General features: G+C 45.6%; 98 protein-coding genes, 5 tRNA genes and 1 other RNA gene. 60 read left to right on the forward strand and 44 right to left on the reverse strand.

Annotated features, from left to right (window positions below; translation table 11 throughout):
- Window positions 1-994: 994 nt before the first annotated feature.
- Window positions 995-1,183 (reverse strand): hypothetical protein, encoded by a 189-nt coding sequence (locus tag C9I99_RS27050; protein WP_133638221.1) that lies wholly within the window; start codon window positions 1,181-1,183, stop codon window positions 995-997.
- Window positions 1,184-1,753: 570 nt separating this feature from the next.
- Here C9I99_RS27050 and C9I99_RS23125 point away from each other — a divergent pair.
- The 3 genes from C9I99_RS23125 (at window position 1,754) to C9I99_RS23135 (ending at window position 6,191) form a co-directional block, all read left to right on the forward strand.
- The gene (locus C9I99_RS23125; protein ID WP_243734392.1) at window positions 1,754-2,992 is read left to right on the forward strand and encodes an HlyD family secretion protein; all 1,239 of its coding nucleotides are present in this window, start codon (window positions 1,754-1,756) and stop codon (window positions 2,990-2,992) included.
- Between the two features lie 130 nt (window positions 2,993-3,122).
- Entirely contained in the window at window positions 3,123-5,108 is a 1,986-nt protein-coding gene (locus tag C9I99_RS23130; protein ID WP_243734440.1) for a peptidase domain-containing ABC transporter, read from the forward strand.
- Between the two features lie 801 nt (window positions 5,109-5,909).
- Complete coding sequence (locus tag C9I99_RS23135) at window positions 5,910-6,191, forward strand: hypothetical protein (protein WP_107351199.1); 282 nt, start codon at window positions 5,910-5,912, stop codon at window positions 6,189-6,191.
- A gap of 454 nt (window positions 6,192-6,645) precedes the next feature.
- Here the strand turns inward: C9I99_RS23135 and C9I99_RS23140 are convergent, their stop codons facing one another.
- The 5 genes from C9I99_RS23140 to C9I99_RS23160 form a co-directional block, all read right to left on the reverse strand.
- Complete coding sequence (locus C9I99_RS23140; protein ID WP_107351200.1) at window positions 6,646-8,139, reverse strand: tripartite tricarboxylate transporter permease; 1,494 nt, start codon at window positions 8,137-8,139, stop codon at window positions 6,646-6,648.
- Between the two features lie 10 nt (window positions 8,140-8,149).
- Window positions 8,150-8,611: a tripartite tricarboxylate transporter TctB family protein gene (locus tag C9I99_RS23145; RefSeq protein ID WP_107351201.1), complete on the reverse strand. Its 462-nt coding sequence runs from the start codon at window positions 8,609-8,611 to the stop codon at window positions 8,150-8,152.
- 67 nt (window positions 8,612-8,678) lie between these two features.
- Window positions 8,679-9,605, reverse strand: a complete 927-nt coding sequence (locus C9I99_RS23150) for a tripartite tricarboxylate transporter substrate binding protein (protein WP_107351202.1) — start codon at window positions 9,603-9,605, stop codon at window positions 8,679-8,681.
- A gap of 17 nt (window positions 9,606-9,622) precedes the next feature.
- Complete coding sequence (locus C9I99_RS23155; RefSeq protein WP_107351203.1) at window positions 9,623-10,102, reverse strand: hypothetical protein; 480 nt, start codon at window positions 10,100-10,102, stop codon at window positions 9,623-9,625.
- Window positions 10,103-10,490: 388 nt separating this feature from the next.
- Window positions 10,491-10,682 carry a hypothetical protein gene (locus C9I99_RS23160; protein WP_107351204.1) on the reverse strand — a complete coding sequence of 64 codons (192 nt, stop codon included), beginning with the start codon at window positions 10,680-10,682 and terminating at the stop codon, window positions 10,491-10,493.
- 389 nt (window positions 10,683-11,071) lie between these two features.
- On the opposite strand from C9I99_RS23160, the gene C9I99_RS23165 reads away from it, so the two are divergent.
- Window positions 11,072-11,908, forward strand: coding sequence for an enoyl-CoA hydratase/isomerase family protein (locus C9I99_RS23165; RefSeq protein ID WP_243734444.1), 837 nt, complete (start codon window positions 11,072-11,074; stop codon window positions 11,906-11,908).
- 49 nt (window positions 11,909-11,957) lie between these two features.
- Here C9I99_RS23165 and C9I99_RS27255 read toward each other — a convergent pair whose 3' ends face one another.
- Complete coding sequence (locus C9I99_RS27255) at window positions 11,958-12,134, reverse strand: hypothetical protein (RefSeq protein ID WP_166645399.1); 177 nt, start codon at window positions 12,132-12,134, stop codon at window positions 11,958-11,960.
- A 959-nt stretch (window positions 12,135-13,093) separates the two neighbouring features.
- Between C9I99_RS27255 and C9I99_RS23170 the strand changes: the two genes are divergently transcribed.
- Both C9I99_RS23170 and C9I99_RS23175 read left to right on the forward strand, forming a co-directional pair.
- Window positions 13,094-13,184: transfer RNA gene (locus C9I99_RS23170), tRNA-Ser, on the forward strand.
- Between the two features lie 41 nt (window positions 13,185-13,225).
- A tRNA-Asp gene (locus C9I99_RS23175) sits at window positions 13,226-13,302 on the forward strand.
- A gap of 186 nt (window positions 13,303-13,488) precedes the next feature.
- On the opposite strand, the gene C9I99_RS23180 is transcribed toward C9I99_RS23175, so the two are convergent.
- Both C9I99_RS23180 and C9I99_RS23185 read right to left on the reverse strand, forming a co-directional pair.
- The gene (locus tag C9I99_RS23180; RefSeq protein ID WP_208113372.1) at window positions 13,489-14,661 is read right to left on the reverse strand and encodes an iron-containing alcohol dehydrogenase; all 1,173 of its coding nucleotides are present in this window, start codon (window positions 14,659-14,661) and stop codon (window positions 13,489-13,491) included.
- Window positions 14,662-14,761: 100 nt separating this feature from the next.
- Entirely contained in the window at window positions 14,762-15,124 is a 363-nt protein-coding gene (locus C9I99_RS23185) for a hypothetical protein (protein WP_107351206.1), read from the reverse strand.
- 110 nt (window positions 15,125-15,234) lie between these two features.
- On the opposite strand from C9I99_RS23185, the gene C9I99_RS23190 reads away from it, so the two are divergent.
- The 5 genes from C9I99_RS23190 to tsgA all read left to right on the forward strand — a co-directional run bounded on the left by C9I99_RS23190 (window position 15,235) and on the right by tsgA (window position 18,340).
- Window positions 15,235-15,810, forward strand: a complete 576-nt coding sequence (locus C9I99_RS23190; RefSeq protein WP_107351207.1) for a dioxygenase family protein — start codon at window positions 15,235-15,237, stop codon at window positions 15,808-15,810.
- 102 nt (window positions 15,811-15,912) lie between these two features.
- A tRNA-Ser gene (locus C9I99_RS23195) sits at window positions 15,913-16,003 on the forward strand.
- 46 nt (window positions 16,004-16,049) lie between these two features.
- A non-coding RNA gene (locus tag C9I99_RS23200) (RtT sRNA) lies at window positions 16,050-16,179 on the forward strand.
- Window positions 16,180-16,383: 204 nt separating this feature from the next.
- Window positions 16,384-17,091, forward strand: a complete 708-nt coding sequence (gene deoD, locus C9I99_RS23205) for a purine-nucleoside phosphorylase (protein WP_107351208.1) — start codon at window positions 16,384-16,386, stop codon at window positions 17,089-17,091.
- Between the two features lie 76 nt (window positions 17,092-17,167).
- A complete protein-coding gene (gene tsgA, locus C9I99_RS23210; protein WP_107351209.1) occupies window positions 17,168-18,340 on the forward strand; it encodes an MFS transporter TsgA in 1,173 nt (390 codons plus the stop codon).
- A gap of 80 nt (window positions 18,341-18,420) precedes the next feature.
- On the opposite strand, the gene C9I99_RS23215 is transcribed toward tsgA, so the two are convergent.
- The 5 genes from C9I99_RS23215 to ebgR form a co-directional block, all read right to left on the reverse strand.
- Window positions 18,421-19,095, reverse strand: a complete 675-nt coding sequence (locus C9I99_RS23215) for a Crp/Fnr family transcriptional regulator (RefSeq protein WP_107351210.1) — start codon at window positions 19,093-19,095, stop codon at window positions 18,421-18,423.
- Between the two features lie 233 nt (window positions 19,096-19,328).
- Window positions 19,329-20,759, reverse strand: coding sequence for an amino acid permease (locus C9I99_RS23220; protein WP_107351211.1), 1,431 nt, complete (start codon window positions 20,757-20,759; stop codon window positions 19,329-19,331).
- 100 nt (window positions 20,760-20,859) lie between these two features.
- Window positions 20,860-21,312 carry a beta-galactosidase subunit beta gene (locus C9I99_RS23225; protein ID WP_107351212.1) on the reverse strand — a complete coding sequence of 151 codons (453 nt, stop codon included), beginning with the start codon at window positions 21,310-21,312 and terminating at the stop codon, window positions 20,860-20,862.
- Between the two features lie 3 nt (window positions 21,313-21,315).
- A complete protein-coding gene (gene ebgA, locus C9I99_RS23230; RefSeq protein ID WP_107351213.1) occupies window positions 21,316-24,426 on the reverse strand; it encodes a beta-galactosidase subunit alpha in 3,111 nt (1,036 codons plus the stop codon).
- Between the two features lie 296 nt (window positions 24,427-24,722).
- Complete coding sequence (ebgR, locus tag C9I99_RS23235) at window positions 24,723-25,706, reverse strand: transcriptional regulator EbgR (RefSeq protein WP_107351214.1); 984 nt, start codon at window positions 25,704-25,706, stop codon at window positions 24,723-24,725.
- Between the two features lie 335 nt (window positions 25,707-26,041).
- On the opposite strand from ebgR, the gene C9I99_RS23240 reads away from it, so the two are divergent.
- Window positions 26,042-26,374 carry a tRNA-binding protein gene (locus C9I99_RS23240; RefSeq protein ID WP_107351215.1) on the forward strand — a complete coding sequence of 111 codons (333 nt, stop codon included), beginning with the start codon at window positions 26,042-26,044 and terminating at the stop codon, window positions 26,372-26,374.
- Between the two features lie 38 nt (window positions 26,375-26,412).
- Entirely contained in the window at window positions 26,413-26,970 is a 558-nt protein-coding gene (locus C9I99_RS23245; protein WP_107351216.1) for a nucleotidyltransferase family protein, read from the forward strand.
- 54 nt (window positions 26,971-27,024) lie between these two features.
- On the opposite strand, the gene C9I99_RS23250 is transcribed toward C9I99_RS23245, so the two are convergent.
- Window positions 27,025-28,002 carry a zinc-dependent alcohol dehydrogenase family protein gene (locus C9I99_RS23250; protein WP_107351217.1) on the reverse strand — a complete coding sequence of 326 codons (978 nt, stop codon included), beginning with the start codon at window positions 28,000-28,002 and terminating at the stop codon, window positions 27,025-27,027.
- Window positions 28,003-28,140: 138 nt separating this feature from the next.
- Here C9I99_RS23250 and C9I99_RS23255 point away from each other — a divergent pair, with 138 nt between their 5' ends.
- Window positions 28,141-29,034, forward strand: a complete 894-nt coding sequence (locus C9I99_RS23255; RefSeq protein ID WP_208113373.1) for a LysR family transcriptional regulator — start codon at window positions 28,141-28,143, stop codon at window positions 29,032-29,034.
- A gap of 39 nt (window positions 29,035-29,073) precedes the next feature.
- Window positions 29,074-29,325 (forward strand): hypothetical protein, encoded by a 252-nt coding sequence (locus C9I99_RS23260; RefSeq protein ID WP_309243483.1) that lies wholly within the window; start codon window positions 29,074-29,076, stop codon window positions 29,323-29,325.
- A 91-nt stretch (window positions 29,326-29,416) separates the two neighbouring features.
- Here C9I99_RS23260 and C9I99_RS27480 read toward each other — a convergent pair whose 3' ends face one another.
- A complete protein-coding gene (locus C9I99_RS27480; protein WP_243734396.1) occupies window positions 29,417-30,574 on the reverse strand; it encodes a hypothetical protein in 1,158 nt (385 codons plus the stop codon).
- 173 nt (window positions 30,575-30,747) lie between these two features.
- On the opposite strand from C9I99_RS27480, the gene C9I99_RS23270 reads away from it, so the two are divergent.
- From C9I99_RS23270 to C9I99_RS23285, 4 genes are all read left to right on the forward strand, one after another.
- Window positions 30,748-30,987 (forward strand): hypothetical protein, encoded by a 240-nt coding sequence (locus C9I99_RS23270; protein ID WP_107351218.1) that lies wholly within the window; start codon window positions 30,748-30,750, stop codon window positions 30,985-30,987.
- A 147-nt stretch (window positions 30,988-31,134) separates the two neighbouring features.
- Window positions 31,135-31,425 (forward strand): DUF3303 domain-containing protein, encoded by a 291-nt coding sequence (locus C9I99_RS23275; protein ID WP_107351219.1) that lies wholly within the window; start codon window positions 31,135-31,137, stop codon window positions 31,423-31,425.
- Window positions 31,426-31,733: 308 nt separating this feature from the next.
- Window positions 31,734-31,949: a TIGR02450 family Trp-rich protein gene (locus C9I99_RS23280; RefSeq protein WP_107351220.1), complete on the forward strand. Its 216-nt coding sequence runs from the start codon at window positions 31,734-31,736 to the stop codon at window positions 31,947-31,949.
- 112 nt (window positions 31,950-32,061) lie between these two features.
- On the forward strand, window positions 32,062-32,664 hold the full coding sequence (locus tag C9I99_RS23285; protein ID WP_107351221.1) for a 2OG-Fe(II) oxygenase: 603 nt from the start codon (window positions 32,062-32,064) through the stop codon (window positions 32,662-32,664).
- A gap of 213 nt (window positions 32,665-32,877) precedes the next feature.
- On the opposite strand, the gene C9I99_RS23290 is transcribed toward C9I99_RS23285, so the two are convergent.
- Complete coding sequence (locus tag C9I99_RS23290) at window positions 32,878-33,621, reverse strand: hypothetical protein (protein WP_107351222.1); 744 nt, start codon at window positions 33,619-33,621, stop codon at window positions 32,878-32,880.
- Between the two features lie 292 nt (window positions 33,622-33,913).
- On the opposite strand from C9I99_RS23290, the gene C9I99_RS23295 reads away from it, so the two are divergent.
- The 4 genes from C9I99_RS23295 to C9I99_RS23310 all read left to right on the forward strand — a co-directional run bounded on the left by C9I99_RS23295 (window position 33,914) and on the right by C9I99_RS23310 (window position 38,458).
- Window positions 33,914-35,329 (forward strand): DUF3943 domain-containing protein, encoded by a 1,416-nt coding sequence (locus C9I99_RS23295; RefSeq protein ID WP_243734398.1) that lies wholly within the window; start codon window positions 33,914-33,916, stop codon window positions 35,327-35,329.
- Window positions 35,330-35,523: 194 nt separating this feature from the next.
- A complete protein-coding gene (locus C9I99_RS23300; RefSeq protein WP_107351223.1) occupies window positions 35,524-36,633 on the forward strand; it encodes a M28 family metallopeptidase in 1,110 nt (369 codons plus the stop codon).
- A 320-nt stretch (window positions 36,634-36,953) separates the two neighbouring features.
- Window positions 36,954-37,892 carry a transcriptional regulator MelR gene (melR, locus tag C9I99_RS23305; protein ID WP_107351224.1) on the forward strand — a complete coding sequence of 313 codons (939 nt, stop codon included), beginning with the start codon at window positions 36,954-36,956 and terminating at the stop codon, window positions 37,890-37,892.
- A 74-nt stretch (window positions 37,893-37,966) separates the two neighbouring features.
- A complete protein-coding gene (locus C9I99_RS23310) occupies window positions 37,967-38,458 on the forward strand; it encodes a GreA/GreB family elongation factor (protein ID WP_243734399.1) in 492 nt (163 codons plus the stop codon).
- Between the two features lie 69 nt (window positions 38,459-38,527).
- On the opposite strand, the gene C9I99_RS23315 is transcribed toward C9I99_RS23310, so the two are convergent.
- The 3 genes from C9I99_RS23315 to C9I99_RS23325 form a co-directional block, all read right to left on the reverse strand.
- Window positions 38,528-39,841 (reverse strand): peptidoglycan DD-metalloendopeptidase family protein, encoded by a 1,314-nt coding sequence (locus C9I99_RS23315; RefSeq protein ID WP_107351225.1) that lies wholly within the window; start codon window positions 39,839-39,841, stop codon window positions 38,528-38,530.
- Window positions 39,842-40,328: 487 nt separating this feature from the next.
- Entirely contained in the window at window positions 40,329-40,529 is a 201-nt protein-coding gene (locus C9I99_RS23320) for a hypothetical protein (RefSeq protein ID WP_107351226.1), read from the reverse strand.
- A 438-nt stretch (window positions 40,530-40,967) separates the two neighbouring features.
- A complete protein-coding gene (locus C9I99_RS23325; RefSeq protein WP_107351227.1) occupies window positions 40,968-41,504 on the reverse strand; it encodes a GNAT family N-acetyltransferase in 537 nt (178 codons plus the stop codon).
- A gap of 286 nt (window positions 41,505-41,790) precedes the next feature.
- Here C9I99_RS23325 and C9I99_RS27615 point away from each other — a divergent pair, with 286 nt between their 5' ends.
- Both C9I99_RS27615 and C9I99_RS23330 read left to right on the forward strand, forming a co-directional pair.
- Window positions 41,791-41,925, forward strand: coding sequence for a hypothetical protein (locus C9I99_RS27615; protein WP_275937915.1), 135 nt, complete (start codon window positions 41,791-41,793; stop codon window positions 41,923-41,925).
- Between the two features lie 717 nt (window positions 41,926-42,642).
- Complete coding sequence (locus tag C9I99_RS23330; protein WP_107351228.1) at window positions 42,643-44,097, forward strand: glutathione synthase; 1,455 nt, start codon at window positions 42,643-42,645, stop codon at window positions 44,095-44,097.
- A 97-nt stretch (window positions 44,098-44,194) separates the two neighbouring features.
- Here the strand turns inward: C9I99_RS23330 and C9I99_RS23335 are convergent, their stop codons facing one another.
- Both C9I99_RS23335 and C9I99_RS23340 read right to left on the reverse strand, forming a co-directional pair.
- On the reverse strand, window positions 44,195-44,767 hold the full coding sequence (locus tag C9I99_RS23335; protein ID WP_107351229.1) for a DUF2913 family protein: 573 nt from the start codon (window positions 44,765-44,767) through the stop codon (window positions 44,195-44,197).
- A 263-nt stretch (window positions 44,768-45,030) separates the two neighbouring features.
- Window positions 45,031-45,417, reverse strand: coding sequence for a hypothetical protein (locus C9I99_RS23340; RefSeq protein WP_107351230.1), 387 nt, complete (start codon window positions 45,415-45,417; stop codon window positions 45,031-45,033).
- Between the two features lie 223 nt (window positions 45,418-45,640).
- On the opposite strand from C9I99_RS23340, the gene C9I99_RS23345 reads away from it, so the two are divergent.
- The gene (locus tag C9I99_RS23345) at window positions 45,641-46,597 is read left to right on the forward strand and encodes a DUF2860 domain-containing protein (RefSeq protein WP_107351231.1); all 957 of its coding nucleotides are present in this window, start codon (window positions 45,641-45,643) and stop codon (window positions 46,595-46,597) included.
- Window positions 46,598-46,670: 73 nt separating this feature from the next.
- Here the strand turns inward: C9I99_RS23345 and C9I99_RS23350 are convergent, their stop codons facing one another.
- Window positions 46,671-47,606: a LysR family transcriptional regulator gene (locus C9I99_RS23350; RefSeq protein WP_107351232.1), complete on the reverse strand. Its 936-nt coding sequence runs from the start codon at window positions 47,604-47,606 to the stop codon at window positions 46,671-46,673.
- A gap of 166 nt (window positions 47,607-47,772) precedes the next feature.
- Here C9I99_RS23350 and gltS point away from each other — a divergent pair, with 166 nt between their 5' ends.
- Both gltS and C9I99_RS23360 read left to right on the forward strand, forming a co-directional pair.
- Window positions 47,773-48,969, forward strand: coding sequence for a sodium/glutamate symporter (gene gltS / locus C9I99_RS23355; protein WP_107351233.1), 1,197 nt, complete (start codon window positions 47,773-47,775; stop codon window positions 48,967-48,969).
- A gap of 539 nt (window positions 48,970-49,508) precedes the next feature.
- Window positions 49,509-50,771, forward strand: coding sequence for a RidA family protein (locus C9I99_RS23360; protein WP_107351234.1), 1,263 nt, complete (start codon window positions 49,509-49,511; stop codon window positions 50,769-50,771).
- A gap of 153 nt (window positions 50,772-50,924) precedes the next feature.
- On the opposite strand, the gene C9I99_RS23365 is transcribed toward C9I99_RS23360, so the two are convergent.
- From C9I99_RS23365 to C9I99_RS23375, 3 genes are all read right to left on the reverse strand, one after another.
- Entirely contained in the window at window positions 50,925-52,220 is a 1,296-nt protein-coding gene (locus C9I99_RS23365) for a MipA/OmpV family protein (RefSeq protein WP_107351235.1), read from the reverse strand.
- Window positions 52,221-52,455: 235 nt separating this feature from the next.
- Entirely contained in the window at window positions 52,456-55,524 is a 3,069-nt protein-coding gene (locus tag C9I99_RS23370; protein WP_107351236.1) for an efflux RND transporter permease subunit, read from the reverse strand.
- Complete coding sequence (locus C9I99_RS23375) at window positions 55,524-56,615, reverse strand: efflux RND transporter periplasmic adaptor subunit (RefSeq protein WP_107351237.1); 1,092 nt, start codon at window positions 56,613-56,615, stop codon at window positions 55,524-55,526. The genes C9I99_RS23370 and C9I99_RS23375 overlap by 1 nt, the downstream gene beginning before the upstream one ends.
- A 712-nt stretch (window positions 56,616-57,327) precedes the next feature.
- On the opposite strand from C9I99_RS23375, the gene nifW reads away from it, so the two are divergent.
- Complete coding sequence (nifW, locus tag C9I99_RS23380; RefSeq protein ID WP_107351238.1) at window positions 57,328-57,603, forward strand: nitrogenase-stabilizing/protective NifW family protein; 276 nt, start codon at window positions 57,328-57,330, stop codon at window positions 57,601-57,603.
- 93 nt (window positions 57,604-57,696) lie between these two features.
- Here nifW and C9I99_RS23385 read toward each other — a convergent pair whose 3' ends face one another.
- A complete protein-coding gene (locus C9I99_RS23385; protein WP_107351239.1) occupies window positions 57,697-58,116 on the reverse strand; it encodes a universal stress protein in 420 nt (139 codons plus the stop codon).
- A gap of 502 nt (window positions 58,117-58,618) precedes the next feature.
- On the opposite strand from C9I99_RS23385, the gene C9I99_RS23390 reads away from it, so the two are divergent.
- Window positions 58,619-60,022, forward strand: coding sequence for a tryptophanase (locus C9I99_RS23390; RefSeq protein WP_107351240.1), 1,404 nt, complete (start codon window positions 58,619-58,621; stop codon window positions 60,020-60,022).
- A gap of 186 nt (window positions 60,023-60,208) precedes the next feature.
- Window positions 60,209-60,751, forward strand: a complete 543-nt coding sequence (locus tag C9I99_RS23395) for a copper resistance protein NlpE (RefSeq protein ID WP_107351241.1) — start codon at window positions 60,209-60,211, stop codon at window positions 60,749-60,751.
- Between the two features lie 53 nt (window positions 60,752-60,804).
- Here C9I99_RS23395 and C9I99_RS23400 read toward each other — a convergent pair whose 3' ends face one another.
- The gene (locus tag C9I99_RS23400; protein WP_107351242.1) at window positions 60,805-62,643 is read right to left on the reverse strand and encodes a hybrid-cluster NAD(P)-dependent oxidoreductase; all 1,839 of its coding nucleotides are present in this window, start codon (window positions 62,641-62,643) and stop codon (window positions 60,805-60,807) included.
- 263 nt (window positions 62,644-62,906) lie between these two features.
- Here C9I99_RS23400 and C9I99_RS23405 point away from each other — a divergent pair, with 263 nt between their 5' ends.
- Entirely contained in the window at window positions 62,907-64,523 is a 1,617-nt protein-coding gene (locus C9I99_RS23405; RefSeq protein WP_107351243.1) for a methyl-accepting chemotaxis protein, read from the forward strand.
- A gap of 247 nt (window positions 64,524-64,770) precedes the next feature.
- Window positions 64,771-65,811: a linear amide C-N hydrolase gene (locus C9I99_RS23410; protein WP_107351244.1), complete on the forward strand. Its 1,041-nt coding sequence runs from the start codon at window positions 64,771-64,773 to the stop codon at window positions 65,809-65,811.
- Window positions 65,812-65,908: 97 nt separating this feature from the next.
- Here the strand turns inward: C9I99_RS23410 and trxC are convergent, their stop codons facing one another.
- Together trxC and C9I99_RS23420 are read right to left on the reverse strand one after the other, a co-directional pair.
- Window positions 65,909-66,343, reverse strand: a complete 435-nt coding sequence (trxC, locus tag C9I99_RS23415) for a thioredoxin TrxC (RefSeq protein ID WP_107351245.1) — start codon at window positions 66,341-66,343, stop codon at window positions 65,909-65,911.
- Window positions 66,344-66,507: 164 nt separating this feature from the next.
- Window positions 66,508-66,705 (reverse strand): hypothetical protein, encoded by a 198-nt coding sequence (locus tag C9I99_RS23420; protein WP_107301102.1) that lies wholly within the window; start codon window positions 66,703-66,705, stop codon window positions 66,508-66,510.
- 390 nt (window positions 66,706-67,095) lie between these two features.
- Between C9I99_RS23420 and C9I99_RS23425 the strand changes: the two genes are divergently transcribed.
- Window positions 67,096-67,186: transfer RNA gene (locus tag C9I99_RS23425), tRNA-Ser, on the forward strand.
- 128 nt (window positions 67,187-67,314) lie between these two features.
- A tRNA-Asp gene (locus tag C9I99_RS23430) sits at window positions 67,315-67,391 on the forward strand.
- 265 nt (window positions 67,392-67,656) lie between these two features.
- On the opposite strand, the gene C9I99_RS23435 is transcribed toward C9I99_RS23430, so the two are convergent.
- The gene (locus tag C9I99_RS23435; protein ID WP_107351246.1) at window positions 67,657-68,889 is read right to left on the reverse strand and encodes a hypothetical protein; all 1,233 of its coding nucleotides are present in this window, start codon (window positions 68,887-68,889) and stop codon (window positions 67,657-67,659) included.
- 408 nt (window positions 68,890-69,297) lie between these two features.
- On the opposite strand from C9I99_RS23435, the gene C9I99_RS23440 reads away from it, so the two are divergent.
- Both C9I99_RS23440 and C9I99_RS23445 read left to right on the forward strand, forming a co-directional pair.
- Window positions 69,298-70,017, forward strand: coding sequence for a response regulator (locus C9I99_RS23440; protein ID WP_107351247.1), 720 nt, complete (start codon window positions 69,298-69,300; stop codon window positions 70,015-70,017).
- 9 nt (window positions 70,018-70,026) lie between these two features.
- Window positions 70,027-71,313, forward strand: a complete 1,287-nt coding sequence (locus C9I99_RS23445) for an ATP-binding protein (protein WP_107351248.1) — start codon at window positions 70,027-70,029, stop codon at window positions 71,311-71,313.
- A gap of 60 nt (window positions 71,314-71,373) precedes the next feature.
- On the opposite strand, the gene C9I99_RS23450 is transcribed toward C9I99_RS23445, so the two are convergent.
- Entirely contained in the window at window positions 71,374-71,823 is a 450-nt protein-coding gene (locus C9I99_RS23450; protein WP_107351249.1) for a DUF3429 domain-containing protein, read from the reverse strand.
- Between the two features lie 70 nt (window positions 71,824-71,893).
- Window positions 71,894-72,451: a hypothetical protein gene (locus tag C9I99_RS23455; protein WP_107351250.1), complete on the reverse strand. Its 558-nt coding sequence runs from the start codon at window positions 72,449-72,451 to the stop codon at window positions 71,894-71,896.
- A gap of 230 nt (window positions 72,452-72,681) precedes the next feature.
- On the opposite strand from C9I99_RS23455, the gene C9I99_RS23460 reads away from it, so the two are divergent.
- Window positions 72,682-73,275 (forward strand): hypothetical protein, encoded by a 594-nt coding sequence (locus C9I99_RS23460; protein ID WP_107351251.1) that lies wholly within the window; start codon window positions 72,682-72,684, stop codon window positions 73,273-73,275.
- A gap of 315 nt (window positions 73,276-73,590) precedes the next feature.
- Here C9I99_RS23460 and C9I99_RS23465 read toward each other — a convergent pair whose 3' ends face one another.
- Window positions 73,591-73,965, reverse strand: coding sequence for a hypothetical protein (locus C9I99_RS23465; protein ID WP_107351252.1), 375 nt, complete (start codon window positions 73,963-73,965; stop codon window positions 73,591-73,593).
- 348 nt (window positions 73,966-74,313) lie between these two features.
- A complete protein-coding gene (locus C9I99_RS23470; protein ID WP_107351253.1) occupies window positions 74,314-75,513 on the reverse strand; it encodes a multidrug effflux MFS transporter in 1,200 nt (399 codons plus the stop codon).
- A 90-nt stretch (window positions 75,514-75,603) separates the two neighbouring features.
- Between C9I99_RS23470 and C9I99_RS23475 the strand changes: the two genes are divergently transcribed.
- The 7 genes from C9I99_RS23475 to C9I99_RS23505 all read left to right on the forward strand — a co-directional run bounded on the left by C9I99_RS23475 (window position 75,604) and on the right by C9I99_RS23505 (window position 82,383).
- Entirely contained in the window at window positions 75,604-76,095 is a 492-nt protein-coding gene (locus C9I99_RS23475; protein ID WP_107351254.1) for a MarR family winged helix-turn-helix transcriptional regulator, read from the forward strand.
- 108 nt (window positions 76,096-76,203) lie between these two features.
- Window positions 76,204-76,701, forward strand: coding sequence for a peptidylprolyl isomerase (locus C9I99_RS23480; protein WP_107351255.1), 498 nt, complete (start codon window positions 76,204-76,206; stop codon window positions 76,699-76,701).
- A gap of 398 nt (window positions 76,702-77,099) precedes the next feature.
- Window positions 77,100-77,585, forward strand: coding sequence for an ureidoglycolate lyase (locus C9I99_RS23485; protein ID WP_107351256.1), 486 nt, complete (start codon window positions 77,100-77,102; stop codon window positions 77,583-77,585).
- 71 nt (window positions 77,586-77,656) lie between these two features.
- A complete protein-coding gene (gene gcl / locus C9I99_RS23490; protein WP_107351257.1) occupies window positions 77,657-79,396 on the forward strand; it encodes a glyoxylate carboligase in 1,740 nt (579 codons plus the stop codon).
- Between the two features lie 90 nt (window positions 79,397-79,486).
- Entirely contained in the window at window positions 79,487-80,269 is a 783-nt protein-coding gene (gene hyi / locus C9I99_RS23495) for a hydroxypyruvate isomerase (RefSeq protein WP_107351258.1), read from the forward strand.
- Window positions 80,270-80,286: 17 nt separating this feature from the next.
- Window positions 80,287-81,174: a 2-hydroxy-3-oxopropionate reductase gene (locus C9I99_RS23500; RefSeq protein WP_107351259.1), complete on the forward strand. Its 888-nt coding sequence runs from the start codon at window positions 80,287-80,289 to the stop codon at window positions 81,172-81,174.
- A 69-nt stretch (window positions 81,175-81,243) separates the two neighbouring features.
- On the forward strand, window positions 81,244-82,383 hold the full coding sequence (locus C9I99_RS23505; protein WP_107351260.1) for a glycerate kinase family protein: 1,140 nt from the start codon (window positions 81,244-81,246) through the stop codon (window positions 82,381-82,383).
- Window positions 82,384-82,473: 90 nt separating this feature from the next.
- Here C9I99_RS23505 and C9I99_RS23510 read toward each other — a convergent pair whose 3' ends face one another.
- On the reverse strand, window positions 82,474-83,703 hold the full coding sequence (locus C9I99_RS23510) for a pyridoxal-phosphate-dependent aminotransferase family protein (RefSeq protein WP_107351261.1): 1,230 nt from the start codon (window positions 83,701-83,703) through the stop codon (window positions 82,474-82,476).
- Between the two features lie 251 nt (window positions 83,704-83,954).
- Window positions 83,955-84,743 carry a (S)-ureidoglycine aminohydrolase gene (gene allE, locus C9I99_RS23515; RefSeq protein WP_107351262.1) on the reverse strand — a complete coding sequence of 263 codons (789 nt, stop codon included), beginning with the start codon at window positions 84,741-84,743 and terminating at the stop codon, window positions 83,955-83,957.
- Between the two features lie 311 nt (window positions 84,744-85,054).
- On the opposite strand from allE, the gene C9I99_RS23520 reads away from it, so the two are divergent.
- Window positions 85,055-85,996: a carbamate kinase gene (locus tag C9I99_RS23520; protein WP_107351263.1), complete on the forward strand. Its 942-nt coding sequence runs from the start codon at window positions 85,055-85,057 to the stop codon at window positions 85,994-85,996.
- Here C9I99_RS23520 and allS read toward each other — a convergent pair.
- Window positions 85,985-86,911 carry an HTH-type transcriptional activator AllS gene (gene allS, locus C9I99_RS23525; protein ID WP_107351264.1) on the reverse strand — a complete coding sequence of 309 codons (927 nt, stop codon included), beginning with the start codon at window positions 86,909-86,911 and terminating at the stop codon, window positions 85,985-85,987. The genes C9I99_RS23520 and allS overlap by 12 nt on opposite strands.
- Before the next feature lie 358 nt (window positions 86,912-87,269).
- Here allS and fdrA point away from each other — a divergent pair, with 358 nt between their 5' ends.
- The 8 genes from fdrA (at window position 87,270) to allB (ending at window position 98,072) form a co-directional block, all read left to right on the forward strand.
- Window positions 87,270-88,931 carry an acyl-CoA synthetase FdrA gene (fdrA, locus tag C9I99_RS23530; RefSeq protein ID WP_107351265.1) on the forward strand — a complete coding sequence of 554 codons (1,662 nt, stop codon included), beginning with the start codon at window positions 87,270-87,272 and terminating at the stop codon, window positions 88,929-88,931.
- A 12-nt stretch (window positions 88,932-88,943) separates the two neighbouring features.
- Complete coding sequence (locus C9I99_RS23535; RefSeq protein ID WP_107351266.1) at window positions 88,944-90,209, forward strand: YlbE family protein; 1,266 nt, start codon at window positions 88,944-88,946, stop codon at window positions 90,207-90,209.
- A gap of 48 nt (window positions 90,210-90,257) precedes the next feature.
- Entirely contained in the window at window positions 90,258-91,073 is an 816-nt protein-coding gene (locus tag C9I99_RS23540) for an oxamate carbamoyltransferase subunit AllH family protein (protein ID WP_166645400.1), read from the forward strand.
- 162 nt (window positions 91,074-91,235) lie between these two features.
- On the forward strand, window positions 91,236-92,285 hold the full coding sequence (allD, locus tag C9I99_RS23545) for an ureidoglycolate dehydrogenase (protein WP_107351268.1): 1,050 nt from the start codon (window positions 91,236-91,238) through the stop codon (window positions 92,283-92,285).
- A gap of 101 nt (window positions 92,286-92,386) precedes the next feature.
- Window positions 92,387-93,613 carry an allantoate deiminase gene (gene allC / locus C9I99_RS23550; RefSeq protein ID WP_107351269.1) on the forward strand — a complete coding sequence of 409 codons (1,227 nt, stop codon included), beginning with the start codon at window positions 92,387-92,389 and terminating at the stop codon, window positions 93,611-93,613.
- A gap of 15 nt (window positions 93,614-93,628) precedes the next feature.
- Window positions 93,629-94,879: an MFS transporter gene (locus tag C9I99_RS23555; protein WP_107351270.1), complete on the forward strand. Its 1,251-nt coding sequence runs from the start codon at window positions 93,629-93,631 to the stop codon at window positions 94,877-94,879.
- A 312-nt stretch (window positions 94,880-95,191) separates the two neighbouring features.
- Window positions 95,192-96,655 carry an allantoin transporter gene (locus C9I99_RS23560; protein WP_107351271.1) on the forward strand — a complete coding sequence of 488 codons (1,464 nt, stop codon included), beginning with the start codon at window positions 95,192-95,194 and terminating at the stop codon, window positions 96,653-96,655.
- 55 nt (window positions 96,656-96,710) lie between these two features.
- Entirely contained in the window at window positions 96,711-98,072 is a 1,362-nt protein-coding gene (allB, locus tag C9I99_RS23565) for an allantoinase AllB (protein ID WP_107351272.1), read from the forward strand.
- 522 nt (window positions 98,073-98,594) lie between these two features.
- On the opposite strand, the gene C9I99_RS23570 is transcribed toward allB, so the two are convergent.
- The 4 genes from C9I99_RS23570 to C9I99_RS27260 form a co-directional block, all read right to left on the reverse strand.
- Window positions 98,595-99,866: a dicarboxylate/amino acid:cation symporter gene (locus tag C9I99_RS23570; RefSeq protein ID WP_208113375.1), complete on the reverse strand. Its 1,272-nt coding sequence runs from the start codon at window positions 99,864-99,866 to the stop codon at window positions 98,595-98,597.
- A 343-nt stretch (window positions 99,867-100,209) separates the two neighbouring features.
- Window positions 100,210-101,181 carry a LysR substrate-binding domain-containing protein gene (locus tag C9I99_RS23575; RefSeq protein WP_107351273.1) on the reverse strand — a complete coding sequence of 324 codons (972 nt, stop codon included), beginning with the start codon at window positions 101,179-101,181 and terminating at the stop codon, window positions 100,210-100,212.
- 988 nt (window positions 101,182-102,169) lie between these two features.
- Window positions 102,170-105,058 (reverse strand): AMP-binding protein, encoded by a 2,889-nt coding sequence (locus tag C9I99_RS23585; RefSeq protein WP_107351275.1) that lies wholly within the window; start codon window positions 105,056-105,058, stop codon window positions 102,170-102,172.
- 166 nt (window positions 105,059-105,224) lie between these two features.
- On the reverse strand, window positions 105,225-105,365 hold the full coding sequence (locus tag C9I99_RS27260; protein ID WP_166645401.1) for a hypothetical protein: 141 nt from the start codon (window positions 105,363-105,365) through the stop codon (window positions 105,225-105,227).
- 337 nt (window positions 105,366-105,702) lie between these two features.
- Between C9I99_RS27260 and C9I99_RS23590 the strand changes: the two genes are divergently transcribed.
- The 5 genes from C9I99_RS23590 to C9I99_RS23610 all read left to right on the forward strand — a co-directional run bounded on the left by C9I99_RS23590 (window position 105,703) and on the right by C9I99_RS23610 (window position 111,173).
- On the forward strand, window positions 105,703-107,127 hold the full coding sequence (locus C9I99_RS23590) for an esterase/lipase family protein (RefSeq protein ID WP_208113376.1): 1,425 nt from the start codon (window positions 105,703-105,705) through the stop codon (window positions 107,125-107,127).
- A gap of 57 nt (window positions 107,128-107,184) precedes the next feature.
- Window positions 107,185-107,748, forward strand: coding sequence for a hypothetical protein (locus C9I99_RS23595; protein ID WP_107351276.1), 564 nt, complete (start codon window positions 107,185-107,187; stop codon window positions 107,746-107,748).
- A gap of 173 nt (window positions 107,749-107,921) precedes the next feature.
- Window positions 107,922-109,502, forward strand: coding sequence for a tetrathionate reductase family octaheme c-type cytochrome (locus C9I99_RS23600; RefSeq protein ID WP_107351277.1), 1,581 nt, complete (start codon window positions 107,922-107,924; stop codon window positions 109,500-109,502).
- A gap of 3 nt (window positions 109,503-109,505) precedes the next feature.
- Window positions 109,506-110,129 (forward strand): cytochrome b/b6 domain-containing protein, encoded by a 624-nt coding sequence (locus C9I99_RS23605; RefSeq protein ID WP_107351278.1) that lies wholly within the window; start codon window positions 109,506-109,508, stop codon window positions 110,127-110,129.
- 426 nt (window positions 110,130-110,555) lie between these two features.
- Window positions 110,556-111,173 (forward strand): LysE family translocator, encoded by a 618-nt coding sequence (locus C9I99_RS23610; RefSeq protein ID WP_243734403.1) that lies wholly within the window; start codon window positions 110,556-110,558, stop codon window positions 111,171-111,173.
- A gap of 175 nt (window positions 111,174-111,348) precedes the next feature.
- Here C9I99_RS23610 and C9I99_RS23615 read toward each other — a convergent pair whose 3' ends face one another.
- On the reverse strand, window positions 111,349-111,867 hold the full coding sequence (locus tag C9I99_RS23615; protein WP_107351279.1) for a cysteine hydrolase family protein: 519 nt from the start codon (window positions 111,865-111,867) through the stop codon (window positions 111,349-111,351).
- Window positions 111,868-111,991: 124 nt separating this feature from the next.
- On the opposite strand from C9I99_RS23615, the gene C9I99_RS23620 reads away from it, so the two are divergent.
- The gene (locus tag C9I99_RS23620) at window positions 111,992-112,972 is read left to right on the forward strand and encodes a GlxA family transcriptional regulator (RefSeq protein WP_107351280.1); all 981 of its coding nucleotides are present in this window, start codon (window positions 111,992-111,994) and stop codon (window positions 112,970-112,972) included.
- A gap of 30 nt (window positions 112,973-113,002) precedes the next feature.
- Here C9I99_RS23620 and katG read toward each other — a convergent pair whose 3' ends face one another.
- The gene (gene katG, locus C9I99_RS23625) at window positions 113,003-115,204 is read right to left on the reverse strand and encodes a catalase/peroxidase HPI (RefSeq protein WP_107351281.1); all 2,202 of its coding nucleotides are present in this window, start codon (window positions 115,202-115,204) and stop codon (window positions 113,003-113,005) included.
- Between the last annotated feature and the right edge of the window lie 139 nt (window positions 115,205-115,343).

The following is a 115,343-nucleotide window of genomic DNA, read 5'->3' on the forward strand; positions in this document are numbered from 1 at the left end:
ATAACCAATCTTCGTTACATTGTCAGAGCCGCTACTTTATTCAGGCTCCTAGGTTCATCTGGTGATACAGATGGTTCACTCGTTGAGCGGTGAACAGCGCTTCATACGACCTCACGTCGCACGCCCCGAAACGTTTTAGAACATTAACTCAGTAACATTTTTATAATCATCTAAAGCCATACTTGTACTAATCAATAGAAGACTCTGTATACTGTTCAGCTACGATGGGAATGTGATATAGATTATTTATTCATCAGTAAACTTGTAGAAGTTACTGATGGAAGCAAAGATTAATTTTTGATGTATAACTTTGGTGTAATATATGAGTTACGATTTTCTTATAAAACATGAGAAAAATATTCTTAGGTATTCCAGTTATAAGTATTACCACTTGTTTGTTTTATGTTTTATTTACGTATAGATGTTGATGTTTTGTCTCCCTTCCTAACACTCATCGTTGGCGTTATCTTCTCTTTTATTTTCATTCATGCTTTCGTAGTAAAAGAAAGGTTATCCCGTGAGAGAATAGCCAAAACTCAAAAGAAGGCGAAAAAGGCTTAAAAACAATGATGAATTTGAATGGTTTGGAACTCTAAATATGCGTGTAACTAATTAAGGGAGGTTTACACCGCGCTAGCCTTGAAGGTAAGGAATATTGAAATTCCTTACCTTCAAGAGTGACGGCTCTGTTGCAAACTTTTCATTAAGCACAAAATGTAGTAGTTCACAGCCTTGCAATTGCTACAAAATATTGCGTCGAATATAAACTTTACAACGGTGCTGTAAGGAATCATCAGGCGTTTTTTACGCAACTCAAGTACTACCAGAACGCTGGCCGTTTTCCTCTCACAAACAACGACATTCCCGAGACGCCTTTGCATAACTCCTTGTATGGATGAATTGATTTATATAAGAACAGCAAAAGTTTCATTATTAATTGCTGCCTAAACCCCCAAAATTTGCCAACGGAGCCAAAATCGACCATGAAATAAATTCAGGACTTTAATTTTTCTTCAATACGTTTGATTCTTTTTTCTAGTCGATACTCTGAAAAAGAAACATACGCAACCATAAATGGAAAGACATATATTATTTCTGAGTCATAATACTTATATATGTAAATAGCAGATAACGCTAATAACATAAATGCAGGAAGTGCATCTTCTTTTTTTAAATAAGTCACATATATGGCCTCCGTAAATAAAAATTATCTTCTATCTGCTCGGCAAGCGACTGCTGAACCAATCGCGCCGACTGCACTTACACCACGGTGCCCAGTCACAGCCCCAATCGCTGAGACAACTAAAGAGGCATCACAAAGATCTGTTTTTAACTTTCTACTATTACCTGGATTATTTTCACGCATAGCTTGGGCTCTGGTTCTATCTCGCCCATGTCCATTGTATGCCCCTCGAGCATGTCGCCCACCAATTACTTTATCTAGACACTCACAACTTAACTCCTTTTATTGATGAATTGGTTTATATAAGGATAACAAAAGCTTCATTATTAATTGCTGCTAAAATCGCCTATAGAGGTAATTTACAATCTTTAAAAAACCCAATCAACATCTCCTGAAGTGTGATACGAAAAAGTAATAATCTGATCGCAATTTTTACAGTTTGACAATGTTTTTAAAGCGATATTTTGATACTGGTTACACAATCAATGCTAAGCGATTGGTGTCTTGAGTGAGAGTTTATGATAGTGACCAATTGGATAATATTCTCTATTTCATTTTCAAAGGTCTATTTTGTTTAGAAAAGAAGCTATCCAAGCTCAACGTAACAGGTTGCTAGGTCAGGTTGTTGTATATCAGCCAGTCTCAATTTATATTGCCTGTGCTACTATTTTTGTGATATTCCTTTTACTTATTATTTATATAAGTCAATCACACTATTCAAGAAAAGAGACCGTTAAAGGTTACCTCATTCCCAAAAAAGGGGTTGTTAAAGTCTATTCGAACCGTACAGGCGTTATAGAAAACCTTTTTGTTGGGGAAGGAGACCAAGTTAATCAAGGGGAAGCCATTGCTAAGATTCAGAACAGTCAAAGCCTTTCTACGGGTGTTGAGCTTTCTATTGCTTTAAGCAAAGAGCTGTTAATACAAATACAAGTGCTTGAGCAAGAGCTTACTGTTATTGAACAAATGTACAATAAAGACTTATCGCGTATAGAACGTCAGCTAGAACAGCAAAGAAAGAGCCTTTCTGCAATTCAAAAAGCCAAAGCAACCAGTACAAAAAAGCTCTCACTTAAAGAAAAACAATTTAAAAACAACCAAAAGCTTTACGAAAAAGGATTTTTATCTTTTAATCAACTATCTATTATTCAAGAAAAGTATTTTGATGTTTTGGAGTCACATGATAGGTTGGAAAAAGAGCTAGCTTCAATCCACGTTGACATTTCTATCTCAGAATCGGAGTGGTTATCCTTACCAGAGAAAAAGAAGTTAAAGCAAATTGCGATCAAACGCCAAATTTCAGAACTCAATGCTCAACGAATTGAACTTAATAACCAGTATGAATTTATTAAGAAGGCACCTGAATCAGGTATCGTCACAGCAATACAGCCCACGATAGGAACACGTATAAGTATCGATACACCACTCCTTAGTATCATTCCCACAAATTCGCCATTAGAAATTGAGTTGTTGCTACCAACTAAATCAGCGGGTTTTGTGCAGTTAGGAGATAAAGTTAATATTCGTTTTGATGCTTTTCCTTACCAAAAGTTTGGTTTTATTACAGGTAAGGTTTCCAGTATTGATAAAGCCCTCATTCTCCCTACAGATAAAGTGCTACCAATTAAGGTTGATGAAGCTATGTATCGTGTGAGAGTTAAGCTCGAAAAGCAATATATTTCTGCCTATGGTAAAAAATTCCCACTAAAAGTTGGAATGATTGCTGATGCAGATATCATCTTAGAAAAACGTAGTTTGTTGGAGTGGTTGCTTGACCCAATTTATGCAGTAAAAGGAAAATTAGGATGAATCAAGGCTCTTCCTCATATAATAATGGAAATCAAATTAATATATCAGAGCTAATTTCATATTCAGAAAAGTATAGAGTTCCGTTAGTCATGCAATCTGAAGTTGCTGAGTGTGGTTTAGTTCATTGGCCATGATTTCTTCCTTTTATGGTTATCGAATTAACCTATCATCATTACGAAAAAAGATAGTACTTGATGCTCAAGGAATGAACTTGAAGCAAATGATGGAATTAGCTAGTGAATTAAACCTATCTTCAAGGGCATTACAATGTAACATTGATGAAATTAGTCAATTGAAAATACCTTGTATTTTGCACTGGAATTTAGACCACTTTGTTGTACTAACAGGCATTACGAAAAAAAATTTTTACATTAATGACCCTGTTTTTGGTAAGCGAAGACTAACCATCGAGCAATTTAGTGAAGCTTATACAGGTATTGCACTAGAGTTAACACCAACTGCTAACTTTAAAAAGCAAGATGTACGTACCGTTATGAAAATAAACCAGCTCTGGATAAAAATCACAGGGCTGAAGCGCTCCCTTATGGCATTATTTTCACTGTCGATTGTCATGCAAACAACTGCTTTACTCTCCCCTTATTATATGCAATGGGTGATAGATAATGTACTACTGAGTAATGATAAACCGCTATTGATGGTTTTAGCGTTAGGCTTTGGCCTACTAATGTTGATACAAACGACAGTGAGTGCATTTCGTAGTTGGTTAATTATTCGATTTAGTAGCACGTTTAATCTTCAAACGGGGGAAAATGTATTCCATCATTTGATACGGTTACCGATGGATTATTTCGAAAAAAGACATGTTGGAGATATTGTCTCAAGATTTGGATCCTTGAATGCCATTAGAGAAATGTTAACCACAGGTTTGGTCGAGGCAGTTATCGATGGTTTAATGGCTATCGTTGTACTTGCCATGATGTACATATATAGCCCACTTTTAGCTACTTTAGTGTTATGTGTAGTCATTTTGTCTTTTATCATTCAGGTACTGTTTTACTATCCAAACAAGCGCATCACAGAAGAGTCTATTGTGGCTGATGCGAAAGAAGACTCAACCTTCCTTGAGTCCATACGTGCTATCCAAACGATAAAACTATTCAGTCATGAAGCAAGTAGACAAAGTATCTGGTTGAACCGTTATGCAGACGTTATTAATACTGATATCCGTTTAGGGAAACTGACGATAGCTGAAGAATCCATTAATAGCCTACTATTTGGTCTAGAATCTATCCTGGTTGTTTATTTTGGTGCGCTTATTGTTATAGAGGGAAATCTAACCGTTGGTATGTTGCTAGCTTTTATTGCATATAAAGGCCAATTTATCTCTAGTATTACGGCATTGATTGATAACGTATTGTCCATCAAACTTCTTAGCCTACACCTAGAGAGACTATCAGATATTACATTGCAAGAAAGGGAACAGTATAAGATCAAGCAAGCCAAATTACCTAATATCATCGAAGGGCATTTCAGGGTGGAAAATCTTAGCTTTCGCTACTCTGATAACTCAGAATGGGTTATCAAAGATCTTTCTTTTGAAATCAAAGCTGGTGAAAGCATAGCCATTACAGGGAGATCGGGCAGTGGGAAAACGACTCTAATGAAAGTTCTCCTAGGCTTACTAAAGCCTAGTTCAGGCCATATCTATCTTGATGATGTTGATATTAGTGATCTACCATTAACTGAATACCGTCATCATTTGGGAACTGTTATGCAAAATGACATGCTATTGTCAGGAACGTTGGCAGAAAATATTACTTTTTTTGATTCCAATTATGATGAAGATAAACTCATTAGATGTTGCAATAATGCTTGTATTTTGGATGAGATCCAAGCATTACCAATGCGCTTTCACTCACTTGTCGGCGATATGGGTAGTAGTTTTTCCGGTGGGCAGTTACAACGAATTTTTCTTGCTCGGGCGTTATATAGGAATCCTAAAATTCTTTTCCTTGATGAATCTACTAGCCATTTAGATCAACAAAATGAATATTTGATTAACTATAACCTCAACAAATTAAAAATGACTAAAATATTCATTGCTCATAGGAAAGAAACTATTAAATCAGTAGATAGAGTTATTTCTCTGGGGTAGATATCAAAAACAACTTACTATTATTGTTTTTATCAGGAGGGTTAAAACTCAAAGGATTGATAAGGAAATATTGATTAAGCCGATCGCTATATACCTACCAGCTAAATTATCAGTCAAGTTTGGACAGAAAGAGTTTTATACTCAAGACGAAATTTATTGGGTATTGATTGCAGTAGGTAAAAGAATGATGTGATGTATAAAAACTATGCTTACGGTTTACTTTCAAGCTATAGTGATTATATTTATTTTGAGCTAGATACAGAGTTCGGGAACTACCAAAAATTTAAAACTTCAGCAGCAAATACGTAGCTCCCTCTAGTCTTCAAATTAAGACTCAGCCCAATCAATGGCAGCGTACATTACGTATGGATAAACTAATTTTGTTCTATATGTCATATGAAATCCACAACCACTCTCCTTAATCACCGACAATTGTGGTATCAAACTCGCACCTGACGGGAAAGGCCAGTTACTAGTGCAGGAACATATCAGTTATTCGATACAGTAACTAACTTTCGAGTTAATGTTAAAGGCTGTAATGGTCCAAGGCTTTCAGCCCTAACAGATAATCGTGTAATCTTAGATGACTGTACACGAGAAGAACTGTTTGATTTAGAAGCAAACTATAGAGATGTTCATTCCGAGAGACTTACCTTAAATGAAGAGGCTTTCTACCTTGGTAGTGACTTAGGTTATTTATGGCTTAGTCAGAAAGATAGTAGATATAGTGTTTATCATATTGATGAAGATGGATTAGTTGTTGAGCTATTTGGTGATTTATCTGTAGACGGTGGTGGCTGTATGAATTATGGTCATTATCAAAATTGTAACTTGTTTGCCTCCGACGAATGGATCGTCGTTAAGGAACTCGAACTTGTGACTTACTTCCACCGCTCAACAGGAACTATAAATTACCTTTTTGAAGGAATGAATGTTCTCTCTATTTCCTTGCAAGGAGATAGAGTCTATTTTGTCGGAGAGGGCTACTTCGGAGGTTCAATATTTGGTGCCGTAAACCTAAATTCAACAAATGAAGATTCGGCTACCTCAATAAATGATCTTAAATATATAGAAGCATTTTAAGTTAAACTCACTTGTAGCCTTTTAAGTTGTTAAATCTTAAAAGGCTCTTATATATCAACTGATCTCACCCCCCCCTCACCTTAAATCGAACTCAGACAAAAATTAGTAATATGATGGCTTTTCCATACCGAAACTAATTCATATTTTGCTAATTTAGCAAAGTCATTGACACGTTTTTGTCCAAAAATGAGGTAGCTTACATTGACTTGGTATGTAATTTTAACTAGAGTCAATTGCATATCACAATTGTTTAAATCTGCTTGCGCCATGTTTTGTTACGCATTGATTTAAAACGGTTTATTTTGATTTTATATCGCGAGGGCAGGGTTCAAATCCCTATCTCTCCGCCAAATTCAAAAAGCCAGCTTAACTGCTGGCTTTTTTACATCTGTTGCTTGGCAAAGAAAGGCCTCGTCGAAAGACGAGGCCTTTTTCGTTTCATCCACAAGGTGGATTAAGGTGTCACAGCTTTTTGCGCCTGCTTTTTCTTGAGCTTCATGGTGGAGTACACCGAGAATACCGCCAACACAATGAATGCTAATGCGATTGGCCGTTCATACAAGAATGACCAACTGCCATCAAACATCAATAACGATTTCCGTAGGTTTGTCTCTGCCATCGGCCCGAGAATGATGGCTAACAAGATTGGGGATGAAGGGATCTCCAACTTATTGAGGATAAAGCCGAACAAACCAAAGCCAATCGCGATACCGACATCAAACATCGAGTTGTTAATGGCGTAGGCACCAATAACTGACAAGAAGATAATGATCGGGATCATGATGATCTTTGGTACTTCGATGATCCGGCAGAAGAAACGGATGCCCAGCAGGCCGATGAGCAACATGACAATGTTGGCAACCAGCATTGAACTGAATACGCCATAAACCACTTCTGGATTCTGGCTGAACAGTAATGGCCCAGGCGTTAATCCCTGTACAATTAGCGCGCCGAGCAGTACTGCCGCAACAGCATCACCAGGTACCCCCAGTGTAAGCAGCGGAACCAATGAACCACCAGTCACACCATTATTACCGGCTTCTGCAGCGGCTAAACCATGTACCGAGCCTTTGCCAAATTTATCCGGGTTCTTCGCTGAACGCTTGGCTTCGTTGTAGCAAACAAACGCCGAAATATCGGCCCCAGCCCCCGGTACTGAGCCAATAGACGTTCCCATCAATCCACTTTTGATCGCTGTTGGCAGCATGGTTTTAAGGTCGTTTTTGCTCAGTAGCTTATGGTCAAATTTAGGTGGTGCGCTTTTCTTCTGGGTATGTAATTTCTCAAGCTGGTTGAGGCCTTCTGAAATAGCAAACAAGCCAATCAGAACCGGAATAACATTGATGCCGCTGTACAAGTCCATCACATCAAAGGTAAAGCGTGGCACGCTGCTGATTGGGTCAAGGCCGACAGTAGATATCAATAAGCCAATACTACCGGCCAATAAGCCTTTGAGAATGTTCTTCGAAGACACACTGGCAATAATGGTTAAGCCAAACAGTGCAAGGGCGAAATATTCTGGTGCATTGAATTTAAGGGCAAAATCAGCCAGCAGCGGAGCAATGGCAATCAATACAATGGTACTGATCAACCCACCAATAAAAGACGCGACGGCAGAAATACTCAGGGCTCGAGCGGCCTGACCTTTAGCTGCCAGCGTGTGTCCATCAAGCACTGTCGCGGCTGAGGCCGGAGTCCCCGGTGTTTTGAGCAAAATCGCTGCAATTGAACCGCCGTAAATACCACCGATATACACACCGATCAGCATAACAAGGGCTGCAGTTGGCTCCATGCCGAAGGTAAAAGGCAGTAGGATAGCAACCCCCATAGTAGCGGTTAAGCCGGGTAGGGCGCCAAGGATAATACCGCCTAATACCCCGAAGACAAGAACGGGAAAGACGCTTGGACTAAAGGCCGTTAGAAGGCCCGAAAATAGATGTTCTAACATAAGCGGCCTCTTACAAAATGATGCCATCAGGTAGTGCGATTACAAACACTTCGCCGAATAAGTAATAAACAGAGAAAACAAAAACGGCTGCAATCACGTAATAGAGAGGTTTCTTCACCTTGAAGTAAATAAGATACAGGGTGAACGCAATAAGACTTGCAAGCAGATAGCCGAGAATATGAATTAAGAAAGCATAACCAATAAGGTAAGTGACACCAAAAATAGAGAGTTTTGAGAAAAGCGGTTCTTCATGCTCTATGTGTGCATTATTCTCTCGCTTCGTTTGTTGCCAGTGCTGGAAGATTAATACTGTCGAGATCACCATCATGGCGATGACCACCACTGTTGGGAAAAAGGCCGCATCGACACTGGCATCTTGAAACATGGGCTTGTCGAACTGGCTAATAATAAAGAGGGACACGGCACCTAATAAAATGATCAGGGACGGGAAAAGAAAGTTTCTATTCAACATAGAATCCATCCTTGTGTTGAGCGTGTTCAAAAAAATAGAGCCAGCACGGAGCTGGCTCCTGATTAAATTAGTTAATTAGCGTGCCTAGGGCTTGGCTATCTTCGTATACAAACGTAGTAAACTCTTCGGCGTTAAGATTGTGAATGGTCATCGCGCCAGTCGCCATGAATGACTTGAACTCCTTGCTCGCCATCGCTTCGTCAAAGGCTGCACCCAGCTTTTCAATAATGTGGTCGGGAGTGTCCTTCGGTGCGCCGATACCACGCCACGTCCCTGTTACTACATCTACACCTTGCTCTTTCAGGGTTGGAACGTCTTTAATAAACGAGATACGTTTATCGGACATCACCCCAAGGGCCTTTAGCTGGCCTGAGCGAAGTTGGGCAATTGCCTCGCCGGGTGTCACCATGGTGACATCTGTGTGGTTGCCCAGAACGGCTGGGATAGCTTCAGATGCACCATTGTAAGGAATCGCGTTTAGCTTGATATTTTGGTCTTTCTCTAGTGCCATTAGGTAGAAGTTTGGTGCCGCAGTTGAAGCAAACTTCACTTTACCCGGTTCTTTTTTTGCCTCTGCAATCAAATCGTTGATGCTGTTGTACGGGCTATCGGCAGCCACAAGAACAACGGCAGGATCTAGGTTAACCATGCGGATCAGCTTGAAATCATCAGCCGTATGGCGCATCAAGCCCATTTGTGGCAGTGAGGCAATTTCACGTGTAACAACAGTCAGGGTATAGCCATCGGCACGCTGCTGGGCACCAAAACTCATACCCACGGCACCAGCACCACCGGTACGGTTCATAACGGCAATGTTTTTGCCAAGAACATCTTTGGCGCTATTGGCCAATGTGCGACCTACCGCATCGGTACCACCACCGGCACCAAAAGGAACAACCAACCGGATATTCTTTGTTGGGTAATCTGCGGCCATTGCCGTGGCTGAAGCTAACACACCTGCGGTGACCATGACTGCTTTTAGTAATTTATTCATATTATTAATGCCTATTGTTATTTTTCGCGTCGGTAAGTTTGAGTTGGATTTTCAATTTTTTGGGTTTGGTAGTCGTTGATAGTCAGTTGCTCAATGGCGAGGGCAATCCAGCCACTGATCAGCATGTCATACCACTGCTGTACACCGCTGCAGGCTACGACAACATTGCCATAGACAAAGGAGCCGTAATACAGCACATCATCATCACGCAATGATGATGGGTGGTTTGTTTGGTGATTGATGTTGGCCTGAGAATCTCGCCAGGCTTGCTGGGCTTTTTTACGAGCAAGTTGGTCAAATGGAATCGTCCATGCATCCGGTTGGCCAATAGAGGTTTCAACTAAAATAGCTTCTTCAAAGCTGACCTCCCACGGTTTAACGCGGGGATCCATAACAACGATATGCAGTTCTTGTCGGTTGGTTCTTGAGAATAGGCGCTCAATGGCTGGCCTAACGAGTTCAATTGCATCTAGCGCTATTTGTTTATGTGTGTTCATCCCTACACCTTAATGTCCTTGGTACACACTTAACATATTGTATTATTTTATGCTGATCAAAGGTGCTTTTGATAAAATGATAAACTCATCACTATTGTGGATATATCCTCATGATTTTGATCACTTTATTTTGAGTTTGTTACGAGTTTATAGTGATATTTGTCACGTTGGCTATTGAATGCCTTTAAAGGTTAATTTGTATTATTAAATTAATGTGGAGAGATAGCATATTATGAACGTAATTAAGTTAAGGGAGGGTTATATTGGGCGTGGATAATTAACTATAGTTAAATAGGCTTAAATATAGTTAAGTAAAACATGGTTTTTGGAGGGAGGGGAAAGATAACGAACCCTTTCCCCATACGGAAATGCACCATAAGGATGATGTTTATAGTAGCCCTGCTTCGCGGGCCTGATGGAGTACTGCGGGTTCTACCAAAGCATAAGCTGCATCCCATAATGAGGCGATGTACAGTTTTTCTTTACCTTTGGCTTGCCGCTCAAGCTCATCCAGCTTGTGTAGTTCTTCTAGGGTTAATGGTCTGGTAAATAATGCCTTCGCTAATTTAAGTTTTTCCATCTGCCTAACTCCGCAATGCTAAATTGCAAAGTTAACTGTGTTCAAATTTTTGGTTGCCGAAGCAAAGCCAGCAAACTTTTCAATTCAGGCTTTATCAAGGTTAAGAGTGAAACAAACCTTAACTCAAGCCACTTGTAGGCAGTGATGAATCTTAGTTTCTTTGTTCTAACTTTTATCTATACCCTAGCGGGTGCTGCTTTGTAATAGCGTGATCGACACCGCAGTTGCTGGTTAATTAATCAGCTTTAAGTGGGTATTAGACCTAGGTTAAATCTCGGTAGCGCTTGTTGTAGAGAGTTACAAAGAAAAGTTGACTGCAATAGCAGATTATTCATTTTGGTATCTAACCAAAATGCGTGTCACTGAAGGGAGGCGTCATTTTGAACGACATGAATTTAACACCAGTGTCAGCAGGCCAGTTATTGACCCGGCGGGAGCAGGGCGTTTTGACTATTACTATGAATCGTCCAGATAAATTAAATGGCTGGACAATGGCGATGATGAACGCCCTTAGAGAGGCTTTTGAGAAGGCCAATGCAGAAGATGGCGTTAAAGCAATCATCCTCACTGGCTCGGGGCGGTATTATTCTGCCGGTGTGAACCTCAGTGGTACGTTAAAGATAATGCCGCCGCGCAAATTACGCGAGTTAATAGCCAAGAACAATCAAGACTTGTTTGAGGTTTTTCTTGGTTGCACCAAGCCATTGTTGATTGCAGTGAATGGCCCTGCAATTGGTGCAAGTGTAACATCAGCAACACTTGCCAGCGGCATTATTGCTGCCGACAATGCAACGTTCTCGACACCTTTTGCTGCTCTTGGAGTGACCCCTGAAGGCTGTTCCAGTGTGCAGTTTCCTCGCCTTATTGGGGAGGAGAGTGCCCAGCGTATGTTAGGCGTTGAAGGATGGAAGCCTGACGCTCAGCAAGCACTGGCTATCGGGTTGATTCAAGATGTTGCATCGCATACGGAACTTATGGAAAGGGCTGAGTATATTGTTCGACAATGGCTTGAAGAAGGAAAAAAACGCGAACTCTTGGCAGGAAGCGATCTCGATGAACTCAGAGCTGTGAATGCCCAAGAATCTCAGCACCTGGCTGATGCTTTTTTGAAAGCCGCCTTTCTTAAACATCAAGCACAGTTCTTATGGCAGAAGAAAAAGTATATGCCCTCAGTGGTGTTCTGGTTGCTTTTGGCGACGAGGCCTTTGTGGCGGTTTTGGCTGTGAACAGAGAATATTAACGGGTGGCAGACAAGATTTTTTCTGCCACCCCAACCTATCCAGATAACTGTGCTAAAAGTTCTTTCGTTTTGGCGATTACGTCGTCAAGATAGTTTATTTCCGCTATATCATCATCAGAAATTGCATTGAAATATTGCCAATGTAAGTTAACGAGGTGTTCAATATAATATTGCTTTTTTAGTTTTAGTTCGATGCCATCAGAATCGTTCATACAACATAGCCTTACAATTCAGGTTCTTTCTCACCATTTTTGATTAAGTGAACGTCTACCATCGATGTGTGTGAGAGAACAATGGATGAGCAGTTACTACATTGGAATTTTGCATATTTCTTTTTGATTAAACGCTCGAATCGACCTCGATGTATACGATGAAAATGAACAAGTTTTTTGCATGACGGACAGTTAAAGTAGTTCATGAGCTTCCCTCTTCTTGTTATTACAGCTGCATTTGCGTAGAGATGTTATATGCCCGCAAAAACAAATGAGGACGTTTGATTCTGAATCAATTAAATAGTGATCATCTTGCCCGCACTTGGGACACTTTATCAGTTGGCAGTCGCAAATTTCTTCTGACATTCCTGTTGTCAACCTTGGTGTATTTTTGGAACTGAAGTCACAATAATGCATAAACCAAGCGTCCCTTTCCGTGATCTTGATTCCACTTTTTACTATAAAACTTGTTGCATTTTTGTTGTGCCTGGTTTTTCAGTCTGCCTGTTTGGAGGTCATTTAGCATAAGCTAATGTTTTATAAGGGCATTTTTTCGCTTGTGTATTTTGTTGTGTATAATTTTATATACAGTAAATTTTAAGGTGATATTTATCTGAAGTGCAAAATAATGCACGTGCTAGTTTGTTTTTTACACATTTAATAAAAGTGTGAGCCAAGAATTTTATAATGTATTTAGTGGTGTTTTAATTTGTGAACTATTTGGTTGTAGAATAAGCGGCTGTAAATATAAATTTCGCCGTGGAATTTTATAGATATTTTGGATTTTATCCGGTTGCACGAAAACAACGATATAGATAACCGTTTCGTTGGTACTGACTAGTTAAAGAAAGTAACGGAGAGATAATGGTTATTTAATACTGGGTGTTGAATAATTGACCGGTTGGGTGGTTTAGGGGTTTACAAGGCCAATCGCAGCGATTAATATTCACTGCACTTACGGAGAGATGGCTGAGTGGTTGAAAGCACCGGTCTTGAAAACCGGCATACGTTTGTAGCGTATCTAGGGTTCAAATCCCTATCTCTCCGCCACATTCTAAAAGTTTGACCAAGGTTGAGCTTTACAAAGAATTGGAGCGGTAGTTCAGTTGGTTAGAATACCGGCCTGTCACGCCGGGGGTCGCGGGTTCGAGTCCCGTCCGCTCCGCCACTACACTGAAGCCCTTGTCGAAAGACAAGGGCTTTTTTGTTTGCGTTGAACATAGGCGTCAGTCCTTCGGACTGATGAGTCCCGCTTGGACGCAAGCCCGGCCGCTCCGCCACTACAACGAAGCCTCAGACTGGGCGTCCCCGAAGAAATGCTGGGGCTTCGTTGTATGCGTTGGTTTTGGAGGGGCTAGGATTGCTCAAGAAACTGAGTGAGCAGCGCCTCACCTTGCTGCTGGATGAGGTATCCAGGGACAGGGTAGGTACCATGTGCTTCGGCAAGCGCACGTTGGGTGATCAATGGGATCTCATCTTCTTTTAGCTCTGGGAAAGAGGTGGGAATTTCCAGCTGGGTATTAAGATTGCTGACCGCTTCGATAAACTCTTCTGCAGTGCTCAGTCCGATCACTTCGGCAAGTAATGCTAATCGTTCCTCGCAGTGAGGCTTCAATAAGCTCAGCACCTTGGGCAGTAACACTGCATTAGCAAGGCCGTGAGGAATGTTGTACATTCCGCCCAGTTGATGGGCAAAGGCATGAACATAGCCGACGTAGGCTCGGGTAAAGGCACATCCTGCTTCATAAGAAGCGATGGCCATTTGCTCCCTGGCTTCGAGGTGATTCCCATCTTCAAAAGCGGTCGTTAAATACGAGAAGATTCTCTCGGTTGCCTGGGTCGCATACTTGTCGGTAAGCGGGGTGTGGTATGTGCCAATAAAGGATTCGACAGCGTGGGTTAGTGCATCCATACCGGTTGCTGCCGTAATCGGCTTTGGTAGGCCGACCATGAGTTTGGGATCGATCAGCGCAAAGTCAGGCAGTATGGCCGGATCGACAATGGCAAATTTTTCCCGTGCGCTCGGGTCGGATACCACTGCAGCGACAGTCGCTTCTGAGCCTGTGCCCGCCGTCGTAGGTATCGCCATAAATGGCGGTAATTTCTTCCTGATCTTCAACTTACCGGCCAGCCGACGAACCGGTTTATCCCGAACAATTTTCGCACCAATGGCCTTGGCGCAATCAATTGGCGAGCCCCCACCGATAGCAATAATGGCATTGCATCCTTGCTCTTTGAACAAATCGGCCCCTATCGCCACGTTGGCGATAGTTGGATTGGGTTTGACCTCGTCATAGATGACAAACTCAATCCCCTGTGCTTTCAGCGATTCGCAAAGCGAAGCTGTTAAGCCGAGGGAGTGAACCATCGCATCGGTAACGATGAGCACTTTTTTTGCGTTTTTCGATGCCATGAGGGCACCCGCATTGGCTACGCTATCGGCACCCATTTCCAGTTGGGGGAACGGAATTGTGATTAATTTATTGAGCTGTTTATTGATTCCGACAACCGTTTTGTAGAGCAACATAGTTAACATCCTTTTAAACACGTGTTTGAATTATAATCAGAGTTGACTATGCGTGTATGGGATATGCTTCATAGTTAAGCGAAAATATGATGCCATGTGCTTATTGGCTGATAGCTAATAGCTCTGCCAGAGGGGAAGCTTGCGAAGTTAGCCTGTTGTTACGATAGAGGTAGCTTTTGATATTTTGGCTGCCATCGCTGAATGACTTGGTGATTTGATAGGGGGTGCCTTTGGCAAGATGCCAGAGAAAATGCTTGGTTGCACTGTCGAAGGTTTTATCGGTATCTGAACCGCTATGTTCGATGAGGGGTGAGTGAAAGGTAAACTGGGTCAAGGCGATAGCATCACTGTGTTCTAAGCGTTTTTTCTCAACATGTTCAAAGCCAAACTCATGCGCTATTGGCGATATGCCCCCGGGTAGCATGTGTGCGGGTATAACGAGTGCTGCATGGGAGAGCGTCATTTCTGTTCCTGTTGGTTTTTTATTAGCGTGGCACAGGCTGAAGATAATGGACAGGAAAATTGTCCATTGGCTGCCACACTGTAAGTAAGTCAGCGAAGGGAGAAAAGGTGATGAAGAGGCGGCACTTTTTGGCATTGTGGTCGATGTTGTTCGTGAAACCGATTTGGGCAAAACAACCTTATATTGTCACCCCGGCACAGGCTGAGGGACCATTCTACCCAGTTGTGCCAATCCCAATGAGAGCCAATTTGGTTTTGCAGGAACAAGGTTTAGCCGGAGAGCCGATAGCGCTGCAGGGGCGTGTATTGGATGTTCAAGGGCTGCCGTTATCTGGTATCAAGATAGAAATTTGGCAGTGTGACGGCGAAGGGGTATACGCTCACCCGCAGCAGCCAAATAACCAATCATTTGACCGCCATTTTGCGGGCTTTGGTGCCGTAGTAACGGATAAGGAAGGCCAATATCAGTTTCGCACTATACACCCCGTGCCTTATACCGGTCGTCCGCCGCATATTCATGTGAAGCTTTGGCGAGGGGACAATGAACTGCTGACTACCCAGCTTTATCTCAACGGCCAGACGGGAAATGAGTGGTGGGGAGGGCGTGAGCGTCAGTATCTTCAGTTTGAGCCCAAAGAATTATCGGGTGGCGTTGTCGGAGAATTTGATTTTATTGTTGTTACTTGAGCGGTTATTTCTCAATATTCAGAAAGTTGGCGGTATTGTGAGCAGTCGGACTTTTAGGGTATTTACAATGCCCTAAGGGCTCTATATTATACGCCGCACAAAGGAGAGATGGCTGAGTGGTTGAAAGCACCGGTCTTGAAAACCGGCATACGTTTGTAGCGTATCTAGGGTTCAAATCCCTATCTCTCCGCCAAATTTAGAAAAGCCAGCTTAACTGCTGGCTTTTTTACATCTGTTGCTTGGCAAAGAAAGGGGTAGGGTGAAGAACCTTAGACAGGGTTCAGCCGAGCGAAGCGAGACAACGTTGCTAGCCGAAGGCGCTGTAAAGCAACGGCCCGCCGGGCGAAGTAAATCCCTATCTCTCCGCCACATTAAGAAAAAGGCCTCGTCGAAAGACGGGGCCTTTTTCGTTTTAGCGCCACGCTAACCTGCTGCGTATACACGTACCCACCAGCCCACCAGGCGTAACCCGTCAAATTTGAGAGACTAGCCGCCTAAAGCGGACTTTTGTCCTGAAACTTTCTTCATCCTCTTCATTATGATGGCTGCATTAGAACGAACGAGGAAACAATTATGACTGCTCATATCGCAGGTTCTGCAGACGATTTTGCTTCAACCGTTATCATGCCGGGCGATCCGCTGCGTGCTAAATACATTGCTGAAACTTACCTTGAAGATGTAAAGCTAGTGACGGACATCCGCAACATGCTCGGTTACACCGGCTACTACAAAGGTCAGCGTATTTCGGTAATGGGTCACGGCATGGGGATACCTTCCATGGTGCTGTATGGTCATGAGCTGATTAATGACTTTGGTGTCAAACGCATTATTCGTATCGGCAGCGTGGGCGCAACACAGAAAGATGTGCACATGCGTGATGTGATTCTGGCTCAAGCTGCAGGCACCGATTCTCCAACCAACGCCAAGCGCAGCAGCGGTTACCATATGGCGACGTCGGCAACGTTTGAGTTGCTGCACCATGCCTACATGTCGGCGAAAGAGAAGGGCATTGATGTCAAGGTCGGCAACGTGTTTACCGGTGATCTTTATTACGATCCAGACGATGATTTGATCCCAGCACTGGAGCGCTTTGGGGTGCTGGGTGTCGATATGGAAGTGGCGGGCTTGTACGGCCTTGCGCACCAGTATGGTATCGAGTCTCTGGCAATTCTCACGGTTTCAGACCATTGCATCACGGGCGAAGAAACTACGGCGGAAGAACGCCAGCTTTCATTCAATAATATGATTGAAATTGCCCTAGAAACCGCAATAAAGGCTTAACCCTACACTGAGGGCTGGCAGGTTCGGCCCTCCATTATATAAAGAACATCTCTTCAATGAGCCCTTGGAGTGAACAATGAAAAATAAAATGACACTCACTGCGATCAGCTTCCTTGCCAACTTTATTATGGCAGGCTTTGCCACTCAGTTTGGCATGCTGATCCAACCTATCGCCAATGCATTCAATGCCAATGTAAACGAAGTCGCCTCGATTTTCTCGTTATTAAATGGGGGAGCGCTGGCCGGTACTGTGGCCGCCTTCTTCCTGATCGAAAAAATTGGGATTAAGCGCATAACGGTGCTGTGCTATGGTGTAATTGCGCTGGCAGCCTTGATTTTATACGCTGCGCCTTCACTATTTATCGTGATGCTGTGCATGACGGTAATTGGTTTCTGCGGCGGTGTTGGTCTTTGTATTGCGGGTACTATCGTGGTGTCTGTATGGAAAGACAAAATCCAAAGTACCATGCTGGTGGTGCAAGACGCGACATTCAACATTGCCGGTGTCGTGTTCCCGATGATCACCACCTATGCATTGACTAACGCAATGAACTGGAGCATCAGCTACCTAAGTGTGGGGGTGGTGGCGTTAGCGACCATGTTTGTTGCCCTGCTGACCAACTTCAACTCATGCAGCGGTGACAGCAGCACAGAGCAAGAAGAAAAATCTGAGTGGAACTTCGGCATCATCAGCGGTGGTGTAGGTTTATTTCTTGGAATGCTGGCGCTGTACACTTTCCTGACATGGGCACCGATGTTCGTGCAGACGAAATTCGACATCCCGTTTGAACAAGCAGGTAACATTATCACCCAATACTGGTCGGCCGCACTGGTTGGTGCATTGGTTTCGACTGTGATTGTGTCTCGCATGAAGATCCAAACCTTCCTGTTGACCATCATCACTGTGGCGATGGTGATCACAAGCGTTATTGTCACAACCGAGAAACTAGAGTGGCTCTCTTACCTAACCTACGGTTACGGATTTGCGTGTGCGGCGCTGTACAATGCCTTTATCGCTTACGGTGTATCTTTCGTACGTAATGCAACCAGCAAAAACGTTTCTTATATCCTGATCAGTGGCAGTGCAGGTGCGATGTTCAGCCCAGCAATTAGCTCGGTATTGGAAAGTGTGGTTGGGCTGCAAACGGTAATGTACTCTATTCCGGTTATTTACGCGGTGATTGTTGCCATGCTAGTCGCTTCGATGAAATACAAAGCGGTAGACGCGAGCCCAGCTCAAACGGCTTAACGGTATTGATTGGATACAGCAAAAAGGTCTGCATGGTGCAGACCTTTTTTTATGTCAACCTTTGGCAAAACATCACGCCGCTACTCCTCAACGAACGCACGCAACCCCTCTAAATCGAGAATGCGTAATCCTTTCTTTTCTTTGGCGATAAAGCCTTTGCTTTCCAACTCTTTGACCGCACGCCGGTATACACGATCAGAGGTGGCAAATCGCTCTGCTTCAAGGTAGTTCTTTTGAAAGCCGTCCACGGGTAGATCATTGAGATGGTGATGATAAATATCATACGCCACGTTGTAAGTTATGGGATAGAGCAATCGCCGAGAAAGGATCTCTACCGTATCTTGGTAATCGATCGCGATAGCACTGGCAAAATAGAGCGAGAGGCGCGGTTGCTCGAGCAGGCAGCGCTGCAACTTTTGGGCATCGATGATGGCAACGTCGACAGGTTCGACAGGCACAATATCCATTTGGCAACGGTATCCCGTGAAGAACTCCATCTCACCGAACAGCTGCTGCTCGCACTCAAGTGTGCCGAGTAAAAATGTCTTGCCGTTGCTGGCTGTCACGCCCATCGAAATCCGGCCTGAATCGACAAGGTATAAGTTTTCGACATGTTCGCCTTGGGTAAGGAGCTTCTCGTTTTCATCAAAAATACGGCGCGCACAGATACAATCTCGAATCGTTTGCTCGATGAGTTGCTTATCCTGATTCCATTCCGACTCAAAACGTCCTTTGCCTAGGGTTTGTAGTTGCATTTCGTTACCTTGAATACTGGCTTCAGCATTTTGACAGCATGCTATCACAAAATAAGGGGACCTCTTATAGCAGTATGGCCTTGACTGACGGCGTGTGCTTGAGCCGAATGTGACCTCATTCTTAAAGCCAAGCGTTCGATGATTTCTGAGCAGATAAAATATAAAAGCCCGCAGCTTTCACTGCGGGCTTTGTCGTCTTTATCGTTGGGATATTTCTTTAACGAGTTGTGTCTTTACTGAGTCACGGCCTTTTGCTCAGTGGCAATGTTTTTACTTGCCTGCTTTTTTTCAAAGCGAGATATCCACCACCATGCAATACCCGAGAATACCGCGGTCATAAAGACGTTGATGAAGAACGCACGGACGAGGTTAACGCCGGTCGGGAAGGCTGATGCCGTCATGCTTACAACAAAGATTGCAATCAATACCGAAACAATAGTCATACCTGTTTTGCGAGAGCCCATGCGGAAGTCACGTGGGGTATCGTCATACTTTAGGCGGAACACGAAGTAGGCCACCATGATGAAGATTGGCGGTAGCATTGCCGTACCTGCTGTCAGGTTGATAGCTTGGTTCATCATGTCTTGTACAGACTCTGAACCAAAGCCGTTTACAACTAGCATGACAACAACGAAAGCGAATTGCCACCAAGCGGCGCGAACCGGTACACCGTGCTCATTAAGCTCTGTGGTTTTTTCACCGTAAACGCCTTTTGGAATCTCAGAGAAGTGGATTTTCACCGGTGCGGCTGTCCACATCATCATAGAACCGAACATCGCGATAAACAGGATGATACCGACAAAGCGGCCAACCAGTGCTTGTGAGATCTCGAAGTAGTTCGCCATGCCGGTAAAGATTTCGACCATACCGCCAGCATAAGTCAGATCTTCTCGGGCGACGAAGACGTTAACCAGTAGTGAGCCGACAGCGTACATCGCACCAATCAGAACACCAGCTGCAATAATGACTTTAATAAAGGCTTTCTGGCCGCCTTTTACATCTTTCAGGTAAGCCGCTGCCGTTTCAGCACCACCGGCTGCTTGGAAGATCCAACACATGATACCCAGTGTTGCCCAGTTGATGGTTGGGGTCATTGCTTCCATGGTGATGGGCTCTGCAGGGGTGTAGTCACCGCCACTTAGTGCCATCAATGCGCCAAGCACATAGATACCGAATAGGGCAAACACACCATAAGCAACGATTTCAGAGATTTTACCTAGCCAAGATGCCCCTTTCGTAGAAATGTGGGTCGCGGCAGCAAACAGCACGATAGAGATCAATGAGGTGATCATTGGTGAGAAGGTGTACTCATAACCCAGCATGGCGTAGGACGCATAGGCGATAACATTCGGTAGCAGCGAGACAAACCAGAACAGGTTCACAAACCAGTAGAGGAACGAGCCAAGATAAGCCGCTTTGCTGCCCAGTGGCTTTTTCAGCCAGTCATACATCCCCGATTCCGAGTGCTTATTCGCTGATACAAACTCAGAAATAATGAAGACAAACGGAATGAAATAGACAATGGTTGCGAGTAAAAAGATAGGTGCAGAACTCAGGCCCAGTTCAATGTTGTTGTTAACGATGTTGCGCACGTTAAAGACGGCAGCAAACGTCATCGATAGCAACGCAAACTTGCCAATCGTGCCGCGTAAGGATTCAGACATTGTGTCCTCCTGTGAATCACGTCAATTATACAGTTAAATGCTATTAAGCGTGTTGTTATATAAGGGCTTGGGAGCACCAAGCCCTCTTATCGTTATCTGTTTATTTGTTCAGGAAATAACCATCTTCTATCGTGACTTTGAGTACGACTTTGCGGACCCGGTTATCACCGACAAAGCGGTAAGCTTTACCGTTGTCAAAAATGGCAATCTGCCCTTCATGCAGTTCGCAACATTCACCGTGTCCGGTAAAATATTCGCGGTCTGTTTCATCCCGATAGGCCTGGGTACAGGTAAGGTCGGGCTTGGCCGCGAACTCAACGGTTTCCCTTCCTTCTAGGTAGTAGTGGACATCGAAGTAACGGCGGTTGCCTTCAAAGGTTTCGGTATGGCGGGCAATACCGTCTTCAACCATGTAAACCAGTGAATCGCCGATGGAATACATTACGCCATCTTTGATGTTGGCGATGTTTTCAATCGCTTCGACGCAGCGGTTCCATTTACGGCCATCGCGGTATACCACTTTGAATTGCTCTAGGCTCTCTAGCACGATCATGATTTACGCCTCGTTTACTGGTTGGGTTAGTTCGGCTGGGACGGTAAAGAAGCCGTTGCCAAAGTCATGGTTTGCCATCATCTGCGCGCTGCAATCTCCGGCCTGCAACGGCAACAAGGTTAAGCCGTAGCGGAACTCATCCATGTAGACACGGTAGGAGTCGAGCACTTCGCTACCCCAAGAGTTGGAGCCCAAGCCCATCAGCTTGTGGTCAAGGTTCAGGGTGATATAGCCGCTTTTGACCAACTCAATGGTGTGCTGGGCTTGGTGCAGATTCTGGTTGGTGTAGAACCATGCGCTGAAGTTGATTTCCTGCTGTGGTTTCACCAGTAGGCCAGCCCCGTGGCGGTTGGTAAGCGCTGCCCAGCGAATGTGCTGGCGGTTACCGTTGTTCTGCGGGAATGGGTAGTTCTCGAACATATCGGCAACGCTAGTTTGGTAGACGTCAATCAGGTTCGCCTGCTGGCTGTCTTGATAGTTTTCTTCAGGACCGCGGCCGTAGTATTTCACTTGATCAAAATCGCCATTGATCCCCAAATCCAGACCGATGACCGGAATGACATGCGGGTAATCACCGTAGCGCTCGCCGCTTAGCTCAATATTGAGTTGGCCTTCCGGGTTGATCTGATAGCGATATTCACAGCGCATGCCGAAATCAAATACCGGTGGGGCAATGATGCTGGTGGTGGTGATCTCAACGCCGTTTGCTTGCTCGACCACGTCGATAGTGCGGAAGTGCTCCTGCATAATCTGTAGGTGCGCAGGCTCCCACAAGCCTTCGTGCTCCTGCTTGTGGTTATCGATCATTGGCTTGAAGAAGTTAAGTTTTGGCTCTGACTTGATCAGCTCTTCGCCATTGACTACCCAGGATGTGAGCTTGCCGTTAATTTTGGAGAAGTTAAGCGCGAAGTTATTACCTGAGATCAGCGTATTAAGGCGGCTTTCTTCAACCACTAACGGTGTTGCGTTGTTCGTGCTGAATTTGGCTTCGCTAGCCGTGTTTTCTTTTAGCTGGTGCTGGTATACCGCGATCTCATGGTTGGCTTCGCTATACAGCGTGCGGCTGTCTTTGCGTACTGTGAAGTTGATGAACACTTCACGCTGGTCCAATTTTGGAATCACGATAGTGATTTCACGGGCAGAGTTTGCCGCAAGATCTTCGACCTTAAATTGCACCGTACGAAGGGTTTCACCTTCTGCACGCACATCGGCGGTGATGGTGTAATCATTCAGATCGGAGAACCACAGCTTGTTCTCGATGAGGAATTTGCCAGCCAGCTCATCAACAGCACGGATTTTCACTGGCGCAATGACTTGTTTGTACTCTTTCAGGCCCGGTCCCGGTGTTTGGTCTGGGTAGATCAAGCCATCCATACAGAAGTTGTAGTTATTTGGGTAGTCACCGTAGTCGCCACCATATTTGTAGAACTCGGTGCCGTTTTCATCACGAGCGAGAATACCGTGATCACACCATTCCCATACGTAATGGCCTTGGATATGGTCATGCTGGTAGAACACGTTCTGGTATTCGGTCAGGCCACCCGGTCCGTTACCCATGGCATGGGCATATTCACAGATAATGCGAGGCTTCTCGTGCGGGTGTTCGCCGAAGTAGTTCATCAGCTGGGCGCGGGAATACATGGTAGAAATCACATCCACCACTTCTGCATCGCGATCTTCTTCATAGTGCACCAAACGGGTGTCATCAATCGCTTTCGTTGCAGCGGTCATCGAACGGATGTTGCAGCCGTAACCGGACTCGTTACCCATTGACCACATGATGATGGACGGGTGATTCTTCTGGGCATGAACATGGCGCACGGCGCGATCAACAAACACGCTCTCCCACGCTGCATCGTTGGTGATACGGCTCAGATCGCCAACATTGGCAAAGCCATGGGTTTCGACATCGGTCTCAGCCATCACGAACAGGCCGTAGATATCACACAGCTCGTAAAAGCGTGGATCGTTAGGGTAATGGGCGGTACGCACCGAGTTGATATTGTGCTGTTTCATCAGGATCAGATCTTTTTCGATGCGATCCATACCCACAGCACGGCCTTTAAGGTGATCATTGTCATGGCGGTTGACACCATGCAGCATGACGTACTGATTGTTGATGTAGAACAGGCCGTCGCGCACTTTGATATCGCGGAAGCCAACACGCTGCGGGATGATCTCCAAGGTATTGCCGAGGTTGTCTTTCAGCGTCAGTACGAGTTGGTACAGGTAAGGGTTTTCTGCCGTCCAGTGAGTCGGGTTATCGAGCTCAAGAGCAAATTGTGTCTGTGCCTGTGAATTGGCATCGATAGTCAGGTGGGAGCATACTCCCTCGTCAATGATTTGGCCTTCATCGTAAAGCGCATATTCGAGAGCATACCCTGAAGCCTGCAGTGCTGAGAGGTTTTCAATCTCTGCCGTGCAAGACAGCGTGGCTTGCTGGTAGTCATCGGCAAAATCCGTACGAACGGTGAAATCTTGGACGTGCACCTGCTCTTTTCCGACAAGGTAGACATCGCGGAAGATCCCGGCAGTCCACCACATATCCTGATCTTCGATATAGGTCGAATCGGCCCATTGCATTACCCGGACTGATAGCAGGTTGTCACCTTGCTGAACATATTGGCTGACATCAAACTCGGCCGTCAGTCGGCTGCCCTTGCTAAAACCAACATAATTACCGTTAACATACACTTCGAAGTAGGTTTCGACGCCATCGAATTTGATGATGGTTTGTTTGTCCTGCCAGTTTGCGCCAAGCGTGAAAGTACGCTGGTAAGCACCGGTCGGGTTATCGCTAGGGACGAAAGGGACATCTATCGGGAACGGGAAGCCCTCGTCGGTGTATTGCAGATCACCGTGGCCTTCCATTTGCCACATGTTCGGTACCGTAATTTGGTCCCAGTCGCACATTGGACGCGAGTAAAACTCTTCTGGCACCCGTAAAGGGTGATTAAAATAGTGGAACTGCCATTGCCCGCTTAGCAGCATGAAGTGGCTGCTGAGTTCACGCTGGAAAGTCTGCGCGCTGGCTAGGGAGTTGTATGAGAAGAAGTATGCACGTGGTGCAAGACGGTTCTCATGTAGGTGAAGGAAGTTTTCCCAATTGTTCACGAAATGCCTCCGGTTCGATACCGATGTATTTTTCTGCCATGACCAGGATGTTGATCAGGTAACTTGATATCTAGTTTAGTAAAAGTTTTACTAAATAGAATCGGTAAAACATGGATGCTTTAACTTGATCACGGTTTTAAACGTTCTTGTACTCAATAGTGTGATGGCGATTAAGAAAACTCAGAAGGGCGGTTGGCGTGTGATGTGGGAAGTCGATTGAGCGTGGAGAGGTAAGTATAAATAATAAAAAAGCGCTGATATTCAGCGCTTTATATGATTACAGGTAAAAGAAGGCGTTACTTGGTGGTATCGCGCAGCTTTAGTTTGCTTGGCACATACACCTGCAGCGGCAATGTTCTACCATCGCGGATTTTTTCAACCAGCAAGTTCACCCCTTGAATACCCATCATTTCAGAGTGAATACGAACGGTAGACAGTGATGGGAAGGTAAACTTCGCTGTTGGGATATCATTGACACTGATTAAGGCAATGTCATCGGGGATCCGTAGGCCGTGCTCATGAATCGCCCGCAATACCCCGATGGCGATTGAATCAGAGGCAACAAATAAAGCTGCCGGGTAATCACCGCTCGCAAGCATTTTTTTTGCCAGCTTATAGCCGGAAGAGCTCGTAAACTCCCCACGGTAGATGTCAGTGCTGGAGACGACACCTTTGAGTTGGCCGTATTCGGCAAAGGCTTCCTCGCGGATGTCGGCCACATCCGGCAAGTCTTGCCCGCCGATAAAGCCTATACGCTGGTAACCCTGAGCGATGAAGAAGTCCGTGATTTCCTTGCTGACTCGGGCCAGATCGATATCGACAGAATCATACGAAGAGTTGGCCTCACTGAAATCGACAAAGCAGATGTTGTCCGACAGTGCCTTTATTTTTTTTAGTACTTTCGAGCTGTTGCGCCCGACTAAAATAATACCGCTCACCTTACTCTGTTCATTGGATATTTCTCCGTTATAACAGTTGGTTAACTCAATACCTAATTTGCTGCACTGGGTTTCAATACCATATCGGATTGATAGGTAGTAAGGATCGTTAACTTCAGCTTCTTGCTTGTAGTTATAGACAGCCATGAAATGCTGTTGTTGTTTCTTGTTGGTCGCTGACGCTTTAGCAGTACTGGTTTTGTATTCCAGCTTTTCGGCAATCTCGAGAATTCGGTGCTTGGTTTCTTCTTTAACGCTTAGCGTCGGGTCATCGTTGAGTACTCGTGATACTGTCGCCAGAGATACGCCCGCTTCCGCCGCGATGTCTTTTAGTGTCGCCATTTACTTGTATCCATTGGCAAGGCTCACTCACCGTGAGCGGTCTATCAATCGTGTTATTGTAAACAAACTAGACTGTGAAGTTCCATGTTTTACTAAAATCATTTCAAATAAAGCGTGGATGTATACGGTTAAACTGACGATAGATGACGCAAAGGTATTTAACGTATACCTTGAATTTTTAACTATTTCTAATGAGTATAATTTGTTACCTAACCGTCAGCTTGTTTTTACAGTGTGCGTATAGCTCAAAAAAAGAACGCGGCTGCTTGCCATCTTGGTGGCTTCTGGTAAGTTAAATTGATTTTAGTAAACTTTACTTGATAAGGGGATATGCAATGGAAACTATCGCTTACTCAGATTTCGCCAAGCTGGAGATCCGCACGGGTAAAATCATCGAGGTGGCCCGTCACCAAAACGCCGACAAGCTCTATATTGTCCAAATCGATGTGGGTGATCGCACACTGCAGACAGTGACCAGCTTGGTGCCTTACTACACCGAAGAAGAGCTGATGGGTAAGCAGGTCGTGGTACTGTGTAATCTGGCTAAAGCGAAGATGCGCGGTGAAACGTCTGAGTGTATGCTGCTATGTGCCGAAACCGACGATGAGTCGGAAAGTGTACTCCTTACCCCCGAACGCGCGATGCCGGCGGGGATCAAAATCGTTTAAAGAATCTTTTTAGGCATCTTTTAAGGAAAGGATTATTGATGCGGGCAACGGAGCTTATCTCTGAGTGGCTTAAACAAGATGAAGCCAGGTGCAAGGCGCTGGAATGCGTTCAGCTGCTTAACCTGCCGCAATGCTATTTGGCGGCAGGTTTTGTCCGTAATTTGGTGTGGGATCACCTGCATGGTTATAGTGAGCCCACACCGCTTAATGATCTCGATGTGGTCTATTTCGACCCGGATGAGGACAGCCCCTGCCCGTATCTTGAGTATGAGCGTCGATTAGCGCAATTGCTGCCGGGGCACCAGTGGCAGGTGCGCAACCAAGCGTTGATGCATCATCGTAATGGTGATGCTCCCTACCGGAGTACGCTGGATGCGATGGGTTATTGGCCCGAGAAAGAAACAGCCGTTGGCGTTCGGCTAAATAGCCTCGGGGAGTATGAATGCATAGCGGCCTTTGGTTTTGAGTCCTTGTTTGAACTCGAATTAACCCCAAACCCGAAACGGCCTCATTCCCTATTTGCCGATCGGGTTAATTGTAAAAATTGGCTTGAACAGTGGCCCAAGCTGCAGGTGTTGCCAGCCCTTGAGGTTTAATATTGGTCTAGACAAAAACGCCCCTCAACTGACAAGGCCAGTGAGGGGAGGTCATCACGCTGTTAGCACAACCTTACCTGTTGCTTGTTTGGACTCAAGGCGCTGGTGGCCTTTGCTGACTTCCCAGATACTGTACTGGCTTTCGTCAACAATGGGTTTGATCTGGCCTTCATCGACTAATTTAGCGATATGAGTAAGGATCTCACCGTGTGCTTTGCGGTTGATACCATAAACCAGAGGGATCGGCATCAATACGCTATGGAAGCTCAGTCCTTTGAGGGCCACCTGTAGTGGATCGCTGATTGGCAGGATTGTCGCCACTTTCCCGTTATAGCGGGCAGCCTTGAAGCTGTTTTGGATGTGGTCCCCGGCAATGGTGTCGAAGATAGCGTCAAAACCCAACCCGCCAGTCAGTTGTTGGGTGTAATCCTCCACCGATTGCTGCTCGGCATTGATCACCTGGTCGGCACCTAGGGTGTGGGCAAGGTCGATATTTCTAGCCAAAGACGTGGTGGCAACGGTTGCCCCCAACACTTTAGCAAGTTGTACCGCAATGTGGCCGACACCGCCGGTTGCACCGTGGATCAGAACGTTGTCACCGGGCTTAATATGCATTTTGCTTACTAGCGCTTCCCATGCGGTAATCGATACCAGCGGCAGAGCAGCGGCTTCACGCATTGAGAGTATTTGAGGCTTGTGCGCCATCAAATCAGCATCAACCAGCATGTACTCGGCAAGCGCTCCTTGTGTACCGGCAATGCCGCCAGCGCAGCCATAAACTTCATCCCCAACCCTGAACTGCTCAACGCCTTCGCCCACTTCGACGATGACCCCAGCGACATCACCGTGCAGGATTTCCGGTAGGTTGGCTGACCATGGCGTTTCGGCAGAGCGCAGCATGGTATCAAGCGGATTGACACTGGTCGCCTTTACTTCGAGCACCAAATGGCCTGCACTTGCCTTGGGCCTATCACGTTCGACCTGTCGGAATACATTGGCATCGCCTAGTGAATCAATAATCATCGCTTTCATTGTAGTCCCCTCGTGTTTGGAAGCGGGGTCAGTCTATTGGTTGCGTTAACTGCAATCCATGCACCAAAAGACAAGTATATTTTGTCTTTTATGCAAAGTATGCTTAGGTAGAATACCTCTCCTTACTTGGAGATAGAGATGATCAAACGACTGCAATATTTCAATGCTGTGGTGGAAACCGGCAGTATTTCCGAGACCAGCCGAGTGTTTGATGTCCAGCCTTCTTCAGTTTCGCGCCAATTGGCGGCACTGGAGAAAGAGCTCGGCGTAAGGTTGATTAACCGCAATACCCGAACCGTATCGCTTACCGAGGCCGGGCAGACGTTCTACAGTTTTTCTCAACATATAGTTGCTAGCCTTGATGAGGCGCGCAGAACGATCAATGAGCTGCAGGAGATCCCAAAAGGGAAGTTGGTGGTCAGCTCAACGGTGGGATATGGTGAGGCTGTTGTGCTGCCATTGATCAATGAATTTCGCCAGCGCTACCCCGACGTTGAGATCCGCCTTGAGCTGAGTGAGCGAGTCACCGATCTGATAGAAGATAATATTGATGTGGCGATCCGAAGTGGTGAGCTGGCGGATTCCTCATTGGTGGCCAGGAAACTTCAGGACAATGACTTTATCCTATGTGCCAGCCCTGAATATATTGAGGCAGCCCCAGAGCTGGTGTCTCCGGCTACCTTGGCTGAGCAGCAATGCATTCGATATGGTTACGCGGGGTGGCAGAACTGGTATCTGATGGGCGATGAGTTGGAAAAGCTCAATATCGGTGCAGGGCTTGAAGTGAATACGGTGAATGGTCAAAAGCAGTTACTGCTTAATCATTGTGGTATTGCACTCATTCCGCACTGGGCGGTGGCCAATGAATTGGCGGATGGAAGGTTGAAGCAAGTGCTGGCTGATCACCATTTTAGTCCACAGGCGACATCAACCGCGACGTATGCCATTTACCTCAAGCGGGAGTTGGTATCACCCAAGGTGCGGGTGTTCATCGACTATCTGGTTGAAAAGATACACGGTAAAAAAACATAACTGTTGGGAATAGGGTATTGGCTATACTCAGAGGGCATCATGAACACAACTGTTGAAGGTGATGATTCTATGGCTACTGATTTTGACTCTCTGTTACCCGAGCTTGCAGAGTTTTCGATACCGGATGTCCCTTTCAAAGTCGTTGACCCTACTGGTTTACCCGACGATACCCGTAAAGCGTTCGATAATTTCTTATCTGGGACGACCTTGCCGCAGGCATTTTGTGTCTACAGCCACGATTACTCGCAGTTTTGCAAATTGGTCCGCAATGGTGAGATCAATATTAGCTAATGGGATGTATTGGCTCCGGATGGTAAAAAGGCCGCAATTGCGGCCTTTTCATTGAGTCAGTGGTTAGTTATAAAGAAGGTGGTTTCCGTTACTAAAATGAAAACGTCACGCTCGTCGTACGTCCTGGCTCGACGATGATGTTGTTGCGAGAGTCGTAGATCTCAAACCCTGAACCGTTGGTTTCCTCAATATCGTATTGCGCGGTACAGGTGTAGCCAACCGCATATTCCCCTGCATAAACATCATTAAAACTAAACTGTGTCTGCAAACCTGATGGATCTTCAATCAGAGGGACGGCAACGGGAGCAGATTCTTTCGGACGGCGCTCGCCTTCATTACCTAACCTTGGGTTATGGAAGCCTAGCATCTGTGCTTTAGTGGTATCCCCACGATACAGGTAAACAGCGTCGACGGAATCATAGTTGTTCTCATGACACTGGCGTTGAATTGAATCAATATCAATAGTGCCACGGATATGGCCTAGTCGTTCTGGAATATCATCGACATGGACGATTTCGAAATCTTTATTGCTGAGGAAGCGCCAGTCATGGTTTTTGTTGTACTGCAGGGTCTCTTCCAAGTTAAACCAGAACGCGAGGTTGTTGTAACCTTTATGTACCGTAAATGGTTGACTGACCAAACGTCCGGTAGGGCGGGCATTCTGTGGCGGCTTGGCACCGGCACATGAACCTTGACTTGGCGTGCTTAGGTGAAGGTAGCTGCCGTCAATATCACGGACGTGAGAGTCATAATCGACCTCAACTTGCGTGTTTGAACCTTGCTCACCATTGATATATAGGCACATTTCATAGTCGCCAGGTGATAGCTTCAGGTCTTGGAACAGCGGGTAGGCATTGTCACCATTGGCATTCATAACATCGATCATGCGAAGCTCATTGGCTTCTTGTTCAAAGGTGATGTGGTACGCCTCACATTCACCTGTTTGATCGCAGGTTGCCTCGTCACTGCCGTTACTGCCAGCTTTCTTTAAGAAAACATAATTGAAGGCGATAACTGCTTCATCAATGTCACTCAGACATTTACCGTGATAGCAGTTTGTATCGCTGTAATGACTTGTCACATTCAGTCTTTTACTGTCACTCATTGGTGAATCAAGTTGGTTGATCACACCAAAGTTGAGCGTTGCATCGGTTGGCGTTGGTGTTGTGCCATTATCGTTGCTATCAGAACCACAGCCGACAAGCACGGTGGTCAATATCAAAGGTAGAAGTAAGTTGTTGCTTTTCATGAGATACCCTGCCAATTATTTTCGGCAGAAGATACAAAAAGACAGCGGTAGGTATGTCATCGGACTGTCAGGCGTATCGGACTTGGGTGGGGATTAACAAAATTAAAATTGCGGCATAAAATATGCTGATATCAATATGTGTATTTCTAAATTCTCTGTAAAGGAGAAAGACGATGAAACTGTCCAGTATTGATATGCCAGCCGTCCATGAGCTGCAAGCCCTCGGTTATACCAAATCAGAGTGTTTGACCATTATTGAGCGTGAGATCTACCGCCTGAACATGATAGATCGATCTAAAATTGACTCTCTTTGCTGCAGTGAACACCTCAAAGAAGTAGAAGCGCTCGACAAAATCCGTAGCATTAAACGTACTCGGTTCTTTCAATATATCCAACGCTTTGTTTTTCTTTGATGGGTGTGATTCTCCTTATTTAATATCAGATTTCCCTTCCTAAATTGATTCCCATTTTGCAAAAACAGATACCTTACTTGTCAAGGTGAGTGAGGTATCTATGACTATACTCTCAACACGTTTGATGTGTGATTGAAGAGGTAACCAATGACTTTCCTGATCTCATGGCAGCTGTATCAAGGCCGGCTGCATCCGGTACTCGCACATTTTTCCAAAGTGACCGAAGAGCAAGACAAGGCGTTGATGGGGCCGGAAATAACCTTGATTGGCCGTTGGCACGATCTGGTTAGCGGTACGGGGGTGTGTATCGTAGAGTCTGACAGTGTCGAGGCAGTCACAGCCTACGCACTGAAGTGGAATAGTGAGATGGACATTACCGTGCAGCCCGTGATGGATGATGCAATGGCCCGTGAGATGGGAGAGCGGCTCTCACTTTAACGACCTTGCTTTCATCGCAAAGCCGTAAAAAGCCTTCCTCTGTCCGCTGCAGAATAAGCTGTGACTCGGTGGTAGGAGGAAGGTTTAAGCATTGCGAAAAATATGCCTACTATTCATTGTTCGTCCGGTGTTGGTGGGTTACCTTCACGGTGGTGAATAAATATTGCTAGCCTCTCCAAATCCTCTTATAAGCTCCTCGCAATATACGATCAGTCTAGAACTTAGGAACTATGCTATCGAGTCTTGAGCCGTAAACTTTTCTCGTTTAGATTACGTATTGTTGTAAAAGAGATTTATTGGAGATTGCCATGAATCGGGTACACCCCAAGTCGCTGTTTGGCAGCAAATGGACCAAAGTGGAAGTGGAAGGGCGAGAGAAGCACTTCATGGTGATAGACGTCGAATACGACGAAAATCAAAAAGTCGTCTGCTGCCTCATCCAAGCGGTGATCAATCATCGCATGTTTGAGTTGGATTGGCGTGAGTTAAAGGACAGTAGCCGCTGGCTGATGGGTTGGAAGTAGGGGGAATGCGAACGCGGTGAGTATTTTTCATCGATAGGATAAGCAACCCGAATTGTCGCTCGGCGCTATCGGTTATATAACCCGCATCCTTTTCTAATATTGTGAAAAATTGATGCAGAAGTTAATTGATGCGCTTGCGACCCAGGGCTATTTCGTTTGGGATGATTTCCTGTCTCCAGAGCAAGTGAACAACCTGAAGTGTTGTTTGCCAGAAAAATGGACCAAGGCCAGAATCGGCCGCAATGATGAAGTTGCTCGTGAGTCATCGATTCGTAGCGATAAGATCCATTGGCTAACCGCCGGTCAAGGCGTTGCGGCTCAAGACTTTCTGGAAAGGATGGAAATGATTCGTCGTGAAGTGAACCAACAATTCTTCCTTGGCTTGTTCGAATATGAAGCCCATTTTGCCAAATATGAGAAAGGGGACTTCTATCAGAAGCACCTTGATTGTTTCCGCGGGAATGAAAACCGTCGTTTGACCACGGTATTCTACATGAACGACGGTTGGTCAGAAGAGGATGGTGGCGAACTGGTGGTTTACGACCTTGATGATCAAGAACTGATGAAGCTGGCACCGAAATCTGGCCGGTTGTTTGTGTTCCTGTCGGAGCAATTTCCCCATGAAGTGTTGCCGAGCAATATTGAGCGCTTCAGTATTGCAGGCTGGTTCCGTATCAATGGCGTGAAAAATAACACCTTAGATATTGCACAATAAAGGTTATTACTTGTTTGGTATTAGCCATACTCTGGAATAACAGAGTATGGCTTCATTTCAGAACAGATTCAGTCCAAATGCCGCTTTGATCTTGTCGAGAGTCAGCGCGGATAGTGAGCTTCTAACTCAGCGGTATATGTTTTATCTGGGTGGAACTTTAGAATGTTGTCAGCGACTTTGCTGGGGCGAATGGGAAGATGAATAACGAAAGCGTTACTCTTTTTGGTTAGACTGCTCGATGAGCCTAGTGCGCTCGTTGGTTCCTCTGTTACGGATTTCGTGCATTACAAAAATTAACGCATCGCGGGTCCACGGCTGCCCTGATTGCTTATCATAGTCATTGGGTAACTCAACGCCCTCTGGGGCATAAGCATCAATGCCGGCATCTTTGGATGTGTTAATCGTACGTAGGCTATGTTCATAAAAACCGACAACAACAGCTTTGCCGAGCTTATCGGTGCCACCGGCTAATTTGACAATTTCTTCTGCAACACCGATGGTGCTCAGGTAAATGATCGTGCCATCACTACCAACCTTAGGGTATATCGCGGTGAGATCTTTGGCATCAATACGATCGCCAATTTCCTGCGCGATCTCCCACTGCGCATATACCGGCTTGCCATTTTTTTCGTATATTTCCACTACCGTATCTGCCAATGCGGTGTTCATTGGGCCAGGTGATTGATTGCCGTTCTCAGCAATACGGTTACCGAAGGCATAGGCAATGATGCTATCAGCTTGATCGATTGGCAGGGGTTCACCTTTCCAGGTCAGTAAGTTTTTCATGATGAAATCAGCGGTATGGGCGGCAACGTTCTCATCTTTTAATTGCTCAGTTAATTTCACCGCTATCGCGGCTTGTAAGTCGGCATCTGATAATTTTTCGGCGCTGGCAAAAGGTGAAATCAAAGCAAGAACGGATATTACAAGCACCGCAGATTTAGCAATTATATTCATGTTAATTCCTTCCATTTCATAAGGGGAATAATGACTGCAAGTTTAAGGCTAGCATTGAATTGAATTTCGGCGACTTGCCAGCGTGGTAAGTAAAGCTATGTGTTGCTGTGTGCACTAAGGATTATAAATTTGTGCGACAGGTCTGAGATTTGATAAATGGCTACAAGCATTTATTTTCTTTCAGTTTTTTTTACTATACTCAGATGCATAGTTTTTAAGTATCTGAAATTAATAGCCAATATAAGTGTAATTTTGATGCTTGAACCAAGAGTTGTTTTGAAAGGAGATTAAAATGCGGTTAGTAATGGCAGTGGGAATAGCGTTGGCATCATCAATGGCTGTGGCAGATGGCGTTAATGATGATGCTGAGCAAATTCAAGTTGAACAGCAGTCCACATTCCTTTCAAATACTTCAACCGTAGCTGAACAACCAAATTATGCCTCCACCTATTCTAACTCTCCTTATACCAATACGACGTGGGAGCAGGTACCAAGAGAAGTGTCAGTGTATGATTCGCCTTACAACGTTGCTCTGTTTTCGGGGGAGAACGGCGAGGATACGGATCGTTTGTGGTCACAAACCAAATCTATTTTTTGGTATGGCGTGGGCGTGGCGGGCTTTATCGCTTTGTTGCCAGAAGATATCTCCAATTGGGATACCAGTGATGATCGCCTGTTGGAAAAATGGTGGGATAACGTAAGGGATGGCCCAGTATGGGATCGGGATGTGTGGTATATCAACTATATCGGCCACCCCTATTTCGGCGGTGTGTACTACCAAATTGCGCGTAAATCGGGTTATCGCCAATGGGATGCCTTTGTCTATTCCTTCATGATGTCGACCTTCTATTGGGAGTATGGCGTAGAGGCTTTTGCTGAGGTCCCCGCAATACAAGACATTGTTGTCACCCCTGTATTGGGTTGGGTATATGGTGAATGGGCCTTCCACAAAGAGCGCGAGATTATTCAAGGGGGTGGGACGGTTTGGGACTCCGAGTGGATGGGCAGTACGGCTTTGTTCTTACTTGATCCTGTTGACAGTCTTGGCCGAGGGGTAAACCACTTGATGGGACGGGATGTCGTGAAAGCGGGTACCGGTTATATCGGCTATCAGGATGTTACCCTGCCAAATGGACAAACGGACACCCAATTCAATTTTAATATGAATTTTCAGCTTGGTGAGGGGGAAACCAGCCCTGCTATGCGACGCAGTTATACTCGGGTCCGAAACGTCACGACCAGCGATCCGGTCGATTATGGGATTGTCGGGATCTCTGTCGGTGGGCGTTATCTGGATTTAGATGATGAGTGGGGCATTGAAAACAACTGGGCGCCAGTGATCACTTTGGGTCTTTACTACACGCCGTCACTGTCATCCCGCTTGCAATATACCCGTGTTGATACTGACAGCAAGCTAACGGGTGAAAGTATTACCTATGAAAATTACAGCTTCGATTTCCAATATTATTTCCTTCTTGATGATGATCTCCGACCTTATATTAATGCTGGCATTGGTGAAACGCTGCTGGAAAAAGATCGTGATACCACAACGTTTCAGGTCAATGGTGGGTTGGGATTACATTATCAATTAGACAGTAATTGGGCGCTGCAGGCCGATTGGGTTCATTTTTATAGCGGAAAGTTATCGACTAATGATGACCTGTTTTCGGGCCATTTGATATATCGTTTTGGTCGTGGTGAACGATAGTGATAAATATATTATTGGTCCGTATTAATACGCACTTATTCTTATATTTTATGCCGATTTGATTTAGATCTCAAAGCAGTGAAGTTCTGCTTGAAAATTGTTCGTACGCGATATTAATCACGGTTTTTACGGTTGTATTGCAGATACTAATTTCGAATAACAATAAATCATTGAAATTAGATAATGGTGCGATCATGAAAAAAGGAATTATCAGTTTACTTCCCATTTCGATATTAATTGGCCTCAGTGGCTGTAATAGTGACTCTGATAGCGTTGATTATGGCAAGAAGGCAACTAACTACCTTGTCAGTATTGCCGATGAAATAGAGGGTATCGGTGCACGTGAAGCGAGTACGCCTGAAGAAGAGGCGATGGGAAATTGGCTTTACGATCAACTGACTGGTTTTGGATACGACGTTGAGGTGCAGCCTTTTACTTATCAAAAAGATGAGCAGCTACAGTCTTCAAAAAACTACATTATTGAGAAAAAAGGGGCGAGCGAGAAAACCATTATACTGGCCGCTCATTATGATTCTACCGGCTCTGATCATGGTTCATTAGGGGCGACAGATAACGGCGCAGGGGTAGCGGCGGCGGTGGCTATTGCCGAAAGTTTGATGCACGAGTCGCTGCCTTATACGGTACGTATTTTATTTCCTGGGGCCGAAGAAAACGGTTTGAACGGCTCGCTGCATTATGTGCGTCAGGCACTGGATAATAACCAATTAGGCAATGTTATCGCCATGATTAACTACGACACTGTCGGAGGGGGTGATTATGTTTATGTCCATGCTGCTCACACTGATTACGGTGAGTACCAATCCACCTGTGAGAAATTAGGCCTCAGTGAGTCGGATTATAACGCTGACACCCATATCCGAGATGCCATGCTAAAGGCATCGATAGATGTTAAAGGCGAAGACGGTAAATATACGGTGCATCCAGAATTCCCTGGATATCCGGAAGGTGAAACGGGCTCATGGTCAGATCATGCAGGGTTTGCCTGTGCCGGTATCCCGATTGCTTATGTCGAAGCGACCAACTTCAACATTAACGGAAAGTGGGGGTATGACGGTTACTCGCAAACAACGAACTCAACAGCTTGGGATTGCTACGATGCGGAAAATAAAACCGCTTGTGATCGTGGCAGCGAATCCAAGTGGGGCAAGATTTGGCACACTGAGTTTGACCGCTTGGACAAGCTGGAAGAACTATTTCCGGGCCGGGTGGAGCAGCAGTTGAGCGATAACGTGAATATTGTGTTGCAGTTGCTAACGTCAGATTCATACATCTATGAAAAATAATAAATAAACGATAAAAATTGTTTGTTTTACCAACCTGCAATTTGTGGGTATAAATCACAGTGTTCTATCAAAGACAAATATACCCAAGTCACTGGGGATACATACCCAATCAACCGACGCTAGGCAAATTGGGCATAACGTACCTTTTTAGCATTTTTGGCCATCACACTTTCTGATGGCCTTTTTTTGTTGTTTTGTCATTTCATGTTCCCCATCCGATGCTTTGGACTGGATCTCACAGTTTGTTGAATATTACTCGGTATGGGTGTCTGTTTTATCGTATATTCCCATGTGTTTACCCACTGGCATACCGAGGACGAATGGCCAAGCAAGCTGCTCAAAATGAGAACCCGCAAGATACCTCAGACGCTGATGCCGTTGGGCCGCTGAGCCTATTCTCCTCTTATGAATCAATCCACATCGAGTTACGTAAACCGCATCATATGCCTTGCTATCATTGGCATGGCCAAATCGAAGTGAATATCCCCTTTGGTGATGATGTCGACTATGTCATTAATGATCATCCGTTTACCGTCAGTGACGGCCATATCGGCATCTTCTGGGCCACGACACCGCATCAGCTTATCGAGCCGGGAAATTCGAGTAATATGGGGATTTTAAATATCCCTATTCATTACTTCTTGTCCTGGCCGCTTGATGAGGCATTGCTCAATCAAATTACCCACGGTGCAGTGGTACAGTCAGCGCTGCCAAACTTGGTGTCCGAGCAACAGATCGCGCTCTGGATGGAAGAGAGCAAGAGCGGTGATATCGGCTTTCGTCAGTTGGCTGCTGATGAAATATCACTGATGCTAAAAAGGGTGTGTTTGACGGGGTGGGAAAAGCTGACTCATACCATGGAAAGCAAGGGTTGTATGAAGGGGTTATCCAAGCACTCCCAATTCCATGTCCAGAAGATCCTTGAGTATATTGCTTGTCATCATGACTCACCCCTGACGGTGAAAAATATCGCTGAGCATGTCGGGTTGCACACTAACTATGCCATGAACCTGTTCCAGAGCGTGATGAAAATGACCATCAAGGAATATATCACTTCCATGCGGATCAACCATGCCCGAGCCTTGCTGACGGATACTAACCGGACTATATTGGATATCGCCCTGACAGTCGGGTTCAACTCTAATAGCCGCTTTTACGAAACCTTTCAGCGTTATATGAAAATGACGCCAACGGAGTTCCGTAAACTCAGCCGCAAGAGCAATAGCCTTGCTCTTCATGGCAGTAGTTTGGCGTTGTGAGATATACCTACACCCTAATTCGAGTTACTATTTCAGACTAATTCTGATTTAACCCGTAAGATAACAACGCCAACATGAATGCCACTCTAAAACCCCAGATCATTGATCTTATTCTCGCTGATTTACAGCAAGCCTACCAAAGTGCATTGCATGCTGCCGATCAGGCGCACAGTGCTGCGACTGACGATCAGAGCGTGGCGGAAACCCAGTATGATACCTTGGCTATCGAAGCGGCATATCTTGCCCATGGCCAGTCGCAACGAGTGGCCGAGTGTCTTGCCGATATCAACGCTTATGAGCAGCTGAAATCAGCATTGCCGCAAGCGAGTCAAGAGATCGTTTTAGGTTGCCTAGTCCATATCCTGGACGAGAATGATAACGAGAAGTGGATTTTCTTTGGACCAACAGCGGGTGGTATCAAGGTTTTGGTAGAAAATCATGAGGTTGTTGTCGTTACACCGACCTCACCACTGGGAGAGGCATTACTTGGTCTGATGGCCGAAGAGGACGCGGAAGTGCACCTCGGTGATAAAGTGGTCTTCTATGAAATAGACGCTATATATTGATAGTGTGCACTTACACTTGAATAATATACGGATAAAAAAACGGGGAAGCTTGCTTCCCCGTTTTTTCGTTTATGCTTCAGGCTCTTGTTTGGTATCGGCCATGCTGAGCAATGAACGGTTTGGGTTGTCCATCATCTCATCGTATAGTGCGACCGTTTCCTTGAACTGCCCTTTCTCTTTGCTAGGCACCGATGAAGCCATTGGAATGTTGGCTGTCATTGGGTTTACCGCGCGGTTTCTGATCAGGAACTCATAATGGATATGCGGTCCGGTTACCCGGCCGGTGGCGCCCGCGAGTGCTATTCGCTGGCCGCGAGAAACCTTTTGGCCTTTGCGTACAAGAACCTTACTGTTATGCAGGTAGCGGGTACGGTAGTTGGTACCGTGCTGGATCACGACGTATCGGCCGGCATAAGGATGGTTAACGACTTGGCTAACAACACCGTCACCAGTTGCAATCACCGGTGTACCTGTTGGAGTGGCAAAGTCGACACCGTTATGTGGTGAAATACGGCCGGTGACAGGGTGGCGTCGCTTAGGGTTGAAGCTAGAGCTGATCCGGTAGGTTCGGTTGCGTTCATACGGGTAGCGCAGGAATGCACGCTGCAGGCTTTCGCCCTTTGAATCGTAGAAGTTTCCGTCGCTGTGAAGGTAAGCCGTCGTAGATCGACCTCGGCTATGGATTCGGATGGCACGAATTTCGTGCTGACCGGTAATTGTATCGTTGACCGACTGGCGTGAAATGACCACTTCGAAGTTATCCCCGGCACGGAGATCGCGGGAGAAGTTAAGCTTCTCTTTCAGCAGATTGGTGATTTCATAAATCTCGGTAGCATTGAGTCCTGCCTTTTGTGCCGAAACAGAGAAGCTACCGTGGATCTCACCACTGGCGATGGTATCTTCCCAATCGCCCGGAATATTGATCTCTTCAAGCTCAAAACCGTTATCTTCCACTCGTTGATAGGCGACTTTTTGAGCAATGCTGAATTCCAATTCTAAGCGGTTAAGGCGCCCTGCGGCCGAATCAACCCAAAAACGCATAGTATTGCCTGGCTGCAGTGTATCAATCTTCAAATGGTTGAGATCGGCTTCTTGCAGTTCTTGAATACTTCGCAAAGGAATATTGAGTCGGGAGAAAATCTGGCTAAGTGTATCGCCTTTTTGAATGGTATAGGCGTAGCGTGGCGGTTCATACACCGGTTGATCAGCTTGTTCGCTAGGAGACCATTGGGTTGAATTGATCGCAAGGTTAAGTGGAACCGTGCGTTGAGTTGTACTGGTTTGTGTCAGCAGTGCTGCTATCGTCAATAGCGAAAAGCCTGCTATCCCTAAAAATTTGGTCGACATCCACTTTCGAGAAAGCGTCGAGTTTTGCGTAGACATGGTAGAAAGAACTCGTCGTTTTTATTGCTGATTTTTATTACGGATAAAGGTTCTTTATCTCGGGCTATGGAATGTTGTTGTCATTTTCCATAACCATGAATTTTGGGATGCTTATAACTCTGCATCCATTGATAAGCGCTAGTCTGCCATAAAGAGACATCGGGTGTGTTAAAAAGGTTCCTCGATCTCAAAAAAATCAGTTTTCTTGCGTAAAAGTTATGCATTTTGTGAAGTACATTTGATTTTTTGCAGCTTAGGATAGCTGGTGGATTTCAAAGCAGAAAAAAGCGACTCTTAACATTGCCCTGACATAGCATATGTGTGCTGATTACTATGGCTGGTTAATAATGCATCAAAATGCACGGGGTTAACAAGAATATCAGATGGAAGAGTGGTTTACACTTGGTTGAAATTTGAGCTGTGAGAGACGTTGTAAGTCGCGAAGACAGCGCTCTGGTTAGAGCGCTGTATTTGTGGATTCGAAAAATTAAATAAATCGAATTTTAACGGCCTGTAGGTTGCTGCTCGAGTCATCCATAATGAACTCGACCAAACTGCCTGATGCCGGTTGGCCTTGACTAGCGATGTTCATGCCGCAGAAACGAATGTCACCACCCAGATCACAAGTGATAAGGCCAGTGTGGTTAGTTGGGTTGTAGCTGCGGATAATACCGGTATGTGAAATCATATTTTTTCCTTCGTGCCCAAACTCTGCATTCTGTCCCGACTAGCGTATTCATTGTTTGCTAGTGATTGGAAACTTGCGTTGAGCTTGTGGCTATCAAATTGAGTACAAATGCTGAAAACAGCGCTTGTCTTGCCGGAATGTCAGCCTTGGCTGATCCGGTTTACTCATTGACCTTTACTATTGGACGTCAGGAGATCACCAAACTCACTGACTCATCACTGCGGGACGCTCGCAACTTAGCGCAGCAGCGGAATGGTAATAGAGATAATCTTCTTGGGGTGCATCTAACTTTGGCGAGAAGTGAGGTGTATACTTCGAAAATCATTGTCGGTCTGAGTAGCAGACCCAGACAAACTAACGTTAAATGACGCTGTTGTAAATACAATAAATTGCAACAAAGTGCGATTTTGCTCACTATTTTTTGTGTTCTGCCTCACTTTACCACAGCTCAGGCTTGTTGAACGCAGCCACACAGGCTGAGTTGCCCGTTATCGGTGCTAGCGGGTGTGTGGTGAGCGACTGTGCCAACCAACCGTGTGGATGAGACAGTGGCAACGGCGCCTTGAACTGCTGCTCGGTAATACTCTCAAAGCCGATTTTGCTGTAAAAGTTCGGATCGCCATACGTAAAGGCTAGCTCGACACCTCGTTGCTTCAGTGTCTCGAGGCCAAACTTGATCAGCGCTTGGCCGATCCCTTTACCTTGGCTTTGGGTGGCTACCGCAACAGGTGCCATCAAAAAGGCCGTTTTGTCTGATTCAAATGTCAGGCGGGTAAACAGAATACTGCCAACAACTTTACCTGCTTCCTTGGCAATAAAGACGTAAAGGTCATCGGTTTTTGTTGATGCTAATAATTCGTTGACTAAACAGCCGATCACTTTTCCTGCGTCTATACCTTCCGAATCAGAAAAGGTTTGGCTAAAGAGTTGAATGATTTCTTCAGTTTGATGGTGTTGATAGATGCTGTAGTGCATTGTTGGCTCCTTACCTACGTTTGTAAAGAAGCATAAACTATGAAGCTATAGACAGGTCAATGCTGATTCGCGCCATTTGAAATGTAAAGTGTTTCGCGTCTCTCTGTTGCAACTTGAAGCGGGATATAAAACAGGGCTTAGCTCACAAAAATGATGATAGGTGATGTATTGTTTGGAGAAAAAGTTGGCAAAGCAATCATTCTTCTTGTTTTCAACGCTGTTTCTTAGTGATAGTCTGAATTGACCGTAGGTGTTTCAACCTTCATTTGGATTCAAGGATGGATTTATGGGTTTGAAAGAAGACAAAAACTGGCGCAACACCGAGCGCGATGCGCAATGCGCCGAATATGAGATTTACGTCGAGCAGATGAAAAGCCGAGATTTATCTTGGGTTGATTTTAATGACTGGCTAGATATCTAGCCCTAACCACATACCTTATTCTTAATTTGTCGAGCCGCGGTTATCTCATCGCGGCTTGTTATCTTTATGTCGCGGCATGCCTGCCCGGAGCAGGTTCAGTTGATTACGGATCTTGTAATGAAAAAAGCGCGGGAAAGCCCGCGCTTTTTCTCGGGTAGAGATTGAGAACACGTCTGCTTAGGGACAGTCAATGCGATGTTTGAAGATGTATAGATGAATACATCACTTACATTCTTGCCTTCTTCCTCATCGCCGTTCAGGTAAGCTTGAAGATCACTAATAACCTCTTCGTAACGATTTGGCCGCGACATAGTCGCCTGAGATCACCTCGGCTGGAATATTTAATTCCGCAGCCAATACGATCACTGTCTAAAGAAAAGCCAGTATAGCGCGGGTCAATACCGAGTAATTTCAATCTTTTTTGAGGCGTTATTTTTTAAAGTAACGTGATTGAGCTTACTTATACTTTCACTTACAATAAAACGATATTTCCAGTAAGTTGGAAATATCAAGCTCAACGTGCCAACGTATTGGTCAGCAGCGAGGGCTGGGAGCGCTGTCATACACTTGCTGTGATGAATCTCGTGACAATAAAGCGCCTGTACGATGACGGTATTAATGATGAGTAGATAGGCCAAGAGGGCGAGCACCTGAGTTGTTCGCTGGATTTAGTCGGCGTTATGGCCGTGTAATTGCATAATTTTAGAGAAGTAAACGATGACAAACGACAAGCAACGTTTTCTGTCGCAGCAGATCATTGAAAACGCCTGTGAGTGGGCCATCATGCACGGTGTGGCATTCAGACAAGCTGACAATACCGCAAGGCACTGTCCGTTCAGTATTGCGCCGATGGCTATGGAGCGTGAGGTGTATGAACATCTACTCAAGGTGACGCCGCTAATCACCAAGCTGATCAGCCATGTCTCTGAAGATCACGACTTCCTACAATCTTCGTTGAGTGATATGGCCAAGGCCGATCCATTCTTTGGTCGCTTGATGGCGCTTCATCAGCAAGCTCATGCTGATACCAGTAACAGCCCTACGCGCCAGCCGTTGCTACTGATGCGTACCGACTTTATGGATGACCGGCAACACGGTGCGAAGGTTATTGAGTTCAATGGTATTGCGGCGGGCATGGGGCCTTTCGGCCAGCGTGCAACGGAATTCCATGCCTTTATGCAGAGCCAGTGGCCGAATGCGTACCAAGATTGGCTTGAAGATAGCGCTGCGGTACCAGCAGAAAACCAGGGGCTTGAACAGCTTGCCTATGCGATCACCGCATCAGCCAGAAAGGTTCAGGCCGATTTCAGTGCGGAAGGAAAGCCGACGTTCTTGATGGTGGTGCAGAAGAATGAGGACAATGTGTATGATCAGCATTTACTGGAAACTGCTTTGCAGAAGCGGGGAGTGCGAACGGTTCGCCGTACCTTCGAGCAACTCAGTACCGAGCTATCAACGGGGGACAATCAGCGTTTAATGCTAGATGGTGTCGGTGCCATTGATGTGGTCTATTTGCGCGCGGGTTATCAGTATTCAGATTACTGGGCGCCTGATCTCAATGAATCGACTTGTTGCCATGCCTTGAGCCAGACACGTTTGTTTATCGAGCAGCATAACGTGGCGGTTAATGCCACGATTAGCCAGCAACTGGCTACCAGTAAATCAATGCAGATGCTGCTGACCATGCTGCCTGCAGAGGATTATGCCCGTTGGGGGCTGAGCCTTGATGAAGCGCAGTTGATAAAGAGTGTATTGGCGGAGATGAAGCCGATAAATGCAGAAACGATTGAATGGTTTAATCGCCAAGCAGTAAAGCATGAATGGGTGTTGAAAAACCAAGGTGAAGGAGGTGGGCATTGTGTGTTTGGCGAGGATATCAGCGATACATTGAGTCAGATCTCACCGGAAGAATATGATGCCTGGGCCTTGATGCAGCGCTTGTACCCACATGAGCGAGAAACCCCTACTATCGCCGTGCGCGATGTTGAGCAAGCCGTGGTGGATGACTTGGTTAGCGAAATTGGCCTGTTTACGGCTTACTTTAATGGTGAGCCAATGACTCAGCTTGGTGGCTATGCCGGGTATTTGATCCGCAGCAAACCCGCGAGTGAAAACGAAGGGGGGATCCACAGTGGCAAGGGGATCCTTGATTCCTTAACCCTGGTGGGGTAATTGAACATCGGGAGCCGATAAAGATAAGGAGGCTGGAATGCCTCCTTGTTTTGTTCGTGACTGGGAGAGAGCCATGAATCATGGGCCTGATTAACGACTACATTCTAAATAGCTCAACCCGAAGGTGGTTGTCATCTTCGTAGGCAATCACCGATTGGAAATTGCCATCTTGCTCTATAGCCTCAGAGAAGACGTCTTTGTCTTGCGTGTCACCGATGAACAGAACCTGGGTGGATTTAATCATCAGCCCGTCCTCATCGAAGCTAGAGGTTAAATCTTCATCAACCACGCAGACCAGTACCTTGCCATAACGGGCATTGAGGTCGATATCGTGGGCTTTCGAATACTGAACTTTGGTTTTGAGCTTAGATTCGATGCCATCGATAAGCCCAACAAAACGATATAGGTCGGTAGAGCAAGTCTGTATGAGTTGTCCTACTTCATTATTCAGCACGGATTCCAAGTCGCCATCGGGGTGACGACCGTGTGCGATCCACTGTTTTGCTGACTTTCTTATTGTTCTATATCTATTGGATTTAGCGATACGTTTGAAGTACTTAACTAAAATATTGTTTCTTTCAGCTAAGGTGAGGTGCTTGTCCAGTTTTTGGAATTCAAGGTGCAATAACGCATTGGTACTAACATCGAGCAACTGCTGGGTTTGGTTCATTAACGTACTATCCAAATCTCTACAAGATTATCTGGGCTATTATATCGAAATTTGAATGATTTTTTTACATTTTCTCCCATTTACTGCCAAATGAGCGAAATAGCAGTGGCGATGTCTTGAGTAAGGCGGGATGCGGTGTACCGGGGGCAACAGATAACCTCGAGATAGCCTGACTATTTCGAGGTTGTTTTGTATGAAGGTTGTTCGCTGATGACGTTCTGGCTGATGCAACTTGTGGCTTATTAAGCATGCCCTCAAGTGACTTAGTAATATCCAAGTGCCAGTTCGTTTTGCAGTCTTGTGCGAAATGTTGACTTTAATATCTCACCAAGTTGAATATTGTTACTTAGGTCAATAATTGAAAGCGACTCTATCCAATAAATGTCTGCGAGTAAATGTATATCCTTAGCCAACTCGAATAAACTGTCGATTGATAAATTATTGATACTGTCATTCCATGCCAGCGTTATATCAATGATAATGGCTCTTTTAGATTGATTTTGTTTATATGTTTCGCTGAAACTAATGTGAGAATTATCAATCAGAATGATTTCACATTCCCCCTTACCTTTATCATTTATATTATAAAGTCGGTCATTAATATAAATATTAATGCTGTTATCTTTTTCGAGTGAGCCGTAGAATGACATTGTAATATATCTCTATAATGTATGTGTTGTTTAAAACCAACCTATCACTTGCTCATTCTAGAGACTATGAATATGAGAAATTCATATTTGCCAATAACTACTTCATGAATAGTATCCATAAATGAATATCTGTTATGCATAGTAAATTTATATCAACCTATTTAATAATGGCGCTAACTTAAGCCCCTGCCTTTCTGAACACGAATATCAAAAAGAGATGATAATGAAAAATTGCTACCTATACACAGCAGTCGCACTTGCGAGTTTCTCTACAATGAGTTTTGCCAACGAGTCTTCTCGGCTGAGTGGCGAGATTCTAGTGACCTCGGGCTATATGTCGACAAACTCGAATCTGAGCACCAATGGCAATGCTCGCCTCAATGATTTAAACAGCAAAGGCTCTCATACCAATGATTTTATTGCTGCTCCGCTTGGCAGCCTAACGTATCGGTTGGGAGCTGATAATAACCAGCGGGTTTACCTCGGTACATCAAGGGATGACCTTGCGGTAGGGGATCTGGCCTTCGAGGTGGGATACCAATACGATTTTGGGAATGGCACCGAACTTGATGTTGCCTTTCTGCCGACGGTGGTGTCTGGTGAAGTGTGGGCTAACCCTTATCAAACCGGCTCGAATCGACAGAAAACTGATATTGAAGGCCATGCATTTCGTATGAAACTGAACAATATCAATAACTCTGGTGTGTCGGTAGATATGGCTTATGCCACTGCGGAAGTTGATAATGAGCAAGTCACAGAGCAGGCATTGCGTCGTGACCATGATACTTACTTTATTAAGGGCTCTCATCAATCGATGCTTAGCGATCGTTCTGGTTTAATTTCTTCAGTGTCGTATACCCATCGGGATGCAAAAGGTAAGGCTGAAACGTTTGACCAATATAAAGCTGAGCTGACGTATTTTACCTCTGTGGATGCACATAGTTTAGCTTTAACGGGGGGATATGCGTACCGAGATTATGATGGCACCAATCCTATCTTTAATAAAGAGCGATCGGATAATCGCTATAAACTCTTTTTAGCTTACGAATATGCCGATTTTGCTGGTTGGGACAACTGGAGTTTAGTGTCATTGGCAGGCGCGAACTTCAATACATCGAATATCGATTTTTATGAAAGTGAAGAATACCTGATGACTGTCGGTATGAGTTACCAATTCTAAGGACGTTAATTTTGCTCTACGGTAACCCGTGGGGGCAAAAAATTGGTTACCGTTTGAAGAGTGAAGATTAGGCTTAGGTCATAGAAGGTTGAACCACGGTATCAAAGAATGTTTGCATTGTTTGATGTAGATGCTGATTGAGCGGGTAGCCTCGCTTGGATTGAAGATAGCCTCCAGAAACGCTGAACGTCTTTAAATGCGCTGGCATTTTTGGTAAAGGATAACAAGCCAAATTATCACTATGGGTAGTAAGAAAACTGCTGCTGATTTTTATAGCATCAGAGTTTTCAATTTTATCGACGATGATTGGGATACTGTGGGTCGTGAGAACAATATTGGGGGTATACCCCTTTTCTAGGTATAACTCGTCGAAGGGGTCATGCTTATAATTTACAGCGTCAGCAATTATTTTTATCAGCGGGAGGTGGTGTATGGACTCCCAGTCGCTGGATTGGCTAAGGATGGGATGATTTTTTCTAGCCACAAAGCACACATCTATATTACTTAGATGATGAGCATATAACTCTTGAGGGAGTGGGTAGAGGGAGAAGTGGACCATGTAATCTATTTTACGGTCTAAAATATTTTGCAGTGAGCCCTCTTGCCAATAAATTAACTCGAGGGAAGCATTAGGTAGTGCTTTGCTGAGTGCTCGATATATGCCCTGACCAAACGTTTCGAGCAGGCTCAATTCTACAGCAACCACTACTTTGCCGTTAAATTCATTTGGGTTAAAGCTCTGGTAGGACTCAAGAACATTAACAACTGGATTGAGCATACTTTCTGCCGCTTCAGCCAGTTTTTCAGCTAGTTCTGAGGGGGCGACACCGTGGGCCTTGCGGATAAACAACTGGTCGCCGAACGTTTCACGTAGTTTTGCCAGCCCTCGGCTAACACTTGTTTGCGAGATACCGAGTTTTTCTGCTGCAGTAGACGTGTTTCGGGTTTCAACAACAACCCGGAGCAGCTTCAATAGGTTTAGGTCAAGATCCTCAAGATTGGTTTTCATCTGCTGTGTCTACTCCATGGTCAACGTCCAATATAATCTGTTACTAACATAGCACATGCAGATTTATTTAAAAGATTAGTCTTCATTGTGTTATTACTTTTATGTCTGAAGAGTTGTATTAACTCTCAGCTTTTATTTTTTTTGATTTTATATAGGTTGATAAGTTATGCAGACTGTTGTGGTAGACGGTTTTGTTTCTTTTACGCTAGCAATTTGTTTATTATTTATTGGTAAGTTTGCCACAATACGTTTTGAGGTACTAAGAAAATACAGTATTCCAGAGCCAGTTATTGGTGGTTTTATTTGTGCAATAACGGTAGCGATAATTTATTATGTCTTTAATACTGCGATCGAGTTTGAGCTCGAGGCAAGAGGCACCTTATTACTCTATTTCTTTGCCGGCATTGGATTAAGTGCAAATATCCAGACACTATTGTCTGGTGGAAAGCCACTCTTTATCCTTACTCTACTGGCTGTGATCTATATCGGGTTGCAGAACATAGTCGGCGTCAGCATTGCCTCCTTATTTGGCTTCGAGCCGATAATAGGTTTAATGGCAGGATCTATTTCATTAATTGGTGGCGTCGGAACAACCATGGCGTGGTCGCCAACATTTACTGAAATGGGCCTTGAGGGTGCGGCTGAAATCGGTATCGCCAGTAATACATTGGGTCTTATCTCTGCGTGCCTTGTCGGTGGTCCGATCGCAAACTACTTAATTAAGAAGTATCGCTTGGAGGCGAATACGGATCACCAACTGGATATTGGTGTTTGCCACAACGAAACCTTCAAGCTGGATCATTTTGGCTATTTGTACGCATGGCTGATGCTCAACTTGAGCTTGATGCTAGGGTATTTTGTTGATATGGCGCTAGCATCTATGGGGCTTCAGTTGCCCATGTTTGTTGCTTGCCTACTGGCTGGCATCATTATCGGCAACTTTAAATCGGTGGTGCTAAAGCAAAAGAGCAGTAGGAATGCCCAGCTTGGACAGACGTTGATCTCAGATATCTGCCTAGGTATGTTCCTGACAATGGCTTTGATGGGGCTTCAATTATGGCAATTGCAGAGCTCGGTATTGTTTTTAAGTGCTGTGATGATCTGCCAGGTTATTCTTTCAGTAGGGTTCACTCTATTGGTGGTATTCCGGACCATGGGTAAGAATTATGAAGCGGCGGTGATCAGTTCCGGCTTTGGTGGCATCACTCTTGGCTCAACGGCTACGGCCATCGTCAATATGACGGCAGTTACCCAGCAACATGGCGCGGCACACAAGGCTTTTATCATCGTTCCATTGGTATGTGGCTTCTTTATTGATATTGCCAATGCTTTGATAATAAATACTTTCATTCAAGTGTTTTAGTGACGAGATAGAACAAAATACCTTGAAACACACAATGTTGGCTGTTGAATGATGGTTTTTAGAGCCTCAATCCACGGCCATATTGGTATGGTTAGCATTTAAGCTGTTAACTAACAATCAGGGGAAAATAGTCATCAAAAACGTAGGGATGCAAGAAATGAGAAAGGTATTTTAGGGTTTTTATGCAATTTATAATGATAAAAGAGATGTGATCTGACCGATTATTATTGAATTTCTGTGAGCAATTTATCAAAAAACGATCAAATCACACGGGTTTTGTTATTTTCTCACTGAGATTACATTCAAAAATAGCGAATCATTCGCATGAAAAAGGTTGATGCTGCCACGGTATTAGCATAATTGTGGATATTTAGTCGTAAAGTGACTATTTATTCCGTTAACAGTTGTGTTCTAGTGAAATGATATTTTGAGTTGCGTCACATTTACCTTGAAATAATTAACTTACTATTTTGCCACTTCGATAAGTATTTCAAATTAATCGATTAAAACCTCTGACTACATATAAGGAAAATGTCGACATGGCTGGCATCATTAAAGTTTCACGCAATACAGAAAATGCCCCTCAAAGCACTCTATCTTCTCAAACAGTTGCTTTCTCTCATTACAATAACTTTTCTGCACAGTTACCTGTAGACCCTAAAACAGGCGAAATTGTTGTCGGTGATGTAAAAGATCAAGCAAAGCAGTGTTTAACAAATATCAAAGCCATTGTTGAAAGCATTAACCATGTAATGGATGACGTTGTAAAAATTAACGTATTCCTTAAAGATGTTGCTGATATGGAAGCGGTAGATGAAGTTTACGCAACCTTCTTCGACAACCTTCTTCCTACCCGTACTGTCGTTCAGGTTGCTGCGTTACCGATGAGCGATGCATTGGTTCAAATGGATGCGCTTATCTCAAACGGTGAAGGTACTGCGCCACAAGACCCATGCGCACTTATCAAGCTTTCTCGTAACACTGAAAATGCCCCTCAATGTGCGCTATCTACACAAACAGTTGCTTTCTCTCACTACAACAACATCTCAGCTCAGCTACCCGTTGACCCTAAAACAGGTGCGCTTGTAGAGGGCGGTGTGAAAGAGCAAACCGCTCAGTGTCTAAAGAACATGAAAGCCGTTCTAGAAAGCATTGATGTTCCTTTCGATGATATCGTTAAAATCAATATGTACCTGAACGATCTCGCTGATGTTGATGCAGTAAACGAAGTGTACTCAACCTTCTTCCCTGATTCAGCAATTGCTCGTACAGTGGCATATGTACCAGCACGCTCAGTTATTGCTGCTGATGCGCTACCTATGGGGGCATTGGTACAGATTGATGCTTCTGTATCTCACGGCGACGGCACACCTCCGCAAGAAGTTGAAGATCGTCACAACATCGTGATTCGTGCAAACAATACTGATGCGGCACCACGTAGCGCACTACACACACAAACTGTTGCTTTCTCTCACTACAACCACGTTGCAGCTCAACTGCCTGTTGATGTGAAAACCAATGCAATCGTAGCGGGTGGTGCTAAAGAGCAAGCTGAGCAGTGCATGAAAAACATCAAAGCTATCGTTGAGAGTGTTGACCACGTTATGGACGACATCGTTAAAATCAACATCCAACTTAAAGATGTTGCTGATATCGATGCGGTAAACGAAGTGTATACAACGTTCTTCCAAGGCGATCTTCCAGCACGTACTGTTGTGGGTGTATCTCAAATTGAAATGGGTGCACTAGTACAAATCGACGCTGTTGTTTCTAACGGTGAAGGTACGCTGCCACAAGCATAAGATAGGCTGAATACGGATTAGCCAATATGCAATGGCTGTAAGCGTCATTCAATAACAACAATTGGGCAGGCTCTTATTAGTTGAACACTTCAATGAGGTTCAATTAATAAGGGCCTGTCTTTTTAGTTAATGCGCAAGATAGGTAATACGCACTTAGAAATCCCACTGTAGGTAGAGGTTATTGTAGTCACTGCCGCCTTTTATCCTGCCGAAGGCGGAGGCCTGGGTGAAGATCCCCGATCGGTGATGTAGGCTATAGCCTAGCCACATGTTCGAGAGCGATTGGTTGTTGAACACATCTCCGATGTTGACATCAAATGAGAAATCTAAGTAGTTCATTAGCTTACTTGGGGTATAGTCTTTTTCGCTCAGTCGCGCGCTTTCAATATGGCTAATTTGGGTGCTGTAAGAGATGCCTTCCGCGAAGCCGAAGCGCCATGTCGTCGGCCAATTGAAGGTATAGTAGGCTTTGATCGCCACCACATACTCACCAAAACTGCCTTGGACATCGGACTTATGGTGCTGAATAAAGCCTGGGGTAACATAAAAATCTAACGGCCAACCAAATACTGTGTCTGCTACGGGATGGCCATAGAACACTGAAGTCATGGTGTTTCTGTATGGATCGGTTTTGTTGTTAAGCATCAACAGATCAGACACACCGGAAGTGGTCGCAACGCCGCTGGCAATTCGTAGGTACGAGTTGGTTGGGAGCTGTGAGTGTGTTCTTTGTCCCGGGGTATTGAATAGCGCCAGGCCTAGGTAGGTTTCCCATTGTGCCCTAGAGTCGACGATATCACTTTGATAAGTCTTATTATCGAGCAGGGTGGCATTGGTTTGGCCGACCGCATAGAGGTTTTCATAGAGCTGATAGCGACCTTTGACACCGGCGCTATAGCTAAACCCGTAACCAATGTCCTCGGTGTTCAGTGCATAGTAGGTATTATTGAATCTCGAGGATTTCCCCGTTACGGTGACATAAGGGCTGATACGCCAAGATGGTTGATCAATGGTATATTCACTGGTGAGGTTGGAGTAGACCCGACCATCTTTATCGCTAAGTAACTCTGCGCTGATATCAAGCTGTGGAGAATAGTGCCAGGTGATATTACCGCCAAGATCAAACTGGGTACCTTGTACGTCATTTTGGTAGCGCTTTGGGATATCAAAAAAACGGATCCTGCCAAGTGCACCTACAGAGACGCTATCACCATGGTAAAACCGGTATCCGCCGGAAGCACCGTCGAGGTAAAAACTCTCGCCTTGGTAAAATAGCAGCGGCATGACATCGTGTACCACATTGTCGCTGGTATCAAAGATGATGTTTGCGCTGCGCATGCCAATCCCCACACCCCAGCTTTCCTTCTCTGAAGAAGAGTGCGAATGAGGATGAGAAGCGGCAGTGGCAATAGAGGTCACTAACAGTGGAAGTAAGTAGAGGTATTTCATGGTTAACACTCATGAATTAATGTTGTGGGGTTATATCCATTGCTTTATAACCCACTGAATTAAAGTGGTTTATATTATGGGCTTTCTGTTTTATATATTTTATAGGAAGGGATGTTTAAGTGAATGACTATCAGATATTCACTTTCTATTTGTTATCTTTCTTAAATTGGATGTCGGTTGAGTCTTTTGATAGATAAAAAAGCCTGAGCAATGCCCAGGCTTTTTATTATTATTCTTAATAGGCAGAATGGTTATCTGCATGAATTGGCTTAATCTTGAAGAACAGCGCATAGTTCAATGGAATAACGACTAAGGTCAGTACCGTGGCAAATAACAAGCCAAACATAATGGTCACCGCCATGCTCTTGAAGAAAGGGTCAACCAGCAATGGTGCGACACCTAGAATGGTGGTGGTCGCCCCCAAGATCACAGGTCGTGCCCTGCTCATCGCCGCATCAATGATGGCATGGTAAGGGGGTTTACCCGCTCGTACCTCATTGTCCGCCTGATCAACCAGTACAATTGCATTTTTCACCATCATCCCGACCAAGCTCAGGAAGCCCAGTGTAGCCATGAACTCAAATGGTGTCTGGAAGATGATCAAACCGAACGCAACACCAACAACCGCGAGCGGAACCGTCAGCCAGATAACCAGTGCCTGTCGGATACCATTGAACATGAACACCACCGCTAAGACCATCGCAGCGAAACCGTAAGGTGCCGAAATCATCAGGCCTTCATCCGCCTCTTTGGCTTCTTTGTATTCACCATGCCACTCAAGCTGGTAGCCCACTGGTAGTGGCATATTGTCGATTTCAGTCTTTATTGAGTCGAATGCTGTTGAGGTGAGTACTCCTGGCGCTGGATCGGCCTGCGCCATAATGGTTGGAATACGGTTCACACGTCTTAGCATCGCATCTTGCCACTCGACATTATTAGACTCGATCAGCTGGCTCAACTGGATGAAACTACCAGCTGTTGAACTAAACACTTGGGTCTGCTCAATCGCATATTCATGATTACGCTCATCTTTTGGCGATCGAACAACGATAGGAACCATATCGTTGCCTTCACGGTATACACCGACCTGCCGACCAGACAAGGTTTGCTCAATGGCACTGTTCAATTCCTGGGTCGTTAAACCGAACTGCTGCGTCTTTTCTGCCGAAAACACCGGGCTTAGCACGGGCACTTGCTGGCGCCAATCATCTTGTACCGCAATCAGGTTCGGGTTGTTGTGCATCAAGACTTTTGCCTGCTCTGCCAACTGGCGCAGCACTTCACTATTCGGGCCTTTGAAAGCGGCTTCAATTTTCTTGCCACCCCCCGGGCCAAGCATGAATTTCCACACATTGATAGACGCATCTTGATAACGCTCGCCCAACTCGACCTGCAGCTCGGCAACCAATGCCTCAATGATGTTGTAGTCGTCGACATCGATCAAGAGTTGACCATAGCTCGGGTTCTCTGGCTCTGCAGAGTACGTCAGCATAAAGCGCAGGCCACCTGAACCGATAAAGCTAATGGTATTGGTGACGCCGTCTTTGGCTCTCACGTCTTTTTCAATGTCTAGCATGATGCTTTCCGTGCGCGAGATATCTGAGCCTTGCGGCAGGAAGACATCAATCGCAAACTGTGCGCGTTGTGATTCCGGCATAAAGCCCGGCGGTACATAGCCGAACGCTTTGACACCCATAACAAACACCGCAATCACTACCATGATGCTGGTTTTCTGGTTGTTGAGGACGTTGACCAAGACTTTGTTGTAGAGCTTACCGGCTCGTCCAGGTTGTGCGTTGCTCTTCTGAGCATTGACTTTGATGAAGTCATGACACAGTAGCGGGGTGACGGTAATGGCCAGTACCCAGCTCAAGAACATGGAGTAGAGGATCACCCAGAACAGTGAGCCTGCATATTCTCCCATGTTTGATGGCGACAGACCGATAGCACTGAAGGCACAGATCCCGACAATCGTACCACCAAGTAGTGGCCACTTGGTTTCTTCAACGATGTCGGCGGCAATGGCTTCGCGATTGGCAGCCGGGTTCTTCTGTAGGCGGGTAAGAATACCGTCTGTGACCACGATGGCGTTATCAACTAACATCCCCAAGGCAATGATCAGAGCACCCAGTGAAATACGCTGCATGGCGATGTCGTCAATCAGCATGACGATCAGTGTGCCGGCTACTGTCAATACCAGAACGAAGCCGATGATAATTCCAGTTCGTACCCCCATAAATAGCAGCAAGACCACAAAGACAATGACAACGGCTGCAATCAAGTTGTTGATGAAATCGGCGACAGACGCTTTTACCGATTCAGACTGAATCGAAATGTCGTGCAATTCAATGCCGACTGGCCGTTGGCTTTCCAGCTCGGCAATACGGACGGTGACCGCATCGCCCATCTCGACCACATTGCCGCCGGCGACATTTGAGATCCCTAATCCTATAGCACGCATGCCGTTATAACGCATCAGCACGGATGTTGGTTCCTGGTATCCACGGGTCACTGTCGCGATATCACCAAGGCGCATAATGGTGTTGTTTTCACCAATACCGATCTGTAAGTTCTTCAGATCATCAAACGTGCGCACGTTTGAGGTTGGCACTACGGCAACACGCATGGACTCGGTTTCCATCGTACCTGCCACGGTGACCATATTTTGCTTTTGTAGGACTTGGTAAACCTGTTCTGCAGATAGGCCAAATTGCTCCAGGCGAGCACTGGCGATCTCGACAAATATCGCTTCCTGCTTTTCTGCCATGGTGGTGGTTTTAGAGACCCCGGGTACCAGTACAAGCTCTCGTCTTAAGTCATCCACATAATCTTGCAGCTGTTTGTCAGTGTAGCCTTCACCAGTTACCGCGTAGAATTGGGCGAAGACATCGGCAAAGTCGTCGTTGACGATGGATGGCCCAGCTCCCGGAGGCAACATGCGCTGGGCATCATTGATCTTCCTGCGCAGCTTATCCCAAACCTGCTGCAGCTCGGCATCGGTGTTGGAGAAGCTGCGTTTGATTTCAACGGTAACCTCAGACAGACCTTGCTTGGAGACTGATGTGACCTCTTCCAATTCCTGTAATGACTGTACCGCTCCCTCGATAACATCGGTGACCTCATCTGCAACTTCTTGTGCTGTAGCACCTGAATACGGCGTAACAATGACCGCTTGCCTAATTACAAACTCAGGGTCTTCGAAGCGGCCGAGTTTCAGGTAGCTGAGGTAGCCCCCGATCAAGGTCAGGGCAATCAAGACCCAAACACTGGTGCGTTTCGCTAATGTGTAGCGAGCGATATTCATTATTTCGCCTCCATCTGAGTGGGTCTGACCATCATGTTTTCAGATAAGCTTGTAGTGCCTGCTACCACGATTTGTTCGCCAACCTGCAAGTTGGAGGTGACTTCGACGCGGCTGCCTTTGAGCGCACCAGTTGTGATGAAGCGCTTTTCCAGCACGTTTTCGTTGTTTACCAACCACAGGTATTGCTGACCCTGGTTATCGGGCAAAATGGCAGATAGAGGCACTGAAATAGATGACGATTCTTTTTGTTTGTCTTCACCCGGAACAACACGTACTGTCATTCCTGGTAGAACGGTAGTGTTACCGAGGTCAACAAAGCCCAGGGTAACCGAGTAGGTCTGGGTAACGGGATCTGGCTTGGTTGAATAGGTTTTCAATTCAAGCTCAAATTGTTTGCCCGGCACCGCTGGGATTAACGCCATCACTTTTGGGGGCTGTTGGTCTTCTTTAAGCATCAGTCTTTCTGGTACATCTATCACCACTTCCATATCAGTTAAGTCATGAATAGACAGTACAGGGTCGTTGGCTTGCACCAGAACATGGTTATTGCGGTGCTTGCGGCTGATCATACCGTCGAATGGTGCAAGCAGACGCGTTTCTTCCAACCGGCGCTTGGCTTCCTCCAGGCGATGGCTTGCTAAACGGAAACGGACTTCTATCTCCTCCAGTTGGCTTTTTGAAATCGCTTGGCTGGATTCAAAAATGGACTTGGCACGCTGGTATTCGGTTTGTGTATTGCGCATTTCAATTTGTGCTGAATTTAAGTTTGTCTTAGCGTCTTTAGGATCAAGCCTAGCCAGTCGCTCTCCTTTCTTTACCTCATCACCCTCTTTAACCAATACTTCAACCAAGCGTCCGGAAGCGCGAAAAGAAAGATCGGCTCGCTGCGCGGCTTGAGTGATGCCGCTTAGGCTCATTTCTGACGTATTGGAAAACGTGACAATCTCAGTCATGGCCGGACGGACAACAGGAGCCTTTGTTTCTGATTCAGGCTCTGAATTACACCCCGTTAAAATTACTACGGATAGCGTTAAGCTAATCGCAACTTTTAATAGTTTGTAATTGGGCAAGTTTAGAAGTGATAACTTCATTGCTGCTGTCTCCGAATAAAGTGAATTTATATAGGTTGGTATTTGAATTATTAAGTTAAGCCGTTGAGTGCGGTATACGACTGTTTTGATGGAGCTAATAGTAAAGAGTGCCCTTTGATAACACTATGTTTAAGAGATATTCATTTTTGGAGGAACCCATTCTAGGTCGTCAACGCTGACGATCAAAACAGGTGTGTAGATACCAAGTTGTGTACCTAGTTCTTTGTTTTTATTGTTTATTATTTGACTTCTGGTATTTGGCTATAGGGGCTGGTGGTTCTTGGTTTTGAGACTCAGGAAGATAATGATGTGTGAAAAAAGACGTTAGTAAGTGATAAGGAAGCCTAATAGGTAAGGGCTTAAGTCGATACGTAAAATAGCGACAATAATGATAACCCAGAGAATGGATTCAAATACAATGTTGAACTTTATCATAGCTGAAGCGCCTTAATTCAAAGATATAATGACGAGATTTTTTTATTTCATTATAAGCACTTACGTAGTGCTAATTAACAATTCACGTTGATTCAAGTGGAGTTTAGGGAAAAATGAGTGAATTAGCGACGGTTAAGAGAAATTCAAATTTGGGCTTTCATGGCGACGTTTCTATATGAGAGACGTGTTACATCAAAGATTAAGCACAGGCTTTTCGCTAGAGTGGAGCCTGTTTGAATTTTGAATAGTTAAATTGGTTTTGAAAGTTGAAGATTGAATGAGCCAGAACGATATCCTGCAGAAAATAGCCAGCTTTACCTCCATTGAGCAGGCGCTCGATTACTTTGAAATCGGCTTCGATAGCAAGTTTATCAATGAGTACCGCACCCCGCTGGTCAAGCGCTTTAATGGCTATTTATTGATCTCAAAGCCTGATGACTGGTTTTCTGCTCGCCGGGCACTGAAAAACGCCTATTGCAAGGTACAAAGGGGGCGGTTGGATCCCCATTCTCGTTCTGCTTGCCGAGGGTGTACTTCGTGTCAACGTCGCTAGCAAGTCGATCACCCAATGGATCGTTGTGTTAAAAAGCCGAACCAGCAGGGGAGCACTGATCCGGCAATAAGTCCTGCTTTCTAGCTGTCGGAACTAGATTGGGACGACAAGGATATCAACAGGTGACTTGTTGATGAGGTGCTTGGAGTAAGAAATGATATTGCTCCAGAAGTCATGGTGGTGGCCGCAAATGATCAATTCCACGCCGTTATCTTGGATGATATTTTGTAGTTTATTGCTCAGATCACCGGTACCCACCAAAAAATGTTTGATTGGATAGTCTGTACTGGTTTCAAAGGCTCTGAGCTGTGCCATTTTGGGTTCGCCCAAAGGGTTTTCTTCGGGGGATTTTTTGATATCAATTAACTCTGGGTAGATTTCCCCGTGTGTGCCGTCAATGTGGACAAAAGAGACGTCTGCATTGAGTAGCTTTGCTAGAAAAACAGCCCTATCAATTAGCACGTTGGTTTCTTCTGTGAGTTCAAGTGCAACTAGAATATGTTTGTATTTCATCACTATGCCCTCCTGCTTGATATATTCCCAGCATAGTTCTAGACAGGAAAAAATAGTATCGAAGATGTCTCAGAATGGCTAAAAGGCATATAATTTATTGATATGTATTACAATAACGCTGAAGATTAAGTCGTTTAATCGACGATAATTCTCCTCAATTTCTATGACTGTTACAGCAAGGTAAGGGGAAGATTAAGTATGCTGAGTGTTGTCTATACTCATTACTATGTTCGATTTTACTTTCGCCCCGTTTATTTGTGAAGGAAAGCAAATATGACCTGCCAACTTGCTGTGGTGACGGCTGACATCACCTTAATGATGTCGGCATGGTTTAACCAAGACTTCCGCCTTTCAAACGACTTTCCTGTCTAGTCTCTGCTTGGGTTCGCCCCAGGTTTAATCCATGTGAACGCAATACCGCAGTATGGCTTTTGCACCTGTTGATCTAACTGTTTTTTGTCACAGGCAAATAGCTTGTGAATTGTGCTATTGGAGTAAAGAGATGAAAAGGATCCCAGAACCATTCCGCATTAAAATGGTGGAACGTATTCGAATGACGGATGAGGACGACCGTCGTAAGGCTTTGATTGAGGCGGGCTATAATCCGTTTATGCTACGCAGCGAGGATGTTTATATCGACCTGTTAACTGACTCAGGAACCGGGGCGATGAGTGACAACCAGTGGGCTGGATTGATGATGGGGGATGAGTCGTATGCCGGCAGCCGCAACTATTACAACCTTTGTCAGGCGGTAGAGCATTTCTTTGGCTACAAACTAACAGTGCCAGCCCATCAGGGACGGGGTGCAGAGCAAATCTTGTTCCCATGCTTAATCGAACGGATGCGCCGAGTAAGGGGAGGCAATGAGGCGGTATTCCTTTCTAATTTCCATTTCGACACAACGGCAGGCCACATTGAGATGAGTGGTGGTAAAGCCATTAACTTGCTGACCGAAAGTGCTTTTCACACCTCGACCTATGATGACTGGAAAGGCAACTTTGATCTTGAGAAGCTCGAAGCGGCGATTGATCAATACGGCTCGGTCAATATTGCGGCCATTATTACTACCATTACCTGTAACAGTTCAGGTGGTCAGCCGGTGGCGATGGAAAACATGCGGGCGGTTTATCGATTGGCGCAAAAGCATGACATCCCGGTGGTGATAGATTCTGCCCGTTATTGTGAAAATGCGTATTTTATCAAGCAGCGTGAGGCGGGGTATTCGGATAAATCCATTTTGGAAATCATCCGTGAAATGTATCAATACGGTGATATTCTGACAATGTCGGCGAAAAAGGATCCCATGGTGAACATTGGTGGTCTGTGCTGTATCAGAGATCACGAAGGGTTATTCCAAGCAGTGAGAACCCGTTGTGTACCGATGGAAGGTTTTGTTACCTACGGCGGAATGGCCGGGCGGGATATGGAAGCCTTGGCACGGGGGCTCTATGAAGCGGCCGACGAAGATTTCCTCCATTACCGGATCAGCCAGGTGAAGTATCTCGGTGAGCGTTTGCGCGAAGCCGGGGTACCTATTCAGTATCCCACCGGCGGCCATGCGGTGTTTGTCGATGCCAGGAAAATGCTGCCGAACATTCCTTCGCACCAGTTTCCGGCTCATGCTTTGTGCAATGAGCTTTATCTGGAATCCGGCGTGCGAGCGGTGGAAATCGGCTCGTTGCTGATGGGGCGGGATCCGCAAACCGGGAAGCAGAAAGAGACGGCCTTGGAGCTGATGAGATTGACGATTCCCCGGCGGGTATATACCAATGATCATATGGACTACGTTGCCGATGCGCTCATAGCGGTTAGCCAGCGGGCCAGTGAAATTCGCGGGCTGGAGTTTGAGTATGAACCGCCAGTATTACGCCACTTTACGGCTAGATTGAAGCCTGTTGCGGATTAACGTGCGAATAACCACTGTGAGTCATCGACTTACGGTGGTTTTAACGCATTTCTAACGCAGCGATGACGCTATCCCCACAATTCCAGCGCTACAATGACGCTATCATCCAAGTAATTCTCGTTGAACCGAGCACCTTGAAGTTACTTGGGTATATGTTAAGTGAGAATGCTAACTAAGGAAATCAAGATGAAAAAGACCTTACTTGCACTGGTTGTGGCTGGCTTCGTACTGGCTGGATGTGATCAACAAGCCGCACCAGAGTCCCCATCTCAAACAGAGACTGAAACAGCAGCAGTCGTCGAACATCAAGCTCAAGCGGATGATGCGTCAGTAACAGAAGTACCTGTTACCTTACCTGAGGTGGATCAGCCAGAAGTGACTCAACCTATAGCTGACTCTGCCCACAGCGCCCGCAATGCACTGGACTGGGACGGTACTTACACCGGTATCCTGCCTTGTGCCGATTGCGAAGGGATCAAGACTGAACTCATTGTAAAAAAGGATGGTACGTTTATTTTGACTGAGGTGTATCTCGGCAAAGAAGGTAATGCTTTTGAATACGAAGGGTCATTCAACTGGAATACCGCTGGCAATACCATAGCCCTGCCGGGGGCCGGTGATGGAGCGGTGCAGTACTTTGTCGGTGAAAACCAGCTGTTCCGCTTAGATCGCGAAGGCAACCGAGTCGAAGGTGATTTAGCAAGTCACTACGTGTTGCGTAAACAGTAAGAGAAGATAAAACAGCCACCGAAAGGTGGCTGTTTTTTTTGCAGGGTCACAACTTAGTCGACTAGCTCGACATCGGTTTTCGGTACGCAGCAGCACGCTAACACTTTGCCTGACGCTTTCTCACCCGGTAGCAGGGCTGGCACATCCGGTTGGTCAACCTCGCCCGATTCAAGCGTCATCTTACAAGCCCCACATAAACCAGCACGGCAACTGTTAGATACATTGAGCCCTGCCGCTTCAGCTTGTTCAAGCAGGGTCTTTTGGTTATCCCCGTTGAACAAGTTGCCGTTGATACTGATAGAGACAGATTGGGTTTTGTTGCTCTGACGAGTAACTGGACCAAATGCTTCTTGGTGATATTGTGCGCTATCAAGCCCTGCATTGAGCAGCAATGCTTTGGCATCATCCATGAAACGATTGGGACCGCAGACGAATACTTGTCGCTCGGTCAAAGCGTCTATTTTTTCTAAATGTGATGCTTCAAGGCGGCCTGACACTCCATCCCACTTTTTATTCGGGCGGGTGAGGGAAATGATGACCTTCAGTTGAGGGAATCGCTTTTCCAGCTTTGTTAGTTCTTCAAGGTATGGAATATCGGCTTGGGAGCGGCATTGATGATAGAAAATGACATCACGTACCTGATCATGATCAGCAAGATAGCGTAGCATCGAAATCATCGGGGTGACGCCGCTGCCGGCAGAAAGCAATAGCAGCTTGTCGGTATGATGGCCTAAATGGAAACTGCCATCTGGCTGCTGGGCAACGAGGGTATCACCAACTTGGAAATGGTCGTGAAGCCAGTTGGAAATTCGCCCATCATCCACCCGCTTGACCGAGATCCCGAAGCGCCCTGGGCGTGAAGGGCTTGATGAAAGGGTATAGCGACGGGCTACATATTCGCCGTTAATTTCTACCTGTATAGGGAGATGCTGCCCTGGCTGGTAAGTTGGCAATGACTGTTGTTTGGTTGGCTCCAACCAGAACGTACTGAAGTCTCGGGCAATGTCTTCTCGCTCGACACAAGTCAGGGTCAAGGCTTGCTTACCATTGTCGAGATAGATCTCTTTAGGCTTGGTCTCAAGGACTTCAACCTCATCGCCCGCTCTGATGATCCCTTCATTGAGCGCAACAAGGTTTTGACCAAAATAGACCTCACCACTGCCGTCAGAGCGGAAGCTTGACAAGGTATTAAGAGGCTCTTTTAGCGGACTAAACTCGCCGGTGACCGGATCGACTGTGGTCAGGATGCAGCGCGAGCAAGGTTTAACGGTTTCAAACTCTACTTCGCCAATGCGAATACGCTTCCACCCATCCTCGGCAAAAGGTTCTGTTCCCGATACAACCAGGTTGGTGCGGAACTGATCCATGGTGTGATGCTGCGGGCTACGGGTGTTGAGTGCATCAAGTGACGCCTCGCTGATGATCAACATTGGGTAGCCATCTGCAAAGCTGACATGCTGGTTGATTTTAGAACGAAGGCGCTGCGATTGTTCGCCAGTGAACAATAGTTGGACCGGTTCGCCAATCACTTGACTGAACCATTGATTGGCTTCGACTGTCGTGAGGTAGGCGTTGAAGGTGTCTTGCCAGACGGTCGCGGTCGATTCAGTCATCGCAAAGTCAGCATAATGCAGCTTGAGAGTGGGTTGCCCTGGGAAGTTGAGGACCAAACCATTGGGTAATAATGCTGCTGATACTTTGACCAACTGTGGGTGCTTCCTTGCCGTGACCATACTGCCATCTAACCGGGTGACCATAAATCGGCGGTCAAAAATCAAACCTTGTTGCTCAACCCAAGCTTGTGATTGGCGAATGCCTGCAATCGACTTAACTGGAAAAACGTTTATTTGGCTTAGTGCCGGAATATTGGCTGATTTGCTCACAATCTTCATCCTTGTGTCATTATTTTTTGTATGGATGTTCTCATTCTACCAAATAGTTTTTCGCTGAGGCGTAAAATTCATTAATCCTAAGGCTGATAAATTTGAGGCGATATGGGCATAAAGTGTTGTGATGTCAATTTTTCGCTTTGTGTATTTATACTTATTTACAATATCGACACCTAACGGTATGAGTTTTATTAATATCCATAAGAAACAAGTTCGTTTGGTCGTTCATAATACCGATAGAGTATAAATCATTTAAAGAGGGTGCTATGAACCTATTACGGCATTATGGAGTAAGAGCCAAATTATTGGCATTAATTACCATTGCAGTTATTTTGATGCTGTTTAATGCAGCATTTCAGGCCAATGAGAGTTACCTAACTGATATAGCCGATCGCAAGGTCTCGATGCAGGAACAAGTGAAAGCCGCTATATCCTTGGTCCAATACTATTCGGACAAATATCCACTTGATCAGCATACTGCCCAGCAGGAAGCTAAATCAGCACTTTCAGCCATGCGCTTTGATGGAGGTAACTATTTTTGGGTAATTGCGACAGACAATACCCTGGTTATGCACCCCTTGCGCCAGCAGCAGGAAGGGCAATCGATGCAAGCGATTACGGATGCATCGGGTAAGCAGCACTGGCATGAGATGACCACCATAGGTCGACGTTCGGGGAGCGGGTTTTTAGATTATGCCTGGATCGCCCCTGGCGGTGAGGTCTCAGAGAAAATCTCCTATGTTGAGAACTTTTCTAAATGGGGATGGGTGATCGGCACCGGTGTCCATTTAATGGATATTGAAGATCGCTTCTTTGACAGCCTTGTTTTCCTATTAGGCGTCAGCCTTGTCACTATCTTTATCTTGGTTGGGTTAGGGCTTTGGATCAGCAACGATATTAGCCAGCCGCTCCAACAATTGACCGATAGGGTTAGAAAGTTGGAGCAGGGTGATTTGACCCAAAATTTCACGATGGATCGCCACGACGAAATTGGTCAAATTGCACAAGTGCTTCATCAGGCCTCTTCTTCTCTGCGAATGACTCTCCAAGCCGCTAACCTCAATGCCCAACAGTCGGCAAGTATGGCAGGAACCATTGCTGCTGCTAGTGAACAGTGTGCGCAATCCATTACCGAGCAAAACCAGCAGCTGGCACAACTGGCCACGGCGATGGAAGAGATGAGCGCAACAATTACTGATGTGGCGAAGAATGCTGAGACGGTTTCTTCTTCGACCTCTGAAATTAATGTTCAGGTAGATGCCAGCAACCAGCGTATGGTGCTGGCGATGGCCGCTATTCACAGCGTTTCGCAGGGAATAGAGCATTCTGATCAGCGCGTGGGTGAACTAAAAGGCGGGGTCGAAGAAATTGGCCATGTGACCCAGGTGATCCAAGGGATTTCGGAGCAAACCAATTTGCTCGCACTCAATGCTGCGATTGAAGCTGCCCGTGCGGGTGAACAGGGGCGGGGATTTGCAGTTGTTGCTGACGAGGTACGTAACCTTGCGAGCCGTACCCAGCAGTCGACGATAGAGATTCAGGACACTATCGATAAGCTGACACAAAGTACATTAAATACCGTGAAGTCGATGGCGGAGAGTACCGAGCAGACCCAATACAGTGTTGAACATACCGAACAGGTCCAAAATGAACTCAATCGTATTGCCGGCTTGGTGACTGAAGCTAATGATATGATCATGCAGGTTGCAACGGCGGCAGAGCAACAAGGTACGGTAACTGAAGAGGTGAATAATACGGTTACCCTTATCTATACCGCGACCGAAGATATCAGTAAAGCGGCTCAGCACTTGGCATCGGAAAGCCATTCATTGACTGAGGCTGCAGCGACGCTAGGTGATCAGCTTAAGAAGTTTAAAGTGTAATTTTCCCAGCCCAACATAAACCCAATCTACAAAAGCTCTAGTCTTCCGGCTAGAGCTTTTTGTTTTTGAGTCATTCAACATGATGATAATAAAGTAAATATGGCGATGCATGTAAGCTTTGCGAAAAAGAAAGAGGTAGATTCCATTGATCGTAATTAATGGCATACAAAGACGTTCCTCATTGGCATCTCTTACCATAAAACTGATACCGTTTTAGGTTGTTATCCTCACGGAAGGGGGAGTGAGTATGTGTTCAGCCTTAGGTTTAATGGCGACTGAAAACACAGTATTAGGTGTAAATTACGATTTTCAGTTTGACCATGGCATGGTGGTGCTCAATCCACGCTATTTAAATAAATGTGACAAGTTGCCGCTTGGTGAGCGACTCTACTGGAAGAGTCTGTATGGTTCGGTCACCCTAGTCCAGTTTGGCTGCGAGCTTCCAAGCGGTGGGATGAATGAAAGGGGGCTGAGTATTCACTTACTCGAGCAGCGTGATGCTGTTTATCCGCCACTGGACCAATCTGAGTCTATTTTGAGTGAGTTACAATGGATTCAATATCAATTAGATATGAGCCAAAACGTCGAGGAAGTTGTCGCCAGTTTAGACCGCGTGAAGCTGCAGTCCCATTTTATTTCTCTCCATTATGTTGTTGCCGATAGCGTCGGGCACGCCGCTGTTATCGAGTTTGTTGGCGGACGGATAGAGGTGACAAGGTATGATACCGGTCAAACCTTGGTACTGACCAATCATAGCTTGGCAAAGTGCAAGCTCAATCAAAGCGAACCAAGCAAGATTGCTGAAAATCCTTCTTGGTCCCGTTTTTTCCAGCTGCAAGAGATAAGCGCGTCCTATCTTGTCGGCGGGGATCCTGAATCCTTTATTCTTAACGCCCTTAATGAAGTGGCTATTGCTGGTAAGCCATTGGAAGGTGATTCTAAATTTAACGCTTTGCGTCGTATCGGTCGCTTCAGGACTTGCTGGCAGGTGCTTTTTTCACCAGCAAAGAAAACAATAAAGTTTAATCATTTTGCAAATGGGAGAGGGTTCGAAATCAGTTTGGCAGACTGGGACTTTTCTTCAGTACAGAACCGTATGAGTTGTGAGTTCAATTCACTGCCAAGTGGTGGAGAAAGACTGAACCTGAGCTTTTATACCCAAGATGAAAACCGCCGCATAGTGGAAACATCGTATCGACCTTATCGTCGCTATTTCCCTGCGCATTTTGTCGAGGATATTGTCCGCTTTCCTGATGAATTTGTCGTATCAGAGATGAGCCAATCATAGGTCTTGCCATGATCATCGTGGGCACTGGGTGATATCGGCTGGGGCGTTTTATTACAATGTCAGGCGGCAAATACCGCCTGAAGTCATTTGGGATGGCTTATTTAGTTAATGCTTGATTTAGCCACTGGTCAAATTGCCCTTTCGGTAAAGCGCCATTGATAGTCTCAACCATTTGGCCGTTTTTAAATACCATGATGGTTGGGATACTACGGATACGGTATTGTGCCGCCAGTGCTTGCTGTGCTTCAGTATCAATTTTGACAAAACGCACGTCACCATTACGCTCTTTTGCAACATCTTCGAAGATCGGGGCGAAGCCAACACATGGATTACACCATGGGGCCCAAAAATCAACCACAACAGGCTTATCGCTTTGGATAAGAGCAAGGAAGTTATCCGCGGTTCCTTCGATTGGCATACCATCTAGCAAGCGATCCTTGCAGGCACCGCAATTAGCGATGTCGTTTACTCGCTCTGTGGGTATACGGTTCATAGCCTTGCAGTGAGGACAGCGGGTAGTCATTGTAGTCATAATCGATTTCCAGTAAGTCTTGTTTCTTACTAATTTAACGACTACCCAAGTATAAGCAAAGCAGGATTAACAGATTATCGTGATAGAAATAATCTATCGGTTAGGTTTACCTCAGTGTTTACAGTCGTTATATCGTTGTTTGTTATTTATCTTCTGGTTAAGGCTCAGTGGATCAGTCCTAGTTCTTTTGCTTCCTCAATGGTTAGACCGCTAGCACGGATGTCGCGAAGCATCTCAATACGGCGTCGAGCCTCAGCTTGCTGGCGTTTGTTTTGGGAGATATGTGAAGCGGTTTCATCTTTGAAATCCCACTTAGAAGACACATCTGAAATCTCGTTATGGTCGATAGAATTGATAGACACAATTACCTCCTGAAGTATTCCTGCGTCGAAATCAACTTATCTTTATCAGACGATTTTGATGGCGTTAAGACGTTCCGATCGACTTTGTGACACATCCCAAAAATGTGCAAATTGTATGAAATCTTGCTTTTATCCCTACACAAACAAAGGTAGTGTTGATGGTTCCACCCCAGCAAAAAAACACGTTGTCAGATCACTTTTTCTATTCTCCCTTATTCAATCTCTTAGAAGGCTAAATCAATACTACTGATAGGTTGATAAATGAACTGTTAAGTGTTTGTTTATTAATATGTTCGTCTGTATTTTGATAGGATTGGTTGCTGTGTGAACACTTGGCCTTGGGGAGGGTTTACACGGTCAGGAATATCCCTTAATATTCACCGCACTTACGGAGAGATGGCTGAGTGGTTGAAAGCACCGGTCTTGAAAACCGGCATACGTTTGTAGCGTATCTAGGGTTCAAATCCCTATCTCTCCGCCACATTTCAATAGTCAGTAGTAATACTGGTTATTTGACCTTCTGGGAAAGCAGGGTTCAAATCCTCCATTTCCAGAGCGTCTCCATCAGATTCTACAAGTTAGGTTAGTAACCGAGCTTGGCAAAGAATTGGAGCGGTAGTTCAGTTGGTTAGAATACCGGCCTGTCACGCCGGGGGTCGCGGGTTCGAGTCCCGTCCGCTCCGCCACTACAACGAAGCCTCGTCAGAAATGACGGGGCTTTTTTGTATGCGTTGAGTTAGGTGTTCGCCCTTCGGTCGAATGAGTCCCGCAGGGAGGCCTGCCCGACGTGTGCGACCCCAGCCGCTCCGCCACTACAACGAAGCCTCGTCAGAAAGACCGGGACGCGCAGTTGGGGCTTTTTTATATGCGTTGAGTTTAGGCGTTGCGTATAAAAAGGAGAAAGGCGTGAACCTTTCTCCTTTTATTAGCTGTTATTTGCGCGATAACGGCCTACTGCTCTTCACTTCGAATCAGCGGGATAGGTGCGTGGATTTCTGTTGGTGGAACGTCATGAAGTTCCGTTTCGCCGGTGACATGGTTGTGGTACACACGTAATGATTGGCCACTGTGAGTCGTGCCCATAACGAAAATACCGTTTGAATAACGCAGTACACCATTAATAACGTCAAAATCCGCAAAGGCTCCGCTCTCTAGTAGGTTATCACTATGATAAAGATCGGTTCTTAAGTCGATATATGACAGGTGGGCTTCATTCAAATCATCATTTTTTTGGTATATATACAAAGCGGCATTGGTACCAGAGTAACTCGGAATGAGCTCACCGGTTGGGTTGTTATCTTGGACTAATGGCGCGACTATTTTTCTTACTGGATCAAACGTTACTACACCTGTGACAGCGGTAAAATCACCATCCGCGTTGAACGCAGAATAAGAGCCAGTGAAATAGCCGAAACGATGACCTTCGTGAATATCGTCATTAAACTGATAGCCTTGGCGAAGGGTAGGCTGAAGTGGAATTAACTCACCGGTATCAAGGTTGAGTATTTGCACCTCTCGTAGCAGAGTACTAGGGATCCCCTCACCTGAGACGTCTTTGCTGTATTCAGTGAGCAATAAGTTTTTATACTGTAATGAAGCCGCAGTGTATGCGTCTCTTTCCAGGCCTGAGTTTACTCGGCTCCAATCCTGACCATCGGGGCTATCTTTACTTGCAACATACATATCTATCTGGCTGTTATACCCAGCTCGGCTATGTGATATTGCATGAAAATCACCCGAGTAGGCGAATGCTTCCGGATTGCTATATTGCATATCGGTACCCTCGCGCTCATAAGGGCTGCGGAACTGCTGGTTTTCCCAAATTAACAAGCGCTCTTTAGATACAGAGCTTATTTTGCGGAACTTATCACGACGCGGGATATATAGTTTTTCACCTTTTGTATCGGTTTTTAATACACCATATCTTTCTGCGTAGTAGTCCGTTAACTCCTCGTTATAGATAAAATCTAGGCACAATGGTTGTGCATCGGTTTCTCCAAATGGCAGACTTATAATATGACAGTCAATTCTTCTGCCATCATGGGTGAGATTTAGGTCAGGGAAGTATCCTTTGAGAATGAGTTGGTCACTCATCGCAATCGCTTGATCAACATCACATCGGAAATATGGCTGATTAATTTCGAATACTGTTTCTACATCGAGTTTTTCTTCTGAACCAGTCATTTTGACGAGGTCTTTACATTGGAGCTCACCATAATAACTTTCATTATTTGTTAGTGAATCTATGTTGCTGCTTTGATTTAGATTACCAAATGCAAAACCTTTAGCATTAAGTGTATTAATCGAGTATGAATGGCTCTCATTTTTACTGTCATCGCAGCCGAGTAATAATAGACTCGTAATTGCCGGTTACTGTGAAATATCGGCGGTACCAGATTGGCGTCGTTCTCACAGATGATTGGCCGGGAAAAAGTGTAAAGCTACGCTTTTTGACTGTTTATCTGTGCGACCTTCTTTACACCGACAGCTGACATCGAAGTTAGATTTTGATCCTATAAGCTATCGAAATAGGTTTCAATATTGTGTATCCTCCTTTTTTGAACGTTGTTTTATTTGGTGTAGGTTGGTTACATGTTAAAGATTGTGTTGGTTGAAGATGATGAAAAGCTGTGTGAGTTACTGGCAAATTACCTTCGGCAGCAGCAGTTTGAGGTGATCACAGTACATGATGGGCTTCAGGCCCCTGATGTGATTATCAGCCACCAACCAGATCTTGTGGTATTGGATCTCATGTTACCGGGCATGGACGGATTGAGTATCTGCCGTAAGATCCGAGGTAAGGTACAGAGTAAAATTATGATCCTGACTGCTAGCGATGATGATATCGATCATGTCGCCGGGCTGGAAGTCGGGGGCGATGACTTTGTCAATAAGCCGATTAAGCCTCGCGTACTCTTGGCAAGGATCCGGATGTTGCTGCGCCGCCAGATCACTGACTCGGCATTGGGCTGTGATCAACAGGGCCATATGTCATCAGATGAATTGGAACACCGTTATGGGACGCTGACAGTTAATCATCGTAGCCGTAACTGTGAAATGAATGGTGAAACCGTATGCCTGACTGACAGTGAATTCAACTTATTGTGGCTGCTGGCAAGCCATCCCGATGAAGTGCTGACGCGGGAGTTTTTGGTCATGGAAACTCGCGGCATCAAATATGATGGTTTGGATCGCACCATTGACAATAAGATTGTCACTCTTCGCAAAAAACTGGGCGATAACCCGTCTCTCCCTCGAAAAATTATTACTGTACGCGGCAAAGGGTATTTGTTTGTGCCTGATCGTTGGTAGGTCTAGTCCATGAAGCGTCTCTATTTAGAGTTTTTTATTGGCCTGTCAGGTCTGTTCTTTCTCTGCATCTTGGTGTTTTCTTTTGTGACTCAGGAGCTCACAACAGACTACGAAGCTGAGCTGGAAATAAGTCATGTTTCGAGTGTCATGCAGATATTGGACGATGTTGCTGCGCAACGCGGCCAAGCGAAAGCTGATAAGCTATTGGCCGGCTATGCCGAACAAAGTCATCTAACCTATCAAACCTTTAGCTGGGATCAGCTGGGCTTCACTCAGGCCGAACACAATACACTCAGCCAGCGCGGTGCCTTGTTTGAAGATGAAAACCAGTATTGGGTGGTGTACGGCGATCAAAAGTGGGTGTATTTCCTTCAGCCTGATACGGAACAAGATTTGTGGCTTATGTTGGATTTGGAGTTCAAATTGCTATGGGTATCTTTTTTCGCCACGTTTGCCCTCTACAGTGCCATAATGTTGAAGCTGTTATCCGGCCGTTTTAGGAAGTTGGAACAAGCCACGATGGCTTTTTCGGATGGAGACTTCAAAGTCAGAGCGTCGGAGAAAGCAGGGGATCGTGTCGGCCGCCTCAATGCCCGTTTTAACCAGATGGCAGATAAGATTTCCGAGTTGATCCAGAGTCATAAGCACCTGACTAATGCTATTGCCCATGAGCTCAGAACACCACTTTTCAGAATGCAATGTCAGCTTGATTTATTAGAAGAGTCGACACTGAGTGCTGAGCAAAAAAACACCCTTGCCGGCCTTTATGAGGATGTCGACGAGCTTGAATCCTTGATTGAAGAGCTGCTGTATTTTGCCAAGATGGAGCGCTCAGGTGTGACATTACAATTGCAGCAGCAGGATGTGTCTGAAGTATTGCAACGCACGCTTGTTCATTGCCAAAAGGACACCGTTAAGCAACTGATCTTGGACTGCCCCAAACATTGCCTCTTTGATGTTGATGCCCGTCACCTCGAACGTGCGGTCTCTAATATTATCCGTAATGCTTTTCGGTATGCTGAGCAGAGCATTGTTGTCAAAGCATTTTGCCAAGATAGAGTCTTGACGATTCAGGTAGACGATGATGGCTGTGGTATACCTGCGGATGAAAGAGAGAGTGTATTGAAACCGTTTTATCGGGTCGGTACATCTCGAGACAGACAATCTGGTGGTCACGGTTTGGGCTTGGCGATTGTTGCCCAGGTGGTTTCTCTGCATCAGGGGGAACTGTTAATCAGCGAAAGTGACAGTGGCGGGGCAAGGTTCATTATCCGTTTGCCACAGGCACGGTGCTAGAGCTTATGATTAACCAAGAGGAAGCGGCTGCTTCCTCTTATTTTTGGTCGATAGCCATTGTTAACTGGCGAGAGCAACAAGGTGGAAGATGGCCACGATCCCGGTGAGTTTGTTTCTCATTGGTTGGTAATCCGCAGGGCTATTCTCTTTTTCCACCTCACGTATTTTTTTCTCGGCAAACCAAATAGCGACAAAGCCAAACAGCAAAACCAGCACAGACCAGACATAGCTTTCTGGTGAATGAAGTAATACCCCCCATGCGATCAGAGCAAAGAGGTTACTGAGCAACAGGGCATTGCGACTGAGGCTGGTTTTCATATGATCAATGGCATTACCCCATAAAATACCCGACAGAAAGCTCAGGATAACCGCGCTGTAAGCGATAAACACAGTGTGTGCATCGAGTCCGAACAGGGTTTTGTCAGCCCATATGCAGATCAGACTAAGTGCAAAAGGTGCCAAGCCCAAATAGGCGAGGCGGGTCATTATTTGATTGGGGCTTGAAGTCATTGGCGCACTCTCTGTTTATTGGCTATTAAAGCATAGCTGAAGAAAGTGCGGCTCAAGTTGTCTCGCTCGTTTAGGCGCGATGGTTATGTGTTGTTTTGTTTAGATAGCGCCTGATCACCCGGCTCCATAGGGGGACATAGAAGTGGCAAATTCGGTAGAACAGGTAAGCCGCTGCAGAAAGTCCAGACAGGTAAGCACAGAGGTGAACGGAAAAGCCAACGCCAATACCAATAAACATTACGACGAGTGAAAACAAAATTGAACGCCAGACATTTTCTACGAGATAAGCAGCCCATTGACTGAAGTTGGTATCCTTCAGTTTAAAACGCAAAAGCAGTAGGGCCACGAGATACAATGCTGGGATCACGCTGATCAGTGGTGCTGGCCAACCATGGTACAGGGTAAAACCAACCAGTAGTTTTCCCGAAACCGCATAGGTAAGTGCCAGCGAATCAATAAACTCAAACGGTAACAGGCTTGCTACAGTGAATAAGCAAAGACCGACGGCGTAAACAACTGAGCCGGAAAACAGGATGAAGTAGACCGGTAAGCCGATGGCGAGGTGAGCTAAAGGTGCGAGTGTCATTGTATGCATTAGCCACTTTAGCCAAGAAGCATGATTTTCCATAGCCACCTCCATATGCCCTGAAGGGATTGGGCAGATGATTTCATCATCTAATGAATGAAGAGCCATTGCAACGGCGTGTATATTATTCTTTGATTGAAATCATGATGTTTACTCTGCTTAGTGGGTTAAACAACCGTTATGAGCAATTGTGAATATTGTGTTGTTAGTGCATGACTGAAGGCCTGAGAAGCATTACTATAATCCCGTTGTGACTACTGTTGAGATTCAAAATGAGAAAGCTTCCTCTTACTTCATGCGCTTTCGTTTTATTATCATCTTGGCCTGCATTTTCAGCGGCGTTGCCCGCTCCGGTTGCCTTTCAGACGGTACCTGAAATTATGGTTCAATTTGATGATGCTTCTGAATACCGTAAAAAAGCGGTTACCTTAGGGCGCCTACCGCATAAAGTTGAGATAGGGAAAGCGTTCCCGACTTATGTTGCTGGCGATAATGGAAAGCCTGCCTTGGAGACAGAGAATACGGTAACCGACAAGGTCGTTATTGCCCGTAACCCATCGCCGGTGGTCGGCGCGGTGTATAACGAGTGGTTAGTGCCGAAAGAGGCGTGGCTGACGACGTATGGTGAGCTACCCATGTTCGATACTTTTATGCCATTCAAACGGATCAAAAGTATCAAGGCTATCCCTATTACTGAAGAGATCTTGCGTTTACTAGGGAGCCTTGATGGTGAAACCGCCGTTATTGAGGTGGAATGGAACGATGCAGGAATGAAAGTCTACAGAGAAGGATATCTGACTGATGGCGGTTACGGTATTGCACCGGAAGAAATGCAACAGACGTATGAAAAAGTGGAATTAAGATAGGGTGCCATGCACTGAACTTTAACCCTAATCACATTTTGTCCTGAATAGAGATAGTTTTGGTTGTTTAGCTAAAACGGTTTATCAATGATCGTAACAGATAAATCTTTAGGAGAGATGAGAATGGCATCCTGAAGGCGAAGGTGCTTTTTTCGGTCGTGTTGGACAATACCTGCCTCCTTGAATTGTGCTCAACTAAAACCGCAGAAACGAAAAAGGCGTTAGCAGAATAGAATTTGCTAACGCCTTAAATTAATAGAGCATCATGTTATATATGTTGAACATGTTTACGTTTAATGATTACGCTTTGTTTGACTCTTAGTCAACGTCGCAATCAGTACAACTTTGCAGTGCGATTTCGTGTTCAAAGACTGCTGTATCGTTACCTTCTGCCAGTAGTTCTGCGATTTCATCCGCAACTTCTTGCTCATCTTCCGCTTCAACTTGATTCGCGAGTTCTTCTTCTGAGTAGCCGTAGAAATTCAGCAATAAGTAATCACGCGCTTCGTCTTTAGTACAAGTTACGTTCACCGAAAGATCTGGCTCAACGTTGCCTTGCGCGATAATCGCAGCCAGTTGTGCTAGGACATCATCTTTCATCGCAGCCGTTAACCAACCAAGATCAGTGCTTACTGTGGTTTTTTTGCAGTTAAAACAAGGGAGTTGGTGAAAGTAATATTGAAAATCAGTCATAGGTAATGTCTTCTTTGAGTGTTGTATAGCAAGATTATGCGCGTTTTCTAGCAAAATACTATCTCAATAGACATTGAAAACTGAATTGCCGTGATGATTTGGGGCGGGCGCTGAGTGGAGTAACGCTGATCGCTCAACGAACACCCAAAACATGGGTATCAAAAGATGCCTTTGTGGAGGCTTGAGCCTAGTGCAGTGAAAGTTGCACGCTGGGTTCTTAGGGAGACGACACTTGGTAACAAGTGTCGTCCACCCGATAAAAGTGAGTTAGTGATTATTCTCCTTTAATCGTGTGCAGTTCATAGCTTTTGCAACCGAGATCCAGTACCGATTTTTCAGTGTGGCTCTCTAGGTCAACGTTCTGCTGCCTGCGTCTATGTCACTTGTCTCATGACGGGCACCGATCACCGCCCCTGCTAATGCAATTAAGGTCGATCCGACCATTGCGATGATCATTGGCCATAATGAGGTGCCCCCCAGCATAGCTGCAAACGCGCTGACACCAGCACCGACACCGTATTGCACGGCGCCGAGCAGGGCAGATGCCACTCCCGCATTGTTATCGAAATAGCGCATAAAGCAGGCACTTGAATTCGCCATGATACCGCCGTTGGCCGCAATGGAGATAACGAATCCAGGAACAATAAACCACAGTGCTTCAGGGGCAATGATCTGGCTGGTGATCAGGATCGCCCCGCCGATAAGCTGCAAACTTAGAAATAACTTAAGCAAGGTTGATGGTTCAAACGTTCGTAACAAATAGGTGTTGGTTCGGTTGATGATCACAATACCGATCACATTGGCAATAAAGAGCCCAGAAAAGAGTTCGGCAGAAACACCAAAATGATCGATATAGGCCAAGGGCGCATTGGTAATGAACGTCATCAACACTGCGTAACCAAAAGCCTGGGCGAGAAGGAACCCCAGCGCGCGACGTTCCCTGATGACAGAAAGGTAACCCCCCGTCCCCTTGGCTTTCTTGGCGGGCTTTGCATTGGGCATGACCAGCATTGCATTTAGAGCAATCAACGTGGACAGAAAGCAAAGCAGATAGAAAATCCAGTGCCAGCTTTGGGTTCGTAGGATCAATGTGCCGACGGTCGGGGCAAGGGAGGGAGCCAGCATCATGATCAGCGCGATAAGCGAAAATAGCCGTGCCGCTTCTTTGCCGACGGCATTGTCTCTAATCGTTGCCGGTACACCCACTACCGCGATCCCGCCGCCAAGCGCCTGTACAATCCGCCATGCCCAGAGCATGTCCAGTGAATCTACGCTTGCCATCATAAAACTGCCGACAGCAAACACCAGCAGACCCGACACCATCGTTGGCTTACGGCCCAACCGATCAGAAAGCGGACCGCCAATGAGCTGGCCTATTGCCATGCCAAGGACATAAATACTGACGGTAACGGCGACCAGCGAAGTCTTTACCCCAAGATCGCCAGCAATCGTCGGTATGGCAGGTAAGTAGCTATCGATTGCAAAAGGAGAAAGGGCAAAAACAGCGGCGAGCAATAGCAGTAAGGACGTGGGAATGTGTTTATTCATAAAACCTCTTATTTATCTTTCTAGAAAGATACTATATGGCATTTATCTTTCCGGCAAGATATATTTGGAGGGTTAGGAAGGAGTAGACCGATGGCAAAGCAAGAGACCGTTGCTAATATCTTGATAAGTATTAAAGAAAATTGGCCTGAATCGTTTGAACAATATTCACCGCTGATTTTGCGCACTCACCGCATTCATGACTACCTACAGCAAGATTTGGCAAAAGTGATTGACCAATATCAGCTGCAAAGTGCCGATTTTGGCGTACTTGCAACATTGCGGCGGGCAGGGAAACCGTTCTGTCTGTCACCGACCGAGCTTTACAGCTCGATGTTAATCAGCTCTGGTGGGCTAACCAAAGTGCTCACTCGGGTGACCCAGGCTGGCTTGGTTAAGCGGATTGATAACCCCGAGGACAAACGCAGCAAATTGGTGCAATTGACAGTAGAAGGCAGAGTGCTGATCGATGACATCATTCAAAAGCTACATGGTAGTAATCAAGCTAGATTGAAGGTGTTATCGAAGGAGGAGCAGCGACAGCTGGACGGGTTACTGGCCAAAATGCTAACCGCTTGGGAATAAGGTAAAAGGTCTCTTCGGCGAGTGTTGATATGCTGGCTCTCTTAATGTTTGCGGTATCCGCTAAGCTTTGTATACTGCCCGCAACGCAGATCTAGCTAAGATGTTTTTATGATTATTTTTACGACAAACTTTGGTGATATCGAAATTGAACTGGATTTCGACAAAGCACCGGTCAGCTCAAAGAACTTCCTGCAATATTGTAAGGACGGTTTTTACGAAGGGACCATTTTCCACCGTGTTATCGATGGCTTTATGATCCAAGGTGGCGGCCACCTTCCAGGTATGAAGGAAAAGCCGACCCGCGATCCGATTGTCAATGAAGCTAACCGTGGTCTGAAGAACAAGGTCGGTACCATTGCGATGGCCCGTACTGATGCTCCACATTCGGCAACAGCACAGTTTTTCATTAACTTGGAAGACAACGATTTTCTTGATTTCACGTCAACCACCAACCAAGGTTGGGGCTATGCCGTCTTTGGTAAGGTCACTGGCGGTATGATGGTGGTTAACAATATCGGTAAGGCACTGACTATGACCCGCTTTGGGCATGAAGATGTGCCACTGGACGATATCATTATCGAAAAAGTGACGATCAAAGAGTCATAATCACAAGCTCTACCAATATAAAGCTACCTTCGCAGGTGGCTTTTTTTTTGCTTAAAACGCCAACGACTCAAATTACTTATAACGCTTGTTTATTCACCTGTTTCTATTCCATATTCCTCGTGATTATCCGGTATTAAAAGTTTTTTGATTTTATATAAGATTTTAAGAAAATAAATGATAAGAACGGGATGAAATGATTAATAAATTTTTATTAATCATTCCTATATTGTTTGAAAAATATGGTGAGAAAAAAAAGTGTGCTCTAGTTCAAGTATTTTACTCTTAATCTCTGTTTTTATTATACCCAGAGAAGGGAATATGCCGAGGTTGATAGTTAGTCGTTTAATAACGGTTAGCCCTTTAAATTAATTTGGCAATTATATTAGGTGACTTTAATTATGCGAGAATTAACAGTAGAGCCTCTCACTAAAGAGGCATTTGCCCCTTTTGGTGATGTGATTGAAACGGATAACTCCGAATTTTTTTATATCAATGATCGCTCAGGCCAGCGTTTTCATGGTCTTGGTGCTATTGATGTGTCAGATACGGCTGCACCATTGATTAGTATTGTTCGAGCCGCAGGCTTTGATAACAGCCTCTCATTCGACTTACTGGAAAAACATCCTAAAGGGAGTCAGGCTTTCTTTCCATTAAACGGTGAGCGATTTATTGTTATTGTTGCTCAGGGTGATGATGATATTGATGAGCCGACATTACGTGCATTTATCACCAATGGAAATCAAGGCGTAAATTACCATCGTAATGTCTGGCATTATTTACTGTTTGCAAAAAATCAAGAAACAGACTTTTTAACGATTGACCGAGCAGGTGAAGATAATTGTATTGTCAAAAAATTATCTGCCAATTATACCATCAGCTTTTAAATATTTAATTTAATTAAATCCTATTTGGTTAGGGTGAGAAAACTTACCCTATCTTTAGGTGGAGAAAAATTATGGCGAGAATGCGAGCAATAGAAGCGGCAGTATTAATTCTTAAAAAAGAAGGTGTGGATACTGCATTTGGTGTCCCGGGTGCCGCGATTAATCCTATGTATGCAGCTCTGAAAAAAATAGGTGGCATTGACCATGTGCTAGCACGGCATGTTGAAGGTGCTTCTCATATGGCTGAAGGTTATACCCGCACCGCGCCGGGTAACATTGGGCTATGTATTGGTACGTCAGGTCCGGCGGGTACAGATATGATCACTGGCCTCTATTCTGCCTCTGCAGACTCGATTCCCATTCTCTGCATTACCGGGCAAGCACCTGTTGCGAAGCTACATAAAGAAGACTTTCAGGCCGTTGATATCGAAGCAATTGCCAAGCCTGTAACGAAAATGGCGGTCACAATTCGAGAAGCTGGCCAGATGCCAGGCACTTTCCAGAAGGCGTTTTACGAAATGCGCTCTGGTCGCCCTGGTCCGGTACTGTTGGATTTACCGATTGATGTACAGATGACTGAGATTGAGTTTGATATTGATCTCTATGAGCCAATTACCCCTGCCAAAACATCGGCGACAAAAGCTCAAGCTCAAAAAGCGTTGGCCATGCTTAACGAGGCTGAAAAGCCTGTATTGGTCGCTGGCGGTGGGATCATCAATGCCAATGCTTCTGAACTTCTGCGCGAGTTTGCAGAATTGGTCAATGTGCCCGTTATCCAAACGCTGCGCGGGTGGGGAACATTATCAGATGAGCACCCGTTGATGACCGGCAGAATGGGGTGTCAGGCAAACCATCGTTACGGGAATGCCACTTACCTTGAGTCAGATTTTGTGTTTGGTATTGGTAATCGCTGGGCGAACCGTCATACAGGGGATCTGAATACATACACCGAAGGGCGAAAGTTTATTCATGTTGATATTGAGCCAACTCAAATTGGCCGCGTCTTTTCACCAGATCTTGGTATTGCTTCCGATGCTCACGATGCATTGTCGGTATTTATTGAAGTGGCCCAAGAGATGAAAGCCAACGGTGATCTGAAAGATAGAAGTGAATGGGTGGCGAGTTGTGCTGAACGTAAGCGTACGATGTTACGACGTGAAGATTTTGATTGTACCCCTGTAAAGCCACAGCGTATATACCACGAAATGAATAAAGCGTTCGGCCCCGAGACAAGGTATGTGTCTACGATCGGTTTGGCGCAAATTGCAGCTAATCAGTTTCTGCATGTTCACCAACCAAGGCACTGGATCAATGCTTGTCAGGCTGGCCCACTAGGTTGGACGATGCCTGCAGCCTTGGGGGTGGTAAAAGCCGATCCGTCCAAGCCTGTCGTTGCCATTTCTGGTGACTATGACTTCCAGTTCCTCGTTGAAGAACTCGCGGTGGGTGCCCAGTTCAATCTGCCGTATATCCATGTACTAATCAACAATGCCTATTTGGGCCTTATTCGTCAGGCTCAGCGAGCCTTTGATATTGATTACTGTGTTCAGCTCTCTTTTGAAAACCAGAATGCGCCGGAATTGAAAGAATACGGTGTCGATCACAAGCGCGTCGTTGAAGGACTTGGCTGTAAGGCCATTCGTGTGGATCAGCCTCAAGACATTGGCCCTGCGCTAGCGCAGGCGAAAGAATGGCTGCAGAAGTACAAAGTGCCTGTTGTGGTTGAGGTATTGACCGAGCGCGTCACCAACATTGCGATGGGGCCTGATATCGACAAGGTGATGGAATTTGAAGATACCGTCGACCTGTAAGCCTTTCTAGTTAATACATATCAATCACTTTTGATCATTTATTTCGAATTTGCTGTGGCTGGAATGCCACAGCGCCTAGGAGCATGAATTATGCCAAAACTCGCAGCTAACCTGTCAATGCTTTTCACTGAGCTTGATTTTATGGACCGATTCCAAGCCGCTTCTGAGGCTGGTTTCCGCGGTGTCGAATACCTTTTCCCATACGACTTCCCTGCTACTGAGATTGCAGCGAAGCTGGAAGCAAACGGCTTGCAGCAAGTGTTATTTAATTTACCTGCCGGTGATTGGGCCGCTGGTGAGCGGGGAATTGCGTGCCATCCTGATCGGATTGAAGAGTTTCGCTGTGGTGTTCCCAAGGCAATCGAGTACGCAAAAGCATTAGGCTGCAGCCAGGTAAACTGCCTGGTCGGTATTAAGCCGGATCATGTCACAGATGATGATGCGTATCGGGTGCTTGTCGAAAACTTACGGTTTGCCAATGAACAGTTAGAAGCCGCAGGAATTGCTTTTGTTGTTGAAGCCATCAACACCCGTGATATTCCAGAATTTTTTGTATCCAACACTCGGATGGCCCTTGGGTTACTGGAAGATGTCGGTTCTGACAATATTCGTTACCAATATGACATCTACCACATGCAAATCATGGAAGGTGATATTGCTCGTACGCTGGAAACGAATCTGGACCAAATTGGTCATGTCCAGTTGGCCGATAATCCGGGTCGTCATGAGCCTGGTACGGGAGAGCTTAATTACCCATTTTTGCTGGCTCATCTCGATAATATTGGTTATAGCGGCTGGGTTGGATGCGAGTACGTTCCTGCGAATGGTACTCAGGCGGGCTTGGGTTGGCTTAAAGATTTTAATCTAGTTTAAGGAAGGGAGAGAATAGGATGAAAAATATTGGATTTATTGGTACAGGGATCATGGGTAAACCTATGGCAAAAAATCTGCAGGATGCAGGTTATACCTTGTACTTCTCTGAACATTTTGAGCCAGCACCCGCTGAATTACTGGGAGAGAAAGGCTTCGCTTGTCCAACACCTGCCGCGGTTGCAGAAGCTGCTGAGGTGATTATTACAATGGTACCGGATACCCCTCAGGTTGAAGATGTTCTTTTCTCTGATATTGGTATCGCCAAGGGGCTTGCGGCGGGTAAAGTCGTGGTGGATATGAGTTCTATCTCGCCAATGGCAACGAAAGACTTTGCCCAAAAAGTAGAGGCTCTTGGTGCGTGGTATGTCGATGCGCCAGTGTCCGGTGGTGAAGTCGGCGCAAAAGCGGGCACGCTATCCATTATGGCGGGGGGGCGTGACGACATCTTTGCACAGGTTAAGCCGCTACTTGACGTGATGGGACAGAATATCACTCTCGTTGGTGGCAATGGTGATGGCCAGACTTGTAAGGTTGCCAACCAAATTATAGTGGCGTTGAACATTGAAGCCGTAGGCGAAGCGTTATTATTTGCTTCAAAAGCCGGCGCTAACCCAGCCAAGATCCGTGAGGCATTAATGGGTGGTTTTGCTTCATCGAAAATCCTCGAGGTGCACGGCGAGCGAATGGTCAAAGGGACGTTTGATCCAGGCTTCCGTATCCAGTTACATCAGAAAGATCTCAACCTTGCTCTTACTGGGGCGCGTGAGCTGCAACTTAACCTACCTAACACTGCAACAGCGCAGGAGCTATTTAATACCTGCGCCGCACTTGATGGCAGTGGATGGGATCACTCTGCGATGATCAAAGCGCTTGAGCACATGAGCAATCACTCTATCCGAGGCTAATCCAATCAGCGGGCACCTTGGGGTGCCCGTTGTGGTTTTTGCTGATGTGTTTAGAAAAGGAGATGGTGGATGAAAATTGTCATTGCCCCTGATTCATTCAAGGAAAGTTTAAGTGCGGCCGATGTGTGTCGGGCGATAAAAAAAGGTATTACCCAACGTCTGCCATCCAGTGAGGTGGTATGTGTGCCTATGGCAGATGGTGGGGAAGGCACGTTGGATGCATTAGTCGATGCGACGAATGGGCTTCGTCATACTGTGAAGGTGATGGGGCCATTACCGGATATGCAGGTAGACGCTCAGTTCGGCATGCTTGGTGACGGTGAAACGGCCGTAATTGAAATGGCGAGGGCCTCAGGGATAGAGCTATTAGCTTCTGAGCAGCGGGATCCTCGCCTGACTACAAGTTTCGGTACTGGCCAGTTGATTTCAGCGGCCCTAGATGCCGGGGCCAAACGGTTGATTGTCGCGATTGGCGGCAGTGCGACCAATGATGGCGGAGTTGGGATGATGCAGGCGCTTGGTGTTAGGTTCCTCGATAAATACCACTATCCAATCGGCCATGGAGGCGCTCAGTTGTCACGTATCACGGACATTGATATGGAAGACTTGGATCCTCGGCTTGCTAAAGTTGAGGTTGTCGCTGCATGTGATGTTGACAATCCATTGGTTGGGGTTCGCGGCGCTTCAGCCATTTTTGGCCCACAAAAGGGTGCCACCCCTGATGTTGTTGAGCAACTGGATCTGGCATTGGCTCGTTATGCCGGTTGTATTGACGAAAAGTTAGGGTGTCAGGTGGTTAATGTTCCTGGTGCTGGAGCCGCAGGGGGGATGGGGGCTGCGTTGTTGGCGTTTATGCAAGCTGAGTTGAAGCCGGGGATCACGATAGTTTCGGACACAGTCTCACTCGCGGAAAAGCTGCAAGGCGCTGACTGGGTTATTACCGGTGAGGGGAGAGTGGATGGGCAAACATTGGGTGGGAAGACACCGGCAGGTGTCGCCAAATTAGCTCAATCAATGGGTATTCCGACCATAGCTTTAGCCGGTTCATTAGGCGATGGCTGTGATGCATTACGCCAAGTGGGCATTGTGGCATGTTTCTCTATTTTGTCTAAACCGTGCACCTTATCCCAAGCCCTTGCTGGTGGTGCTGAAAACCTAACGTTAACAGCCTTTCAGGTGGCTGGGATGATGGTGAATCAGTCTCATTAAGGCAAGACATTCATTCGATATGACTTAAATGCAAAGTGCCACCTAAAGGTGGCACTTTTTATTACAGAAGAGTAAGAGTGGCTGCTGAAATCAGTAATACTCCATGGCAGTAGCGACTGACGCGCCAAGATGTATTTGAGCGTTATTTTTATGCAGCACAGCTTCAAGTGCTGCTAGTGTATGAAGCACGGCTTCTTGGCGGGCGTTATACCCCATCGTACCGATACGCCATATTTTGCCTTGAAGCGGGCCGAATGACGTCCCAATCTCAATGCCGAAACGAGTTAATAATTCTTGGCGAACTTTTTCTCCATCAACCCTATTTGGAATATAGACACCAACGACATTGTTCATCTTGTAGTCTTGATCGCCAAATAGTTGTAAGCCCATAGCTTGTAGACCGGCAGCCATTGCATCACCCGCTTGCTTGTGGCGCGCAATGACATTCGCAGGCCCTTGCTCAAGATAGATACGGGCACATTCTCGCGCGGCGTACAGCATTGAGGTCGCTTCGGTATGATGGTTCAGTCTTTCTTCGCCCCAATAATCGAGGATCATAGGCAAATCAAAGTAGTTGGATTGGATCATCGCTTCTTCACCATCAATATGGTGATTATCGCGGATCCCTTTTTCAACATGCTTACGGCGATTTATCTGCTCGACAAATTTAGGGCTCAGGGTGAGTGGTGCGCTGCCTGATGGGCCACCCAAGCACTTCTGGAGGCCGACGGAAACGGCGTCAAGATGCCAGTCATCAACAAAAAGATCATTACCGGCAACGGAAGCGGTTGCGTCACAATAGAACAGCACATCATGACGCTGGCAAATTTCACCAATTGCAGCCAGTGGCTGATTCATTGTCGTTGACGTATCGCCCTGAACGGTGGCCAGTAATTTAGGTTTGACCCGTTTGATGGCATCCTCGACTTGCTGAGGATCACAGACCTTGCCCCATTCAACATCAATGGTGGTGATCTCGGCACCGGTGCGCTGGGCTATTTCGCACAGTAAGTGGCCAAAGCGTCCAATAACAGGGATCAAAACTTTGTCACCGGGCTGAAGAATAGACACCAAAACCGCTTCAATACCGGCCCTTGCCGTACCATCGATAAGTAACGTTTCAGGGTTTTGGGTATGAAAGACTTGGCGGTATAGCTGCTGGGTTTGACGCATGTATTCCGTCATCACCGGATCATACTGGCCGATGAGCTGGCTGGATATCGCTTGATAGACTCGAGGGTAGGCGTTGATTGGACCTGGCCCCATCAGCAAGCGCTGTGGTGGATTGAGGGTTTCAAACAGTTCATTGTTAATCGTCATTGATTGCGGGCTCCTTGAACTTATTCTTTCGGCTTTGCTATGCGATAGTTGAAAGTATTGGTCAGTCGCATGACAGCGGCACTTAACCTGAGGATATAGGGATTGATGCTATGAGAACATTGATATAAGTGGAAGAATTGTTTTTCTATAAAAAGTTTTGATAATCAATTTATGATTAAAAAAAGAAGCGCAAGTACGGACCGACGCTTCGAAAGGCGATGTTACACGTAGTGTTTAGTAGTTATGGCGATTTATAGTGAAATATCTCGGTTACAGTCTTTGGAGTATATATAGCTAAGTGGCTCACCTCTCCCTGTTGCGTAGCAGGCTTGGGGAACGTAGGCTGCCATGAAGAGGTAATCGCCTTTTTTCACAGGGATCCAATTGTTGTCTAGGTTATAGACACCTTCACCGCTGAGAATATAAGCACCGTGCTCTTGAACATGTGTCTCGATATAGCCATGGCAAGCTCCTGGCTCAAAAGTCAGTACATGAAAGTTCATGTCAAAACCTAACTCTTTCGGTAGCAAGTCCTCAACAATGACATTCTCCATGCCTTCATAGTGGACTTTCTCTAGATTATCGCGGTGGTTAACGATTAAGTGAGGCTGGTAACCTGCGATTGGTTGGTATTTACGCTTATACAAGAATGCCTGGCTATCTTCGCCTTGGTTGGCATTCTCGATGAATAATAGTGCTCCCGGAGGACAGTAAATATAGCCACCTGCGGTGAGCGTATGACGTTGGCCATCAGCTTCGACAGCGACTTGTCCGGCAATGACATAGAAAAAAGTTTCAATTTCTTCTCCACCAAACCCGCTACGATTGTTGCCGCCATCATGAAGGGTAACTAGATAATCAATAAAACTGGCACCTAGTTGTGGTGATGACAGGATAGTCAGATCGCAATTTTCAAAACCAGGTAGAATATTTTTAACTAACCCATCTGGTGGAAGAATTGCAAAGTTGTTCTTTTTAATTACTGCGCGTGTTGCCAGTAAATCATTAATGTATCCCGTATTGTTGTTTAAGTAGCCCATCTTGTACCTCGAATCTATCACCTAAAAAAGCGGGCCCGGAAGGAAGTTTTTGGGGCCCTATTACCAGAAGCTGTGTTGGTCAATAAATATTAACTAAAAAAGAGACTAAAAGTGTGATCACGGTAACTCAATTTCCACTTAAAGGTTTAATTGTATGCTGATGTCAGAATTAAATAAAAATGTTTTATAAAGAGGTGAATTACACATATAGGCTAGACATAAAATAGAGTCGTTAATATTTTATATATACAAGCTTGAATGTGATTTTAAGTATTTAGCATCCCGCAGGGTATATATTAAATAGGTGTGTCATGAATAAAAAAAGAATTGTTATTGCGTTGGGCGGTAATGCCATGCTCAAACGTGGTGAAGTGTTATCGGCAGAAAATCAACAACGTAATATAGACAAGGCTGCCGTACTCATTAAGCAACTTGAGCAAGACTATGATGTCACCATCGTGCATGGCAACGGGCCGCAAGTTGGTTTACTGGCACTACAGAATTCGGCCTACAACGAGGTGCCGGTTTATCCGCTCGATAATTTAGTGGCTCAAACGCAAGGTATGCTGGGCTATATGCTCATGCATTCATTAACAGAACAAGGTATGAGTGATGTATCATGCCTGTTAACCCGGGTTGAAGTGTCAGCATCCGATCCTGCTTTTTCTGATCCAACAAAATATATTGGGCCGGTATATTCACCACAAGACAGGACTAAACTAGAAGAGCAATTTGGATGGAAAATGAAACTAGATGGTCAATATATCCGTCGTGTGGTTGCTTCACCAAAACCAGTTCAAGTTATTGAAGCAAGCACAATTGTAAGCCTGTTGGACCAGGGTAAAACAGTTGTATGCTGTGGCGGCGGTGGAATGCCTGTGGTGCAACAGGAGGTTGGATATCGTGGTGTGGAAGCGGTGATAGATAAAGACTCTGTCGCTGCAATGCTTGCCGAGCAAATTGGCGCTGATTATTTGATGATCCTTACTGATGCTGATGCCGTTTATCAAGATTGGGGTACGCCTAATCAAAAAGCACTGAGGGATGTCACTGTTAGCCAAATGCGTCCTTTTGCGGCACCTGATGGCGCAATGGGACCGAAAGCAGAAGCCGTTATTCAATTTGTGGAGCGGACAGGGCAAATTGCTTTCATTGGTGCCTTGCAGGACGTAGAGCAAATTTTAGTGGGTGAAAAGGGGACATGTGTCAGACCGGCATGCACAGTTGTCCCCGAAGATGTCTTAGTGAGTTAGTTGGTCGATATTTTTTAAGAACCCTTGGATTATGGGATCGTCATTTTTGAATAGCTCTATAATCCACTGGGTCACTTCACCGGTTGAGTCTTGACGCCAACCAATAGAAAGTGGAGACGGAGTGCGGCTCCACTGCACTTCTTTCTCAATTAATAGCCCCTCTTCAATCAAAGGTTTAGCGAGGTTTTTTGGCAGAAAACCAATACCAGCCCCGTTCTTATGGCAGGCTACTTTGGTCGATAAGTCAGGTACCTTAATTTCTTTCTGATCTCGTAACAGCCAAGCAGTACGTTTGTTGATATGCTGCGAACTATCCTCAATATTAATCGCTGGGTGATGTCTGAGCTGCGACTCTTTGAGTGGCATGTTGCGTGCGGCAAGTGGGTGGTTGGGCGCCAGGGTAAAGCTCCAGCTCATTTTGCCTAAAGGACGTAGTTTCACTGCATTATCAATAGTATCGAGACCCGGAACACCGATTGCGAAGTGGTAGTCATTATTCAACAGGTCATCCCATACTCCCATATATACCGCACTGGATATATTTATCTGGGTAAAGGGGAAAGCTTCATGTAATGCAAGTATAAGCTGGGATACAGCATGCTCGTCAAAGAGTAGGTTATTAACCACGATATTAATATATCGTTCAACACCATCGGCAATTTGGCGCAGCTCATCAGGCATACTCTCCATCCAATCAAGCCACTTTTGACACTGACTAAGTAAGTGCTCGCCAGCTTCAGTGAGGTTGACACTTCTTGTTGTACGAATAAAAAGCTGTGTATCGACAGCGTCCTCCAATACCTTTATTCGATAGCTGATGGCAGCCGGTGTTTTATGTAACTCTTCAGCCGCTTTTGAAAAGTTGGCATGTTCAGCCACTTTCATGAAAGAACGGATGGTTTCCCTGTCCAGCATAGGTATTCCTTGAATGTATAGTTAGTCCTGTTTTATAAAAGAATATGGCAGGAAAAAAATTGATCGAAGTCCAATATTGATAAAGCAATTAAAAGTAAGTGTAAGGAAATGATTTTTTAAAATGGCTTGTTAATTATATAAAAACTCTTAATGAATGAAGTTTTCCACAAAATTTAATAAATAAAGATTGAACGATAATCAGCGCATTTATGAAAATATTATAACAATATTTTGTGTGTGATATTGCTCAATATTTTATATCTATTACTACCTTAATCTTTAATTCAAGACAGGGAAGCGAGAAGTAATAAATAGCTTCCTCATCGTTATTTATTTTGGGATTGAAAGGTGGTCATACATGATCCAAGCATTTATAAAAAAAGGTTCTTTTCAGGATTCAGTGAGCCTGATGCTGATATCAAGGCAATTAAGTAATGGCAGTGATGTCGAAGAAGTGTCTGTAATGATGGGGACACCTGCCAATAAGTCCTTGCTGGAGTCAACAGGATTATGGCACCCGCTGTTTGACGATGCGACACCAAACGATATATGTGTCGCGATTAGGCCAACGGCTGATAGTGGCGATGTATCAGAAGAGATCGCGCAGCAATTAAATGATGCCCTTGCATCGGTTGCGCAGGCTTCTGCAGGAGGGCAACGGCTTGAAGTGGTTCGTCGCTGGCAAACCGCACTGGTAAAACAGCCGGAGGCCAATTTGGCTTTAATCTCAGTGGCTGGAGATTATGCCGCCGATTTAGCTGACGAGGCACTAAATCATGATCTCAATGTGATGATGTTTTCAGACAATGTGTCGGTTGAATCGGAAGTTGCGTTGAAAAAGAAAGCGGCTAAAAAAGGACTGCTGGTTATGGGGCCTGACTGCGGTACCGCCATGGTGGCGGGCTCTCCACTCGCTTTTGCTAACGTATTACCGAAAGGGCCAATAAGCATTGTCGGCGCTTCAGGTACCGGTATTCAGGAGCTTGCTTCGCAAGTTTGTTTGGCCGGCCAGGGGATCACACATGCACTTGGTTTAGGCGGTCGTGACTTGTCGGCGGAAGTTGGTGGTGCAAGTGCATTGAGCGCACTGAGAATGATGGAGAGTGACCAGGAAACTGAAGTTGTTGCGTTTGTTTCTAAACCCCCGGCACCGGAAGTTGAGCTAGTTGTTATTCAAGCAATGAAGGAAATGAGTAAACCCGTTGTCGCTCTATTTCTGGGTACACGCCAAGATAAACCTCGCGATGGCAATGTCTTTTTTGCCAACAGCCTTGCTGAAGCCGGTAGGCTTGCTGCGATGTTAGCCAACGTCCGTCAATACGTTCCAGGGTGCAACCACACTGTCGGTAAAAATATTCTTGGTCTGTATACCGGTGGTACGCTGGCTGCTGAGGCGGCGATGCTTACTGCGGAGCAGTTAGGCCTCAAAGTCGATGATGCCCATCACCAAGGTGTCATGCTTAACGATGGCGGTCATCTCATCATCGACCTCGGTGATGATCATTATACGGTGGGACGTCCTCACCCGATGATCGACCCCACAACCCGTACCTTAGAAATCGAGAAACGTGCTGTTGAAGAAAGTGTTGGCGTCCTACTGCTTGATGTTGTGATCGGTTATGGCGCGACAGCAGATCCAGCCGCAGCTCTTATAGACGCGGTTGAAAGTGTGAAATCCAAGCGGCAAAGCCCACTGCATGTTATTGCGACAGTGACGGGTACCCAAGACGATCCTCAGCAACGCTCGAAGCAAATTGACACGCTAGTTGATGCAGGGGTCGCCGTCGTTAGCACGCTGGAAGAGGCCGTGCTGTTATCAGAAGCGTTAATTACACAACAAGGAATAGAGGCTGTTAATGAACGACCTTCTTTACTGGATGGGGTCAAGGTGGTGAATGCAGGTTTGCGTAGCTTTGCTGATGATTTGCAATCTGCGTCTACGCCTGTTGTGCATTATCAGTGGGCCCCCATCGCGGGCGGAAACTCAAAATTAGCCAGTCTTTTAAAGCAAATGCAATAGGGAAGCAAAGATATGTATTCATCAATTAATGAAGCCAACACCGCCGTACTGGAAAAAGTGAAATCAGCGCGTCCATTTTGGGTTGATGTCGCCTCTGCGGGGGAAGTGATCTCGTGGTTGGCTGAAGGTAAACATTTACTGCATGCAGGCCCTCAGATCCAATGGGAAGAAATGACTGGGCCGATGCAAGGCGCCTGTGTCAGTGCTTGTTTATACGAAGGTTGGGCAACATCAGACACCGATGCTATGACTATGCTTGCGAGCGGTGAGGTTAAATTCAGTCCTTGCCATCACCATAATGCTGTCGGTCCTATGGGTGGCATTACATCAGCAAACATGCCAGTGATTGTGGTTGAAAATAAAGCCGACGGTAATTTCGCTTACTGCAATATGAATGAAGGTATCGGTAAAGTAATGCGCTTTGGCGCTTACGGTGACGAGGTCCAGCAACGTCTGCATTGGATGCGTGAAGAGTTGATGCCGGTGCTAAAAGATACGCTGAAACATACCGATGGTGGGGTTGATTTAGGGGCTATCATGGCTCAAGGCATTACCATGGGGGATGAATTTCACCAACGTAACATCGCTACCTCCTCATTACTATTGAGAACGCTTGCGCCGAGTATTGCCGCTGTCGATACCAGCAAGGATGTGATGAAGAGGGTATTTAACTTCCTCAGTATTACCGATCAATTCTTCCTCAATTTGGCAATGGCATTTTGTAAGTGTGCAATGGATGCTGGTGCGACGGTAAAGGCCGGCTCTATTGTTACCGCAATGACACGTAATGGTAAGGATTTTGGTATTCGAGTCAGTGGGCTAGGCGACCAATGGTTTACTGCGCCAGTCAACACACCTGAAGGTTTGTATTTCACCGGTTACTCCCAAGAGCAGGCAAATACAGATGTTGGTGATAGTGCCATTACTGAAACTTACGGTGTCGGTGGCGCTGCGATGGTCGCTGCACCAGGCGTTACTCGCTTTGTCGGTGTTGGCGGCGTTGATGTTGCGTTGGATGTTTCTGAAGAAATGTCTGAGATCTTTGTCGAGCAAAACTCTTTGCTACAAATTCCTTCTTGGAATTTCCAGGGGGCATGCTTGGGACTCGACGTACGACATGTGGTTGAAACTGGGATTACACCTGTTATCAATACAGGCATTGCCCACAAGGAAGCCGGTATTGGGCAAATTGGGGCTGGTACGGTAAGGGCACCATTAGCATGTTTTGAAAAAGCCTTAGAAGCCTTGGCTCAAGAGATGGGCTTTGAGGCCAAGTAAATCATGTGGAGGCGGCCTGATGGCTGCCTTGATCAAGCCGAGGATGAAATGATCAATGAAGCGTTAGCCTACAGTTTATCAGCGCCGTCTAAGCAAGGTGAATTGCGTTTTGCTGGCAGCGGCAGTAAGGCGATTAATTTTCTGACTGAAGATAACAAGGTCTTGACCCTACACCGCAGCGATGCGGGGATGAGCCCCTCTGGCTGGTCAGTATCAGCCCAGGTGTTTAATCAACTCAGTACATTAGTACCGGCGACAGGCAATATTCGTTTGGTTAGTCATGGCATGATAGTTAACGATTTACATCTGCGAAAGGGGGGAAATGGAGTATGGCTAAAAGCGTTGGGGGGATCCTCTATTTCCTTGGTGGCGCTGACGGATTTCCTGAGTAAACAAGAAAAGGAAACGGGGTTATATGGCTCATTGTTGGAAATTATAAAGGACGAAGATAAGACATCTTTTTATCCAATATTGGCTCAGCTGTACCAATGGTTTGATGGGAAAACACCATGCTGGAAAGGTATTGTTGGGGCGGGGCCAGGATTAACGCCTAGCCATGATGATATGTTGGTTGGCATGTTAGCCTGCGCTTATAGCCAACACGACTTAAAAGAAAAAGCGCATAAGTTGTTGCCCCTATCGTTAGATCTAGATTATTGGACAACATCAGTGAGTGCTGGCTATCTAGAACAAGCAAGAAACGGCTATTTTTCAGTAGCATTACTAGACCTAATAAACGCCAGTCCGAATAATTTTAGTTACTATGCTTCCCGGCTTCTAGAGCATGGCCACTATTCTGGTGCTGATACATTACTGGGAATATGGTTGTTCTTAAACTTACAAAAAGTCATAAACACTATATAAAACCTTTTAATGATTATTTACAGATAAACAGAAAAAATCATGAAGTTTAATTGAGTGTTTATAGATCACAAAATAATATATTTCTTAAGCTACTATAGGTTTATAAAGAAATAAAATAAACCTATTAGCCCGTGAAATTAAATATTTATCATGGAGTACATTATGAATCTTTCAAGTGAGCAGCTTCATCAGTTAATTAAAAATAAAATCAAACAAGCCGGTTTATCTGATGAACATGCTGATATTGTTGCAGATGTCCTTGTTTTTGCAGATGAGCGTGGCGTGCACTCACATGGTGCTGTTCGGGTTGAGTATTATTCTGAGCGCATATCGAAAGGAGGTATAAACGCGAATCCTCAATTTACTTACGAAGAAACAGGCCCCTGTAGTGCACTTTACGATGGTGATAATGGTGCTGGCCATGTCATTGCAAAGAACGCCATGGATAAAGCAGTTGATATGGCAAAGTCGAAAGGTGTCGCTGTTATTGGTGTGAAGCGGATGAGCCATAGTGGTGCATTGGGCTATTTTACCAAATACGCAGCTGAGCAGGGCTTTATTGCGATTTCAATGTGCCAATCAGATCCTATGGTTGTCCCATTCGGTGGTAGTGAGGTTTACTATGGTACGAACCCAATCGCTTTTTCAGCGCCTGGCCCTGATGGTAAGACAATTAACTTTGATATGGCGACCACAATACAGGCTTGGGGTAAGGTGCTGGATGCACGATCTCGTAACCAATCAATTCCTGATACTTGGGCGGTAGATAGCACAGGAAACCCGACCTCTGACCCTCATGCTGTGCGAGCACTATTACCTATTGCTGGACCTAAGGGATACGGTCTGATGATGATGGTTGATATTCTTTCTGGCGTGATGCTGGGTCTGCCTTTCGGTAAAAACGTCAGTTCAATGTACGATGATTTAACGGAAGGGCGAAATTTAGGACAGTTACATATTGTGATTAACCCCGAATTTTTCACAACAAAAGAATACTTCATTGAATCGATTTCTCAAACTATGCAGGAATTAGGTGATATTCGTCCAGCCCCAGGCTTTGATAAGGTATTATATCCAGGTCAAAATAGTGATCTAATTGAAGCAAAATCAAAAGAAAATGGAATAGACATTATCGATGATGTTTATGAGTATTTGCGTTCGGATAAAATATACATCAACTCCTACGATCATAAATCTGCATTTAATGGGTAAGCAGAAAAAATAATACAAAAAAGAACTCTCATTAAGCACCTGTACCGTTATGAACAGCCTGTCATAAATACATATTTTGAAACAAAATAAGGAATGAAAAGATGGAGCTATTAAAAACAAAGGTAGAAGAAACGTCGAAAAAAATCACTCAATATGGTTACCAAGAAGGGGCGGGTATGACGCGTCTACTGTACACTGAAGAGTGGTTATCAGCACAAAATACTTTCTTAGATTTATTTGAAAAAAGCGGCTTGCAGGCTTATTCAGATGATGTGGGCAATATATACGGACGCTTGGAAGGCACTGAGTTTCCGGATCAGGTGATTATGTCTGGTTCGCATATTGATACTGTCGTAAATGGCGGTAATCTCGATGGTCAGTTTGGGATTGAGGCTGCTTTTATTGCCATGCAATACTTAAAAGATAAGCATGGTTCGCCAAAGCGGACTCTTGAAGTCGTTTCTTTGGCTGAAGAAGAAGGCAGCCGCTTCCCTTATGTATTCTGGGGAAGTAAGAACATTGTCGGGATTGCTGATAATGATGCAGTGAAAGATTTGACCGATAACAAGGGTGTCAACTTTGTTGAAGCAATGAAAAAGTGCGGTTTTGACTTTGCAACAGATCGTACAGTCAGAAAAGATATCAAAGCGTTTGTCGAATTGCATATTGAGCAAGGCAAAGTGCTAGAAACTGAGGGTAAGCAACTAGGTGTCGTCACCAGTATTGCTGGTCAGCGTCGCTACAATATTACCCTCAAAGGTGAAGCCAATCATGCAGGAACGACACCGATGGGCTACCGTAAAGATACGGTCTATGCTTTCAGCAAAATTTGTAGTCAATCGATTGATAAAGCAAAAGCTGTCGGTGATCCGTTGGTATTGACCTTCGGTAAAGTTTCTCCTAAGCCAAATACCGTTAATGTGGTGCCGGGTGATATTGTATTCAGCATGGATTGTCGCCATACCGATAAGGAGCAACTACTAAGCTTCAGCGATCAGATCATTGCCGACATGAAGCAAATTTGTGCCGAGATGGACATTGAAATCGATGTTGATCTGTTTATGGACGAAGAACCTATCCCGATGGATCCAACATTGGTCGATCTCATTGATACGACGTTTGAGTCGCAAGGTAAGAATTATATGCGAATGCACAGTGGTGCGGGACATGACTCGCAGATCTTCGCCCCTCGCATTCCTACAGGAATGATCTTTATTCCGAGTATTGCTGGTATTAGTCATAACCCGGCAGAAAAAACCAACCTTGATGATCTTACCGTTGGTGTCGAAGCACTGATCAACGTGCTTTATGAACTAGCTTACAAATAATACACGGAAATTAATATGGAAATTAATAATCAGTCCGGTGTTGAATACTGGAAAAAACTTGTCGTAATACTTTGCTTTGGTTGGGTAGCCATTTGGATTTATCGAACGGTACTTACGCCGATTTATCCTGAAATTCAGTCTGCTCTTGGTGATATTAGTGATACACAGATAGGTCTTATTGCCACATTTTACTTTGCAGCTTATTGTGGTGGTCAAATACCGGCTTCTATTGTTGTTGAAAAAATGGGGCAGAAACTGACGCTGCTATGCGGTTTCAGTTTATTTACTGTCGGTACACTGGTTATTGCCAATGCGCCTTCAATCAATATGGTATACGCTGGTTCATTGCTGTCTGGATTGGGTTGTGCTTCTTTTTTCTGCTCTGCATACTCATTGTCTGGCGAATATGTCCCCCCCGAGCGCCGTGCATTTGCTTCTGCAATCGTGAACAGTGGCTCAGCGGTTGGTATGGGGATCGGCCTTATTGGATCCAGTGTTCTGGTTAAGAACATGGGGATGGCATGGAATAACGTACTCTATATTTCTGCGGCTATCATTTTCGTCATGCTTATTATATTCGCAATGATGATCAAACCCCATAAAAAGGCACAGGCCTCAGTCGAGTCCAAAAAAGAAGACTCAGTGTCCACAGAGGTCGATCAGCAAGGCTCTTCTTTACTTAGCCCGGAACTGATTGCGGTATATTTCCTATATTTCTGTACGTGTTATGGCTACTACATGATTGTAACTTGGCTACCGAGTTACTTACAGACAGAGCGTGGGTTTGAAGGTGTTGCGATTGGTGGAGCATCTGCTCTGGTCGCCATGGTCGCTGTTCCTGGCGCGCTGTTCTTTAGCTCGCTGGCAGATAAGTTTAAGTCGCAAATGATTAAGTTGGTTGTCGCGCTGGAAATTGCCGGTGGCCTAATGCTGGCCTTTACGGTGCTATCCCCGAACACCACGGCTTTGATGATTAGCCTGGTTGTTTATGGATTCCTCGGCAAGATGGCTCTAGACCCTATTCTGATCTCTTATGTGACAGAGCGTGCACCGAAAATAAGAATGGCACGAGCTCTGGCTATCTTTAACTTATCAGGTATGTCGTCGTCAATTATAGCTCCACCGTTGACAGGCTTTATCTCAGATATAACAGGCTCTAAAGCCATTGGCTTCTATCTTTCTGCGGGATTGTTGGTTGCTGGGGCATTATTCTTCATTATTATTAACTTGAGGGCAAGGACTAAGCCAGAAGTGCAAACCGCCTAATCCTAAGCATAACGGAAAAAGCCAGCTAACATTGTTAGCTGGCTTTTTTTGTGTTTTATTTATTTTTAGATTTAATCAGTATGGCGTGATTATAAATTTGTCTATAAATAGATAAGCAGGTTTTTAATTAGTGAATATTTGAATAAGGATCTCATTGTTAAAATTGTAAAAGCAGATTAAATAATCATGCTGTGATCAACAAAATAATAAAAATATTGTTTTTTGTGTGGTTCCTTTCGAATACAAACATAACACCTCGCTGTATAGTTTTCCAGACAAAACGAATTGCTATCCAATAATAAGGGAAACACAATGAGTGATATAACAAAGGAATTAATCGATGAATATCGATCTCGGGGGTATAACAGTGATTTATTACCTAAGCCGACAGAAAAGAGAACATGGCGAGCATTAAATTATTTCACGCTATGGCAGGGATCGGTGCATAACGTACCTAATTACGTCGCTGTTGGTGGGTTTTTTATGCTTGGTCTTAGCACCGCCGGTATTATGGCCGCAATTTTGTTAAGTGGTGCTGTTATTGCGTTGGCAATGATCCTCAATGGTGCGCCGGGGTCAAAATACGGAATCCCTTTTTCTATGCTCCTTCGGGCTTCATACGGGGTTAAAGGCGCACTGTTTCCTGGGGTCCTGCGTGGCGGTATTGCTGCGATTATGTGGTTTGGCTTACAAAACTACGCAGGCTCTATCGCTTTACTCATTATTATTGCCAAGATTTGGCCCGAGTTTCTCACGATTGGTGGAGACTGGTCCTTGTTCGGTATCTCCGCTCCAGGGCTGATTGCCTTTCTCGCGTTTTGGGTCATCAATATGCTTATTGGCCTCGGTGGAGGCGCTATCCTTAATCGCTTTACAGCCATCCTTAATCCTTGTATCTACCTAGTCTTCGGTGGGATGGCTATTTGGGCAGTATATTTGGTGGGCTTTGAAAGTATACTCGCTTATGTTCCGGCTAAGGTACAACAGCAGGATGCTGGTTTCTTTGAGTTCCTCATTGTGATCAATGCGATTGTTGCTGTGTGGGCTGCGCCAGCAGTGAGTGCTTCAGATTTCACTCAAAATGCGCGTAGTTTTCGTGATCAAGCAGTAGGTCAGCTTAGTGGCCTAATGGTCGCCTACCTGTTGTTCGCTATTTCAAGTGTTTGCGTACTGGCCGGCGCCAGTATCCATTTTGAAACCGATACCTGGAATGTGCTAGACATTATCGCCAAATGGGACAGCTTATTTTTGGTGATCTTTGCCGGTACGGTTGTCTTGATGACGACGATATCAACCAATGCGACGGGTAATATTATTCCTGCCGGCTACCAGCTTGTAGCTGTATTCCCTCGCCTTACTTATCGTCAAGGTGTCATGATCGCCGGGGTGATCAGTGTGATTATCTGTCCGTGGAAACTGATGGAAAGTCAGGAAAGTATTTTCCTATTCCTCAATACCATCGGAGGTATCCTTGGCCCAGTGATTGGGGTAATGCTTGGGCACTACTTCATTATTATGAAGCAGAGAATAAAATTGGATTCACTATACGTATCCGAAGATAGTTTTAATTACTACAAAAATGGCGTCAATTTTATCGCGTTCTACGCCACGATCTTTGCCTGCATACTCTCCTTAGGGGGCCAGTATATTCCGTCGTTAAGTGCTTTAAATAGTGTGTCTTGGTTCACCGGCGTAATTGTTGCCTTTGTGACTTATGTTGGCTTGATGAAACTTGATGAAAAACGTAATCCAGGTCTTTACCTTTCGTTCCGATAATCCGAAGTATTTATTTAAAAATAGTTTAAATTAAACCAATAAAATGGAGTGAAACATGTCCTACGATAAAATTATTAAAAACGGTACCGTTATTCTAGAAAATGAAGCGATTAAAACAGATGTCGCAATAAAAGACGGTATGATTGCCGCGATTGGCAGTAACTTGGGAGTGGCATCTGAGTATATTGATGCCATTGGCTTAATCGTGGCACCAGGCATGGTTGATGGTCATGTTCATATCACCGATCCTGGCGGCCCTCGCAGCGAGTGGGAGGGTTATGAAACGGCAACGAAGGCAGCGGCAAAAGGTGGTGTTACTACCTGTGTTGAAATGCCATTGAATCAGGTACCTGCCACTATTGACCGTGAAACATTGCATATTAAGTATGAAGCAGGTAGGGGGAGACTGACGGTTGATGTTGCCTCGTTGGGTGGCCTTGTACCGCATAATATTGATCGCTTGGATGAATTGGCCGAAGAAGGCGTGGTTGGCTATAAATGCTTTGTATCGACTTGCGGTAATCCAGATCCGACGTCGGGTGACTTCTGTAACGTCAATAATTACCAGCTCTATGAAGGTATGACTGAGCTAGCTCGTTTGGGCAAGATATTACTAATGCATGCTGAAAATGCAGAGATCTGTGATGGTTTAGGTAAAAAAGCGGTGGCAGAAGGGCGCCTTACCGCGAAAGACTACATCGCCTCCCGTCCTGTTTTTACTGAGGTTGAAGCTGTTCGCCGGGCGATTTATCTGGCGAAGGAAACCGGTTGTAAGCTCCACCTTTGTCATTTGAGTAGCCCTGAAGCGATCGAGGAAGTCACTAAGGCTCGTAATGAAGGCCAAGATGTGACCTGTGAATCGTGTGGCCATTATTTTGCCCTTGATGATAATCAGTTTGAAGAAATCGGGACCAAGGCCAAGTGCTCTCCTCCGATCCGTGACAAGGATAACCAAGATCGTATGTGGGCTAAGTTGCTAAACGGTGAGATTGATTTCATTACATCCGATCACTCGCCATGCACGCCAGACCTAAAAGAAGGCGGTATCTTCGATGCGTGGGGGGGGATATCTTCACTGCAAAATAGTGTTGATATTATGTTTGATGAAGGGGTGCAGAAGCGTGGTATGGCTTTGACACAGTTCGCTAAACTGATGGCTTCCAACCCCGCAGATCTCTTTGGTTTAGAGCATAAAGGGCGAATTGCGATTGGTAAAGATGCAGATATCGTAATGATCAAACCAGACTCATCCTATGTACTAACCGCAGACGATCTGGAATATCGTAATAAATTCAGTGCTTATGAAGGCCGTAATATTGGTGCGCAAGTTGCCAAGACACTGCTTAGAGGTCAAGTTATCTATGATCTTGATATTGGTGTTGTTAACCCATTCCAAGGTGACTTTGTTACAGTGTAAGCGATTGTTGAAAGAGTCATAATCAAAGGGCAGCCATAGGCTGCCTTTTTTATTGGTTCGCGATAAGTGGATGCTACAAACGTGAAATAAACTAGAGTGAGAGAGCAGGGTCGATAAAAAGGCAAGAGAGAGAATTCTCTACAAGGTAGATATGGGGTCTTACCTATCAAGCATTCACATTTACAAACTATGTTTATATAAGGTTTTTATCCACGGTTGTGAGGACAAGGTTAATACTTGAGCATTGAGCATTGAGCATTGAGCATTGAGCATTGAGCATTGAGCATTGAGCATTGAGCATTGAGCATTGATTTTTCCACTATGCGTTGTTGATATAAAAAGAACGATAGAATGATAATCAACTTTAGAAGGGCTACTTAAAGGTTAAGTTTTGGGAGCTGCTTTTACTGTTAATATCCATAGAAGTAGGCGATAAAAACAGTAGAAATAAGAAATAGTAAAGCCAGCAAATAAGGATTTGCTGGCTTTCATGATTAGAGCTGATTTAAAGTTATTAACTACTTATACTTGTACGTATTCTGCTTTTTTATTGTCGTTGTATACGTCTCGGTCAAACTCCCCCAATTTGTCAGAAACAAGCATGCCAATCATGACATCAACTGTATTGTTCAGTAATGTTCGGAACATACCAGAGAACCAGTCAATACCGATAAGAATAGCGACACTTTCCAATGGTAGCCCCATAGAGCTGGCTAGGAAGGTATAAACGATAATCATACCACCAGGTACGACAATGGTGCCCATACACATCAACACAGATAGCAGGATAGCCATCCCCATCTGGAACGGTTCAAGGACAATACCTGTCGCCTGACTCATGAAGAAGATAGCCAAGACGTAACACATTACAGCACCATTGGCATTCATCGACATAGTAATAGGGCCTGTGAAGTCAGCAACTTTTCGGCTAACACCAAACTTCGTCACTGAGTCTTCCATTTTAGTCGGAAGGCAAATTGCTGAAGATGTCGTTGTCATTGACATAATGGACAGCTTGGCAAATTTCTTCGGCATTTTAAAAGGGTTTACTTTTGTGAGCATCGCTGTCATCGGGCCATACATTAGCAATAGAATAATATCGCCGATTGCCAGAGCGCCTAAGAACTTAAGCATAGGGATAATGACTTTAAAGCCGATAGCACCAGAAACATTGGCTAATAAGCAGAATATACCAATCGGAGCCAGCTTCATTACCATCTTGATGATATTCATAATGACAGCATTAAAACTGACGATAAATTCAGTAATAACTTTATTCCCCGTAGTGCGGGAATATGATCCCATTGCGAGTCCAAAAATAACGGCAAAGACAATACAAGGTATCATTGCGCCACTGGACATGGAGTCAACAATATTGGTAGAAAAGAAACCGAGTATTGTATCTTTTATCGATGCGTCGGGGGTTGCGACTGCCGCTGCCGCGCCTTCAATGATTATTCCTTCCCCGGGTTTAATTGTTACGGCGAGGAATAATCCGACGAAGGCCGAAACAATAGTCATTGATACTATCCATTTGAATGTGTGCAGACTCATCTTTCCTGCACCTTTACTATCAACGTTTCCGATTGCTGCGGATACAGCTGTCATTACTAGCAGTACGACAGACATCTGGATTAATCGGATGAATATATCACCAATGAATTTTATATTCTCAGCCCATGGTCCGACAAATGCACCAAAGGCTATCCCTACTACAGTAGCAATAAGTATTTGATTTGTTAATGATATTGATAGCTTGGGCTTAGGGCTGTTCTCAGCCATACTAATTGACATGTTCGTTCCCTCATTTCAGTTAAATTCCTGATATTAAGGTCTGCAAATGCTTTAGCTCACCATTCAGTGATAAGCATTACAACGGCGCCTGACCTCTTCTATATCGACTCATCTATCTCATTTCTATTGTGTATCTGGTTGCGATATAGCATAGGTAAAATTGGATTGTTTTTATTTGAACGTGATTAGATAAAGGTGAAAAGTTAAATTGTTTTATGAAAGGCAGCGAGATCTTTAGAAATGTTTAAATGTTATTGACGGGTATTGGTGGTTTTTTACTTCCATCTTTTTGTAGATGAAAATTTCAAAAAGATGGAAGTATAATATCAGCTAAAAAATAAAATTAATATTCCGGCAACTCAAATTGCTCCGAAATTTTAAGGATTTCGTTATCCGAACAATGGGCGATATCTTCCATTACCTCACGGGTGAGGTGCGGGCAGAACAGTTCAATGAAATCCAACATGTATTTTTGCAAGAACAGGTTGCGGCTATAGCACAGCCATGCATCACAAGCCGGAATGATATCGTTCAGCGGGATGCTGACCAGGTTATCATCAATGACATCCTGAGCAGCGACTTGGGCAATAATGCCGATACCGTAACCCAGGTTCACATACTTCTTAATCACCTCGACATCCATTACCGTCATGAAGTAATACGGCGTGATCTCTTTTTCCTTGAAGGCCTTGTCTTGCGATGAGCGTCCGGTAGATCCCGGTTCATAGCTGATCAGCGGATAAGCCCCGATTTTCTCGATGGAGATATCGCGGTCTTTAGCCAGAGGGTGATCTTTGGGCACAATCAGGCTCAGGTTCCATTTGTAGGCGGGCAGTATGATGATGTCTTTTTCACGTTCGACGTTTTGCGCCAGTATCGAGAAGTCAGACTGGCCACGCTTTAGGATATGACCGTATTTGTCGAGCTGTGACGTACCAATGTGGAATTTGATTTTCGGGTAGCGCTTAACGAATCGCTCTACCGCTTCAGGAAGCAGGTAGCGGGCAATGGTATTGGTGGTATAAATGTTCAAAAAGCCTTCTTCTGGCTTGATGTGATCGCGAACAATCGTTTTGATACGGCTCTCTTTTTCCAGCATATCGATCGCCTCTTCGATGATCTGCTTGCCGATAGGCGTGACCGTACTGATGGATTTGCCTTTGCGCTCAAAAATTTTGACGCCCAATTCTGATTCAAGCAGCCTGATCTGCTTGCTGACACCCGGCTGGGTGGTAAAGAGGGAATTGGCAGCAACCGAGATATTTAGGTTGTTGTCTATTACCGCCTTGAGGTAACGCAGTTGCTGTAATTTCATTGCTCTCTCATCATATTCGCAATATTTTCATACCCTTGATTGTGCCTGAATTAACAGAAATCATATATAACAAGTGGTAATAATATATTCACTTTCCTTTCGCTGATAGGGGGCGTCTTATGAAGAATCTTTTCTGCGTCGACTATACTGCTGAGGTTTAGTTTTCTTGTCTGCGACTCATTTATCGTCGCAGCGGTGGCGATAAGCTCTTACTTTGCATAGGCCGTCAGTATCGTATCCAAGAGGGAAAACCATTAATGTGGGTTTTAATGGTGTCGGTGCCATGTTATTGGATGGTACCGACACAAGAACGGAGTTACACAAAGCTGAAGGACGCAGAATAGGCGGCGTAGAAGGAGTTTGCTGCCGCCCTCATCTTAAGCTCACTTCAGTTGAGCGATGAAATGGCTGCTGTGTGCAGCCATTTCTCATTTTCTATTTTAGTGGCTTCTTGATATCACCCAAGTAGCCTTGCAGTCACCACAGCTGATTTCAGCATCGCTGATGCTCTTGTTGATGATTTGGGTGTTTTCAGAGTCACATTCTGGGCAATGGGTTCTGGTTGGTGGGCAATTTAGTTCAACACAATGATTCTGGTTGTCCTTAGCTTTAACCATTGGCTGTTTGCAATCTGGGCACAACATGAATAACACTCCTTATATCTTTAACTGACTTCTTGTCAGCTTTGCTGTTATGCGTTTTTATTTCCCTGTTTCTTGTAGCACAAAAATTGTGCCAACATGGCAGAAATAAAAGACATGCACTGTAATATCACCGTTGTGATGGTGTGACCAGTCTGTCGGCTGAATTGTTGGTGGTTTGTTGATCGTCATCATGAATAGGCAAAAACAGTGAATAATTTTGCGAACTATTTGCTGTATATGTAATTCACATGCAGTAATTCTGTCACCATACGGTTTTTTCCTTGTCTCTATATCGTCAAGTGGTTGAAATGTTTTGCCTATATGTCTACCTCAACGGCTTCAAGCTACCGCGTGCTCTCTCTTGCCAAATCTGGCTCATTACTGTTTTCTAACATGATTTTCCGCGCGGTATTACGTAGTGCCAGGGTTGCCTGCCAATCACTTCCTTCTGGGTGAATAGGGGGGCTGATAATGACTTCAATATCTCCCTTGCGGGGAAAGAGTGATTTATCCCTTAAAATGGAGCGGGTGCCTTTAAGGGTAATGGGCAAGATGGGGAGCTGTTTTTCGACCGCGATCTGAAATGCGCCGAGATGGAACTCATGCAGGCCAGCCATTCGATATAACGTCCCTTCGGGGAAAATAGTCAGCGGCCATGGACTGTCGGCAAAGGCGGCTAACTGCCTGCTATCGGAGAGGCTTTTCTGGGTATCGAAACGATCGACAAAATGGGTGCCTAATTTATTGAGGAAAGCACGAGCAAAAAAGTTGCCTTTAAGCTCGGCTTTGGCAACAAACTGATGCTCTTTACCCGTCGCAGCCAGCAGCACAAGTCCGTCTAGGTAACTGGCATGGTTAGCGATAACCAGATATGGCGAGTCATCGTTAGGGAGGTGTTCGATGCCCTCTATCGTTAGCTTGGTACCTGTTAGCTTGATGAGTGAGCGGGCGCCCCAGCGAGCGACTGACCAGCAGGCTGATTTCGCCGGTAAGAGCGTGACCAGTAGCCAAACCGGTGGCGTTAATAGTGCCATGATAAGCCACATATAGCAGGCAAAGCCCCAGTCGGCAGCAAGTCGTTTGAAGCGTATGAATGCAGGTTTAGCGCTAGACAAGAATAAACGGGTTGCTTGCCACCATACCGCTCGTTGTGGGGCATTGAGCTTGTTTTCCTCAAACAATGTTTTACATGCTGAGCGGCGGATTTTGCCACTGGAGGTTTTGGGTACGGTATGGGGAGGGCAGAGTTCTACCACGTCTGTGGGGATCCCGAGCAGATTGAATGACAGATTTTGTATCTCATCCCTTAGCCGCTGTTTCTTGTGTGCATCTTCAAGTTTGGTTTCGGCCAATACGACCAGTTGCTCGGTGCCCGTTTTGGGATTGGCACTGGCAAACACCGCAATACAGCCTTTCCGAACCCCCGCTAGCTGGCTTACGGCCGATTCCAGCTCTTGCGGGTAGATGTTACGGCCAGCTTTGATAATGATGTCCTTGATCCGGCCGGTGAGAAATAGCTCGCCTTCCATGGTCAGGCCGCGATCACCGGTTCTGAGCCATTCATCATGGTATAGCCCAGCGGTCTTGTCCGGAGAGCGATAGTAACCCGACGTTGATGAAGGGCCTTTGAATTCCAATTCGCCTTCTTGGTGTTCGGGTAACTCTCGCCCTTGGCTATCGACGATACGGATCTGGTGCCCTGGTAATGGGTGACCTAACCCGATCAGTGGAATACTGTGTTCGAGCAGCTCGTTGATATTGTTTGTTTGCCCATACTCAATGGGGCCTGTTTCGATACTGACCGCTTTTCCGGTGTTCATCATGGTTTGCCTTTCTACCCACTCCACCCGAGGCTTGCGGGTATTGAGAGGGAAGGTTAACCCAACAGAGGACTCTGCCAGCCCATACACCGGGTTCATGGCTTCTGGGGCGAAACCATATTTTTGATAACGGCGGCTGAAAGCATCTATAGTGGTCGGGCTGATGGGTTCGGCACCGTTCCAGCAATGCCTTACCGAGGAGAGGTCGAGCCCGTCCAGATCGTCATCGGCAATTTTGCTGACACATAACTCATAGGCAAAGTTGGGGGCGGCGGTTAGCGTTCCCCGATGGTGGTGAAGCGCCCACAACCAGCGTTTGGGCTGGGTCAGGAAGTTGAGTGGCGACATAATAACCAAAGGGATAGCATGATAAAGGCTACCAAACCAAGCGCCAATTAACCCCATGTCATGGTAGACCGGCAACCAACTGACAAATACATCATCGGACGTTGCGCCGACAGCTTTGCCCATCGCCCGGACATTGGCAAGCAAGTTGGCATGGGTGAGTTTCACCCCTTTGGGGACGCCAGTACTGCCCGATGTGTATTGCAAGAAGGCTATCTCGTCAGGTTGAGCTTGCCCTGTTGGATGATGCTCGGAAGAGCTGGACTCCGCGCTGAGGGAGTCGATCTCTTCTGTCGTGACAATATGTTCCAATGCTGGCACATGAAGCTTGAGCAGAGTCGATAGCCCTTTGGCTTGTTCAACGGTGATCAGTAATTTTGTCTCGGCATTTTGCAGTATTTTACTGTGCCTAACCAAGTGATCTTCAATTTGCGACGGCCTTGCTGGTGGATAAATCGGCACCGGGATCGCCCTCGAGAATAAAATCCCGAAGAAGCAATAGAAATAGGCATTGCAGGTAGGCAGCATGATCGCCACGGTATCGCCGGGACCGATACCGAGATCTTGCAGGTGACTGGCGATGAGCTTTGCCTGCTGATAGAGAGTTTGGTAACTGATGGACTCGACATTGACCGCATCTTGATACACATACAGGTGCGGCCGATCACCATGTTGTTCGACATGCCAGTGCAGCAGCTCCTGCAATGTCTCGACGTGGTCGGGATAAATAGATGCAGAAGGCAACTCAATTTTATCAGCCGAGGCCTTGATAGCCGTTGGGTGCTGTTCGGCATTGAAGATGGCATTGAGTAAGTCACGGGGGGTTTCGATTTCTGCCAGTGTCTGTGTTGGTAGCGTGATGGTAAATTGCTGCTCGGTGCGTTGGATTAATTCGGCTCTGGCTAAGCTGTCGAGACCCAGATCTTGGTCAAGTGTGCTATCGAGGTAGACGGAACTGCTATCGAAACTGTCAGGGTTAATTTCGATCGCTAACTCTGTTACCAAGCCAAGTAATGAATGGGCAGCCTGTTTGGGATCGGAGTAGGGTGGTTTGGTTGGGTTTTCCATGGGCTACCCCTTTTTTATTATGATGGGTAAAGTGTAGCCAAACTCCGTATTATTGCTGTTAAATGTATGAAAAAGTGTGGTTATGTGCACATTGGGTATCGATGTTCATACGTTATGGCAAAGCCCACCGATACTGTCTCGGTGGGCAGAGCAAGCACGCGATGATCTATGCGTTTTGCGCAATCTGGCTCAGCATAGTCCTGTTTGCGTCGAGCCATTGAGAAAAGCTTTGTGGCTGGCGACCTGTCAGCATCTCGAACTCTTGGCTGGTACCATCGGAAAATGCGCTGAAATCAGGGCAAATCATCAGAATACTACCCGAGTTGCATGGTGTTACAGTGTCGCTTTATACGGTCTATCAGCACAAGGCGTTAATGCCGCGCAAAGTCAGGGCGCTTATCGATTTTTTCAAACTACCCCCCTTATCGTCGTTGATATAAAGCTACGTAGTCCGCCATAGGAATCGCTTTCTTGAAATTGGCTGTTTTGTGATTGTCCTCAAGTCTATACGCCTTGCTATGGACTAGTTTTTAAGCAATTGATGTCTGCTTTATAAGTCAGGTGCGAGGTAAGTATTGTCCTAGCCGCCTCATTGACATCTCGCATTAGAAGGATCTCGATAACATACTCAGAGGGACAAACACATGATTGTTATATTTGTGCATGGATGGAGCGTTACGGATACCAATACATATGGCCTCTTACCAGAAGCTATTGCGAAGCAAGCGAGCCACTATGGGCTTGATGTCGATATAAAACATGTTTGGCTGGGGCGATATATCAGTTTTGATGATACGGTGAATATGACCGATATCATACGTGCATTCGATCAGGCCCTACATGACCTGATCCCGACTGGTGACGATATTGCTGCGTTTTCCTGTATTACGCATTCAACCGGTGGGCCTGTCGTGCGCGAGTGGCTGGATCGCTACTATGGCAGTGACAATCTGGACCAAAGCCCGTTGCGCCATCTGATCATGTTGGCGCCAGCTAACCATGGGTCACCACTGGCAGCACTCGGCAAGCAGAGAGTAGGTAGAATAAAAGCCTGGTTTGATGGTATCGAACCGGGGCAGTTGATACTCGACTGGTTATCTTTGGGTAGTCAGCAGCAAATCGATTTGTCCAGCGCCTACCTTCACTATAAGCCTGCAGTGAATGGCTTTTACCCCTTTGTTTTGACAGGGCAATCCATTGATAAGAAGTTCTACGACTTTGTGAATAGTTATCTGGCAGAGTCAGGTTCTGACGGGGTGGTAAGGGTTTCTGGGGCCAATATGAACTTCAGTATGGTGAGGTTTGTTGAATCCGGAACGGCAGATACGGTTGCCCATATGTCGGATGAACTTAATGTTAGTTTGCTGAAACTGGTTGACGGGGTTAAGCGTCCAGAAACCGTCCCGCTGGGCGTGATCCCAAATGCCAGCCACTCGGGTAAGCAAAAGGGGATCATGCGCAGTGTCGTTAGCGCGACGTCGACAAAACCACAACTCGCTGAAATCCTAAAGTGTCTGCAAGTGGATTCTGAGGCCGACTATCAGATACGCCAGCAGGCGCTAGCGACATTGACTCAACAAACGCAACAGCGCAGTCATCGGTATATGAATTTGGTTTTTATCGTCAAAGATGACCAAGGTGAACCTGTTACCGATTACGATCTTGTTTTGTTGGGCGGCCAAGACCGCGATCCGAACAAACTGTCCAAAGGCTTTTTCGTCGACCGCCAGAAAAATGCGGCTAGCCCCAACCATCTGGTCTATTACATAGACCACGACGTGATAAGCAAGAGTCAGCTTACGGGCTTTAGGGTTATTGCTAGGCCAAATCAAGGTTTCACTTATTATCACGCTGTCGAGTACCGTGTTGAAACTGCAGATATTGATGCGTTCTTAAAGCCAAATGAGACGTTATATCTAGAGGTGGTGCTTCACCGTCGCGTTGACCAAGCGGTTTTTCTTTTTGACGAGGCGAGTGAGCCGCAGATGCATAAGGAAGGTAAGCTTTTCAAAACGGAAACACGGCATGACTTCAAAGGGCAGAAACCGATTAATAAGCCGGTTAAGTGAACCGGCTTCGCTAGGTTATATCCACAAATACAAACTGAAGACGGATAGGCTTTAAGTATGAAAAGGATTTTGAATGTTGCGTTGCTTGTTATTGTTTCGGGCTGTGCCAGCGATCCGGTGACGACAACCCAAGTGCCGGAGCAATTGTGTGTCGGGAGTACCGTGATCAGTGCTGAACTGAGTGACAAATTCGAATTGGTACGAGATCCGGCATTGCTATCCCAGGCTCTCGGTGAAGCGCTGGCGGGTAAGTTATGTCAGGGAGCGGTTTATCAAAGTACTCAGGAAGTGACTATCTATCGGGCCTGGAATAGTACCAACCCCCATAGCCAGTTTGGTCAATGGTGGTCATTTACCCGTCCGGCCGGTCAGGTATCGGAATATAGGAAAGACTATGAAATTTGCTATCAATGGTCGCCGCTCGACAAGCTAGCAGAATGCACGTTGAAGCCCGGAACAAAGGTCGTCGTTGGTAATGGCCAGAGTGCCTGGTGTTCGGAATATTTGAGCTATCCAGTTTCGGATAAGCAGCAGGTCTATATTACCGATGCGTCCGATTCGGCAATGAAATGTCAGAGCTATGACGGCGTAATCAGTTGGGAGCATGACGTAGCCCAATAGATTAAGTTACGCAGTGGCAGTGGCCAAGCAAAGCAAGAATGTGATCCAATCCATAGATTGTATGTTTTTCGACCGTTTTTTTTGACGTAGAACAAATCTGTTTGGGATTAAGTTGGCATTCTCGCATTAGCGATCACTTAATTAAGTAACCGCTAATGTAAGGAGGCGCTAAAATGGCTAGGAAACCATTCTCGATACGCTGTCGGGCTGTATTAGGCTCGGTTCTTTTGCTTCTGCCTCTCTGGGTTGCTGCCTCGACTGCCGACCACCGCGCGTTCGAACAACTTTACGGGCCCTTCGAACGTGCTGAGCAAGTCACCAAAGCCTGCCTCGATTGCCATACTGAAGCCGGCGAACAGTTACAGCAATCTACACACTGGACGTGGCAACATGGTCGAGGGAGTACAGGTACTGTTTATGGTAAGACAGAAGTGATCAATAACTTCTGTATATCGACAGCTTCCAACGAACCGAGGTGCACCAGTTGCCATGCCGGCTATGGCTGGAAGGATGATAGCTTTGACTTCACCAAGCAAGAAAGCGTCGACTGTCTGATCTGTCACGAGCAGTCTGGGCAGTATCGCAAATTTCCCACAGATGCCGGTCACCCCAACTATGTAGCGAAGGAATGGCCCAAGGGCTCAGGCAAGATGTTGCCTGCGGTTGACTTAGCCGTGGCTGCCCAAAGTGTCGCTACCCCGGAAATCGAAAACTGCGGCGCTTGTCACTTTTTCGGCGGGGGCGGTGACTCGGTCAAACATGGTGACATGGACTCAACCCTCTTTAGCGCCTCACCAGAGCTGGATGTCCATTTATCCGAAGAGGGCGCTAACCTGAAGTGCCAGGACTGCCATACCACCAGCAATCACCAAACCAAGGGATCGCGCTATGCCATGCAGGCAAAAGATACATCCGGTATCGATATTCCCGGCCACAGTGATTTCAGCCGGGCAAGTTGCGAGTCTTGCCATGGGATGGAGCCGCACCAAGGCTCCCGTAATGCTATTCGCCTCAACCAGCATGTCGAAAACATCGCTTGCCAAACCTGCCACATTCCTGAGTTCGCCCGTGAGAAAGCCACCAAAACGGTCTGGGACTGGTCAAGCGCGGGGGATAAAAGCCGCCCTGTTACCAAAGACCAATGGGGCAACGTGACTTATACCCCGAAAAAAGGCGATTTTGTTTGGGAAATGAATGTGGTGCCAGAGTATGTGTGCTTTAACGGCGAGATGGACTATACCGTTGTCGGTGAGAAAATCACGGCAAATGATGCAGGCATTATTGCGTTAACCACCCCACAGGGGCGGTGTAGTGATGACGATTCACGGGTCTGGCCGTTTAAGGTAATGAAAGGCAAACAACCCTACGATAGCGAAAACCAAATTATGGTCACGCCATATCTCTTTGGTAAAGACAAAGCCGCATACTGGAAGAGCTACGATTGGGATGCTTCAGCACAAGCAGGCATGAAGGCCAGTGGAGAAGTGTTCAGTGGCAAGCTTGAGTTTATCAATACCGAATACCACTTCCCAATTACCCATATGGTTGCCCCCGCTGAAAAAGCGCTGGAGTGCCAGGCGTGCCATAGCCAGGATGGCCGGCTGTTTAAATTGGCGGGCTTCTATCTTCCCGGCCAGTCCGACCCCTTCAAGGGCAGTCATTACCTCTGGTGGCTGGTGGCGTTGACGCTCGGAGCCGTGTGTATTCACGCTATTTTGCGCGTGATCGTTCCCAACGGACAAGACAAGGAGTGAGTTATGCGTCAGATGATTTATAAACGTTTTGAGCGGTTCTGGCATTGGTCACAAAGCTTGTTGATGCTGGTCATGCTGGTAACGGGTTTCGAAATCCACGGCACCTTTAGCTGGCTTGGTTTCGAACAGGCCTTGCAGTGGCATGAGGTTGGGGCCGTGGCATTGATCATTCTTTGGGTGTTTGCCATTTTCTGGCATTTCACCACGGGGGAGTGGAAGCAATATATTCCGACGACAGAGAAGCTGGTGGCGGTGATCCGTTACTACAGTAAGGATATCTTCTTTGCCAAGCCTCACCCCTATAAAGTGACACCAGATCGCAAGCACAATCCCTTACAGCGATTTTCCTACTTGGGGTTCAAACTGCTGTTGGCTCCTGTCATTTGGATAACCGGCTTAATGTTGCTGGCCTATCCGTTCGGCCTGCAGGTGCTCTCTCTGCCAACGCTGTCGGCCCTGCACCTGCTGTCGGCTTTTCTTATCCTGGTCTTTCTCATCGTGCATGTGTATATGACCACCACAGGTGATACGCCGTTGAGCCACATTAAAACCATGATCACCGGTTACGAAGAGCACCAAGATCCAGACGTGGATGAGCAAACCCTGCCATCGGAAAAGAACACTTAAGCGCTTACTGAGTCGCAACGACTGGCACGTTCAAATTCGAGTGCGTGCCAGCTTATCCAAACAAATTAATAAATAAGGCCGAGAGTCGCCCTCTCCTAAAAAGACACCAGCGGTCGCATATTTACAGAAAATCAGCCTCAAAAATGGAATGTTAAATCTGATAAAAGTGAATAAGGTTTCACTTTTGTTTTGTTTTTATGCGGGCTATATTTCCCATGTGACCGCTATTGCACATGTCGCGCCAATGTAATACTTCATATCAAATAAGAATTTTATTATGAAATTTGCACCCAAAATGATTGTGGTGTCGGGATAGAGCAGTGTTACATCAAGTCAAATGGTGATCTGAGCTACTGCCCGATCCTTGGGCCTGCTCACAGCTTATTGACATCAAACTCGTGAGCTAAATGAAATGGAGTTAATACCATGGAAATAGGTTATATCACCGCGATGTTCTTGTTCGCCATCACAACAACCGTCACCCCTGGGCCGAACAATATAATCATTGCAACCTCAGGCGTTAACTTCGGCATTTTTAGGAGTTTCCCTCTTTTACTTGGCATATGCATTGGCTTCTCGACCATGGTATTCCTCGTCAGCTTGGGGTTTGGCGAAATACTACTGCGCTACTCAGAGCTATACCTTGCGATCAAGATCGTTGGGGTATTCTATTTAGTGTACCTCGCTTGGCAAATTGCTCGCTCAAAGCACAGTACTTTAGATACCAGTTCAGCCGAGCCTCTTTCATTTTGGCAAGGATTTTTCTTTCAATGGGTTAATGCAAAAGCTTGGATTGTTGCCACCAGTGCGATCGCAGCCTTTACAACACTAGATAGTCTCCTGCTCTCAAGCAGTATTACACTCTCGCTTGTGTTTTTAGTCACAGCCCTTCCTTCTGTTGGGGTGTGGTTGCTGTTTGGCACCGCCATTCATCGTTTTTTAAACAAAGAGATACACCTTTCATTATTTAATTATCTGATGGCAACTTTACTGCTGTGCTCGGTCATCCCGACACTCATTGAGCTTCTAAATACACAGGGCTAGCCGTTATAGCCATCACTTTGTGTGGTATGAAAGGAATCTCCCCCCGACAAGACACCAATCTGATTCTGATTTGTCTTTAAGCCTGGAGTGATTAGGTTAACCAAAGTAGGGGGGGGAACTATTTATCAATGGCTTGAACCAAGTTGCTATTGGCAAGTAGATGAATTTTTTGAGATCACAGTACTTGTTCAGCAGTCACCAGTGGTACACGAAGAGATACTGCGTTTAGAGCGATATCGTGAATCATTTTATCCACGGTAGTACAGCAATCGATCACAATTGATACTTTGTACTTCTCAGCGGATTTCGACATTGCAGTATGTGTCACGCAGTTTTGCGTCATCATGCCACATATTAGTAGCTCATCAATGCCGTATTTTTTGAGTGTTTTATCTAGAAGGGTTTTTTCAAAACTGTCTGCAAAGGTTTTCACCACCACCTCAGAATTTGGATCTATAGCCATGATTTCAGGATGAATTTCCGCCCCTTTGGTGCCGTCGCAAAAAAATGGCGCTATTCCTTTCGCGGGATCGGCAATATGCTGAATATGAATCACAGGAATGTTTTGCGAGTTTGCTTTATCAATCGCCGTTTTGATGTTGTTCAGCGTTTGCGTTGTATTCCAAAGTGGAAACTTTCCCCCAGGGAAATAGTCATTTTGTAAATCGATAACAAGGAGTGCTTTTAGACTCATTTTAATTCTCCATTAAACATATTTGCTGTCTTGGTAGGGAGGATTATCGTTAACTTGCGGTAATTTCATAAGAGTCTAAAATGACATAAAACATGTTAAAAACGACAAAATGTATCTCTAGGCAATGAAACAAATCTCGATAGGTATCTGCCATTATCCTAATGCTTTGAAGTCAGCAATTTATGGCTTAGAAGAAATGTTTTTAATGGCAAATAACACCTGCAAAAAGCAAAGCGTTGACGTCGAATTTGTACCTGTTATTTTCGATTGTACTAAACAACTGCCTCAAGGTTTTGCGGTGATATTGCTGCCTCCAAGCTCTCAGAGTGATTACTACCTCAACCCTCAAACAAAGCTAGTTGATTGGCTTAAAGCACAGCATTGCCAGGGTGCGATTCTTGCTTCAGCATGTGCAGGTGCATTTATACTGGCAGCAACAACGTTGGTGGAAACGAGAACCGTCACCACGCACTGGGGCTTGTCAGACTCGTTTCACGAACAGTTTCCCCATATATCGCTAAATACGAATGAGCTCTTAATTGACCATGGTGATGTGATTACCGCTGGGGGGATGATGTCTTGGCTGGATCTAGGTTTTGAATTGGTAGCGAAATTCACCACTTTGAACGTGATGCGCCAACTTGGTAAGAGACTTGTTGTCGATACCGCTCCAAGGGAGCAGCGGTTTTATAAGCAATTTAATCCGTCATTTTTACATGGTGACCAAACGATTGTTGCGATTCAACAGGCAATGAACTTGCACTACTCGAAGCCACTATCGATTCAAGCTTTGGCAGAACAAATCAGTCTCACTGAGCGTACCATGCAGCGGCGATTCCTAAAAGCGACCGGCTACAATCCCAATCACTATTTGCAGCGACTTAGGGTGCAAAAGGCGTGTGATTTACTAGAAAGTTCACAGTATTCTTTTGAGTGGATAGCCAATCAAGTGGGCTATGAAGATACCAGCGCGTGTCGAAAAGTATTTATTAAAACGATGGGGCTAACACCAAGAGCGTTTCGCTTGCGATTTACACGAAGCAGGCCCAGCTTCGACCTAGCGGGTGCTAGTGGGAACGAAACGGGGCCCGAGGGTTGGTCGTAACTTAACTCGTTAAGACTAGCGAATTAAGGCCTATTTAAGGTCAAAGCGGTCAGCATTCATGACTTTAGTCCACGCTGCGATGAAGTCATTTACAAACTTCTCTTTAGCATCATCACAAGCATAGAGTTCAGCCAATGCCCGTAGTTGTGAATTAGAACCAAAGACCAAATCCACGCGGGTTGCTGTCCATTTCTTCTCGCCAGTCGCTCGGTTTGTCCCTAGGTAAGCACTGTTGTTAGGGCACACAGGTTTCCACTCTGTCGCCATATCCACAAGGTTGATGAAGAAGTCGTTACTTAGTACGCCAACTCTATCGGTCAATACACCATGTGCGGTATTGTTGTGGTTCGCGCCTAGTACACGCAGGCCACCAATGAGCACGGTCATCTCTGGAGCGGTTAGTCCCAGTAGCTGTGCTTTATCAAGCAGCATCTCTTCGGCTGGTACTGAGAACAGTTTCTTAGCAAAGTTGCGGAAACCATCAGCTTCCGGTTCCAATACCGCAAACGATTCTTCATCCGTTTGCGCTGCTGTTGCGTCAACACGGCCTGCTGAGAATGGCACATCTACATCAAAACCACCGTCTTTCGCTGCTTTCTCGATAGCAACGTTACCAGCCAGTACAATAAGATCTGCAATGGATACGCCACGCTCACCCGTATTGAAGTTAGCCTGAATACCGTCTAAAACGGCGAGGACTTTATTTAGCTGCTCTGGCTGGTTTGCTTCCCAATTTCTTTGTGGTGATAAACGAATGCGTGCGCCGTTGGCACCGCCACGGTAGTCTGAACCACGGTAAGTTGACGCACTAGACCAAGCTGTATATACCAGCTCAGAAACACTGAGTGCTGAGTTTAGAACGGCCTGCTTCAGCTCGGCAACATCACTACTTGAAAGAGCCGCAAAGCTTGCTTGTGGCAGTGGGTCTTGCCAAATCAGATCTTCTGCCGGTGACTCTGCACCGATGTAGCGACTCTTCGGACCCATATCGCGGTGCGTTAATTTAAACCAAGCACGAGCAAAAGCATCTGCAAATTGATCTGGGTTTTCGTGGAAGCGTTTTGATATTGGACCGTAGATTGGGTCCATACGCATTGCCATGTCGGCGGTCGTCATGATGGTTTTGACTTTCTGAGATGGGTCATGCGCTTTAGGGGCCATATGGTCTTCATCGACGCCAACCGGCTCCCACTGCCAAGCGCCAGCTGGACTCTTCACGAGATCCCAGTCGTAGCCAAACAGCATATCGAAGTAACCGTTATCCCAAACGATAGGGTTTGGTGTCCAAGCACCTTCAATACCAGAAGTCGTCGTATCATCACCTTTACCTGTGCCAAAGCTGTTCTTCCAGCCAAAGCCCATTTCTTCTAGTGGTGCAGCTTCTGGCTCTGGTCCCATTTCTTCTTCAGAACCAGCACCGTGCGTCTTACCAAACGTGTGACCGCCAGCAACGAGTGCAACAGTTTCTTCATCGTTCATCCCCATACGGGCAAAGGTATCGCGGATATCGCGACCTGAAGCCAGAATACTAGGATCACCATTTGGGCCTTCTGGGTTTACGTAGATCAAGCCCATTTGCACAGCGGCTAATGGTTTTTCTAAGTCTCGCTCACCTGAGTAACGCTCATCACCAAGCCATTCGCTTTCAGCACCCCAGTAGATGTCTTCTTCTGGTTCCCAAATATCAGCGCGGCCACCTGCAAAACCAAAAGTCTTCAGCCCCATAGATTCAATTGCAACGTTACCGGCAAGGATGAATAGGTCAGCCCAAGACAGGCTATTGCCGTATTTCTGTTTTACAGGCCACAGTAGGCGACGAGCTTTGTCTAGGTTACCATTATCTGGCCAGCTATTAAGAGGAGCAAAGCGCTGGTTACCTGTGTTCGCGCCCCCTCGACCATCTGAAGTACGGTAAGTACCTGCTGCGTGCCACGCCATACGGATCATGAATGGACCGTAATGACCATAGTCTGCAGGCCACCAATCTTGAGAGTCGGTCATGAGTGCTTCAAGGTCTGCTTTGAGGGCTTTTAGGTTCAGCGCTTTGAAGGCTTCTGCATAGTTAAAGTCTTCACCTAAAGGATTTGATTTCTTGTCATTCTGATGCAGTATCTTGATATTCAATTGGTTTGGCCACCAATCAACGTTCTTTGTTGCTTTCCCGCCTAGGGTTGTATTCCCACCATGCATGACTGGGCATTTGCCCGTCGTGCCTGTTTGACCATGACTCATAATGAACTCCTTGTCTGCCGGCAATCTGTGCGGCAGTCGATATGTTTGGAAAACTCAGTATGAATATAGCGAGAATGAGAAATGTTTATAGATGGTTGTATCGATAGTTGTGATAGAGCTAACCTATCTATTAAGAATA

Source organism: Photobacterium lutimaris (assembly GCF_003025555.1).
Lineage (GTDB): Bacteria > Pseudomonadota > Gammaproteobacteria > Enterobacterales > Vibrionaceae > Photobacterium > Photobacterium lutimaris.

Excerpts from the sequence above, each read along its gene's own strand:
- C9I99_RS23130 (WP_243734440.1), top strand. The coding sequence starts at position 3,123 with ATGATTTCTTCCTTTTATGGTTATCGAATTAACCTATCATCATTACGA.
- C9I99_RS23135 (WP_107351199.1), top strand. The coding sequence starts at position 5,910 with ATGAATTATGGTCATTATCAAAATTGTAACTTGTTTGCCTCCGACGAA.
- C9I99_RS23140 (WP_107351200.1), bottom strand. The coding sequence starts at position 8,139 with ATGTTAGAACATCTATTTTCGGGCCTTCTAACGGCCTTTAGTCCAAGC.
- C9I99_RS23145 (WP_107351201.1), bottom strand. The coding sequence starts at position 8,611 with ATGTTGAATAGAAACTTTCTTTTCCCGTCCCTGATCATTTTATTAGGT.
- C9I99_RS23150 (WP_107351202.1), bottom strand. The coding sequence starts at position 9,605 with ATGAATAAATTACTAAAAGCAGTCATGGTCACCGCAGGTGTGTTAGCT.
- C9I99_RS23155 (WP_107351203.1), bottom strand. The coding sequence starts at position 10,102 with ATGAACACACATAAACAAATAGCGCTAGATGCAATTGAACTCGTTAGG.
- C9I99_RS23160 (WP_107351204.1), bottom strand. The coding sequence starts at position 10,682 with ATGGAAAAACTTAAATTAGCGAAGGCATTATTTACCAGACCATTAACC.
- C9I99_RS23165 (WP_243734444.1), top strand. The coding sequence starts at position 11,072 with ATGAATTTAACACCAGTGTCAGCAGGCCAGTTATTGACCCGGCGGGAG.
- C9I99_RS27255 (WP_166645399.1), bottom strand. The coding sequence starts at position 12,134 with ATGAACGATTCTGATGGCATCGAACTAAAACTAAAAAAGCAATATTAT.
- C9I99_RS23180 (WP_208113372.1), bottom strand. The coding sequence starts at position 14,661 with ATGTTGCTCTACAAAACGGTTGTCGGAATCAATAAACAGCTCAATAAA.
- C9I99_RS23185 (WP_107351206.1), bottom strand. The coding sequence starts at position 15,124 with ATGACGCTCTCCCATGCAGCACTCGTTATACCCGCACACATGCTACCC.
- C9I99_RS23190 (WP_107351207.1), top strand. The coding sequence starts at position 15,235 with ATGAAGAGGCGGCACTTTTTGGCATTGTGGTCGATGTTGTTCGTGAAA.
- deoD (WP_107351208.1), top strand. The coding sequence starts at position 16,384 with ATGACTGCTCATATCGCAGGTTCTGCAGACGATTTTGCTTCAACCGTT.
- tsgA (WP_107351209.1), top strand. The coding sequence starts at position 17,168 with ATGAAAAATAAAATGACACTCACTGCGATCAGCTTCCTTGCCAACTTT.
- C9I99_RS23215 (WP_107351210.1), bottom strand. The coding sequence starts at position 19,095 with ATGCAACTACAAACCCTAGGCAAAGGACGTTTTGAGTCGGAATGGAAT.
- C9I99_RS23220 (WP_107351211.1), bottom strand. The coding sequence starts at position 20,759 with ATGTCTGAATCCTTACGCGGCACGATTGGCAAGTTTGCGTTGCTATCG.
- C9I99_RS23225 (WP_107351212.1), bottom strand. The coding sequence starts at position 21,312 with ATGATCGTGCTAGAGAGCCTAGAGCAATTCAAAGTGGTATACCGCGAT.
- ebgR (WP_107351214.1), bottom strand. The coding sequence starts at position 25,706 with ATGGCGACACTAAAAGACATCGCGGCGGAAGCGGGCGTATCTCTGGCG.
- C9I99_RS23240 (WP_107351215.1), top strand. The coding sequence starts at position 26,042 with ATGGAAACTATCGCTTACTCAGATTTCGCCAAGCTGGAGATCCGCACG.
- C9I99_RS23245 (WP_107351216.1), top strand. The coding sequence starts at position 26,413 with ATGCGGGCAACGGAGCTTATCTCTGAGTGGCTTAAACAAGATGAAGCC.
- C9I99_RS23250 (WP_107351217.1), bottom strand. The coding sequence starts at position 28,002 with ATGAAAGCGATGATTATTGATTCACTAGGCGATGCCAATGTATTCCGA.
- C9I99_RS23255 (WP_208113373.1), top strand. The coding sequence starts at position 28,141 with ATGATCAAACGACTGCAATATTTCAATGCTGTGGTGGAAACCGGCAGT.
- C9I99_RS23260 (WP_309243483.1), top strand. The coding sequence starts at position 29,074 with ATGAACACAACTGTTGAAGGTGATGATTCTATGGCTACTGATTTTGAC.
- C9I99_RS27480 (WP_243734396.1), bottom strand. The coding sequence starts at position 30,574 with ATGAAAAGCAACAACTTACTTCTACCTTTGATATTGACCACCGTGCTT.
- C9I99_RS23270 (WP_107351218.1), top strand. The coding sequence starts at position 30,748 with ATGAAACTGTCCAGTATTGATATGCCAGCCGTCCATGAGCTGCAAGCC.
- C9I99_RS23275 (WP_107351219.1), top strand. The coding sequence starts at position 31,135 with ATGACTTTCCTGATCTCATGGCAGCTGTATCAAGGCCGGCTGCATCCG.
- C9I99_RS23280 (WP_107351220.1), top strand. The coding sequence starts at position 31,734 with ATGAATCGGGTACACCCCAAGTCGCTGTTTGGCAGCAAATGGACCAAA.
- C9I99_RS23285 (WP_107351221.1), top strand. The coding sequence starts at position 32,062 with ATGCAGAAGTTAATTGATGCGCTTGCGACCCAGGGCTATTTCGTTTGG.
- C9I99_RS23290 (WP_107351222.1), bottom strand. The coding sequence starts at position 33,621 with ATGAATATAATTGCTAAATCTGCGGTGCTTGTAATATCCGTTCTTGCT.
- C9I99_RS23295 (WP_243734398.1), top strand. The coding sequence starts at position 33,914 with ATGCGGTTAGTAATGGCAGTGGGAATAGCGTTGGCATCATCAATGGCT.
- C9I99_RS23300 (WP_107351223.1), top strand. The coding sequence starts at position 35,524 with ATGAAAAAAGGAATTATCAGTTTACTTCCCATTTCGATATTAATTGGC.
- melR (WP_107351224.1), top strand. The coding sequence starts at position 36,954 with ATGGCCAAGCAAGCTGCTCAAAATGAGAACCCGCAAGATACCTCAGAC.
- C9I99_RS23310 (WP_243734399.1), top strand. The coding sequence starts at position 37,967 with ATGAATGCCACTCTAAAACCCCAGATCATTGATCTTATTCTCGCTGAT.
- C9I99_RS23315 (WP_107351225.1), bottom strand. The coding sequence starts at position 39,841 with ATGTCTACGCAAAACTCGACGCTTTCTCGAAAGTGGATGTCGACCAAA.
- C9I99_RS23320 (WP_107351226.1), bottom strand. The coding sequence starts at position 40,529 with ATGATTTCACATACCGGTATTATCCGCAGCTACAACCCAACTAACCAC.
- C9I99_RS23325 (WP_107351227.1), bottom strand. The coding sequence starts at position 41,504 with ATGCACTACAGCATCTATCAACACCATCAAACTGAAGAAATCATTCAA.
- C9I99_RS27615 (WP_275937915.1), top strand. The coding sequence starts at position 41,791 with ATGGGTTTGAAAGAAGACAAAAACTGGCGCAACACCGAGCGCGATGCG.
- C9I99_RS23330 (WP_107351228.1), top strand. The coding sequence starts at position 42,643 with ATGACAAACGACAAGCAACGTTTTCTGTCGCAGCAGATCATTGAAAAC.
- C9I99_RS23335 (WP_107351229.1), bottom strand. The coding sequence starts at position 44,767 with ATGAACCAAACCCAGCAGTTGCTCGATGTTAGTACCAATGCGTTATTG.
- C9I99_RS23340 (WP_107351230.1), bottom strand. The coding sequence starts at position 45,417 with ATGTCATTCTACGGCTCACTCGAAAAAGATAACAGCATTAATATTTAT.
- C9I99_RS23345 (WP_107351231.1), top strand. The coding sequence starts at position 45,641 with ATGAAAAATTGCTACCTATACACAGCAGTCGCACTTGCGAGTTTCTCT.
- C9I99_RS23350 (WP_107351232.1), bottom strand. The coding sequence starts at position 47,606 with ATGAAAACCAATCTTGAGGATCTTGACCTAAACCTATTGAAGCTGCTC.
- gltS (WP_107351233.1), top strand. The coding sequence starts at position 47,773 with ATGCAGACTGTTGTGGTAGACGGTTTTGTTTCTTTTACGCTAGCAATT.
- C9I99_RS23360 (WP_107351234.1), top strand. The coding sequence starts at position 49,509 with ATGGCTGGCATCATTAAAGTTTCACGCAATACAGAAAATGCCCCTCAA.
- C9I99_RS23365 (WP_107351235.1), bottom strand. The coding sequence starts at position 52,220 with ATGAAATACCTCTACTTACTTCCACTGTTAGTGACCTCTATTGCCACT.
- C9I99_RS23370 (WP_107351236.1), bottom strand. The coding sequence starts at position 55,524 with ATGAATATCGCTCGCTACACATTAGCGAAACGCACCAGTGTTTGGGTC.
- C9I99_RS23375 (WP_107351237.1), bottom strand. The coding sequence starts at position 56,615 with ATGAAGTTATCACTTCTAAACTTGCCCAATTACAAACTATTAAAAGTT.
- nifW (WP_107351238.1), top strand. The coding sequence starts at position 57,328 with ATGAGCCAGAACGATATCCTGCAGAAAATAGCCAGCTTTACCTCCATT.
- C9I99_RS23385 (WP_107351239.1), bottom strand. The coding sequence starts at position 58,116 with ATGAAATACAAACATATTCTAGTTGCACTTGAACTCACAGAAGAAACC.
- C9I99_RS23390 (WP_107351240.1), top strand. The coding sequence starts at position 58,619 with ATGAAAAGGATCCCAGAACCATTCCGCATTAAAATGGTGGAACGTATT.
- C9I99_RS23395 (WP_107351241.1), top strand. The coding sequence starts at position 60,209 with ATGAAAAAGACCTTACTTGCACTGGTTGTGGCTGGCTTCGTACTGGCT.
- C9I99_RS23400 (WP_107351242.1), bottom strand. The coding sequence starts at position 62,643 with ATGAAGATTGTGAGCAAATCAGCCAATATTCCGGCACTAAGCCAAATA.
- C9I99_RS23405 (WP_107351243.1), top strand. The coding sequence starts at position 62,907 with ATGAACCTATTACGGCATTATGGAGTAAGAGCCAAATTATTGGCATTA.
- C9I99_RS23410 (WP_107351244.1), top strand. The coding sequence starts at position 64,771 with ATGTGTTCAGCCTTAGGTTTAATGGCGACTGAAAACACAGTATTAGGT.
- trxC (WP_107351245.1), bottom strand. The coding sequence starts at position 66,343 with ATGACTACAATGACTACCCGCTGTCCTCACTGCAAGGCTATGAACCGT.
- C9I99_RS23435 (WP_107351246.1), bottom strand. The coding sequence starts at position 68,889 with ATGACTGGTTCAGAAGAAAAACTCGATGTAGAAACAGTATTCGAAATT.
- C9I99_RS23440 (WP_107351247.1), top strand. The coding sequence starts at position 69,298 with ATGTTAAAGATTGTGTTGGTTGAAGATGATGAAAAGCTGTGTGAGTTA.
- C9I99_RS23445 (WP_107351248.1), top strand. The coding sequence starts at position 70,027 with ATGAAGCGTCTCTATTTAGAGTTTTTTATTGGCCTGTCAGGTCTGTTC.
- C9I99_RS23450 (WP_107351249.1), bottom strand. The coding sequence starts at position 71,823 with ATGACTTCAAGCCCCAATCAAATAATGACCCGCCTCGCCTATTTGGGC.
- C9I99_RS23455 (WP_107351250.1), bottom strand. The coding sequence starts at position 72,451 with ATGGAAAATCATGCTTCTTGGCTAAAGTGGCTAATGCATACAATGACA.
- C9I99_RS23460 (WP_107351251.1), top strand. The coding sequence starts at position 72,682 with ATGAGAAAGCTTCCTCTTACTTCATGCGCTTTCGTTTTATTATCATCT.
- C9I99_RS23465 (WP_107351252.1), bottom strand. The coding sequence starts at position 73,965 with ATGACTGATTTTCAATATTACTTTCACCAACTCCCTTGTTTTAACTGC.
- C9I99_RS23470 (WP_107351253.1), bottom strand. The coding sequence starts at position 75,513 with ATGAATAAACACATTCCCACGTCCTTACTGCTATTGCTCGCCGCTGTT.
- C9I99_RS23475 (WP_107351254.1), top strand. The coding sequence starts at position 75,604 with ATGGCAAAGCAAGAGACCGTTGCTAATATCTTGATAAGTATTAAAGAA.
- C9I99_RS23480 (WP_107351255.1), top strand. The coding sequence starts at position 76,204 with ATGATTATTTTTACGACAAACTTTGGTGATATCGAAATTGAACTGGAT.
- C9I99_RS23485 (WP_107351256.1), top strand. The coding sequence starts at position 77,100 with ATGCGAGAATTAACAGTAGAGCCTCTCACTAAAGAGGCATTTGCCCCT.
- gcl (WP_107351257.1), top strand. The coding sequence starts at position 77,657 with ATGGCGAGAATGCGAGCAATAGAAGCGGCAGTATTAATTCTTAAAAAA.
- hyi (WP_107351258.1), top strand. The coding sequence starts at position 79,487 with ATGCCAAAACTCGCAGCTAACCTGTCAATGCTTTTCACTGAGCTTGAT.
- C9I99_RS23500 (WP_107351259.1), top strand. The coding sequence starts at position 80,287 with ATGAAAAATATTGGATTTATTGGTACAGGGATCATGGGTAAACCTATG.
- C9I99_RS23505 (WP_107351260.1), top strand. The coding sequence starts at position 81,244 with ATGAAAATTGTCATTGCCCCTGATTCATTCAAGGAAAGTTTAAGTGCG.
- C9I99_RS23510 (WP_107351261.1), bottom strand. The coding sequence starts at position 83,703 with ATGACGATTAACAATGAACTGTTTGAAACCCTCAATCCACCACAGCGC.
- allE (WP_107351262.1), bottom strand. The coding sequence starts at position 84,743 with ATGGGCTACTTAAACAACAATACGGGATACATTAATGATTTACTGGCA.
- C9I99_RS23520 (WP_107351263.1), top strand. The coding sequence starts at position 85,055 with ATGAATAAAAAAAGAATTGTTATTGCGTTGGGCGGTAATGCCATGCTC.
- allS (WP_107351264.1), bottom strand. The coding sequence starts at position 86,911 with ATGCTGGACAGGGAAACCATCCGTTCTTTCATGAAAGTGGCTGAACAT.
- fdrA (WP_107351265.1), top strand. The coding sequence starts at position 87,270 with ATGATCCAAGCATTTATAAAAAAAGGTTCTTTTCAGGATTCAGTGAGC.
- C9I99_RS23535 (WP_107351266.1), top strand. The coding sequence starts at position 88,944 with ATGTATTCATCAATTAATGAAGCCAACACCGCCGTACTGGAAAAAGTG.
- C9I99_RS23540 (WP_166645400.1), top strand. The coding sequence starts at position 90,258 with ATGATCAATGAAGCGTTAGCCTACAGTTTATCAGCGCCGTCTAAGCAA.
- allD (WP_107351268.1), top strand. The coding sequence starts at position 91,236 with ATGAATCTTTCAAGTGAGCAGCTTCATCAGTTAATTAAAAATAAAATC.
- allC (WP_107351269.1), top strand. The coding sequence starts at position 92,387 with ATGGAGCTATTAAAAACAAAGGTAGAAGAAACGTCGAAAAAAATCACT.
- C9I99_RS23555 (WP_107351270.1), top strand. The coding sequence starts at position 93,629 with ATGGAAATTAATAATCAGTCCGGTGTTGAATACTGGAAAAAACTTGTC.
- C9I99_RS23560 (WP_107351271.1), top strand. The coding sequence starts at position 95,192 with ATGAGTGATATAACAAAGGAATTAATCGATGAATATCGATCTCGGGGG.
- allB (WP_107351272.1), top strand. The coding sequence starts at position 96,711 with ATGTCCTACGATAAAATTATTAAAAACGGTACCGTTATTCTAGAAAAT.
- C9I99_RS23570 (WP_208113375.1), bottom strand. The coding sequence starts at position 99,866 with ATGTCAATTAGTATGGCTGAGAACAGCCCTAAGCCCAAGCTATCAATA.
- C9I99_RS23575 (WP_107351273.1), bottom strand. The coding sequence starts at position 101,181 with ATGAAATTACAGCAACTGCGTTACCTCAAGGCGGTAATAGACAACAAC.
- C9I99_RS23585 (WP_107351275.1), bottom strand. The coding sequence starts at position 105,058 with ATGGAAAACCCAACCAAACCACCCTACTCCGATCCCAAACAGGCTGCC.
- C9I99_RS27260 (WP_166645401.1), bottom strand. The coding sequence starts at position 105,365 with ATGATTTGCCCTGATTTCAGCGCATTTTCCGATGGTACCAGCCAAGAG.
- C9I99_RS23590 (WP_208113376.1), top strand. The coding sequence starts at position 105,703 with ATGATTGTTATATTTGTGCATGGATGGAGCGTTACGGATACCAATACA.
- C9I99_RS23595 (WP_107351276.1), top strand. The coding sequence starts at position 107,185 with ATGAAAAGGATTTTGAATGTTGCGTTGCTTGTTATTGTTTCGGGCTGT.
- C9I99_RS23600 (WP_107351277.1), top strand. The coding sequence starts at position 107,922 with ATGGCTAGGAAACCATTCTCGATACGCTGTCGGGCTGTATTAGGCTCG.
- C9I99_RS23605 (WP_107351278.1), top strand. The coding sequence starts at position 109,506 with ATGCGTCAGATGATTTATAAACGTTTTGAGCGGTTCTGGCATTGGTCA.
- C9I99_RS23610 (WP_243734403.1), top strand. The coding sequence starts at position 110,556 with ATGGAAATAGGTTATATCACCGCGATGTTCTTGTTCGCCATCACAACA.
- C9I99_RS23615 (WP_107351279.1), bottom strand. The coding sequence starts at position 111,867 with ATGAGTCTAAAAGCACTCCTTGTTATCGATTTACAAAATGACTATTTC.
- C9I99_RS23620 (WP_107351280.1), top strand. The coding sequence starts at position 111,992 with ATGAAACAAATCTCGATAGGTATCTGCCATTATCCTAATGCTTTGAAG.
- katG (WP_107351281.1), bottom strand. The coding sequence starts at position 115,204 with ATGAGTCATGGTCAAACAGGCACGACGGGCAAATGCCCAGTCATGCAT.